This window comes from Pseudomonas sp. RHF3.3-3, from assembly GCF_048069595.1.
Classification (GTDB): Bacteria; Pseudomonadota; Gammaproteobacteria; order Pseudomonadales; family Pseudomonadaceae; genus Aquipseudomonas; species Aquipseudomonas fuscovaginae_B.
This window is the reverse complement of sequence record NZ_CP182250.1, coordinates 5,210,747-5,321,751: the sequence shown is the minus strand read 5'-3', so window position 1 is coordinate 5,321,751 and position 111,005 is coordinate 5,210,747. Positions and strand designations below refer to the sequence as shown.

Below are 111,005 nucleotides of genomic sequence, written 5' to 3'. Positions count from 1 at the left end.
TGCTGGTGGACCTGGGCATCGACGAAAAGCGTATCGAGGTCGTCGGCTATGGCGACGAATACCCGATCGACGTGAACGCCACCGAGCGCGGCCGGGCGCAGAACCGTCGGGTGGAGGTGGTGTTTTCCGACGAGAAGGGCCATCTCGGCGCAGCCCGCTGAGGCGTCGGCCGATGCAGGAACAGACCCGGTATCCGCAAGGTGCCGGGTTTTTTCATGCCCGAACGCCCGGGCTGAAACACCTGGCGGTGTGCCGATACAGTTTTACTTCTCTCGTCACTGTATTGTCGACTATTGTAGGAACTGTGCCAGTACACTTTGAAACTGTTCCGGTATCGTTGCTTTCAAGAATAAAAACGCCGTTGAAACCGAGTGCCGCTTCATGACCAACCTATTGCTCTACCAACGTATTGCGCAGCAACTGGCCGACGACATCCGCCGTGGTGTCTATCAGCCAGGCGAGCGCGTGCCTTCGGTACGCAAGATGAGCTCGCAGCTCAACGTCAGCCACGCAACGGTGTTGCAGGCCTACGCCAACCTGGAAGACCAGGGGCTGATCCGTGCCCGTCCGCAGTCGGGCTACTACGTGCACCAGACTCCCGCGCTGACCGCGCCGACGCCGGATATCGCCCGGGTCGAGCGGCCGGGCCTGGTCACCCGCAGCAGCATCATCCACCAGGTGCTGGTCGAATCCCGCCGTGAAGGGGTGTTTCCATTCGGCGCGGCGGTGCCGTCGGTGGATTACCTGCCGGTACGGGCGCTGCACCAGCAGTTGGCCAAGGTCACCCGGTTTCACAGCCCGCGGGCTTTCAGCTACATGTTCAGCCCCGGCTTCGAGCCGCTGCGACGCCAGGTGGCGATCCGCATGCGCGATGCCGGGGTGGTGGTCGATCCCTCCGAGGTGGTGATCACCCACGGCTGCGTCGATGCGCTGCAGATGTCGCTGCGGGTGCTGACCCGCCCCGGTGATCTGATCGCAGCCGAGTCGCCAACCTACTACGGCCTGCTGCAACTGGCCGACCTGCTGGGCCTGAAGGTCATCGAGATTCCCAGCGATCCGTCCACCGGCATGAGCCTGGAGGCCCTGCAACTGGCGGCCAACCAATGGTCGATCAAGGCGCTGGTGCTGACCACGCGCCTGAGCAACCCGCTGGGCGGGACCATGCCCGAGGAGCGGCAGAAGCAACTGCTGCGCCTGGCATCGGATTTCGATATCCAGATCGTCGAGGACGATATCTACGGCGAACTGATGTTCGAGGTGGGCCGGACCAAGGCGCTCAAGGCCTATGACCGGCTGGACCGGGTGATCTACTGTTCGAGCTTCTCCAAGACCCTGTCGCCCGGCGTGCGGATCGGCTGGATGATCGCCGGCAAGTTCCAGCAGGAAATCCAGCGCCTGCAGACCTTCAGCACCCATTCGGCCTGCAGCGTGACGCAGATGGGCGTGGCGGCCTACCTGGAGAACGGCGGTTATGACCGGCACCTGCGCTACATTCGCCAGGAGTACCGCAAGAATCTCAGTGCCTTCCAGTTGGCGGTGCAGCAGTATTTTCCCGAAGGTACGCAGATGACCCGTCCGACCGGCGGTTTCATTCTCTGGGTCAGCCTGCCGGGACGGGTCAACACCCAGGAGTTGCATGTCCGGGCGCTGCAGCAGGGCATCAGCATTGCGCCGGGGCTGATCTTCAGCAACACCGAGCAGTTCAACCATTGTATCCGGCTCAACTGCGGGATTCCGTGGAACCGCGAGGCCGAACGGGCGCTGATGACCCTCGGCATGCTGGCCAACCAGCTCTGCCAGGAAACCGCGGCCGGGCTGTTCTGAGCGGGCTGCCGGGAGCTGCCAGCGGGCACTCCCGGCGGTGGCATCCGGGGACGATTCGCGATCGCATTACTTGTCATTACCTGCCCAACGAGCGAGCATAGGGCACTCTGTTGTCGATGCCGTAGAGTTCATGAACGCGACTTTCGCTGTACGCCTGCTGTTGCTTGCCTTGCTGACCGGCCTTGGCGCTGGTGGTACGGTTATGGCGCAGGCCCAGGAAAAGCCGCCGGCCGCCCGTGGCACGACGCAGGAAAACACGGCTACTTCAGCGAAGCAGACCCGTGCTTCGACGAATAAGGCCGCAGCCACTCAGAAAAAAGCCCAGCCGAAAAAGACCACGCCTATAAAGAAAACCACCACGGGCAAACCACGCAAGGTCGATAATGAGGTGGTGAAGACTCGTCTGCCACCGCCCAAGCTGGACTTGAGCCTGCCCCAGGAACTGGTCAACAAGATGCAGCCGGTCGGCAAGGTGCCGCTGTCCAGGAGCCGGCCGCTGTTGCCGCAGATGTTCGTGGAAAAGCCGGCCTCGCAGACGCCTTTTCAACTCAACGGTCGACTGCTGAGCAACGAAATGGAGCTGCAGCTGCGTAACGACAGCCGTCGGGAAATCGAGGGCGCAGCGCTGGATTTCGAGTTCAAGCAGTAGAATCCCCCTCTCGGTCATGACGCTTCGTCGGTGACTGATCAGTCATCTACCCAGTTATTGAAAAACCATTGTGCGACCAATTTTAAACAGCCGTTTTAGCGGTTACTCTGTCTTCCACACCCCGGGTCCGTTGCTGGGAGCGTATCGCCATGAACTGCCGTGAGGGTTGTGGTGCCTGCTGTATCGCTCCTTCCATCAGCTCGCCGCTGCCGGGCATGCCCGAGGGCAAGCCGGCCGGAGAACGTTGTGTGCATCTCTCGGTCGAAAACCTCTGTGAGCTGTTCGGCCGGCCCGAGCGGCCGGCCGTGTGTGGGGGGTTCAAGGCCGACCCGGAAGTCTGTGGCGGTAGTCGTGAAGAGGCCATCCGCCTGATCGGCTGGTGGGAGAAAATGACGGCGGCTTGACGCGTGTTTACCTTCGACAATAAGGAATAAGAAAATGGGTTCGCTGCATCGTTTAGCTGTGGTTTGTGGTTTGAGTGCCCTGTTGACCGGGACCGCCTACGCGGAAACCTGGGAGACGGCCAAGGATGAAAACGGCATCAAGGTATCGCTCGCCGAAGTGAGCGGTTCCAAGTACAAGGCCTATCAGGGCGTGACGACGATCAAGGCTTCGGTGGCCAAGATCCGTGCCCTGCAGGAGGATGTGGTCGGTGCCTGTGCCTGGATCCACGAGTGCAAGTCGCAGAAACTGGTGGACAAGAAGGGTGACGAGAGCTGGACCTACACCCAGTTCAAGGCACCGTTCCCGGTCACGGATCGCGACTCCTACCTGCATATCACCACCATCCAGAATGCCGACGGCAGCCTGACCCGTAAGCTCCAGGGCGTACCGACCTACAAGCCGGAAGAAAAGGGTTATGTGCGCGTCGCCCAGGTCGATGGCTTCTGGAAGCTGGTACCCAAGGGTGACAACCTCACCGAGGTGACCTACCAGGTGCACACCGAGCCAGGCGGCAGCGTGCCTTCGTGGCTGGCGAACAAGTTCGTGGTCGAGGCCCCCTTCAATACCCTGCAGGCCCTGAAGGAACGCGCCGAGAAGTGATCGGCCGGGGGCGCAGGTCCCTCCTCGGAGCAGGAGCCCAGGACCGCCGCCCCTTGTAGGAGCGCGGCTTGCCCGCGAAGGCGGTCGACCAGCTGACATATCCGCTGACTGAGCCACCGCCTTCGCGGGCAAGCCAAGTTTCTACAGGTTCTGGTTGCCTGCAAACGCCTTGAACGATCCCTGTTGCCGCGAGGTCCAGATATATGTGGGCCCGTGATGGGCTTGAGCGAGGAGACACCGATGAAGATGTGGGCAGTCACTTTCGTGGATGATCATGGTGTTCAGAGCGTCGAGCACTTCGATTGCGAGCACCAACCGAGTAGGGAGCAGGCCGCACAGTGGGTTCGCGCCCGTTTGCTGCCGGTTCCGGCCGAACTGGACCTCAATGATCTCGACGGGCGCATGGACGAGCCGACAGTCAAGAGCCTCAAGGAGCAGAACAGCATCCAGATCCTGCGCATCGCGCCGGCTTCGTAAAGTCGGTTTTTCTACTTCAGACCCTCTGGCAGAGCTGCTGGCATCACGCTACTCTGCAATCGAGATCAGCGAGAGATTCGCTAAGGTGGTCTGATCTTGTCAGCTACATGCTTGTTTCCCGGCGACGGCCATCCGTCGCGCTGCCGGCACCGTGGGTGCCCGGCCCGGGATCGCGGAAAGTCTATCCAACGCTTGCTGAGGAGGACGTTTCATGAGCACAGCCTATCAAGAAGACATCAGCAGCCAGGTGCTGCGCCGCATGAAAGAAGGCGGTTTTGATTTCGCACGTATCCATCCCATCGAGTTCTATGCGGTTTTCCCGGACGAGGAGCGGGCGCGCAGGGCTGCAGGTCAGTTTCGTGGTGAATCCCTGAACGCTCAGGTCAGCCCCAGGGACGACGGTGCCTGGTATCTGGAACTGAGCAAGGTGATGTACGCCACCTATGGTGGCATCGATGACTTCGAGCACGACTTCGGGGCGGTGGTCGAACCGCTGGGCGGCGTGATCGAAGGCTGGGGTGTCAAGCATCCGGTCCGTGCGCGCAACTGAACGTACGGAATTCTCCCTGAAACGACGGCTGACCTGTGGGTCGGCCGTTTTTGTTTTCGGCGTAGAGTGGGCGCAAAAAAAGGCCACCGCAGAGGGTGGCCGAATGGGAAGCAGGGGGCGCGGACGAGGTATCGGTCGATCCACGGGCAGACGCCGCTTGGCGCCTGGCAAAAGGGGGCAAGTCGCCTGGGCGGTGCTTGTCGCCCTGGCCGGCTTGATGGGGGGATTATCCGCCAGCTCTCTCCCAGGCGGAAATCAACTCTGGCTATGTAGGTGATAGCCAAAAGCCTGCTTATTGCACTGGCACCTTGCGCTGGGCCATGTGCCTGAGATAGCCCACCAGCAGATCGAGGTCGCTGTCCGGCAGCACCGCCGGGGCGAACGCCGGCATCTTTGCCTGTGGCCAGTGGCGCAGGCTCTGCGGGTCGCGGATGTAACGCTTGAGATAGCCTTCGGCGAAGTACTCGGTCGGGCTGTACGGTACGTTCAGGTCCGGTCCCACCTGCGCATCGCCCGCGCCGTTGAGCGTGTGGCAGGCCAGGCAGTTTTTCTGGAACAGCGCGAAGCCCTGGTTCACCGGGTCGTTGGCCGCCAGCGTGGGGGCCGGCAGCAACGCCGGGAAACGCTGCGCCACCGGGGCCAGGCGCTGGATATTGGCGACCTGGAAAGGCCATTGTTCGGGGCTGATGTGTCCGGCTTCCGGATGCGTCCACACCAGGTAGAACGGCCCGGCGCCCGGTTTGCCCTCGGCGAGTGGCGGCCAGGGTCTGGCCGGGTCTTCCACCGCCAGCCAGGCCTGGGCACCACTTTTGCCGAGCAGCGGCGCAGCGCTCATTTCGGCGGCGAACCCGTCCAGCGCCACGGCCTGCAGGTGATCGTCAGGCTTGACGCCGTCCAGCAGCACGGCCACCGGCACCGCACGATAGGTCATCTGGCGTTTGTAGGAGACATCGTCGTCGATGGTGATGGTCTGTGCCTTGGGGTGGGCCAGCAGCGCCTCGGTCTCCCAGATCCGGGCGCCGGAGCCGAGGTCGAGGGTGAGTTGGGCGGCATGCAGTTGGCTGCAGAGCAGGGCGGTGGTCAGCAGGATCAGGTGTTTCATTCGTGGGGTCTTATTCGATCGGGGCGGTGGTGGGGTTGGATTGGTCGGCGATATCGTCGTCATTGTCGAAGACCCAGGTCGGGGTGTCCTCGACATGATCGAACAGCGCATCGCGCAGTTCGCTGTAGTTGCCGCCATTGACGATGCCGAAGTAGCCACGCCGGATCAGCGTGTCCTCGGCTTCCAGGGCGTGCTGGTTGGTGTCGCTGTAGATCACCACGGTGGCGTTCGGGTCGAGTACCACCAGGCGCAACTGGTAGGCCAGGCCTTCGGCACTGATGCCGGTGCCGTCTTCCAGGGTCAGGTCCACCTGCAGGGAGTTGTGGATATTGCCGGCGGCGAAATCGCTGTTGTTGCGCAGGTCGAGGATAAGTGCACCGTCGCGGATTTCGTCGACCGCGCGGTTCACATCGATGATCCCGGCCTGGGCGTGGAAGCTGCCGAGCAGTGCCGTGGCTGTCAGGGCGGCGGCGATCCAGTGGCGCATGAGCTTGTCTCCATCAAGTCATGGCTCAAGATTGGCACACAAAACCGAACCCCGGTAGCTGACCGGGGCGAGAATTCGGTTTTGTGAAAAAGCGCCACGGGCTCTAACCGGCCAACCTGGTGAGGTTCGGCAGGATAAGCAACAAGGTGGTGGCGAATAGGATCAAACCGGCCTGGCGGACTTTCGAGTGCTTGAACATGGCTGACTGCCTTTTGTTGTTATTCCTGAAATACGACTCGATGACTCGGTGTTGGTGCCCCGGCAAAACCCGGCGGCAACTCCACAGGAATAACCTTAGGGCCCGCGTCACACTTGGCTTAGAACTCTTTGCCATGTGTTTAGCAAAATTTTATTTAAAAAAGACATGAGGCATATGGCCAGCTGGCTAGCGGGCCTTTGGCTAGACACCTGCAAGCACTCAACCGGTCAAGCGCTTAGCACACTACCGTTCGTCCGAGCGTGAGGGTCAAGGCCGATGAGCGCTTCGGTCATTGAATCCTGGCGGGCCGGGCCTAAGGTGGGAGCGCGGCTTTTTTCTCCACCCGAACGGTTCGAGGACGTCATGACAGAGGCTCTGATATTCGATGCGGTGCGTACGCCCCGGGGCAAGGGCAAGGCCGGTGGCGCCCTGTACAGTGTCAAGCCGGTGAACCTGCTGGCCGGGTTGCTCACGGCGTTGCAGCAGCGCAACGGCTTCGATACCCGCGAAGTGGACGACCTCGTGATCGGCTGCGTGACGCCGGTGGGTGACCAGGGGGCCGATATCGCCAGGACGGCGGCGTTGGTGGCGGACTGGGATGTCAGCGTTGCCGGGGTGCAGGTCAACCGGTTTTGCGCCTCGGGCCTGGAAGCGGTGAACCTGGGCGCGATGAAAGTCCGTTCGGGCTTCGAGGACCTGGTGGTGGTCGGTGGCGTCGAGTCCATGTCGCGGGTACCGATGGGCAGCGATGGCGGGGCCTGGGTGCTCGATCCACAGACCAATCTGCATTGTCACTTCACGCCCCAGGGGATTGGCGCGGACCTGATCGCCACCCTGGAAGGCTTCAGTCGCCAGGATGTCGACGGCTTCGCCTTGCAGTCGCAGCAGAAGGCCGCACGGGCGAGGGCCGCGGGGGCGTTCCGCAAGTCCCTGGTGCCGGTTATGGACCAGAACGGCCTGGTCCTGCTCGACCATGACGAATTCATCCGGGCCGATTCGACCCTCGAGGGCCTGGGGCAACTCAGGCCGAGTTTCGAGGCGATCGGGCAGATGGGCTTCGACGCCACGGCCCTGCGGGTCTACAGCCATGTCGAGCGGATCCGCCATGTGCATACCCCGGGCAACAGTTCCGGGATTGTCGATGGCGCCGCGCTGATGCTCATCGGTTCGCCCGACAAGGGCCGTGAACTGGGCCTGCGGCCGCGGGCGCGGATCGTGGCGAGTGCGGTCACCGCCACCGATCCGACCATCATGCTCACCGGCCCCGCACCGGCCACCCGCAAGGCGCTGGCCAAGGCCGGCCTGCAGATCGGCGACATCGACCTGTTCGAGGTCAACGAAGCCTTTGCCTCGGTGGTGCTCAAGTTCATCAGGGACATGGCGGTCGATCCGCACAAGGTCAACGTCAATGGCGGCTCGATTGCCCTGGGGCATCCGCTGGGGGCCACCGGTTGCGCGATGCTCGGCACGCTGCTCGACGAGCTGGAGGCAAGGCAGTTGCGCCATGGGCTGGCAACGCTTTGCGTCGGTGGCGGCATGGGGATCGCCACCATTATCGAACGCCTTTGAACCGTTCGGGAAACCTGCCATGACGGATGCCATTCGCTACGAAAAGGGGGCCGACCGGATCGTCGTCCTGACCCTGGACATGCCCGGCCAGACGGCCAACACCCTGAATGCCGCCTATCGCCAGGCCATGGCCGCCTGCGTGGCGCGCCTCACCGCCGAGCGCGAGGATCTGGCCGGGGTGATCATCACTTCGGCCAAGCCCACCTTCCTTGCCGGGGGCGATCTCAATGAACTGATCAGGGTCACACCGGCGGATGCGCAGGCTTTCCAGGACGGCGTACTCGAACTGAAGGCCCAGTTGCGCGCCCTGGAAACCCTGGAGCGGCCGGTGGTGGCGGCCATCAATGGTGCTGCGCTGGGCGGTGGCTGGGAAGTCTGCCTGGCCTGCCAGCACCGCATCGCCCTGGACGACAAGGCCGTGCAATTGGGCTTGCCGGAAGTGACCCTGGGCCTGCTGCCGGGCGGTGGCGGGGTGGTGCGCATGGTGCGCCTGCTGGGCCTGGAGAAGGCGCTGCCGTACCTGCTCGAAGGTCGGAAGGTTGGCGCCCGGCAGGCGCTGCAGGCCGGCCTGGTCGGCGAGTTGGCGGGCGACGTCGACGAGCTGCTGGCCAAGGCCCGGGCCTGGATCGTCGAGCATCCGGCGGCCCGCCAGCCCTGGGATCTGCCGGGCTATCGACTGCCGGGGGGAAGCCCCTCCGAGCCCAAGGTGGCGCAGATGCTCGCCATCGCCCCGTCGATCCTGCGCAGCAAGACCCAGGGTTGCCTGCCGGCCCCGGAAAAAATTCTCTGTGCGGCGGTGGAAGGGGCCCAGGTCGACTTTGATACCGCGCACCTGATCGAGACCCGCTATTTCACCGAACTCGCCACCGGCCAGGTGGCGAAGAACATGATCGGGACCTTCTGGTTCCAGTTGAACGAGATCAATGCCGGCGGTTCCCGCCCCGGGGGATTTGCCCCCCATGTCACCCGCAAGGTCGGCGTGCTCGGGGCGGGGATGATGGGCGCGGGTATCGCCCATGTCAGCGCCGTCGCCGGGATCGAGGTGGTGCTCAAGGACGTCAGCCTGGCCGTGGCCGAGCAGGGCAAGGCCCGCTCGGCGGCGTTGCTGGACAGCAAGGTCGCCCGTGGCCAGCTGAGCGGCGAACAACGCGAAGCGATCCTGGCGCGCATCCGGCCGACCGGGACGGATGACGACCTGGCCGGGTGCGACCTGATCATCGAGGCGGTGTTCGAGGACCGTGAACTCAAGGCCAGGGTCTCGGCGGCCGCACAACGGGTGGTGGGCAGCGAGGCCGTGATCGCCTCCAACACCTCGACCCTGCCCATCACCGGCCTGGCTACGGCAGTAGCGCGCCAGGACCGGTTCATCGGCCTGCATTTCTTCAGCCCGGTGGAGAAGATGCCGCTGGTGGAAATCATCCGGGGCGCGCAGACCAGCGACGAAACCCTGGCCCGCGGCTTCGATTTCGTCCAGCAGATCCGCAAGACGCCGATCGTGGTCAATGACCGCCGCGGCTTCTTCACCTCGCGGGTGTTCGGCACCTTTACCCATGAAGGCATTGCCATGCTCGGCGAGGGAATCCCGGCGGCGATGATCGAAACCGAGGCGCGCAAGGCCGGTATGCCGATCGGGCCGCTGGCGGTTTCCGACGAGGTGTCGCTGAGCCTGATGAGCCACATCCGCCAGCAGACCGCCCGGGACCTGCAGGCCGAAGGCAAGGTGCCGCCCAGTCACCCGGCCTACGCGGTGATCGATGCGCTGCTGGAGTACAGGCGCCCCGGCAAGGCCGGTGGTGGCGGGTTCTACGATTATCCGGCGGGCGGGCAGAAACACCTGTGGCCGGACCTGAAGCGGCATTTCGAGAACCCCGAACGGCGGATTTCGCCCCAGGATGTGCGCGACCGCCTGCTCTTCGTACAGGCCCTGGAAACCGTGCGCTGCCTGGAGGAGGGCGTGCTGCAGTCGACGGCCGATGCCAACGTCGGCTCGGTCCTCGGTATCGGCTTTGCCGCCTGGAGCGGCGGCGCCTTGCAGTTCATCAACCAGTACGGCCTGGCGAACTGCGTTGCCCGGGCCCGCTACCTGAGCGAACAGTACGGCGAGCGTTTCGCGCCACCGGCGCTATTGCTGGACAAGGCCGCCAGGGACGAGCGGTTCTGAGGCAACTGAACCACGCCTGGCGCAGGCGCGTTCCGGGCTTGCCTTGAATACAGGTTTCAAGGCAGGCTCAGGCCTCACTCTTTGGTCTTTCGCGTCAGGTACTTTTATGTCGTTACACATCTGCATTCTGGAAACCGATGTCCTGCGTCCAGAGCTGGTCGAGCAGTATCAGGGGTATGGGAAGATGTTCGAGCGTCTGTTCTCCCGCCAGCCGATCACTGCCGAGTTCAGTATCTACAACGTGATGCAGGGCCACTATCCGAGTGACGACCTGACCTTCGACGCCTACCTGGTGACGGGCAGCAAGGCCGACTCCTTCGGCAGCGACCCGTGGATCCAGACCCTCAAGACCTACCTGCTGAACCGCTACGAGCGTGGCGACAAGCTGCTGGGCATCTGCTTCGGCCACCAGTTGCTGGCGTTGCTGCTGGGCGGCAGGACCGAGCGTGCCCACCAGGGCTGGGGCGTTGGCATCCATCAGTACAAGCTGGCCGCGAAAGCCCCCTGGATGAGCCCGGTGCGCGAAGAACTGACCTTGCTGATCAGCCACCAGGACCAGGTCACCGAACTGCCGGAGAATGCCACGGTCATCGCCAGCAGCGATTTCTGCCCTTACGCGGCGTACCACATCAACGACCAGGTGCTGTGCTTCCAGGGGCATCCGGAGTTCATCCATGACTACTCGCGGGCCCTGCTGGACATCCGCCAGGAGAACCTCGGCGAGACCCTCTATGCCAAGGGCGTCGCCAGCCTGGACCAGGAACACCACGGCACCACGGTGGCGGAGTGGATGATGCGCTTCGTCGCGCACAAGCCGCAGGCCGGATCCGCCTGATCCCGGCTCCCACGGTGAGTTGCAGGCGACACAAGTCCCTGTGGCAGCGGGCTGGCCCGCGAAGCCTTTGACTTCACAACCAGCCTGAGCGCTTGAAGCTGGCCCACAACGCCGTACAGCCGACTGCAATCGCCCCGAGCACGGCGAAGTAGCCGTAGTGCCAGCTCAGTTCCGGCATGTTCTGGAAGTTCATCCCGTAGATCCCCGCCACCGCGGTGGGAAACGCCAGGATCGCCGCCCAGGCAGCGAACTTGCGCTGCACGATGCTCTGCCGGGTCGACTCCAGCAGTGCGCCGATCTCGATGGTCTGGCTGGCGATATCGCGCAGCGTCGCCAGGTCTTCCATCTGCCGGGTCACGTGGATCTGCACGTCGCGAAAATACGGACGCATGTTCTTGTCGATGAACGGGAAGGCCAGGCGCGAGACCTCTTCGCTGATCTCGACCATCGGCGCCACGTGGCGGCGCAGGCGCAGCACGTCCCGGCGCAGGTGGTGGATGCGCTGGATGTCGCCCTCGTTCAGCGTGCTGCACAGTACGTTCTTTTCCAGTTCGTCGATTTCGGCATGAATGGCTTCACTGACCGGCTGGTAACTCTCGGTCACGAAGTCCAGCAGGGCATAGAGTACGAAGTCTTCACCATGCTCCAGCAGCAGCGGACGGGCTTCGCAGCGCTGTCTGACATGGGCGTAGGATTTCGAATGCCCATTGCGGCAGGTGATGATGTAGCCCTTGCCGGCAAAGATGTGGGTCTCGATGAACTCCAGCCTGCCCTCGTTGCGGATCGGCGAATAGGTGACGATGAACAGCGCGTCGCCGAAGGTTTCCAGCTTCGGTCGGCTGTGCTTTTCCAGGGCATCCTCAATGGCCAGTTCGTGCAGGTTGAACTGTTTCTGCAGGTTGGCCAGTTCCTGGGCGTTGGGCTCTTCCAGGCCGATCCAGACAAAATGTCCCGGCTTTGCCGCCCAGGCGGCACCTTCGTCGAGGGTGATATTGGTGACTTTCTTGCCGGCGCTGTAGACCGCGGCCGCAACGACTCTACCCATAATGCTGATCGCTTCTTCTTGAGGGGGAAAGACAAGTTGCAGCTTAGCCTGCCTGGCCTCTCTCCAGGAGATGGCGATGCCTTGCACAAGGCTGTGTCCGGCGTGGGAGCCGGCCCCGACACTATATTCCCATAGCGACGACGCTCAGGGCTCGGCCTGCACCTGCCGATCCAGCGCCTCGATGCACTCGCGCATCTGTTCCCGACATTGCGCCATCAGCTTCGGTATGTCTTCCGAGGTCAGCCCCGCGGTGGGAATCGCCGGCAGCGAGCGGATCATCACCTGGCCGCTGTTCCAGCGGTTCAGGCGCATGTGCCGGACATAAGTGCTGGCGCACACCGGCACGATCGGCACACCGGCGGCGATTGCCATCTGGAACGCGCCTTTCTTGAACGCCAGCAGTTCCTGGCCGCGGTTGCGGGTGCCCTCGGGAAACACCCAGATCGACGTATCCTTGTGCTGCAGGGTATCGGTGGTGGTGCGTATCGCCCGGCGCGCCTTGTAGGCGTTGCCGCGGTCGATCAGCACATTGCCCGCCAGCCAGAAGATTTGGCCGAAGAACGGCAGCCACTTGAGGCTCTTCTTGCCGATGGCGACCGTGCGCCGGGGCACCACATTGCCGAACACGAACAGATCGTAGTTGGACTGGTGGTTGGCGATGATCACGCCGCTTTGCGATTGACCCTGCAGGGACTCGACCTCGGCCCTGAGCTTCAGGCCCAGGATGCGCATGGCCGGCCTGGCGTAGAAGCGGGCACACAGCCGACTGTTGTCCGGGTTGAAGGGGCGGCAGAGCACCAGCAGCAGGCCGAGCAGACCGGCCAGCAGGAAATGCAGCCCCATCAATGACATGCGTAATACGAACAGCATCTGGCGAGCTTCCCTGACAAAAGGTCAAACAGTGTACGGTTGTACACTGGATTCGGCAATCAATCCGCTGGCGCGGGTTATTGGCGGAGGGAGGCCGGGAAACCGTGGCGAGACGGCCTGGACGGGCAAGAAAAAGCCCGGCACGAAGCCGGGCTGCAGGGCGCAATGCGTCGTGCGGATCAGTTCAGGTGTTCCTGGTCGAGGATGATCGCGTTGTCCAGGGTTTCCAGCAGTTCCTTGCGCACTTTCAGCTTGGTCTTCCTGTGCGCGTTCATGTTGATCTTCTTCAACTGCCGGGCGGCGTTCAGCGCGGCTTCCCGAAGTTCTTCCGGGGCGACCAGCTTGTCGAGGAAGCCGGCATCCACCGCATCTTTCGGCGAGAACATCTCGCCATTGATCACCGAGCGGTGGAAGGCCGAGCGCCGCAGCCGGTCACGGGCCAGCTCGATACCGGCGTGGTGCATGGTCATGCCGATCTGCACTTCGTTCAGGCCGATGCTGAAGGGGCCGTCGACACCCAGGCGATAGTCGGCCGACAGCAGCAGGAAGGCGCCCTTGGCGACGGCATGGCCGGGGCAGGCGACGATCACCGGGAACGGGTGGGACAGCAGCCGGCGGGCGAGGGTGGAACCGGCGGTCACCAGGCTGACGGCCTCCTTGGGCCCGGCGGTCATCACTTTCAGGTCGTAGCCGCCGGAGAGGATGCCGGGCTGGCCGGTGATGATCACCACGGCACGGTCGGCGGTGGCCTGATCCAGGGCGACGTTGAAGGCGGCAATCACGTCCGGGGAAATGGCGTTGACCTTGCCATTGTTCAAGGTCAGGGTCGCGATACCGTCGTCGAGGTGGTAGGAGATCAATTCACTCATGACGTAATTCCTTATAAAGAAGTGCAGCAGACGTTACCCAGCCGCACGAGGCAGGTAAAGCGTCGTGACTGACTGGTGAGTCAGGCTTTGCCACCGGGACGCGGCGCGGGCGGGCGCCAGGCGTCCGCTCCAGCCGGGTCGAAGGCGGCGAGCCGGGCCGGAGATTGGCGGGTTTGCCCTGATCGATGGGAGCGCCCATGGCGGAAAATCGGCTATTTGACTTAACCGCATGAAAATTCTGAAAAAAACCTTTGCCATCGGGAACGCTTTCGACTACATTAGCGCGCCTCGACAGACTGAATCGGTTTGACGAGATACGGTGAAGTGTCCGAGTGGCTTAAGGAGCACGCCTGGAAAGTGTGTATACAGGAAACTGTATCGAGAGTTCGAATCTCTCCTTCACCGCCAAATTCGATATAGCAGAACCCCTGGCTATCTCAAGAAGCCAGGGGTTTTGTGTTTCCGGGGCTGGAAAGTTGGTCGGGTGAATCCGTGTTCTGCGGTAGTCAGCCTAATCACTGACAGTTCCCTCGGCTTTTCCCTACCTGCTCAGGTAAACCTTTCCAAATCGTAATACCGACAAACAATTTGCTCGGGGCACGGCCGCTTTTGATCGGGACGCCAGCCGGGAAATAAGTCATTCTGAACCCATTGAGCCGCGACTCTCGACGGCTCGCCACGGGAGCAATCTCCATGTTCATGCCTGACCTGAAGACTCCGCGACTCGTCCTTTCCGGTGCCTTGCTGGGGATCGCGGTTGCGAATGTACTGTTTGGCACGGGAGACTCCGCTGCTGGTGAATGGCTGGCGGGCGCTGTCGGGGCCAGTGTTGCCTTTGTCGCCATCAAGGTTCTGGCGATTGCCTGAATGATCAGTGCCTTCGGCCACGAAATCGGCAGTGAAGGCATCACGCTGATCATCGCGGCAGTCTGTGTGTTGACAAGCTTTGTCCAGCAATGGCGCTGCAGGCGGCAGATTACGACGACGGACTCGATTGCCTCACTGCTCAACGGCGCTTCGTTGTTTCCCTTCTGCCTGATGGTGGGTGCGAGCTTTTCGAGCGACTTCATGCATGCCGCCATTGCCTCGAGGGCATCTCTGAGCATTGCGGGATTTCTGGGGTTACTGTTCGTTTGTGGGGAGGTTCTTTCTCCTTCGGGGCTCAAGAGGTATTCGGGGAAAAGTGTTCATTCCGAGCCTGCTGTCTCGTCGAAAATCCCCTGAGTTTCCCTAGGCTATGTACGAAATCGCTTGAAACTTGGTTATGCGGCGTTAAAAACCGGCTCGGAATGCTCATTTACTCCAGTAAAGTCGGGCGCGACCCCGGCCGTTCCTCGCCGGTTTTTGCCTTGCCTAACCTGCGTTTCAAACAATTTCGTACACAGCCTAGGCGTGTTTTACTGGGTGTAGTTCCTCCCAAGAAAATCCAGCAACGCCGCATTCACCTCCTCGGGCTTTTCGTTCTGGATCCAGTGCCCGCAATCCTCCAGCACCTGTTGTTCCAGATGGGGCACCACGGTGGGCATGCGCTTGATCGTATGCGCTTCCAGGGCACCGACCGGGTCGCGGTCGCCGACCATGAACAGTGTCGGTTGCAGTACCTGGGCCCCGGCCAGGAACTCGGTCTCTTGCCAGTTGCGTTCGAAGTTGCGGTACCAGTTCAGAGCGCCGTGAAAGCCCTTGCCGGCGAAGGTCTGGCGATAGGCCTCGAAGTCTTCTTCCGTGCACCAGTGCGGCAGTGCCGAGGGCATGTTCACGCCGTCAAACAGCCTGGCGTCGGCCGGCTTGCTCTGCAGGAACACCTCGGTATCGCCCATGAAGGTTCGCAGGGTGCGATCGATGTCCGCATCCAGTTCCTGCTCGGCAACACCCGGCTGCTGGAAGTAGAGAATGTAGTTGAAGCGATCGGCGAAGAACTCGCGCATGCTTTCGATGGCCGGGCGTTTGGAACGGCCGGCGAAGGGCACCGACAACGTCACCAGGGCCCGGACCCGCTGCGGCTCCAGCAGCGCCAGGTGCCAGGCTACCGGTGCGCCCCAGTCGTGGCCGATCATGGCGACCTGCTCGTGAGCGAAGGCCTGCATGGCGGCCTGGATGTCGCCACAGAGGGTCAGTAATGCGTAGGCTGCGCTGTCCGGCGGTGCGCTGCTGCGGCCGTAGCCGCGCATTTCCGGGACGAAGACCCGGTAACCGGCCTGAACCAGCGCCGGTACCTGCTTGCGCCAGGAGTGCCAGCACTCCGGGAAGCCGTGCAGCAGCCAGACCGGCCGACCCTCCTGGGGACCTGCCACATGCACGCTCAGGGTGATGCCGTTGACGGACAAGCTGTGCTGTTCGAGTGCGTTCATCCCGTGGGCTCCTGATCGGACGTATCGACCCTAGTGTCCTGTCTCGGAAATAGGCTGTGCACTTTTGGCGGCGTCCTGGGCGCCCGGCCGGCGTTGCCGCTCCTCGCCATAGCCCTGCTATGACTCGTCGCGGCGCCTTGGCCGAACACCCAAGCCACTCGCTATTTCCGAGACAGGACACTAGCAGAAACGCGGGATGGCGCTAATCATCATTCATTGATCGAATGATGACTGAAACACGCCTTTCAATGCAGGGCCACCAGCATCGACCGGGCGGCGTAGCCGGCACCGAAGATTGCCACCAGCAGCAGTACCAGGCTGGAGGCGAAAGTCACCTTGGCCTTGTGTCGGGCAGAGAACATCCGGTTGGCCAGATGGATGTACAGACCCAGGATGATGAAGTCGACCAGGGCCCAGAGTACGGTCAGCAGCAGTGCGCTGTGGCCGAACGAAGGCGTGATCTGGATGAACTGCGGGAAGAAGGACACGAAAAAGATAATGTCCTTGGGGTTGGAGATACCCACCAGGAAACCTTTGAGGAAACCGCTGCGGGAACTGGGCAGCGGTTGCTGCACGGTGTCGTCCACTGGTGTGCGCAGGGCGTCCTTGAGCCCCTGAAGGCCCAGATGGCCGATGAACAGGCAGCCGATGAAGCTCACCAGGTTCAGCAGGTGTTCGTTGAGCGACAGGCTGCCGGCCAGGATCAGTACCGCCAGCAGGGCGAGCATCAGCGAGGCGCCATTGGTGCCGAGCACCGTGAGCATGGCGCGGCCGGTGCCAGCCTTCAGGCTGGTGTTGATCGCCAGGGCGACCACCGGGCCCGGGGTGACGATCAGCAGGGCAACGCTGAGCACGTAGAGCAGCAGTAGCGAGAAGTTCATGGCAGGGATGTCGCCTTTGTACGGGGATTCGAGGACGCCAAGCCTGAGGCGACACGGGCGGTTTGAAAAATGGATAAATCTGTGACCAACTATGATTATTAATCATGCTTGGTGTCTTCATGGCCGAACGTATCCCCCCGCTCTATGCCCTGCGTGCCTTCGAGGTGGCGGCGCGTTCCTGCTCGTTCACCCGGGCGGCCGAGGAACTGTCGCTGACCCAGAGTGCCATCAGCCGGCATATCCGTAATCTGGAAGAGTTGTTCGGCTGCCATCTGTTCGAGAGAAAGGGCCCCAAACTGCAACTGACCGACGCCGGGCAAGGCCTGGCCCAGGAGCTCAAGGCCGGCTTCAAGCTGATCGAGGACGCCTGTCTGCCGTTTCGGGCCAATGCCAGTCACCTGCGCCTCAAGGCACCGTCGAGCCTGACCATGCGCTGGCTGCTGCAGGTGCTGGAGAAACTCAAGACGGTGGAACCCGGGCTGCCGGTGCAATTGTCCAGCGTGTGGATGGACATCGACAGCGTGGACTTCTACGCCGAGCCCTACGATTGCGCGATCCTGCTCGGCGATGGGCATTTCGGGGCGCAGACCGAATGCTGCAAGCTGTTTGACGAGTGGCTGATTCCCATCTGCTCGAGCAAGGCCCTGGGCTCGGAGCCGTGGAGCCTGGAAACCCTGGAGCACCACGAACTGATCCACCCGTCGGCGGATCGCCGGGACTGGCGTCGCTGGTTGCGCCGCCTCGATCTCGACGAACGGGTCCGGCTCGACCGCGGCAAGGTGTTCGGTACCCTCGACCAGGGCATATCCGCGGCGATGCGTGGTCACGGCGTATCGATCGCCGACCTTGGCCTGGTGCTGGAGGATGTGCGTGACGGCCTGTTGGCCTTGCCGTTCATGACCGCCGTCGGTACCGGCGACAGCTACTACCTGGTCTGGCTCAAGGGCAGCCTGCGCAAGGAGCGGATCCTGGCGTTCCGCGATTTCCTCAATGGCGAATTGCCGCAGCTGGAACTGCCGCAGATCGAATTTCTCTGAGCCAGGGTCAGGGCAGGACGATGTAGTCGTTGCCCTGCACGATACCCCGGTGCGGTGCTTCCAGCAGCTCGACATAACGCCCGCCCACCTGGTCGATCGGCAGGCAGTCGTCGACGTCGAGCAGGGCGTCGGTGTGGGGCTTTTCCCACTCGCGGAGCATCTGCCGCTTGCCTTTGGCCTTGGCCTGCTCGCTGTTTTCGGCAACCACCAGCAGATACCGGTGGGCCTCGCCATAGACCCCGGCCTCATAGCCGCCAAGATTGATGAAGAACAGCCGTGGCGAGCCGGGCGCGGGGGCCAGGTCGCTGAAGCCGACCTTCCAGCGCTCGACGCCATCGACCCGCATCCAGGCATCGATATGCAGGCCCTTCTGGCTGCCGAACCAGTCCTGGCGCAACTGCGGATAGCTCGCCGCCAGGCTGTCGGCACGGACGAAGGCGACATCATGTACTTCTATCTTGGCCCGGGGATGTTTTCCGCCCAGCATCACCACCCACAACATTTCTGTTCCTTTTTGAGAGATCGGCGCGGTCTGCGCCGTTTTTCCAGCGTGCCTGCCATTATGTCGCAGTTGCTCGGACAGAAGCTTGCCCCAAGGGCGGCACCCCAGGAGGGAGGTGCTCAATGCTCTTCGCGATTGCCCGTGTGCTTGCGGGCGCTGGCGGGAAGTGGCCGATGCAGCCAGGCCAGGCAAACCTCCTCGACATCGACCCAGTTGCCATTCTGCGGCCGGGTTCGGCAGCTCTTGAAAGCCAGGCAGATGCCGTTCTGGTCCAACAGGGCGAAATGGCGTGGGGAGGCGGGATAGGTGAGGAAAAAGCGGGGGGGAGTCATGGCGATGTTTCCGGTGGCTACCGGCCTTTTATAGGCGATATCTTCGGTGAAACCTCCATGAAAAATTGTGCAATTGTGTCGACCCAAGGGGCTGGAAATGACGCCCCGCCGCCTTTGCCGGTGCCTGGGCGCCTTGGTCTGGAAGGGAATTGCCATGACCTGCGGCAAGCCACGCGGAAGATGAAAATTCTTTCACTGTGACGGTTTCGCGCGGCGGATATAGTGTGATCGCTCGTTCAAAAGCTTCCCTTGCCCGCCCTCCCGCGGGCTTTTTTTGGCCCGCCGTTCGTCGCTGTCGTGCAGTTTTTTCTAAACCTTTGCCGCCTGGGGAATTCACAACCCGGTAGAGCACGGTTTTTCAACAGGAGGACAGCCATGAGCCGAAAGGCCCCACGACTACGCCCGATGTTTTTCAGCCTGATCCTCGGCGCCAGCCTGGCCACCCAGGTACAGGCGCAGACCCCGGCCGAGTTTATCGACAGCGCTTCGGCGGCCGGTATCGCCGAGATCGAAACCAGCCGCCTGGCGATCCAGAAGACGTCCGCCACGGATATCAACAGCTACGCCGTGGAAATGATCAAGGATCATACCGACGCCAATCGCGACCTCAAGGCCATCGCCAGCAAGCACGACCTGCCGATGGCCTCCGATGCGCAAATCATGGACCGGGCCAGGAAACTGATGTTGCAGGTGCAGGAAGGCGAGTCATTCGACGTCGCGTACGTGGCCAACCAGATCAAGGCCCATGAACAAGCCATCAAGCTGTACGAGGACGAGGCCAGCCAGTCGCAGTCGCCCGAACTGAAGGCGTTCGCCGAGCAGACCTTGCCCAAGCTGCGCATGCACCTGGACATGGCCAGGAAACTGGAAATGAGTCATCACAAGGGCGACTGATCACAGCCGCTGCAGTCGACTGGTCTTGCTGCCCTGGCGCGACAGGACCATTTCCTCGAGGATTTCCCTGGCCAACCGGGCCAGGGATTCGCGCCCGCGGTAGTCGGCCCGGACGATGCCGGTCACGGCGAAGTGATCGGCATTGGGGCCACTGAGGATCGCCGACAGGGTTCCATCGGAATGCAGCGTGCATTCGACTTCGTAGCTGGGCAAACGGGAGGCCAGTTCGGCCTCGATTTCCGACTTGCTCAGTGTGTCCATTCCAAAGGCTCCATGTCCGGTGGGCAGTCCACTCAAAAGGATAGAATCCCCTCTCGCGTCGTGTTACAAGAATGTAAGTTCATGTTACGCCAAATCTGACGGCTCGGGCCTGCTAGGCTGTGTACGAAATTGTTTGAAACGCAGGTTAGGCAAGGCAAAAACCGGCGAGGAACGCCCGGGGTCGCGCCCGACTTGACTGGTTGTCAATGAGCATTCCGAGCCGGTTTTTAACGCCGCATAACCAAGTTTCAAGCGATTTCATACATAGCCTAGGCTCACAGACGGGCAATGAATGCCCGTGTGTCTTGTCACTTCAAAAGGATGTATAGACGTGATTTCCATTCTTGAACTGCGCAACATCATCGAGCTCGGCTTCCTGCCCCTGCGCTGCCAGTGCACAGTGGCGCCTGACTCATCGCTGACGGTAAAGGTCTTCGACGAACCGACCGGTAGGGTGGACCTGCTGGTGACGGGGATTTCCAGCAACACCCTGACCAGCGCCAGGGCCATCGCCAACCTGGTGGCCGAGTTGCGCGCGGAGTTGCAGAGCAACCAGGCGTCTTCGGCGCGTACTTCGCGGGTGGCCGGCTAGCAGCCACCCTTTCCTCTGCGGATCAGGCCGCCTTGTGCAAGGCCTCGATCAGTTCCTGCTTACTCATCCTGTAGCGTCCGACGATGTGTCGGGCGCGGGCTTCCTGCAACAGGCTGGCCTTGCTCTGGGTCTGCAGTGAAGCCTGGCTGTCGCGGGGATGGCCCTGACGACTGGCCGCCGCGCGTTTCGCCGAATCCGAGCGGGCCCTGGCCTTGGCCGTATCGGATTTGTTGCGACCCGAGCCGCCGGCCCGCTCGCCACCGCCCGACTGCTTGTTGACGGTGGCCCAGGCGCGCGCCTCGGCCTGTGCTTGCGGCAGGCCTCTTTCTTCATAGCTGGATTCGATACGAGCCGCCTGGCGCTTTTGCGCGGCGGTGTATTTGGCTTTGCTGGCTCGTGGCATTTTCTGACTCCTTGACGTGAGTGGACGCAAGGGCACCGACGGAGCGCGACGGCGCCGTCGAGGATCTACGGGGTACCGGAACCGCCGGTTCCGCTCGAACCCGTTCCCTTGTTGCCGGAGCCCGGGACGTGGCCGTCGCCGATGGGGCCATTGCCATCGGTGTTCATGCCGCCCTGGCGGCCGGTGTCGTTGCCCTGGTTGCGCGGGTCGATGCCGTTGCCTGGGGGCAGGGCGCCGTTCTTGATCACGCTGCCATTGTCGGGGTTGATACCGCCGGGCAGTTGGGGCGGCTTGGGTTCCTGTACCGGGTTGGTCGGCCCGGTCGTGGATGGCGCGGCGAAACTCGCCAGGGATACCGATGACAACAGACCGGTCAACAGCAGCGTCGCAGGTCTTGATGAAATCATGGTCAGTCTCCTCGTTCGAGAGTCCTTACCTGATCTTGGGCCTTGCGTGGCGGCTGTTGGTGCCGGTGAATCGACGAATGGCGGGGGTTCAGTCTTCGCAAATATCGTTGAACGAGCAGTATTCGTCCCAGTCCATGCCCAGTGCCTCGGCCACTTCACGGTGCACTTCCAGGCGCATGGCCTGCAGTTCCTGCGGGTTTTCGGCGATCAGTTGCAGCGTCAGTTCCCAGGGTTCGATGCCCTGGTTTTGCGCTTCGTCCTCGAAGGCCCACTGAAATTGCTGCTGCTGTTCGGTCGGGCTCAGGCCCTGGGTCTCTTCGCGCAGATGCGGGTTGGCGTCGAGGAACTTGGCGAGGGCGACCTCGCTGCGGGATTCTTTGGGGATCATGCTGGCGTCTCTGTGCGATACGATGGCCACGGGCCTGGAAAACTGCGGACATGATAGTGCGCCACAGGGAAAATGACTGCTCAAATTTGCGCGTCTGCGTGCTCGTTGCATGGGGGGGGGCAATAACGCTTTTTTCGCGGATGGACATCACCGCGTCATTCAACGATGGAAACAATCACCCGGCTCTGCGACGCTTGCACTTCCCTGGCCGCACCTGAGCCGCCCTGAATTCAACTTCCTGTATACGGATCGGATGCGATGACTGCTGCTGATTTTGCTTCCCCGGGCCCGATAAAGGCCGTGATTTTCGACATGGACGGTTTGCTGCTCGACACCGAGGGCATCTACTCGGAGGTTACGCAGATCATCGTCGGTCGTTATGGCCGTCGCTTCGACTGGAGTCACAAGCAGAACATCATCGGTCGCGGCGCGGGCGACCTGGCGCGTTATGTGGTGGAGGCCATGGACCTGCCGATCAGCCCCGAGGAGTTTCTTGCGGTGCGTGAGCCGCTGATGCGCGAACGCTTCCCCCTGGCCGGGTCGATGGCCGGTGCCGAGGCGCTGGTGCGCCATCTGTCGGCGCACAACATTCCGATTGCGGTGGGGACCAGTTCCTCGCGGGGCTCGTTCGAGCTCAAGACCACCCGGCATCGCGAGTGGTTCGCCCTGTTCGACACCATTGTCACGGCCGATGACCCGCAGGTGGGCCAGGCCAAGCCGGCGCCGGATATCTTCCTGCTGGCCGCCAGCCGCCTCGGCGTGGCGGCCGAGGACTGCCTGGTGTTCGAGGATTCGCCATTCGGGGTGACGGCGGCGAAGGCGGCCGGGATGTACGCGGTGGCGGTACCTGACCCGGCGATGGCGGTGGAGAAGTATCACCATGCGGACCGGGTGGTGGCTTCGCTCAAGCACTTTGCCCTGGAGCCGATGGGGTTGCCGGCGATCGACTGGGCCAGTGCCTGACTGGGGCGTTTTCCGCCGCGAAGAAGGCGACGCGTCTTGATCGGCAAGACCTCGTTATCGTTCTTCGCCGCAGCCCGCGTCCGGATCAGGCCGACACCGTCGCCCCGATCCGCCGCTGCACCCAGGCCCAGATCCCCAGCGCCAGCGCCGAGATCAGCCCGCCGGCGACGACGATCCCGTTCCAGCCATAGGGCCCCCACAGCTGCGCCCCCAGCAGCGAGCCCAGTGCGCCGCCGACGAAGTAGCAGGTGATGTAGCCGGCATTCAGGCGGTTGCGCGCCGCCGGGCGCACCTTGAAGACCGCGTTCTGATTGCTCACGTGCACCAGTTGCACGGCGAAGTCGAGTACCAGCACCCCGACCAGCAGCGCCACCAGCGAGTGCCCGGCGAACCCCAGCGGCAGCCAGGACAGCAACAGCGCCAGCAGGCCGATAGTGGTGGCGAATTCGCCCTTGCTGCGGTCGGCCATGCGCCCGCCGAGGTTGGCGGCCATGGCGCCGACGGCACCGGCCAGGCCGAACAGGCCGATCACGCCATCCGAATAGCCGTAGGGAGGATTCGCCAGCAGGAACGCCAACGGCGTCCAGAACAGCGCGAACAGGCAGAAGCTCAGCAGACCCAGGACCGCCCGCAGACGCAGCACCGGTTCCTCGACGAACAGCCGGAACACCGAGCCGAGCAGGGCCGGATAGCTCAGCCCGGCATTCTGCCGGTGGTGCGGCAGGGCCCGGGACAAGGCGAGGGCGCAGACGAACATCAGCCCGGCAGCCAGCAGATAGATGGCGCGCCAGTCGCCGAACGATGACAGCGCTCCGGCCGCCGTGCGCGCCAGCAGGATACCCAGCAGCAGGCCGCTCATCAGTGTGCCGACGACTCGTCCACGTTGCTCCGGTGGCGTCAGGCTGGCGGCCATCGGCACCAGCACCTGGGCCACCACCGAGAACAGCCCGGTCAGGGCGGTGCCCAGCAGCAGCCAGGGCAGGCCCGGTGCGAAGGCGCTGATCAGCAGGCCGATGGCGCTGATCAGGGTCATCACCACGATCAGCCGGCGCTGCTCGAACAGATCGCCCAGCGGCACCAGCAGCAACAGGCCGGCACCGTAGCTCAACTGGGCGGTGATGACGATGGTCCCGGCGGTGGCCATGCTCAGGCCCAGTTGCTGGGCGATGGTGTGCAGCAGTGGCTGGGCGTAATAGTTACTGGCCACGGCCAGGCCGGTTGCGGTGGCCATCAGCAGGATCAGGGCAGTACTCAAGGGTTTGTTCGGTGTGTCGGACATTGCCTGTCTCGTTGTGTGATCTGGGTGTGCGGAGTATTCGGAATGTCTTAGCATGACGCCAATGCATTGTTTTCATTTTATCCATCTGCAAACGAGATACAGGCGATGAACCTGAAGCAGATCGAATACGCCCTGGCAGTGGCGGACGAGGGCAGCTTTACCCGGGCGGCGGAGCGTTGCCATATCGTCCAGTCGGCGCTCAGCCATCAGATCGCCCGGCTGGAGGAACACCTGGGCACGCCGCTGTTCGAGCGCAGTTCGCGCAAGGTCCGGCTGACCGCCGCTGGCGAGGCCTTCGTGCGCAGCGCCCGACCGGCGCTGGAGGCGACCCGGCGGATTGTCGCCGAGGTGGCGGCGGTGTCGGGGGAGGTGCGCGGCAGCCTGTCCATCGGCAAGATCTCGTCGCTGACCGAGGTCGATCTGGTGGAACTGCTGGCGCGGTTTCACGGGCTTTACCCACAGGTGGATATTCACCTGAACATGAGCAAGAGCGAACTGCTCATGGCGGATGTCCGTGAGCGTCGGTTGGACCTGGCCTTCGTCGGCCTGTGGCCGGGGGAGAAGATCGAGGGGCTGGCGATGCGCCTGCTGGCCGAGGAGGAACTGGTGGCGGTGGTGCCGCCCGGCCATCCGCTGGCCAGCTACGAGTGCCTGCCGTTGGCGAAACTGGAGGACCAGCCGCTGGTGGACTTCCAGGCCGGCACCGCCGGGCGTCGGCAGACCGACGAGGCCTTTGCCGCGGCCGGGTTGCGGCACCGGGTGCAGTTCGAGGCGGGTAACGTGATGCTGGTGGGCGAGTTCGTCCGGCGTGGATTGGCGCTGGGCCTGGTGCCGAGCCGGATTGCCGAGGGCTTCAGTGGCGTGGTGACGGTGCCGGTGTACGACGCACCGTCACGGCACCTATACGCGGTCTGGTCCCATCGGCCGACGCCGGCGGCGGCGGCGTTTCTGGTGTTGCTGGAGCAGGCGCTGGGCCGCCGGGAACACCCCGGCAGCCCCGTGCAGGTCACGCGCTGAAGCCACCGTCGATGGTCAGGCTGGCGCCGGTGATATAGCCCGCCTGCGGCCCCGCCAGGTAGGTGACGAAGCTGGCGATCTCATCGACGTTGCCATAGCGACCGCTGGCCATCAGTGCCAGCAGGCTGTCGGCGAAGTCGCCGTTGGCCGGGTTCATGTCGGTGTCCACCGGCCCTGGCTGCACGTTGTTCACGGTGATGCCACGGGGGCCGAGGTCGCGGGCTAGGCCCTTGGTCAGCCCCACCAGTGCCGATTTGCTCATCGCATAGGTGGCGCCACCGGCAAACGGCATGCGTTCGGCGTTGGTGCTGCCGATGTTGATGACCCGGCCGCCGTCGCCCATGTGCCGTGCGGCTTCCTGGGTGGCGACGAAGACGCTGCGCACGTTGATGGCCAGGGTTCGGTCGAAATCCTCCAGGCTGAATGCTTCCAGCGGTCCCATCGCCAGCACGCCGGCATTGTTGACCAGGATATCCAGGCGACCGAAGGCCTCGACGGTGTTCGTGACCGCCTGGCGCACCGCGTCGGCGTCGGCACTGTCGGCGTGGATCGCCAGGGCCTTGCCGCCGCTGGCGATGACGCTGTCGCGCAGTTCCTCGGCCTTGGCCGCGGAGCTCACGTAGGTGAAGGCCACGGCGGCGCCCTGGGCCGCCAGGTGCCTGACGATGGCCGCGCCGATGCCACGGGAACCGCCCTGGACCAGGGCCACTTTACCGCTCAGATGTTGTTCGCTCATTTCGTTCTCCAAGGTTCAAGGCCGGTAGGGGAAGGTGGGGATGGCCTTGTCGTTGGAGGCAAGTATTGACCGTGGATTGATGACCCGGTAGACGGTAATTGCTACAGTCTGTGTAAACCATAAGTTTATAAAGGTGATCATGGAAAGCCTCGGCAGTATCGAATGTTTTGTCCGTAGCGCCGAAGTCGGCAGCTTTGCCGAGGCGGCGCGGCGCCTGGGTCTGACGCCGGCCGCGGTGGGCAAGAGTGTCGCCAAGCTCGAGGCCCGTCTCGGCGTGCGGCTGTTCCAGCGCAGCACCCGTCGGTTGACCCTGACCGAAGCCGGGCAGTTGTTCCTCGCCGAGGTCGGCACCAGCCTGCACAGCATCCAGAACGCCGTGGCCAACCTGGCCAGCGCCAAGGGCCGTCCGGCGGGAACCCTCAAGGTCAGCATGGGCACGGTGTTCGGGCGTTTGTACATCGTGCCGCTGCTCGGCGAGTTCCTGCAGCGCTTCCCGGAGATCCGCCCGGACTGGCATTTCGATAACCGCCAGGTCGACCTGATCGGCCAGGGTTTCGATGCGGCGATTGGCGGGGGGTTCGAACTGCCCCTGGGGGTAGTGGCACGCAAGCTGACGGTGGCTCATCGGGTGCTGGTGGCTTCTGCGGATTACCTGGCGGGGCAGGCACCGGTGCGGGTGCCGGACGATCTGCGCCGTTGCACGGGGATCCTGATCCGTTCACCGCAGACCGGTCGCGTGCGTTCCTGGCAACTGACCGGCCGTGATGGCGAGCAGCAGCCGCTGAGCCTGCCGGCGTGCATGACCATGAGCGATTCGGAGGCGGCCTGCGCGGTGGCGGCCCAGGGCCTCGGCGTGGCCCTGGTGAGCATGCCGTTCGCCGTGCCCTGGCTACGGGCCGGAACCCTGCACCGGGTATTGCCCGACTGGTACGTGGACGATGGCCATATCTCGATCTATTACGCCGAGCACCGGTTGCTGCCGGGCAAGACCCGGGCCTTCGTCGACTTCATCATCGAGTGTTTTGCCGAGCAGCGGTTGGCGCTGCAGTTCGATGCGCGCCCATCGTCCTGACGATACCCATCCCCCTCGGAGGCTAAGCTGTCAACGACGCAGATGCCCGGGCCAGCCGATGATCTGCTTCGGCCGCGGCTTGGCGTAGGTGCGCACCTTGGAGGTCGACAGTCCCAGGCGCACCAGCGATTCGGCAAGGGTTACCGCGGCGGTCACGCCGTCCACCACCGGGACGCCGGTGCGCTGGCGGATCTGTTCATCGAGGCCGGCCATGCCGCCGCAACCCAGGCAGATCACTTCGGCCTTGTCATCCTGCACGGCCCGCTCGGCCTGCCGGACGATGGCATCCACCGCCCGTTGCGGGTCTTCCTCGAGTTCCAGCACCGCCAGGCCACTGGCCCGCACCGAGGCACAACGCTGATAGAGCCCGGCCAGCTTCAAGCGGTCCTCGATCAACGGCACGGTACGATCGAGGGTGGTGACCACCGAGTAGGCATGGCCGAGAAACATCGCCGTGCTGGCGCCGGCTTCGGTGATATCCACTACCGGCACGTCGAGCAGCTCCTGCAGGCCTTCGCGGCCGTGCTCGCCGTAGCCGGCCTGGATCACCGCGTCATAGGGCTGGTCGTAGGCCAGCACCCGGTCCATGACGGCGATGGCGGCCAGATAGCTTTCGAAATTGCCCTCCACCGAGTCGGCGCCGAAGTAGGGCGTCAGACCGACGATTTCGGTTCCCGGCGCGGCGACGGCCTGGGCCTGGCGGGCAATGGCCTCGGTGATCGAGGCGGTGGTGTTGACGTTGACGATCAGAATCCGCATGGGGCAATCCTTGTTCGGCAGGGGAGAGGCCCGCCTGAGGCGGGCCGGTATGTTCAGTGGCTGGGGTTGTCGACGGCGATCGCGGCGCCGCTGACCTCGGTGTAATGGACGTCGCGCCTGGCAATGAGCAGGTAGAGCAGCCCGGCGATACCGGCACCGAACATCCAGGAGAACGGCGAGACACTGTCGAACCCCGGGACCAGGGCCAGCACGATGGCGATCAGCGCGGCCGGAATGAATGCCGCCAGCGCCCGCAGGTTGATGCCATGGCTGTAGTGGTAGGGGCCGGCCGGGTCTTCGCTGTACAGCGCCGGTACGTCGACACGGCCTTTGCGCAGCAACCAGTAGTCGACCATGATCACCCCGTACAGCGGGCCCAGCAGGGCGCCCAGCCCGGACAGGAAGTAAACGATCACCAGCGGGCTGTTGTAGAGGTTCCACGGCAGGATCAGCACGGCGATCGCGGCGCTGATCAGCCCGGCGCGGCGGAAGGTCAGCAGGCGCGGTGCCAGGTTGCTGAGGACGAACGCCGGGGCGACGAAGTTGGCCATGATGTTCACCGCCACGGTGACGATCAGGAACGCCAGGCAGCCGAGCACCAGGAAGAAGGTGTTGGGGATCGAGGCAATGATGTCGGTGGGGCTCTGGATCACTTTGCCGTTGATCTGGAATTGGGCGCCGCAGAGCAGCACGGTAATGGCGGCGAACATCAGGATGTTCACCGGCAGGCCCCAGAAGTTGCCGACCAGGATGGTTCGGCGGCTTGGCGAGGAGCGGGCGAAATCGCAGAAGTTGAGGATCAGCGTGCCGTAGATCGACAGCCACAGGGCCGCGCCGGCAAAGATGTTGCGCCACATCTCGGTGCCGCTCAGCGGCTCGCGGATCGACCAGGCGATGGTCGCGCCGGCCTGGCTGTACATCCACAGGGCCAGGGCGGCCATGGTGAACAGGATCACCGGCCCGGCAAAACCTTCGTAGCGGCGGACCGTTTCCATGCCGTAGGCCAGGATCACCAACTGCACGAACCAGATGATCACGAAGCAGGCCCAGCCAAGCGTGGACAGGCCGAGAATCGAATTGTGGTCATAGTCGGCAAAGCCCGGGTGGATGGCGCTCAGCAGCACCCGGAAGACCACGGAGGCCAGGTAGGTCTGGATACCGAACCAGGCAATCGCGATCACCGCGCGAATCAGCGCCGGCAATTGTGCGCCATGGATGCCGAAGCTGATCCGGCTGATCACCGGGAAGGGCACGCCGGTCTTCTGGCCCATGAAGCCTGAGAGGTTCATGAAGAAATACACCAGTGCCGCGCCGATACCCAGCGACAGCAGGATCTGCCAGCCGCCCAGGCCCATCGCATAGAGGCCGATGGCGAAGGAGTAGTTGGCGATGTTGTGCACATCGTTGGTCCACAGGGCGAAGATGCTGTAGCCGCCCCAGCGCCGGCCTTCGACCCGGGTCGGCGCCAGGTCCGGGTTGTGCAGGCGCGGACTGAGGGCGGTGGTGTTGGGGTCGAGCGATGAGACGGGAAGATCCAGTGCGGCGTGTGACGAGAGACTGGTAGGCATTCCGGCTGGCTCCTGGCTCCGGGCTGAGGTCCCGCGGGGTGGCGGGGCGGCGCTCGGCGAGCTTTTTGTATGTAGGTTTAGGTTAAGTTGTATACAAGTTCGCTGTCGAGCTAAGCCAGTTTTGTGCCAGTTTCCGATCTATAAAATTTCCCGCTAATTTCTTTTTCTTCTTTTTGTTTACTAACTACATGAAATTAAAGAACTATAAGTTGACCGATCGAACAGCTATTTTGCTTTGTGCAGCTATTCGGAGTGATGCGTTATCGCCGTGATCGAATGAGGGTCTGTCACTTTATGGTGCGCAGGGATTTACTGTGCACAGTGATGTGACACTTATGGTTACAGGAGTGTGTACAGTTATTTTCTCGCCATTTGACAGCCTCCCGCTGGTCGTTCGATAGTGCCGACGCCTGCCCTGGTACCGCTTTCTCTCGTTCTTCCAATAAAACCAATCGGAATCGGAGTCTCGGATGTCTGCACCACGCGATACGGCTACTCAACACATTTCCTACGCTGATCTGGTTGTGCTTTTGCAGCAGGTTTTCCTGCGCCACGGCACCTCGCCGGAGGTGGCGCGGGTGCTGGCCGGGAACTGCGCCAGCGCCGAGCGCGATGGCGCCCACAGTCACGGTGTGTTTCGCATGCCGGGTTACGTTTCGACGCTGGCCAGTGGCTGGGTCGATGGCCACGCGGTGCCGGTGGTCGAGGACGTGGCGCCGGGCTTCGTGCGTGTCGATGCTGCCAACGGATTTGCCCAGCCGGCCCTGGCCGCGGCCCGCGAACTGTTGCTGGAGAAGGTCCGCAGCGCCGGGATCGCGGTGCTGGCCATTCGTAATTCCCACCACTTCGCGGCGCTCTGGCCGGATGTCGAGCCGTTCGCCTATGAAGGCCTGGTGGCGCTGAGCGTGGTCAATTCGATGACCTGCGTGGTGCCCCATGGCGCGGAACGGCCATTGTTCGGCACCAACCCGATCGCCTTTGCCGCCCCCCGGGCCGGCGCCGACCCGATTGTGTTCGACCTGGCCACCAGCGCCATGGCCCATGGCGACGTGCAGATCGCCGCGCGCAAGGGCGAGCAGGTGCCGGCCGGCGTTGGCGTGGATCGTGAGGGACGACCGACCTGCGATCCCAAGGCGATCCTGGACGGCGGGGCGCTACTGCCGTTCGGTGGGCACAAGGGCTCGGCGCTGTCGATGATGGTCGAGCTGCTGGCGGCGGCCCTGACCGGCGGGAATTTTTCCTTCGAGTTCGACTGGTCCCGGCACCCGGGCGCCAAGACGCCCTGGACCGGGCAACTGATCATCGTCATCGATCCCGCCCGCTCGGCCGGAAGGGATTTCGCCGAGCGCAGCCAGACGCTGGTCAGCCAGATGCATGGCGTGGGTCTGCAGCGCCTGCCCGGTGACCGGCGGCACCAGCAACGGGCCACCTCGCTGGCGCATGGCATAGAACTGTCGGTGGAGGCGTTGCGGCAGTTGCGCGAGCTGGCCGGGTACTAGGCCAGCTCGACAGTGAGTGGGGCGGGCCGGTCAGGAACGGCGGCCCAGCAGCAGACCGACCACCAGGCCGAACCCGGCGGAGATCGCCACGGTCTGCCAGGGGTGGCCGCCGATGTAGGTCTCGGTCGCCTCGACCACCGGACGGGTGGTTTCACGCACATGGGTGACCGAGTCCAGGGCCTGCTTGAGTTTCTGGCTGACCTGGGCGCGCAGGCTTTCACCTTCTTCGCCGACCAGTGTCGCGCTGTCCTTGAGCAGCTTTTCCGATTCCTGGATCAGCGCCTGCAACTCGCTGAAGGCCTGGTCCTTGATCTGGTCTTCGGCGGCTTGTACGGCGGATTTACGGGCCATGGCGATATTCCTTTGCAAGTGAATGAGGCTCTGAACAATGGGAGTCGAACGGAGCGGGGAAAGTTGCAAATTTTTCCTGTCACCCGTGGGGCGAGCGAAAATCCCCGGTCGGATGTTGCCAGCGACAGTGTAAGATACAGCTCTATTTGCACCGCAGGATTTTCCAATGAGCTTCAATCTGGCTAACAAGTCCCTGGCCGAGCGGGCCGCCATCGAGGATGAGAAGTCACGCCTGTTCGAACTCTGGCAGAGCAACCTGGGCAAGGCCAAGGGCGAGGCCGCGCGGCTGTTCGGCGAGCGCGCCAAGCGCAAGGGCAAGTGGGCGGAGTGGGTGCGCGCCGAGCTCGATACCCTGTCGCCGCCGGAATACACCAGCATGGTGCGCAGCGAGGTCAACCGCCTGATGGCGGCGGCCAAGTAGGGCGCGGCTTCAACTGACGCGGGTCACCCAATAGTTTTGCCGGACCCCGGCGACGGCGATCTGCACCTCGTCACCGTCGAGCTTGCCCAGCAGCGCCTGGCCCAGAGGCGAGCGCGGGCTGATCACGGTGATCAGGAGCCCCTCCCATTCCACTTTCAAACCGGCGGCGTCCGGGGCCAGGAACAGCAATTGTTCGCTGCCGTTTTCGGCTTCGAGGGTCAGCAGGGCGCCGAGCTGGATGCCGACCTGCTCATCATAGGGACGCAGGGGCAGTTCCCGGCAGCGCTTGAGGGCCTGACGGATCTCTTCGGTGCGCCGGGCCTGGCCGGTCGCCAGGTAGGACGCTTCCAGGCCGAGGGTGTCGTACTTGTTCTCGGCGACATTCTCTTCATGGGTGGCGGCTTCGTAGGCGGTTTGCGCCGCCCGCTGCAGGACATCGAGGTCGACCGCCAGGGTGTCGACGATGCGCTGATGAATCGCCTGCTTGTCCACGCTGCCCAACCCGTTCAATTGCAGAACTGCAGGACGTTGGCCCGGCTCTTGTCGCTGGGGGCGGTCTGGTCCTGCTGCAGCCAGAACTGGCACTTGGGGTTGGACAGGTTGCGATAGCTGTTGCGGGCCTGGTCCAGGCGCTGCTGCTCTTCGTTCTTGCGCAGGTTTTCCTTGTATTGTTCGAACATCTGCGTCGAGTCGCCCGGTGCCTGTGGCGCAGCGGGCGCGGTCGGGGCCGTGGGCTGGCCCAGTTGCCGGGCCGCATCGGCCAGGGGGGCCAGCGGCTGGGGCATGAACACCCGTGCCAGCAGCCAGGCGGTGAGGGCCAGGGCCACGAAGCCGAGCCAGATGCCCAGGGCGATGCTGCCGGTCAGTTGCAGTGGATTGAGTGTGACATACAAGCGGCGCGGCGGTTGTGGGCGATAAGGCATGGCGGCCTCCTGGCGGTTGGGTCGGTGCAGGCTGCAATTGTCCCATGAAGATTAATCGACGTGGACTCTTCTGCGCAGATGGATTTGCGCGGACAATCGACGCCTTTGCCAAACGGAGCCCTTGCATGCCGGCCAACTGGGATATTTTCTGCACCGTCGTCGACAACTACGGCGATATCGGCGTGACCTGGCGCCTGGCCCGGCAACTGGTGGCGGAGCACGGGTTGGCGGTGCGCCTGTGGGTCGACGATCTGCGCGCCTTCGAGCGGCTGTGCCCGCAGATCGATATCGACTGCTCGCGGCAGTTGCAGCAGGGGGTCGAGGTGCGCCACTGGTCGCCCGAATGGCCGGCGGTGGAGGCGGCGGATGTGGTGATCGGGGCCTTCGCCTGCCAGTTGCCCGAGGCGTACATGGAGGCGATGGCCCGGCGGTCGGTGGCCCCCGTTTGGCTGAACCTGGACTACCTGAGTGCCGAGGACTGGGTAATCGGCTGCCATGGCCTGCCGTCGCTGAAGTTCAGGCAGGTGCAGCGTTATTTCTTTTTCCCGGGATTTTTGCCGGGCACCGGCGGCCTGCTGCGCGAGGCCGGCTTGCTGGAACAGCGGCGGGCCTTTCAGGCCGATCCCGCGGCGCGGCGCGAGTTCCTGCGGGGCCTCGGGGTGGAGGTGAGTGATGGCGAGCGGCTGATTTCGCTGTTCGCCTACGAGAATCCGGCGGTGTCCGGCTGGCTCGAGGCGCTGGCGGCCGACACCCGGCGGACCCGGTTGCTGGTGCCGGAGGGCCGGGTGCTGGCGGATGTTCGGGGCTGGCTGGGTGTCTCTGGCCTGGAAGTCGGTGACAGCCAGGTACGGGGTGCGCTGACGGTGCAGGTCGTGCCGTTCGTCCCCCAGCAGGACTACGATCGACTGCTGTGGAGCTGCGATTTCAACGCCATTCGCGGCGAAGACTCGTTCGTCCGGGCGCAGTGGGCCGGCCGACCGTTGCTCTGGCATATCTATCGGCAGGAAGAGGATGTGCACCTGGAGAAGCTGGAGGCCTTTCTCGCTCTTTATACCCGTGGTTTGTCGGACTCGGCGCGCGATGCGTTCAATGGCTGGTGGCGGGCCTGGAACACCGCGGGCGACATGGCGACGGCCTGGTCGGGGCTGTTGCAATACGAGCGCGAACTGGCCGAACACGCCGAGCGCTGGTGTCAGGAACAGGCTTCTCGGACCGATCTGTCGACAGCGCTGGTACAGTTTCGCCAAAGTTCGATATGATATGCGGCCTAGATTTTTGTACATCCCATCCAAATTCGGATATTCGCAATGAAAACTGGTAAAGAACTGAAACCCGGTACCGTGCTGCGTATCGACAACGACCCTTGGCTGGTTCAGAAGACTGAATTCACCAAGTCGGGTCGCAACAGCGCGATCATGAAGACCAAGCTGAAGAACCTGCTGACCGGTTACAAGACCGAAACCGTTTACTTTGCAGACGACAAGCTGGACGACGTCATCCTCGATCGCAAGGAAGTGACCCTGTCCTTCATCAGCGGTGACTCCTACACCTTCATGGACACCACCGACTACACCATGTACGAGCTGAACGCCGAAGACATCGACGCCGTTCTGCCGTACATCGAGGAAGGCATGCAGGACGTCTGCGCGCTGACCATGTACGAAGAGAAAGTCGTATCGGTTGAACTGCCGACCACCATCAGCCGTCAGGTTGTCTACACCGAGAACGCTGCTCGTGGCGACACCTCGGGCAAGGTCATGAAGCCTGCCAAGCTGGCCAACGGCACCGAGATCCAGGTGGCCGACTTCATCGAGATCGACGAGTGGATCGATATCGACACCCGTGACAACTCCTTCAAGGGTCGCAGCAAGAAGTAATTGCTCGATGTCACATGAAAAACCCGGAGCTTTCCGGGTTTTTTTATGCCTGTTCGCCGGGGCTTGCTTTGGGGGCAAAAAGCTTTGCAGGCAAGCCTTGCTCCTGCAGGATCCGTGGTGTCATTGAAGTTCGACTTCGACGCAGATCCTGTAGGAGCAAGGCTTGCCTGCGAACGGGCCCTCGACATCGCCGAAGGCCCACGGTGACAGCGCTTACTTCAGGTGTTGCTTGAGTTCCCCGGAGGCCTGCAGCAGGGCCGAGCGGACTTCCGGTACCTGGCTGACCACGTTGAGCAGGCCGAAGTCGTGGATCATGCCGTTGTAGCGTACGCTGGTCACCGGCACGCCGGCTTCATCCAGCTTGCGCCCGTAGGCCTCGCCCTCGTCGCGCAGCACGTCGGCCCCGGCGGTCTGGATCAGCGCCGGCGGCAGGCCCTTGAGTTGTGCCGTGGTGGCCCGCAGCGGCGAAGCGTAGATCTCGTTGCGCTGCGCCGCATCGGTGGTGTAGTTGTCCCAGAACCACTTCATCATGTTCTTGCTGAGGAAGTGACCCTCGGCATACTGGTTGTAGGACGCCGTCTCGAAACTGGCATCGGTCACCGGCCACAGCAGCAACTGGAACCTGATCGCCGGTGTGCCCTTGTCCTTGGCCATCAGGCTGACCACGGCCGCCATGTTGCCGCCGACGCTGTTGCCGGCCACCGCCAGGCGCTTGCCGTCGACACCGATTTCCTTGCCATGCTCGGCGACCCATTTCGTCGCGGCATAGGCCTGGTTGATCGCCGTCGGGTAGTGGGCCTCGGGGGACGGCGTGTAGTTGACGAATACCGCGGCCGCTCCGGAACCCACCACCAGGTCGCGCACCAACCGTTCATGGGTGGGGAAGTCCCCAAGCACCCAGCCGCCACCGTGGAAGTACATGAACACGGGCAAGGTGCCCTTGACTCCGGCCGGCCGGACGATGGTCAGTTGCAGCGGCTGGCCGTCGACCTGGATGGTCTTCTGGCTGATGTCGGTGCGCGGCAGGGTCAGTTTCACCCCCGACTGCGCGCCGGACAGCACGGCGCGGGCCTCGGTTGGCGTCATCTGTTCCATCGGCTTGCCGGTACCGGCATTCAGTGCATCGAGAAACGCCTGGGTGTTGTGCTCGATACCGGCGTTTTCGGCGGCGAACGCCCCCTGGACGGACAGTGCGAGCAGAGTACCGGTCAGGACCTTGCTGAAAGTGTTCATGTACGACTCCTTGGTGGGCGGTTCGGTCAGACGGTGACGTGCAGGCGGACGTCGACGTTGCCACGGGTGGCGTTGGAGTACGGGCAGACCTGGTGGGCTGCATCGACCAGGCTCTGTGCGTCAGCCTGTTCCAGGCCTGGCAGGCTGATGTGCAGGTCGATGTCCAGGCCGAAACCGCCAGGGATCTGGCCGATGCCGACATGGGCGGTGATCGAGGCGTCAGCCGGGATCTGCCGCTTGCTCTGGCTGGCGACGAACTTCAGGGCGCCGATGAAGCAGGCCGAGTAGCCGGCGGCGAACAGTTGCTCGGGGTTGGTGGCTGCACCACCGGCACCGCCGAGTTCCTTCGGCGTGGCGAGTTTCACGTCGAGGATGTTGTCGCTGGAAATCGCACGGCCATCACGGCCACCGGTGGCGGTTGCAACTGCGGTATAGAGAGCTTTCATGGTAGACCTCGTCATTTCAGATGATTGATTTGCGCTAAATATTTGCGCGCTAACTAAGTACAGTTCAAATGTACTGCGCAAATATTTAGCGTGCAAGATAAATTTTCAAAAAAATTGCTCGCAGGCTTTGGGGCCGTCCGGGAGCAGCGGCGCTACGAGTGAAATTGTCGCGGCAGCCGAACGCGTCGGCTTGTATGCCAGTGCTGTGTTTTGGGGGGGAGGCAGCGGTGACGGGCGGGCTCGCCACCGTGGGGGGAGTGGGCCTAGAGGCTGTCCTGCAGATGGCCGCGCAGGGCGAGCAGTTCGGCCTGCAGGGCGCGCAGGCGCTCCATGGAGCCGCCGCCGGCGGCCAGGATGCATTGCGGAATGCCCCGGGCCTTGTCGCGCAGGGCGCGGCCGGCGTCGGTCAGTTCGATGATGACCACGCGTTCATCCTCCTTGCTGCGGGTCCGGCTCAATAGCCCTTCGGCCTCGAGCCGCTTGAGCAGCGGGGTCAGCGAGCCGGGATCGGTCAGCAGCCTGTTGCTGATTTCACCTACGGTCAGGCGGTCCTGTTCCCAGAGTACGATCATCGCCAGGTATTGTGGATAAGTCAGGTTCAACGCCTGGAGCAAGGGTTTGTAGACCTTGGTCATCAACAATGAGGTGGAGTGCAGGGCAAAGCACACCTGATTGTCCAGGAGCAGGTCGTCACAGTTGTCGGTAGTGCTGTTCATCACTGAAGCCTTGTGTGTCACGTCTGTTGAATCTAGCGGGCGAATCTTTAATGCGCCAGGGAATTTTCCCCGTCAGTGCCGTCCCAGTCCGCTTTGCAGGGCCAGGTCCCAGGGCGGGATCGGGCTGAAGCGGCTTTTGAGGAACTCCAGCAGCAGGCGGCTGCGGGAGTTGGCCGGCTGATCCAGGCGCAACGCATAGATGCCGGAGGTTTCCGGCTCCGGCAGGCCGTTGTCGCAAAACAGTGGTAGCAGTTCTCCACGCAACAGGTACTCGCTGCTGAGCCAGGTCGGCAGGTGGGCCACGCCCAGGCCGCTCAGGGCGCCGGACAGCAGGGCCTCGGCGTTGTTGGAGGTCATGCGGATCCGCGACGGGCGGTGCAGTTGCATCTGGCCGTCCTGCTCGAAGCGCCAGGCCATCGGCGGCGCGAGGGCATCCCAGTCGAGGCCGTCGTGCCGGCCCAGGTCGTCGGGGCGCAGGGGCGTACCGCGTGCCTTGAGATAGGCCGGGCTGGCGCAGGCGATACGCACGATGCTGGCCAGGGGAGTGGCGACCAGGCGGGTGTCGGCCATCTGGCCGGCCCGTAGCACCAGGTCGACCTTGCCCAGGTTGGAGCCCTGCATGTCGACGAAACTGTCGATCAGGTGCAGTTGCACATCGAGCCCCGGGTATTCGACCAGGAAATCGGCGATGGCCGGGGCCAGGTGACGGCGGCCGAAGGCGGCGGGAGCGTCGATGCGGATCAGGCCTTCCGGGGCGTTGCTCAGCGATACCGCTTCGGCCCGGGCCAGGCGCAGTTCGGCGACGATCCGCCGGGCCCGTTCGGCAAACGCCAGCCCGGCGGGGGTGGCCCTTACCGCATGGGTGCTGCGGATGAACAGGCGCGAGCCGACCGAGGCTTCCAGGCTGTCGATCCGCCGGGCCACCGCCGAGGGCGTCAGCGGGTGGCGCCGCGACGCGGCGGAGAAGCTGCCGGCTTCCAGGACATCGAGAAACAGGCCGAGTTGATCGGTGAGGCTGGTAGGGTTCATGAACTTTGCCTGTGCGTAATTGGCAAAGCCATTGTGCGTTGTTGTGCGTTTCCGTGCCAGAGCCGACTGCGTAGCATGCAGTCCATTGAGCGGGGAGGTGGTTGTGATTGAGTTGATCGAGTATCTGCTGCTGGGGGTGACGATGGGGGCCGTGGGCGGCCTTTTCGGGATCGGCGGCGGCCTGATCGCGATTCCGGTGCTGGGTATCCTGTTCGGCCTGGATCAGCAGATGGCCCAGGGCACGGCCCTGGTCATGGTGGTGCCGAACGTGGTGCTGGCCTTGTACCGCTATCACCAGCGCAACCGTATCCAGTTGAAACACGCCCTGCCCCTGGTGGTGACGAGTTTCTGCTTCGCCTGGTTCGGCGCGCTGTGGGCGGTAGGCCTGGAACCGCGCAGCATGCGTCTGTGTTTTGTCGGCTTCCTGCTGGCGTTGGCGCTGTTCTACCTGGTGCGGTCGTTCATGGCGCCCTCCGCGGTATCGGCGCAGATGCGCCATCCCTGGCCGTGGCTGGCCGTGCTGGGCGCCGGTTCCGGGGCCATGGGCGGGCTGTTCGGGGTTGGCGGCGCCGTGGTGGCGACGCCGTTCCTGACCATCGTCTTCGGCACTTCACAGGTGGTGGCCCAGGGCCTGTCGCTGGCCCTGGCGCTGCCCAGCACCGGCGTGACCCTGGTGACCTACGCCGTGCACAACGAAGTGGACTGGCGCATGGGCATCCCGATGGCCGTTGGCGGCCTGCTGAGTATCAGCTGGGGCGTGAAAATGGCCTATGCCTTGCCAGAAAGGGTGTTGCGCGCGTTGTTCTGTCTCTACCTGGTGATTGGCGCGCTGCTGCTCGGCTTCAAGGCTTGAAGCCTTCGATGATGTGCTCGGCCAGGCATTCGGTGATCGGCGAGGGCTTGTTCGGGTGGCGCACCAGCATGATGTTGAGCAGGGGCAACTGCGGCAGGCCCTCGGCTTCGCCGAGAATGCGCCAGTCCTGGGGGACCAGGCTTTCCAGCTGGGCGGTCATCGCCAGCCCGACATTCACCACCGCCATGATCGTCGACAGGCTCGGGCAGTTGTAGGCCAGACGGTAGTCGCGGCCACGGGCATCGAGGGCATTGCAGGCCCATTGCGTGCAGAAGCAGGTCATGCCGTCCATCGCCAGCGGCAGCGGATTCTGCTCATGGATCGCCGCGTTCTGCGCCTCGGCCCAGACCAGGCGTTCCTGGCGCAGCAACTGGCCGACTTCGTCGCCGGGCTTGCGGGTGACGATGGTCAGGTCCAGGTCCTGGCGCAGCAGCAACTGCGTGGAGGATTCGCAGTTCACTTCGATCTGCACCAGCGGGTAGGACTGGGCGAAGCGCGACAGGATGCCCGGCAGGAAACGCATGACATAGTCATCGGGCACGCCGATCCGCACCAGCCCGACCATGTGCGGTTCGCGCAGGGTATTGAACACCTCGCTCTGCAGTTTCAGGATCCGCCGGGCGTAGCCGAGCAGGACCTGGCCTTCGGCGGTCAGGCGCATCTGCCGGCCGTCGCGTTCGAACAGCTGACGCTGCAGCACATCTTCCTCCAGCCGTTTCATCTGCATGCTCACGGCCGATTGCGTGCGATTGACCATCTCCCCGGCCTTGGTGAAACCGCCGTGTTCGGCAATCGCGACGAAGGTGCGCAGGACGTCGGTATCGATACTGGGATAGCTGGACAACTCATCAATCTCCGAGATGTGTTGCATAAGAAACATTCGTTGGATTGATCTTAGCCCCAGGCACAGACTTCAGTCATCCCCTACTGGAGGGCAGGATGATGAAAGGTCAGAAAGGTTATCTGCTGGTTGGCGCCAGTGCGCGTACGGGGCTGTCGCTGTCGGGTATATGGCAGCGTTTGGCGCGCTGGTACGAGTTGTCCCGCGAGCGCCAGATGCTGGCGTCGTTGAGCGACGATGCACTCAAGGATATCGGGCTCAGTCGTGCCGATATCGATGGGGAAACCCATCAGCACTTCTGGAACGATCCGTTGGGCAAGGGCCGCTGATGGCGAGCGGGCCGGTGCTACCCAAACAGGGGGCGACTGGAGTAGTTTGCGGGTTCACAAGGAGGCGTACATGCCCGCAGACCTGTCGTTTTCGTTGAAGCAAGCCCGTCGCCTGGCGCTGGCGGCCCAGGGATTCCAGAGCCGCCAGCGCCAGGTGACGATCCAGCCGCGGCAGGTCAATCGCCTGATCGAGCGCCTGGGTGTGGTGCAGATCGATTCGGTCAATGCACTGGTGCGTTCCCATTACCTGCCGCTGTTTTCCCGCCTGGGCAACTACCCCGCCGATCTGCTCGACCAGGCCGCCTGGAGCCAGGGGCGACGACGTACGTTGTTCGAGTACTGGGGGCATGAGGCTTCGTTGCTGCCGATGGCGTTGTATCCGTTGATGCGCTGGCGCATGGTGCGGGCTTCCCGGGGCGAGGGCATCTATCGACAGATGGCGCAGTTCGGTCGCGAACAGCAGGCCACCATTCGCCGGGTGCTGGCGCAGGTCGAGGCGCGTGGGGCGCTGGGGGCGGGCAGCCTGTCGAACCGTGAGGAAAAGGCCGGGCCCTGGTGGGACTGGAGCGCCGAGAAACACGCGCTGGAATGGCTGTTCGCCGCCGGTGAGGTCACCGTGGCCGGGCGCCGCGGTTTCGAACGGCTCTACGACCTGCCGGAGCGGGTGATCCCCAGGGCGGTGCTCGGGCAGGCACCGGTCGATGAGGCCGAGGCCCAGCGCGGGCTGCTGCGTCAGGCGGCATTGGCCCTCGGGGTGGCGACCGAAAAGGATTTGCGCGACTACTACCGGCTTGACCCGGCCGACAGCCGGGCGCGCCTGGCGGAACTGGTGGAGGCGGGCGAAGTGCAACTCTGCCAGGTACAGGGCTGGCGTCAGCCGGCGTACTGTCCGGCAGCGGTCAAGGTGCCGCGCAAGGTCGAGGCCAGCGCCTTGCTGTCACCGTTCGACTCGTTGATCTGGGAGCGCAGCCGAACCGAGCGATTGTTCGATTTCCGCTATCGGCTGGAGATCTACACGCCGCAGCACAAGCGGGTCTATGGCTATTATGTGTTGCCGTTCCTGCATGGCGAGCGGATTGCCGCGCGGGTCGATCTGCGCGCCGAACGGGTGCAGGGCCGGTTGGCCGTGCATGCGGTGCATGAAGAGGAACAGGGACTTGACGACGCGGGTATGGTGGCACTGGCGGCCAACCTGCGACAGTTGGCGGACTGGTTGGGCTTGGCGGATATCCAGCTCAATTGTCCGCGCGAGAGTGCACGGCGGTTGAGTGGGCTGCTCTGAAAGATGTGCAGTCAGGTAGATCGCATTCGCCGCGAATGCGATCTACCTGACTGCAAGACAACTCATTGGCTCAACGCCGCACCTGCTTGAGCGTCTCGGCAATCAGGAACGCCAGTTCCAGCGACTGGTCGGCATTCATCCGCGGGTCGCAGTGGGTGTGGTACCGATCCGACAATCCATCCTCGGTAATCGGCCGTGCACCACCGATGCACTCGGTGACATTCTGCCCGGTCATCTCGATGTGGATGCCGCCGGCATAGCTGCCTTCGGCCTGGTGTACCTGGAAGAACTGCTTCACTTCGCTGAGGATCTGCGCGAAGTCGCGGGTCTTGTAGCCGCTGCTGGCCTTGATGGTGTTGCCGTGCATCGGGTCGGAACTCCACAGCACGCGCTTGCCTTCGCTTTCCACCGCACGAATCAACGATGGCAGGTGCTCGCCCACCTTGTTCGCACCCATGCGCACGATCAGGTTGAGGCGCCCGGGGTCGTTGTCCGGGTTGAGGATGTCGATCAGGCGGATCAGTTCGTCGGTGTTCATGCTCGGACCGACCTTGACCCCGATCGGGTTGTTCACCCCGCGCAGGAATTCGACGTGGGCACCGTCGAGCTGGCGGGTGCGGTCGCCGATCCAGAGCATGTGCGCCGAGCAGTCGTAGTAGTCGTTGGTCAGGCTGTCACGGCGGACGAAGGCCTCCTCGTAGTTCAGCAGCAGCGCTTCGTGGGCGGTGAAGAAGCTGGTTTCGCGCAGTTGCGGTGCAGTGTCCAGGCCGCAGGCGCGCATGAAGGCCAGGGTTTCATCGATACGATCGGCCAACTGGCTGTACTTCTCGGCCAGGGCCGAGTTGGCGATGAAGTCCAGGTTCCACTTGTGCACCTGGTGCAGGTCGGCAAAGCCGCCCTGGGCGAAGGCCCGCAGCAGGTTCAGGGTGGCCGTCGACTGGTGGTAGGACTGCAGCAGGCGTTCGGGGTCCGGCGCACGGCTCTGGGCGTCGAAGCCGATGCCATTGACGATATCGCCACGGTAGGCCGGCAGGGTCACGCCATCGAGGGTTTCGTCATTGGCCGAGCGCGGCTTGGCGAACTGGCCGGCCATGCGCCCGACCTTGACCACCGGGCAGCCGGCGGCGAAGGTCATGACCACCGCCATCTGCAACAGCACCTTGAACGTGTCGCGAATCTTCGCCGCGGAGAACTCCGCGAAGCTCTCCGCACAGTCGCCGCCCTGGAGCAGGAAGGCACGGCCTTCGGTGACCTCGGCGAACTGGCGACGCAGTTCGCGGGCTTCGCCGGCAAACACCAGCGGTGGGTAACTGGCCAGGGTCTGTTCGACGCGCAGCAGATGAGCGGCGTCCGGGTATTGCGGTTGTTGCTGGATCGGCAGGGGGCGCCAGCTGTCAGGGCTCCAGGGTTGGCTCATCATGCACTCTAGTCGTTGACGGTAAGGCACCCATGGTAGCAGCAAATTAGTACGTGACCTGCTGCCGTGGCATGGCTGACAATCGCGCTTTGCCGCTCGTGGCCGAGCGGCTGATTCATCGCGCCGGCAGTGGCCGGTTGCGCCAAGGAGTTGAAATGAGTGAGGAGCGCGTCGAGCGTCTGCTGGCTGAAGTGCACGACGCCTTCGGCATGATTCGCGTGCTGGAAGTGGAGGACTACCGCTTTCTCGAATTTGGCGATGCGATCGAGCAGAGCTGCGTGTTTACCGCCGATCCCAGCTGGCTGGAATATGACTATACCCGGGCGATGCTGATCGGTGCCCTGTGCCATGAGCAGCCGGAAAGTGCGCTGTTCCTCGGGCTGGGCGCCGGGACGCTGACCCAGGCCTGCCTGAAGTTCCTGCCGCTGGAGGATGTCGAGGCTATCGAGCTGCGCCCCGACGTGCCGCGACTGGCCATCGAGTACCTGGGGCTGGATGACGATCCACGCCTCTACATTCGAGTCGGCGATGCCCTGGAACTGCTGGACACGGCGGAGCCGGCGGACCTGATCTTCGTCGACCTGTATACCGATGTCGGCCCGGGGGCGGGGCACCTGGCCTGGGTCTTCCTGGAAAACTGCCAGAAGAAGCTCAACCCCGGTGGCTGGCTGGTGATCAACCAGTGGGCCACCGATGATGGCAAACCGCTCGGCGCGGCCCTGTTGCGCGGCCTTTATCACCGGCATTACTGGGAACTGCCGGTGAAGGAGGGCAATGTCATCCTGATCATCCCGGCGGACCTGGACCAGGCGTTGGACATGGACGCGCTGATTGCCCGTGCTGACGGCCTGGCACCGCGCCTCGGCTATTCGTTGCGGCCGTTGATCAAGGACATCCGTCCGGCGAGTTGAACCCTGTCGCCATCGAACCGACGAGTGAATCGTTTAAGCCGCCAGGCACGCGGACAGTCGGCAACCCGTTGGTCGGTTATCCGCAAAGCCCGGTGCAGAGGGCCGTCAACTGGTGTTTTCCGATAAAAAAAACTCCCTTTTTTTGTCAGTTCCGGTATAGTGCGCGCCGGCCTTTAGCCGGGCCGCGTTTAGGAATGCAATTGCCCGAAGACAACTTCGGGTGCTGTTCGCCACAGCGGACGATCCTCGACGATCCTTTCATTCAATCGTTTTCGCAAATCCCCGCCGACAAAGCTGCCAGGGTGACTCTCAGAGTCTTACACGGCATGCGCAGCTTTGGAGCATGGGTCTTTGCGGATGCACTTAGAGGCAGACCCATGACCCAGGAAATCGGCGGCTTCGCCGCTCTTGAACTTCATCCCAGTATTGTCGCTGCAGTAGTCGCCACCGGCTACGAAGAGCCTTCGGCCATTCAGCAGCAGTCGATCCCGATCATCCTTGCCGGTCATGACATGATTGGTCAGGCACAAACCGGTACCGGTAAGACGGCCGCTTTCGCCCTGCCCATCCTGCACCGCATCGATCCGTCCAAGCGCGAGCCGCAAGCTCTGATCCTGGCCCCAACCCGTGAGTTGGCGCTGCAAGTTGCAACCGCTTTCGAAACCTACGCCAAGCAGATGCCTGGCGTGACTGTCGTGGCCGTCTATGGCGGTGCGCCGATGGGCCCGCAGTTGAAAGCAATCCGTAATGGCGCACAGATCGTTGTCGCCACCCCAGGCCGTCTGTGCGACCACCTGCGTCGCGACGAAAAAGTCCTGGCAACCGTGAACCACCTGGTTCTCGACGAAGCGGACGAGATGCTCAAGCTCGGCTTCATGGATGACCTGGAAGTCATCTTCAAGGCCATGCCTGAAAGCCGTCAGACCGTTCTGTTCTCGGCCACCCTGCCGCAGTCGATCCGCGCGATCGCCGAGCGTCACCTCAAGGACCCGAAACACGTCAAGATCCAGAGCAAGACCCAGACCGTCACCGCGATCGAGCAGGCTCACCTGCTGGTTCACGCCGACCAGAAGACCTCGGCCGTGCTGAGCCTGCTGGAAGTCGAGGACTTCGACGCGCTGATCATGTTCGTGCGTACCAAGCAGGCCACCCTGGACCTGGCCAGCGCCCTGGAAGCCAAGGGCTACAAGGCTGCTGCCCTGAACGGCGACATTGCCCAGAACCAGCGTGAGCGCGTGATCGACTCGCTCAAGGACGGTCGCCTGGACATCGTCGTCGCCACCGACGTGGCCGCCCGTGGCCTGGACGTACCGCGCATCACCCACGTGTTCAACGTCGACATGCCGTACGATCCGGAGTCCTACGTGCACCGTATCGGCCGTACCGGCCGTGCCGGTCGCGAAGGTCGTGCGCTGCTGCTGGTGACGCCACGTGAGCGCCGCATGCTGCAGGTGATCGAGCGTGTGACCGGGCAGAAAGTGGCTGAAGTGCGTCTGCCGGACGCCCAGGCGATTCTCGACTCGCGCATCAAGAAACTGACCAACAGCCTGGCTCCGCTGGTGACCGAGGCCGAAGCGACTCACGGCGATCTGCTCGACCGCCTGACCGCCGACATCGGTTGCAGCCCGCGCGCCCTGGCCGCGGCCCTGCTGCGCAAGGCCACCAATGGTCAGGCGCTGAACCTGGCGGCGATCGAGAAAGAGCGTCCGCTGGTGCCGAACAGCACCCCGCGTGGCGAGCGTCCGGAGCGTTCCGGCGATCGTCCCGAGCGCGAACGTCGTGCACCGATGCCACTGGCCGAAGGCCGTGCCCGTTGCCGTACCGCGCTGGGCGCGCGTGACGGTATCGCGGCGAAGAACCTGCTGGGTGCCATCCTCAATGAAGGTGGCCTGGCACGTGAAGCCATCGGTCGCATCCAGGTGCGTGACAGCTTCAGCCTGGTGGAACTGCCTGAAGAAGGCCTGGACCGCCTGCTGACCAAGCTGAAGGACACCCGGGTTGCCGGCAAGCAGCTGAAACTGCGTCGCTACCGTGAGGATTGATCGGCCCTGGGTTGATTGATCGATAAAAAAATCCCCGACCGGTTCGGGGATTTTTTTTGCCTGGTGCCAGGCGGTGCGCCTGGCTCGAGGCCTGCGGGAGCGGGGCTTGCCCGTGAACAGGATTTCGAGACTTGCTCATGACCATGAAGCCGCCCCCCCCTGCGCGGGCAGCGTCATGATACCTGCTCAGTCGAAGCGGTAGATGTCCATGCCCAGCGCGCCCAGGGTGAAGCCCTGGTGAACGATCCCCATCCGCTCGCCGGCGCCGCGGGCAAAGTACAGCGGCAGCAGGTGTTCGTCGCTGGGGTGGTTGCGCACGGCATGGGGGGCCTGGCGGCGATAGTCGTTCAGGGCGTCGTCGTCATCGGCGGCGAGCTTTTCCACCATCCAGTCGCGGAAGGCCTTGGCCCAGGGTTCGATGACCTCCGGGCCGGCGCGCCAGTTCAGCTCGCCGAGGTTATGGGTGATGCTGCCGGAGCCCACCAGCAGAATGCCCTGCTCGCGCAGGCCGCGCAGGGCCTGCCCGATGCGGGTCTGCAGGGCCGGGCCCATGTGGCTGGGCAGCGAGACCTGGACGATGGGGATATCGGCTTCGGGATACATCAGCTTCATCGGCACCCAGACGCCATGGTCGAAGGGGCGGGTGGCGTCCAGCCGCGCCGGCAGGCCCGCCTGCGTCAGCAGCCCGGCCACCTCGGCAGCCAGCTCCGGCTGGCCCGGTGCCGGGTACTGCACGGCGAACAGTTCGCGGGGGAATCCGCCGAAGTCATGCCAGGTTTCCGGGTGCGGGCTGCTGCCGACCAGCAGTCCCTGGCTTTCCCAGTGCGCCGAGACGATCACGATGGCCCTGGGTCGTGGCAGTTCGGCGGCCAGCCTGGCCAGGGCCGGGCCACTGGCGCCGGGTTCGAGGGCCAGCATGGGCGAGCCGTGGGAGATGAACAGGCTGGGGAACATGGGCAAGGTCCTGAGCGTTAAGATGGCACCATCTTCATTCAAAACATTGATCTAAATCTAATATAAGTTTTAGTGGATTCTGATCGAATTATTGGGGTTAAACATGCAGCCTGAGTTTTGGCACAAACGCTGGGAGCTCGGCCAGATCGGCTTTCATCTGGATCAGGTCAATCCCTATCTGCAGCGCTACTGGCCGGACCTGCCGTTGGAGCCGGGTGGGCGGGTGCTGGTGCCATTGTGTGGCAAGAGTCTCGATCTGGCCTGGCTGGCGGCGCAGGGATTGCGGGTGCTGGGCGTCGAGCTGTCGAGGAAGGCGGTCGAGGACTTTTTCCTGGAGCGTCAGTTGCAGCCGCGGGTGCGCGAGCAGGGCGGCTTCCGGATCTACGAGGCCGGGTCGCTGCAGCTCTGGTGCGGGGATTTCTTCGCTCTGAGCGCCGAGGACGTCGCCGACTGTGCGGCGCTCTATGACCGGGCTGCGATGATCGCCTTGCCAGCCGAGATGCGCCAACGTTATGCGAGCCACCTGACGCGGATTCTGCCCGGCGGCTGCCAGGGCCTGCTGATTACGCTGGACTACGACCAGTCGCTGCTGAACGGGCCGCCCTTCGCCGTCCTCGACGGTGAGGTGCGCAGTCTGCTGGAGCCGGCGTGGGAGGTTCAGGTGGAAGAGCAGAAGGATGTGCTCGGTGAGAGCTGGAAGTTCCTCAAGGCGGGGGTGACTCGCCTTGAGGAACGGGTGTATCGGTTGGAGAGGAACCGGATCGGCTGAGGGTACTGTGCCCTGTGGGAGCCAGCAGGCAGGCTCCCGCAAGTGGCGGTCAGCCGCGGCGACGCAGGGCGTCGATACGCTCTTCCAGCGGCGGGTGGCTCATGAACATCTTGGCCAGGCCCTGCTTCAGGCCGCCGTTGATACCGAAGGCGTTCAGCGTGTCGGGCATGTGCACCGGCAGGCCCTGTTCGGCGCGCAGGCGCTGCAGGGCGCCAATCATTGCGGCGGTACCGGCCAGGCTGGCACCGGCTTCGTCGGCACGGAATTCGCGCTTGCGCGAGAACCACATGACGATGGCGCTGGCGAGGAAGCCCAGGACCAGTTCGGCGAAGATGGTCGCCACGTAGTAGGCGATACCCTGGCCTTCTTCGTTCTTGAAGATGACCTTGTCGACGAAGTTGCCGATGATCCGCGCGAAGAACATGACGAAGGTGTTCACCACGCCCTGGACCAGTGCCAGGGTGACCATGTCGCCGTTGGCCACGTGACCGATCTCGTGGGCCAGCACGGCCTTCACTTCATCGGGCGAGAAGCGCTCCAGCAGACCCTGGCTGACCGCGACCAGCGCGTCGTTCTTGTTCCAGCCGGTGGCGAAGGCGTTCGCCTCGTAGGCCGGGAAGATGCCGACCTCCGGCATCTTGATCCCGGCTTCACGGGACAGTTGCTCGACGGTTTGCAGCAGCCATTGCTCGTGGCGGGTGCGTGGCTGGGTAATGATCTGGGTACTGGTGCTCATCTTCGCCATCCATTTGGATATGAACAGCGAGAACAGCGAACCGGCAAAACCAAAGACCGCACAGAAGATCAGCAGCTGATTGAGGTTGAGATCAACCCCATTGGCCGCCATGAACCCGTTGAAGCCGAAAAGGCTCAGGGTGATGCTGGCAATCAGCACGACCGCCAGGTTGGTAGCCAAGAACAGCAGGATGCGCATCATGGTTGAAAGTATCTCCTCATCTAAAGATGTCGCTTTATGCGGGGTATATAAGGTGCCGCTACCGCCTATTCAACCGGGTGACTATTTCAAACTGTGTCCTACAGCTCGATTGTAGAATCCTGCCGGCCATTTCCGAATCACAAAGGTCGGCGTTTTTCTTCCCGCAGCCGGTCGTAGCCCGCGGAAACTGCGTTGCAGAGCCTTTGACAGCATTGCACGGAACAGTTCGGCGAACGACGTATGTGCATACAAAAAACAGCTGATGAGAGAGGGGCCGCACGGCGACGCCACTCGGGAGTCGCCGTGGGTTGTAGGATATTACTGGCGGTAGGATTTCAGGAAGTGGCCGATGCGGCCAATGGCCTGCTCCAGGTCGTCGACCCGTGGCAGGGTGACCACCCGGAAGTGATCCGGCCATGGCCAGTTGAAGGCCGTACCCTGCACCACCAGCAGTTTTTCCGAGAGCAGCAGGTCGAGGACGAACTTCTCGTCGTTGTGGATCGGGCAGACCTTGGGGTCGATCCGCGGGAAGGCATACAGTGCGCCCATGGGCTTGACGCAGCTGACGCCGGGGATGTCGTTGAGCAGTTCCCAGGTGCGGTTGCGCTGCTCCAGCAGGCGGCCGGGTGGCAGCACCAGGTCGTTGATGCTCTGGTAGCCGCCGAGAGCGGTCTGGATCGCATGCTGGCTCGGCACGTTGGCGCACAGGCGCATGTTGGCCAGAATGTCGAGGCCTTCGATATAGCTCTGGGCATTGTGCTTGGGACCGGAGATGGCGATCCAGCCGGAGCGGAAGCCGGCGACCCGGTAGGACTTGGACAGGCCGTTGAAGGTCAGGCACAGCAGGTCCGGTGCCAGCGAGGCGGTGCAGACGTGCACGGCGTCGTCGTAGAGAATCTTGTCGTAGATCTCGTCGGAAAACACCACGAGGTTGTGCTGGCGGGCCAGTTCGAGCATGCCCAGCAGGACTTCCTTCGAATACACCGCGCCGGTCGGGTTGTTCGGGTTGATGATCACCATGGCCCTGGTGTTGGGGGTGATCTTGGCCTTGATGTCGGCCAGGTCAGGCCACCAGTTGGCCTGCTCGTCGCACAGGTAATGCACCGCCTTGCCGCCGGACAGGCTGACCGCGGCGGTCCACAGCGGATAGTCCGGTGCCGGGACCAGCACTTCGTCGCCGTTGTTGAGCAGGGCCTGCATCGACATCACGATCAGCTCGGAAACGCCGTTGCCCAGGTAGATGTCCTCGATACCGACACCTTCGACCTGCTTCTGCTGGTAGTACTGCATCACCGCCTTGCGCGCGCTGAAAAGACCCTTGGAATCGCTGTAGCCCTGGGCGGTCGGCAGGTTGCGGATCACATCCTGGAGGATTTCGTCCGGCGCTTCGAAACCAAAGGGCGCCGGGTTGCCGATGTTCAGCTTGAGGATGCGATGGCCTTCCTCTTCCAGGCGTTTGGCGTGCTTGAGCACCGGGCCGCGAATGTCATAGCAGACGTTGGCGAGCTTGTTCGATTTGCTGACCTGCATGGTGATGTGATCCCGATAATGGACGATCCAGGCGACCCGCTGGGGTCGCTGTGGCAATACTGCGTTTGCGGCGCGTCCCGTGGCCCCTTGCCGCCGCTGCGGAAAATCCGATTTGAATGCGGTTCAAGCGGGTGCCAGACTGGCGTTCAACGAGGCGCAATCATACGTGCCACCCGATCCGTGGAAAAGGTACAGATCGGGGTTTTATCTGCCGCCGAGGTGCAATGATGGAAAAGCTGGAGAAAACCCTGGACGAATGGCGCGCCATGCTCGATCCGGAGCAGTACAACGTCTGTCGCCTGAAAGGCACGGAGCGGCCGTTTTCGGGGAAATACAATGGCACCAAGACCGATGGTGTCTATCATTGCATCTGCTGCAATGAGCCGCTGTTCGATTCGAAGGCCAAGTTCGATTCCGGTTGTGGCTGGCCGAGCTTCTACGAGCCGATCGCCGACAGTGCGATGATCGAGATCCGTGACACCAGTCACGGCATGATCCGTACCGAAGTGGTCTGTGCGCGCTGCGATGCGCATCTGGGGCATGTGTTCCCCGATGGCCCGCCGCCGACCGGCCTGCGTTACTGCATCAACTCGGTGTGCCTGGACCTGGTGCCACGGGTTCAGGGCTGAAGGTGAGGACGGTCCCGGGCCTGGTGGGGGAGTTGCCGCAGGCCTGGTGCTATCCGGCAAGAATATGACCCTATATAAACTTGAGCAATTGAATTGTGTGCAATTAAATTGCTCGCTATCTTGATCGGCATTCAATGGAGGAACCGTCATGAGCGCAAACCTGCTGAACATCCCGTGCACCACTATCAAGGGCGAGCAGAAGACTCTCGCCGACTTCGCCGGCAAGGCCCTGTTGGTGGTCAACACCGCCAGCAAGTGCGGTTTCACCCCGCAGTACAAGGGGCTCGAAGCGCTCTGGCAGCACTACAAGGACCAGGGGCTGGTGGTCCTCGGTTTTCCCTGCAACCAGTTCGGCAAGCAGGAGCCGGGCAACGAAGCGGCGATTTCCGAATTCTGCGAGCTGAACTATGGCGTCAGCTTCCCGCTGTTCAAGAAGATCGAGGTCAATGGTGCCGGGGCACACCCGCTGTTCGTGCAACTGAAGAAGGACGCTCCCGGGTTGCTGGGCTCCGAGCGCATCAAGTGGAACTTCACCAAGTTCCTGATCAGCCGCGATGGCAAGGTGGTCAAGCGTTTTGCCCCGCTGACCAAGCCCGATGACATGGTCCGCGAGATCGAAGACCTGCTCGAGCATGAATGATCTGCCCGCCGATTCGCTGCGGCTCGACCGCCAGCTGTGCTTCAAGCTCTATGCGGCGTCGCGGGCGGTGATCCGTGGCTACAAGCCGATGCTCGACCGCTTGGGACTGACTTATCCACAGTACCTGGCGATGCTGGTGCTGTGGGAGTGGCACGACAGTGCGCCGCAGCAGCCCACGGTCAAGGCGCTGGGCGAAAGGCTGCTGCTCGATTCGGGGACGCTGACGCCGTTGCTCAAGCGCCTGGAGCAGATGGAACTGGTACAGCGCCGGCGCTCGCCCGATGACGAGCGCGAGGTGCACCTGAGCCTGACCCCGGCCGGTTGGGCACTGCGCGAGCAGGTTGCGCCGCTCAAGGCGCAACTGCTCTGTGACAGCGGTATCGATCTGGCTCGGCTCGATCAACTGCGCGACGGTCTGGACCAGTTGCTGGCGTACGTCAGGTGATCTGCGGCGCGACCCAGAGTTCGAGCAACGCCATCAGTTCCTCGCGGCGGAACGGCTTGGCCAGGTAGTCGTTCATGCCCGCTGCCCGGCAGCGTTCGCGCTCCTCGGGCATGGCGTTGGCGGTCAGGGCCACGATCGGCAGGTTCGGCCAGCGTCCGCTGCGGCGGATCTGCCGACTGGCCTCGTAGCCATCCATGACCGGCATGTTGCAATCCATCAGCACCATGTCGAAATCCTGCTGCTCCAGCTGGCTCAGCGCTTCGCCACCATGGGCCGCCACGGTCACCTCGCAGCCCAGCTTGCCGAGCATGCCCTTGGCGACCAGTTGGTTGACCGGGTTGTCCTCGACCAACAGGATCCGGCCGCGCCGCTGGGGCGGGCTGTCCTGGGCCTGGACCGATTGAGCCTCGGGGTCATCCACTTGCAGGGTGCGCTGCAGGATCTGGTACAGCGCATTCCGCGCCAGGGGGCGTGCCTGTTGTTGCAGGGGAGCCAGGGCGCTGGCCTCCTCGGTGGGCATGAAGTTGCCGTAGGCGGTCACCAGCAGGATCGGTGCGGTGATGGCCGGTCGCAGGCCGAACAGGCATTCGGGGCAGTCGGTGATCAGCAGGTCGATCTGCAGGCCGGCCAGGCTGTCGTCGATCCCGTAGCGCTTGTATTGCAGGCCCCAGGCCGGCAACTGGTTGTCGAGCAGTTCGCTCAGGCCGCTGCCTGCGGAACTGACCGCGATGATCCGGCCGTTGAGCGGCTTCGGCGGGGCGGCGGGGGTGTGGCAGGGCAGCGGCAGTTCGGCGCAGAACTGGCTGCCGAAGCCGACTTCGGAACTGATGGTCAGGCGGCCCTTCATCGCTTCGCAAAGGTTGTAGGTCAGGGCCAGGCCGAGCCCGGTACCGCCGTACTGGCGAGTGATGCCGGCGCCGGCCTGGGTGAATGGCTGGAAGATCTTCGCCTGGGCTTCCTGGGCGATGCCGATACCGGTGTCGCAGACTTCGATCCGCACGCCGTCGTCGCGGGCCGTCAGGCGTACGTCGACGCGACCGAAGCGGGTGAACTTCAGGGCGTTGGACAGCAGGTTGCTGACGATCTGCCGAACCCGGGTCGGGTCGCCCAGCACCAGGGCGGGGAACTGCGGCTCGATCAGGCAGGCCAGCTCGACGCTGGGGGCGGCATTCTGCGAGAGCAGGTTGGCGGTATCCTCGATCAGTGCGCCGAGATCGAAGGGGATCCGTTCCAGCTCCAGTTGCCCGGCGTCGAACTTCGACAGGTCGAGGATATCGTTGAGCAGTTCCACCAGGACCTTTCCCGAGTCGTGGGCAATCGACAGTTGCTGGCGTTGCTCGGCATTCAGCGAGCTGTCGAGCGACAGCGCGATCATGCCGAGCAGGCCGTTCAACGGCGTACGGATTTCATGGCTCATGTTGGCCAGGAAGGCCGAGCGTGCCTGGGCCATGTTCAGCGCCGTACTGCGGGCCACTTCCAGCTCCTGGTTGGACTGGCTCAGGCGGGCGTTGATCGCCTTGAGTTCGGTGGTCCGGGCCGAGACGATGTTTTCCAGTTGCCCGAGGTAGTCGGTCAGGCGGTTTTCGGCGTTGCGCCGCTGCTGGATCTCGGTGGCCATGATGTCGAACTGCTGGTTGGCAACCTTGACCAGTACACCGATCTCGTCCTTTTCATGGCCGGGTGGAAACTCCAGTCGCGCTTGCCGGGGGGCTCCCGGCTGGGTGCTGGCCAGCGCATCGATGACCCTGACCAGGGGCTTGGTCAGCATCACGTAGAACAGTGCCAGGAGGATGCCGGTCAGGATCAGGCCATGGATCAACCCGTTGAGCAGGCTGATTTCGGCGCGTTTGAGGAAACGGATGCCGAAGGTATAGGTGTCGACATCCAGGTGCAGGACGCCGAGGGATTCGTTCGGCAGGTGGTCGAGGAACAGGCGGTCCTCGAACTGCCGGTCGGCGCCGAAGAGAAAGTCGCTGATCGCCCGGTAGCGGCCATCCTGGCGGGGCCGCTCGACGCTGGCCAGCACCGCATTGTTGTTGTCGGTCAGTTTTGCCCGCAGCACCGCTGGCGAGTGCAGCAGCCCCAGCGCCAGTTCCTGGGCCAGTTCGGCATCGATGTTGTAGGCGATCCGTGAGGCGGGATTGTGGCTGATTTCCAGCAGCGAAAGGATTTCACGATTGATGGAGGCGTTTTCGCTGGCATAATCGAGACCGATCTGCAGCAGGCTGAGCAGCGTCCCCAGAATGAACCCGACCACCACGGTCGATCGGGCTTGCTTGTAGGACAAGCGCTGGGTGAATTTTATATCCATGGGATGATGTACCACATTCGTTTCCCTTCGCCGGGCAAGCATAGCTGATCCTTCGATAGCACCGGCAGACAAGTGGTGGCGCCCTGATCGGGTGTTTGCCGAGACAGCCTGCTTGATTTTCAAGCGCCCTGTGGCGCCGACGCGACATCATGAGTGTGAACTTGCCCGAGGAAAAGTCGTGGATGCTCGATTGAATGCCTTTCTGGAGCGCGCCGACGCGTTCCTTTCCCGTCTGGAACCGCTGTTGCCCGCCACCCGCCAGGTGATCGACTGGGATCGTTGCCTGGCGGCCCGCTGGCAGCGCGAAGGTCGCACGGGGTTTCTGTTGCCGCTCGAGGTCAGCCTGGACATGCGCCTGTCCGACCTGATCGGCGTCGACAAGCAGCGTGAACAACTGGCCCGCAATACCCGGCAGTTCATCGACGGCCTGCCGGCCAACCATGCCCTGCTCTGGGGTTCGCGTGGCACCGGCAAGTCGTCGCTGGTGCGGGCCCTGCTGGCCGAACATGCCGGTGCCGGCCTGCGCCTGATCGAGATCGAGCGCGACCACCTGGCGGATCTGCCGCGGGTGGTGGAGCAACTGACCAGGCTGCCGCAGCGTTTCGTGCTGTTCTGCGACGATCTTTCGTTCGAGTCCGGCGAGGGTGACTACCGGGTGCTCAAGAGCGTGCTCGATGGTTCGCTGGAGCAGGCTCCGGACAACGTGTTGCTGTACGCCACGTCGAACCGCCGGCACCTGGTGCCGGAGAAGGAGAGTGACAACGAGAACTGGAAACGCGTCGATGGCGAGCTGCACCCGAGCGAAGCGGTGGAGGACAAGATCGCCCTTTCCGATCGGTTCGGCTTGTGGCTGTCGTTCTATCCGTTCACCCAGGAGCACTACCTCAGCGTGGTCGAGCACTGGATCGGCGAGTTGGCGCGCAAGGCCGGCCTTGCGTGGCAGCGTGATGACGAACTGGATGTTCTGGCGGTACGCTGGGCCACCGGGCGGGGTAACCGCAACGGTCGCTGCGCCTATCAGTTTGCGCGGTATTGGGTTGGATTGAAGTTGTTGGAGCAGGCACCATGATTGATTTGCAAAAGGCTGGCGCAGGGTTGGACGGCTACGGGCTGCTCTGTGCGCAGTTGGAGTCGCTGTTGGCGGACGAGCGCGATTTCATCGCCAACTCGGCGCAGTTCTCGGCGTTTCTGTTCAACCAGTTGGAGGATCTGAACTGGGCCGGTTTCTACCTCAACCGCGACGGCGAGCTGGTGCTCGGCCCGTTCCAGGGACAGATCGCCTGTGTTCGCATTCCCTTCGGGCGTGGGGTCTGCGGTGCGGCGGCGGCCAGCCGGCAGACCCAGCGGGTGGAGGACGTGCATGCGTTCCCCGGGCATATCGCCTGTGACAGCGCCTCGAACAGTGAACTGGTGGTGCCACTGGTCAAGGAGGGCCGTCTGATCGGCGTGCTCGATCTCGACAGTCCACGCCTGGCCCGCTTCACCGTCGAAGACCAGGCGGGCATCGAGCAACTGGCGGCGATCTTCCTCCGCCTGACCGACTGCTGACGCGGCCTCAGGCCTTCAGACCGGCCTTGGCCAGCAGCCCCGGTACGTCGATCGCATCGATCTGCTGGGGCTGCAGATAGCTGTTGGCATATTGCAGGTAGATCTCCTCCTGCATGAACAGCTCGAACAATTGTGGGTCGATATGGGCATCGCGGCACATCGCGGCCATGATGTTCAGCGCCTCGCTCAGCGACTTGGCCTTCTTGTAGGGCCGGTCGGCGGCGGTCAGTGCCTCGAAGATATCGGCGATCGCCATCATCCGCGCCGGCAGGCTCATCTGCTCGCGCCTCAGGCGTTTCGGGTAACCGGTCCCGTCCATCTTCTCGTGATGACCGCCGGCGATTTCCGCGACCATCGACAGATGGCCGGGGAAGGGCAGGCGGCTGAGCATGATGATGGTCTGCACCATGTGATCGTTGATGATGTAGCGCTCTTCGCGGGTCAGGGTGCCGCGGGTGATGCTCAGGTTGTACAGCTCGCCGCGGTTGAACTTGCAGGGCGGGACATCGAGCTGGAAGCCCCAGGGATTGTCGGCCGGCATCCGTTCGCTGTCGCTGCGTTCGAACAGGTGCTCGGGCTTGTCGGCCAGCAGGTACTCGGTGACGGGCAGGGTGGGTGCCGGGGTGCGTTCCTGGCGCCGGTGTTCTTCCCAGGACACGCCGAGACGATCATCCAGGGTGCGGCTCCAGGTGTGCTGGGCAATCTTGCGCAGCCGCTCCAGGTCGGCCTCGGCCATGGCCTCGCTGCCCAGGTTGCACTGGGCGACAAAGGCGAAATCGTCGTCCAGTGCGCTCAGGCGGGCGTCCCGTGAAACGGCAAGCGCCTGCTCCTCGGCAGCGGTGGTGGCGCGGGTCTGCCAATAGTCGATCCAGACATCACGCTTGAGCACTTCGAAACGCGTACGTACTTCGTGGATGCGATCGTGGAGGGTCTCCAGCTTGGTCGCCTTGTCGACCACATATTCCGGCGTCGTGACCTTGCCGCAATCATGCAGCCAGGCCGCCACATGCAGGGCCTCCCACTCGTCCTCCGAAGGGTTGTAGTCACGGAACGCCGGCTGCTCGCTGGCGGCCGCGGCCCTGGCCAGCATCTGGGTGAGCACCGGTACGCGCTGGCAATGGCCGCCGGTATAGGGGCTCTTGGCGTCGATGGCGCCTGCCAGCAGCTGGATGAACGCATCGAGCAGTTGCTTCTGCCTGACCTGCAGGTGCTGGCTCTCGATGCACGCCGCTGCCGTGCCGGACACCGCGCTGATGAAGGCGATGCGGTCGGGCTTGAGGTTTTCCAGGTCGGCTTCGGTGCCGCTGTCGGGCAGCAGCAGCGCCAGGACCCCCACGGTTTCGCCATGGCGGTTGTGCAGGCGGATGCCGATCAGGTGAATGCGCGGCGTTTCCAGGGCGATCATCACCCGTTGCAAGTCATCGGCCTGCTCGAAACCGAGGGTGCTGACCGTGCTGTTGTGGCTGTCGAGCCGGCTCAGCCAGTCCGCGCGTCGGCTGTCCGTGGCGGCGTCGCTGCGGATGTCGAACTGCTGCGGGGGGTGCTGGATACCGTCGATGATCAGCGCCTGGGGCTCCAGTCGGCGGTTCTCGCCGTTGACCAGATAGAGCAGGCCCGCCCGGGCCTGGCCGATCTTTATGGTTTCGTTGAGTACCAGTTGCAGCAACTGCTCGAAGCGGGTTTCCGCCGACAGGCTGGCGGATATCTCGAAGAAGCTGGCCAGGGTCCCTTTCATGCGGCTCATCGATACGGTCAACTGGTCGACTTCCAGTACCGGCGAGTTCGGGGTGGCCGGGTAGTTGAAGTTGAAGCTGCGGATCGCATCGGCTTCGCGCACCAGCGCATGCAGCGGCTTGACCAGGATCCTGGAGGTCAGCCAGCCCAGCGGCAGGCAGAGCAGCAGCGTCGCCAGGGTCAGCAGCGCGCCTTGCCAGCGCAGCCGGTAGGCATCGGCCAGCAATTGATCCTCCGGTACCAGCAGGGCCAGGTGCAGCCCGGTCGGGCCGCCTTCGGCGAGATTGCTGCGGGCGACGATCCACTGCCGATCGCGGGTGCGCATGTGGCGGCCGGACGGGTTGGCCGGGTCCATGAACTGTTGCAGTGCCGGGCTCAACTCGCGGACCGGCGTCAGTCGATCGCCGCCCTGGGCGGTCAGCTTGCCGTAGTCGGGGTAGGCCACCGCATTGCCCTGGTCGTCGAACAGGACGATCTCGGTATCGGGGGTGACCTTGTGTTTGCCCAGGGTGGCCGACAGGTCCTCCAGGGTCAGGTCGGCGGCCACCACCACCGTCGGGGAACTGCGTCGGGCCAGTGTGGTACCGATATTGTGGGTCGAGAAGAATACATAGGGTTCGGTGGTGATCTGGCCAGTGCCGCCCAGGGCGGTGTCGAACCAGGCGCGGCTGCGTGGGTCGTAGATCTCCTCGGGGTTTTCCTGGCGGCTGATCAGGTTCAGGTTGGCATCGTAGAACAGCGATTGCGACTGCAGGCTGCCCTTGCCGGCATTGCGCTCGATGCTCCAGACCTGGAAGGCCGCGTTCTCCGGCCCCTTGACGTAGGCCCGCAGCGCCGGGTCGCGCAGCGGTCGGACCATGAAGAAGTCACCGTCGGTATAGCCCAGGTACAGCGAGGCGAGGTTGGGGTTGTCGTTGAGTGCCTGGGTAAAGGGCCGCAGCAGGGCCAGGCGTTCTGCCAGGGTGGTGGCCGAGTTGCAGGGGTCGATGGCCAGCAGGCTTAGCAGGTGGCGAATCGGCTGGTAGGTGTGCTGCAGGTCCAGCTGGACATCTTCCTGGATCTTGCCGAAGAGTTTTTCGCTGCTGGAGAGGATGATGCGGGTGGTGTGCTGGTAATTGAAGATCCCCAACAGGGTGCCGGTCAGCAACAGCAGGCAGGTGAACAGGATGCTGATGTGGATGTGCAGGGGGAACCGGCGCTGCTGGACGGGCATCGAACTGGGCATCGCAGCTATCTCCTTGGTGATGCGGTGCACTGCTCAGCAGCCAGGGGCAGTCAATGGTTCGCCGAAAAGGCTGGCGGTCGCATTTTCCGTATGGCCCTGCCTGAGGTGGGGCTGCGCAGGGAAGTGCCCAGCCCAGGCTGTTTTACTCCATTTCGGGGGGATTTGTCTGGTGGCCGGCGTCATCCTGCGTGGATTTTTTTTTATCCAGTTCGCCAAGGTACTTCCGGAGGGCCTCTTCCAGTGTCGCCAGGGTCCGGACGACTGCCTCGCGGGTACTTTCGATCGTGCTCGCCGGGGCGTTCCGTTCGCCGGCGGCTTCCAGGCTTTCGCACTGCTCGACCAGCGTGGCGGCCTGAATGATGCGGGCCGCGCCCTTGATCTTGTGCGCCAGGTCGATGAAGGCCGTCATGCCGTGCCCCAATGGCAATCCCTGCAATTCCTGCCGGTCGGCCTGGCAACTGCTGAGCAATTCGTCCAGCAGCCGGCGTATCAGTTGCGGCTCGCCACCGGTCAGGGCGTTCAGGCCTTCGATGCTGAACGGTGGGTTGAAGGGCACGGCACGCAGGTCGGCCAGTTTCCTGCTCAGCGCGGTCAGGCTGATCGGCTTGAACAGACAGTCGTCCATTCCGGCCTGCAGGCAGCGGCTGCGTTCTTCCGGCTGGGCATTGGCGGTGAAACCGAACACCGTGCAACGCGGGCGCGCCAGTGCCGTTTCATGGTCGCGCAGTTGGCGGGTCAGGTCATAGCCGTTCATGACCGGCATGTTGCAATCGACGATCACCAGGTCGAAGTGTCCGTCTTTCCAGATCTGCAGGCCGCTGGCGCCGTTCTGCGCGGTGCTGTAGCGATGACCGAGGTAACCCAGTTGCTGGCACATCAGCAGGCGGTTGGCGGGATGGTCGTCGACCACCAGTACATTCAGTTCATGCAGGGCCGGGGGCAGCTCCGTCTCGCGCTCGATCGGCCCTTGCAGCGGTTCCAGGCTGTCCAGTTCAAGGGTCACGGTCACCTGGGTGCCCTGGCCGGGAACGCTGGCAAGGGTCAGTGTTCCTCCCATCATTTCGCAGAGGCTGCGGCAGATCACCAGCCCCAGCCCGGCACCACTGCGGGCCAGTTGGCCGGAGTTGTCGGCCTGGGCGAAGGGTTGGAACAGGCGTTCCTGGTCGGCCTGGCTGATGCCGATACCGGTGTCTTCGACCCGCAGTCGCACCGTTACCCGTTGCGCCACTTCGGTGGGCTGGATGGCCAGGTCGATGCTGATCCGGCCCTGCTCGGTGAACTTGATGGCGTTGCTGACCAGGTTGGACAGAATCTGTCTGAAGCGCAGCGGGTCGACCAGCACATCGCAGGGCTGCTCCCGGAGCGTTTCCTTCATGACCAGGCTCAGGCTTTTCTGGCGCGCCAGGCCATCGAAGACGCGGACCACCGATTCCGCCAGCTCCTCCAGGTTGACCCGTTCGGGGGACAGGCTGAGGCGGCCGGACTCGATGCGGGCGATGTCGAGAATATCGCCGATCAGTTCCAGCAGGTCCTTGGCCGAGTTGTACGCGACCTCGATGGCCGGGCGATCCAGATGCCCCTGGTCGGCGCGCTTCAGGGTCAGTTCCAGCATGCCGATCACGGCGTTCATCGGCGTGCGGATCTCATGGCTCATGGTCGCCAGGAAGGTGCTCTTGGCCCGGTTGGCGTCATCGGCCTGTTCCTTGGCACTGCGCAGGTCCTCGAGCAGTTGGCGTCGTTCGCTGACGTCGATCCAGCCGCCGATGATGCCCTGCACCTCACCCAGTGAGTTCCGGTAGGGCAGTATCCAGTGATAGATGGTCAGCTCACGGCCCCTGATATGCAGTGTGCGGTCGCAGATCAGCGGCGTGCCGTCCTCGATCACCCGCAGGTAGTCGGCCTGGTATTCGCTGGCCTCCTGTTCGTTGCCGAGGGCGCGTGCACCTTCCAGCGCGCTTTTGCCGACCAGGTCTTCCAGCTTCGCCGAGAAGGCTTCCAGGTAGCTGTCGTTGCAGGTCTGCAGCAGGCCCTGGCGGTCGCGCACGTAGATCGGGTGAGGAGTGCCGTTGACCAGCGCACGCATGAATTCGAACTGGTCGCTCAATGCCCGTTCCGCCAACTGGCGCTGCCTGATCTGCCTTCGCATGTAGGCATTCCAGGTCAGCGATAGCAGCAACAGCACACTGGCACCGACGATGATCTGGATGATCAGGCGGTGATAGTTGCGCCAGTAGCTGTCGGAGGCCGGGGTGTAGCCGCGCCAGCGGCTGTTGACGATACCCAGTTCGTCCGGGGCGATGCTCAGCAGGGCCTTGTCGAGGATCGAACCGAGTTCGGTGGCGCCGCGGGCGGTGGCCAGGGCGAAGACCGCCTGCTGGGTACCGATGGTGGCGCTGATCTGCAGGCGGTCGTCGAATATCTGCGAGGCGATCAGGTAGTTGGCGATCACCAGCGAGCCGACCGCACCCTCCACCTGGCCCTGGGCGAGCAGTTCGGCCGCCTTGAGGCCGTCGTCGGTCTCCACCAGGCGGATCCCCGGGAATTCGCGGCGCAGGTAGTCGATCAGTGCATTGCCGCGGGTGATTGCCAGGCGCTTGTTCTCCATCTGCTCGAGATTGATCGGGCTGTCCTTGCCTTTCGCGGTGAGCAGGACGAAGGAGTTCTCCATGTAGGGACGGCTGAAATGCAGCAGCTCTTCCCGGGCATTGGTCGGGCTGATGGCCGCGATCACATCGGCCTTGCCGCTGCCGATTCGGCCGATCATGTCATCCACGCTGCGTGCCCGCTGGATTTCGAAACGCAGGCCGGTACGCAGGCGGATCAGTTCCAGCAGGTCGGCCGTCACCCCGCGAAAGTTGCCGTCGGCGTCGAAGAAGGTGATCGGCGCCAGGGCCTCGTTGACTACCACGCGCACCAGCGGATTGGCCTTGAGCCACTGCTCTTCGCGAGGGCTCAGTTGCAGCTTGTGATCGGTCAGCAGGATATCGCTGCCGGCACTCCAGCGTTGCGCGATGCTCTCGCGCTCACCGGTGGGGATGGCCCTGAGAATGCTGTTGACGATACCCAACAGCAACGGTTCGTCGCCGCGCACGGCAAAACTGAAACCGTAGGCTTCATGTTTGCCGAAATTGGCCATTTTCACGTTGCGCAGGTAGCCCTTGTTGATCAGGTAGTGGGTCGAGATGGTGTCGCCCAGGAACACATCGGCCTGGTCGAAGGCGACGGCGTTGATGGCATTGAGGTAGGAGGGATAGAACTGGATGATCGCCTCGGGATACTGCGCCTTTATCTCGTCCAGTGGCAGGTAGTGATAGACCATGCTCAGGCGCATGCCGGCCAGACCGTCGGTGAGCGAGCGGGTTTCGCCCTCGCGGGTGACCAGTACCGGCTGGTCGACGGCATAGGGAATCGATAGCGCGATGTTCTTGTTGACGGCCTCGAAGCCGTTGGCGCTCCCCAGCAGATCGATCTGTCCGTTCTCGAGGGCCTGGATGGCTTGCTCCCGGCTGGCGAAGCTGTGCACCTTGACCGGCAGGCCAAGTGCGCCGGAAAGAATCCCCGCGTAGTCCGCCGTGATGCCTTCGTAGTCACGCCCGCTGGCGGTGATGTCGAACGGTGGATAGTCCGGGGAGGAGGTGCCCAGTACCAGCACGCGCCTGTCCTGTATCCAGCGGCGCTGTTCCTTGTCGAGCTGCACCTCCATGTGTCCAGCATTCGAACGGCTGAGCAGGGCGAAGTGGGTCACATCGCCGGGTATTGCATGCGCTGACAGACACAGGAGCATTCCCGTGATGATTGTCAGATAATCCTTCAAGCGCGTGGGCATCCGTCTTCTCACACTACCGCGTTGCGTTTGGCCATTTCGATCAGTTCGACGAGGGTCTTGGCTTTCAGTTTCTGCATCAGGCGTTTCTTGTAAGTGCTGACGGTCTTGTTGCTGAGGAACATGCCCTTGGCGATTTCCTTGTTTGTCCTGCCCTGGGCGAACAGTTGCAATACCATCAGTTCCCGGTCGTTGACCAGTTTGAAGAGTTCCATTTCCGGATTGATCGCTTCATCTTTTCGGCCGCTGATCAATGCCTGGCTGGGAAAGTAATTGTAGCCGGATAATACCGCTTTCACCGCACTCATCAGTTCGCCCAGATCTTCGGTCTTGCAAACATAGCCTGCAGCGCCCGATTGCATGCAGCGAATGGCGAACAGCGAGGGAGACTGCCCGGTCAGTACCAGGGTTTTCAGCGACAGGTTCATGCCGTCCAGGCGGGCCAGCACTTCCAGGCCGTCCAGCTTGGGGATGCTGACGTCGAGAATGACGAGGTCCGGCATGCATTCGCGGACCATCTGCATGGCGTCGACACCATTATCCGTCTCACCGACTATTTCATAACAATCTTCCTGTTCCAGCAATATGCGAATGGCAAGACGGACAACGGGGTGGTCGTCGACGATAAAAACCGAATTCATAATAAATCCCATACGAGCTGCGTAGAAAGCGCGCACATTAGCTCACTTGTCTCCCGGGACGCATGAATAGAGATGCCTACAGAAGCTGTATAGGAATATTCCTACTTTAATTGAGCTGTCGACTTACATTCTGAGGATACATGGAGGGGTGTGTTTCCTGCTTTTATAGTTTTTTGTTATTAAAAGGGCTTGGCTGTTTGTAGGTGTTTAATAGTATTTCGGATAATTCCTACGTATGGATAGGCTTGATTCTGCAGTTCTGTTGGCTGGCAATCACGATATTAGTGACAGTTGCCAAGACATTCGTCTGACAAAAGATGCTGTTTTCTATCGGACGCAGCGTGAGCCCAATATGTTTTTCAGCGCCAGGCCGTTGAGCGGCTTGCTCAGGCAGCCCAGCAGAGGGAGATGGCGCAGCAATGCGCTCTGGTTGAGTGCCCACAGTTCGTCGAGGCTGAGACTGCTGAGCAGGATAGCCTGCCTGATCTTGCCGCGCTGACTGGCGGTGTGGATCAGTTCGAGCCCCGGTATATCGGGCAGGCACTGGTCGCAGAGCATCAGGTCGAAGGGCGTTGGCACGGCTTCCATCGCCCGCAGGGCTTCGGTTGCGTTGGCGGCCGGGGTGAGGTGGTGGAAGCCGTAGCTGTTGAGCAGGCTCTGCGTAGCGACCAGTTGAAAGGGGTGATCCTCCACCAGCAATACGCGCAGATTTTCTTTGGGCATGTAATTTTCCAGGCGGGCTACCTGTTTCGAACAAGGCCTCAGGTGCAGGCGGTGAGGTGTCGATCCTGAAGAGGGGCCTGTTGAGCGAGGGGATGGATTGAGTCCAGGCGGCAGACTAAGAGGGTAATGGATTATTTCAGTGGGTCGAACGAAAGCTCCATCAGCGGATTCCGCGGCCAATGTAGGCTTTCTCCGCGCGACGTAGGGGGGGCTTCGGCAAGGGCTGCAGTCCTTGCCGAAGGCGAGCGGGGCAAGGTTACTGGGGACTGGAGCGTCCGGTCATTTCCCTGGCCATTTCACTGGCGTAGCTGTCGGTCATGCCGGCGATGAAGTCGATCATGCGCAGGAACGAGGCGTGCAGCGGCCAGTCGGGATTGGGCGCGTTGTTGCCGAGCAGATCGAGAATCCGCCGGTTCTTGAACGACGGCGTACGCCCGCCGTGCTGCTCCAGGGCGGCACCGCAGAAGGCATTCAGGAGAATCTCCAGGGTGGTGTAGGCGCCGATTTCGTGCAGCGTCTTGCGTTTGTCCTGGAAGATCTTTTTGCGGGCGATGTCCTTGGCGTTGAGCACGCAACGCTTGGCCGGACCGTGCATGTGTTCGACCAGGTCGCCCGGCAGGGTTCCCGCCAGCAGGGCGTCCTGCTGCTCGACGAAGGCCCTGGCGGCGGCATTGGTCAGGTGTTCGATGGCCTTCCCACGCAGAATCGCCAGTTTGCGTCGACGCGAGTCCTGCGGGCCCAGCAGTCGATAGGTTTCCGGCAGATCGTCACCGACCAGGTCGAGCAGCAGCGATTCGACCTGTTCATAGTCGAGCAGGTCCATCTCCAGGCCGTCTTCCAGGTCGATCAGCGCGTAGCAGATGTCGTCGGCAGCCTCCATCAGGTACACCAGCGGGTGCCGGGCCCAGCGTTGTTCCTCCAGTTGCGGCAGGCCGAGCTTGTGGGCGATCTGCTCGAGGATCGGCAGCTCGCTCTGGTAGCAGCCGAACTTGTGCTTCTTGTAGCCCAGCGAGTCGGCGTGACGGGCGCTCCAGGGGTACTTGAGGTAGGTGCCGAGGGTGGCGTAGGTCAGCCGGGTGCCACCGTCGAACTGGTGGTACTCAAGCTGAGTCAGCACCCGGAAACCCTGGGCATTGCCCTCGAAGTTGAGGAAGTCGGCCCGCTCGGCGATGCTCATGTCGTCCAGCCAACCGCGGCCGGCGGCCTGCTGGAACCAGTGGCGGATCGCATCCTCGCCGGAATGGCCGAAAGGCGGATTGCCGATGTCATGGGCCAGACAGGCCGACTGCACGACCATCCCCAGGTCGCTCGGTTCGCACCAGTCGGGCAGGGCGCTGCGCAGGGTTTCGCCGACCCGCATGCCCAGGGAGCGGCCGACGCAACTGACTTCCAGCGAGTGGGTCAGGCGGGTGTGGATATGATCGTTGCTCGAAACCGGATGTACCTGGGTCTTGCGGCCCAGGCGGCGGAATGCCCCGGAGAAGATGATACGGTCGTGGTCCTTGTGGAAAGGGCTGCGGCCCAGCTCTTGCGGGCTGTACAGGGGCTTGCCCAGGCGTTCGCGGTTAAGCAGGGTTTGCCAGTCCAAGGCGGGTTCCCTCCGTCGAATGATCGAACCGCCAGCTTCCCGGTTAGCTGGCGCGCCTGCAAGCAAAAACTGGCAAGGTGGGGCAAATCCGGGTGGTCTTTGCGGTGAATGCGATTCAACCGGGCGAATCAGCCACGCAGGCCCCTAGAGGATGGCGGCATCGATATCGATGAGCAGCAGGCGCCGGCCATCGTCGAAGAATTGCCCGGCGGTCAGGCAGTACTGGTTGGTGGTGGCGTCGCGGTAGGTGCCGGACAGCGTCAGGCGCCGCCCATCCCAGCCTTCGGCGAGCAGGTGATAGAAGTACGGGCGCCATGACCAGTTGTGGCCCACATAGCTGTTGTCGGCCTGCCAGGCCTGGTTGCGCCATTCCACGTTGGGTGTGAGTTGCGTGCCGTGGCGGTCGCACTGGTAGAAACGCAGCAGCCAGGGGTAGCTGTCCAGCCGTGGCAGTTGGCTGAGGGGGGCCTGCGCCTGGGCCCAGGCCTGGAGGATGCCCATCAGTTCACCCAGTTGCTGGCGCAGCTTCATCAACTGCGCGCGCTCGGCGAGCTTGCGCTGGACATAGCGTTCGCGCAGTTCGGCGAATTGCCTGACGAACCTGTCGCTGGGGAAAAACGCCTGTTCGGCCTTGGCGAACAGATAACCCTGAACATAGCGTGAACCGCATTCGAGGGCGAAGTTCAACTCTTCCTCGGTTTCGACCCCTTCGGCAATGATCCAGCAGCCGGTCTTTTCCGCCATCTGCGCGAGCGCCTTGACCACCTCGCTGCTCGGTCCGCCACGGGCCGCCGCCTGGAACAGGCGCATGTCGAGCTTGAGAATATCCGGCTGCAGGGCCAGTACCCGATCCAGTTGCGAGTAGCCGGCACCGAAGTCGTCGATGGCGATCCGGGCGCCGGCCTGGCGATAGCGCTCGACCACCTGGGACAGTTGCTGGCTGTCGCCATCCAGTTCGGTGATCTCGAAGACGATGCGGGCCGGGTCCACGCCGTGCCGTTGCAATTGTTGCAGGCTCGGCAGGGCCTGGCCCGGTGTCAACAGGCTGATCCAGCGAGGCGATATGTTGAGGCTCAGAAACCACTCTGGCGGGGCTTCGTGCAGCCGGCTCAGGGCGTCATCGCGCAGTTGCCGGTCGAGGTCCAGCAGGTCTGCTGCGGGTGTCAGCGGGTCGCTGAACAGGGGGCCGACGGAGACCAGTTGCCCGTTCGCCTGGCGCAGGCGGCCCAGGACCTCGACGCCGGCTATGCGCCCCGTCGCGGTATCGATGAATGGCTGAAAGCAAGCGAGCGGTTGCCCGTCGATCACGGAGCCTCCTGAGGCGGTTTGTCGGCTGGTGGCTCGTGGGCAGGCAGCGGGGTCGCCAACCGCCGAAAACAACCGGCGGTTATTGTTCGATCAGTTATCTTTGCAAGAATGCAGCCAGCTCCACCGCCGTCAACGTTTTCCGGATGAGCCCTGCATGACCAGCCTGATCAGCGGCAGCAGGCTGGTGCCCAGGCGCACCAGGCGGGACAGACCGCCCACCCCGGCACCCTTGGCGCCCTTGCCGCCAAGGAAGCCCAGCAGTGTGACCACGGCGATACCCCACAGGGGGGCATGCTTGATGCCGAGGTTTTCCTGCCAGTTGCGGCCCAGCCCGCGCACGCGCTGCAACGGTTCCAGCAGTTGCCGGGATTCGTGGCGGATTTCCTGTCGATGCATTTCCATGCGCAGGCGGATCAGTGCCTTGCGCATCTCCCGGCGGGAGTTGCCTTGTGGCAGTTCTGGCAGGCTCATGGCAGCAGTCGCTTGCGGTCGTTGGCCAGCTCTTCGAGCGTGGCGTGGAAGGGAGAGGACTCATCGAAGACGGCCGCCTTCAGGCGCAGGCCACAGAACAGGGCGGCCAGGCTGTAGAAGACGCACAAGCCGATGATGCCGGCCAGGCGGTAGGTGTCCCAGACCAGGATCAGCACCAGTGCCGACAGGCCGATCAGCAGCAGCAGGGCGAAGACCAGCGCCAGCCCGGCGAACAGCAGCAGGCTGACGGTGCGGGCCTTCTGTTCCTGCAGCTCGATGCCGAACAGCTCGATATGGCTGTGCAGCAGGCCGAGGACGGCGGCACCCAGGCGCCGGCTGGAGGAGCCGGTGTTTTGCGCTTCGTCGATAGCCATGATCAGCGCCGTGTCACCAGCAGGCCGACGATAAAACCGAGGCCGGCGGCGATGCCCACCGATTGCCAGGGGTTGGCCTGGACATAGTCTTCGGCCGCGACCACGGCTTCCTTGCTCCGCTCACGCAGAGTCGCCTCGGTCAACTGCAGGGTCTCCCGGGCTTTCGACAGGCTGTCGTGAATCTGCGCGCGCAGCTCGTCAGCCTGTTCGCCGGCCAGGCCCGCGGTGTGTTCCAGCAAACGCTCGGCGTCGCTGACCAGGGTCTGAAAATCCGCCATCAATATTTCCTGAGCAGTCTTTGCCGGATTGCGGGCCATAGGGGCATATCTCCTTGAGAGGCGTGTGAAAGGTTCGAGTGCGGGCCTTGTCCGAAGGTTCACTGCAATCGACTGGTACAGCTTTTGCTGTGTGCTGGTGCGTGGTCGCGGGCCCGTGCGCCGTATCCGGGCGTTTATGGGCGCGCACCACGAAAACCTTACCTCAAATAATCGAAACACGCGGAAAAAACCGAAGCGGCCACCGAGCCTGTTTTTCGTGCTGCGCCAAAGCGGTTCGCTGCCTGCCCGGCGTGCGCCAATAGAGTGCGAAAAAACCGGTGTCCCGAACAGCCGCGGTGCCTTTCCCTGACTTCAGGTCTGCCGTCCCATGGAAAATTTGCAAAGTGCCGTGGATAGTCTGGTCCATGGTTCCAACACCCTGTTCATCCTGCTCGGCGCGATCATGGTGCTGTTCATGCACGCCGGCTTCGCCTTTCTTGAAGTCGGTACCGTACGCCAGAAGAACCAGGTGAACGCGCTGTCGAAAATCCTCAGCGATTTCGCCATCTCGACCCTGGTGTATTTCTTCGTCGGCTACTGGATCGCCTATGGCGTGAGCTTTCTGCAGCCGGCGGCACAGATCAGCGGCGATCACGGCTACGGGCTGGTGAAGTTCTTCTTCCTGCTGACTTTCGCCGCGGCCATTCCCGCGATCATTTCCGGCGGGATCGCCGAGCGGGCGAAGTTTGCCCCGCAGTTGTGCGCCACGGCGCTGATCGTCGCGTTCGTCTATCCGTTTTTCGAAGGCCTGGTCTGGAATGGCAATTTCGGCCTGCAAGCCTGGCTGCTGGCGCGCTTTGGCGCAAGCTTCCATGACTTCGCCGGCTCCGTGGTGGTGCACGCCATGGGCGGCTGGCTGGCGCTGGCGGCGGTGTTGCTGCTGGGGCCGCGCCAGGGGCGCTACCGTGAAGGGCGGCTGGTGGCGTTCGCGCCGTCAAGCATCCCGTTCCTGGCGCTGGGCTCGTGGATCCTGATCGTCGGCTGGTTCGGCTTCAACGTGATGAGCGCCCAGACCTTGCAGGGCGTCAGTGGCCTGGTGGCGGTGAACTCGCTGATGGCGATGGTTGGCGGCACGGTGGCGGCGCTGATCATCGGCCGCAATGACCCGGGCTTCCTGCACAACGGCCCGTTGGCCGGGTTGGTGGCGATCTGTGCCGGTTCCGACCTGATGCATCCGGTGGGGGCGCTGGTGACCGGGGTGGTGGCGGGCGGCCTGTTCGTCTGGTGCTTCATTGCCGTGCAGAGCAAATGGAAGATCGACGATGTGCTGGGTGTCTGGCCACTGCACGGGCTGTGCGGCGTATGGGGCGGGATTGCCTGCGGGATCTTCGGCCAGCAGGCGCTGGGGGGCCTGGGTGGCGTCAGCCTGGCCAGCCAATTGATCGGCACGGCGCTGGGTGTGGTTGTGGCACTGGTCGGCGGGTTTGCGGTGTATGGGCTGATCAGGGCCGTACACGGCCTGCGGCTGAGTCAGGAAGAAGAGTATTACGGCGCCGACCTGTCGATTCACAAGATCGGCGCCGTGAGCCAGGACTGAATTCTACCCACCCAGCAATCGGGCCTCGCAGGCCTCGATGGCTGCCAGCGGCCCGGACACCCGCACGGTGTCGCCGGCCTGCAGCGTGGTATCGGCATCGACTGCCAGTTCGCTGCCGCCGCGCTGCAATCCCTGAATCTCGACCCCCAGCTGTTCAAGGGCCAGGTCATTGACCGAGCGGCCGCAGGCATGGGCGTCGGCCCCGAGGTTCACCGCATGCATCAGCACCCTGGGCTGGCCCTGGCTGCCCAGCAGGTTGGTCTGCGCCCCGTGGTAGAAACCGCGCAGCAGCTTGTAGCGACTGTGCCGTACTTCGTTGATTCCGGCCCGTACCCGCTGCTCCTCGACCCCGAGCATCACCAGTGCATGGGAGGCGAGCATCAGGCTCGACTCCAGCAACTCCGGCACCACCTCGCTGGCGCCCGCCTCTTTCAACTCGGTGAGCTGGCTGTCATCGCGGGTCCGGACCAGGATCGGGACCGTGGCGCTGAGCCGGCGGGCCTCCCTGAGCACCTGCATGGCGATATCGGTCTTGTCCACCGCGACCACCAGCAGGCGTGCCCGCTCCAGGCCCACGGCGCTCAGCAGGTCGCCACGGCGTGAGTCGCCGTAGTGCACGCAGCTTTCGCCGGCGGCGGCTTCGCTCACCCGTACCGGATCGTCGTCGAGCGCGACGAAGGGTTGCTGCTCGCGGCGCAGGAAGCGGCCGATGGACTGGCCGACACGGCCGTAGCCGCAGATCACCACATGCCCGTGCAATTCGGCGTTCAGCGCACTGATTTCCTCCAGGCGGGCTTCCTGGTTCGGCTTGCGGTGCAGCGTGGCGGCGATCCGTGGCGCGGCGCGCAGCAGCAAGGGGGTCATGACCATGGAGCAGAAGGTCGCCGCCAGCAACGGACCGCTGATATCGGCGGGCATCAACCGGTTCTGTTGCATCTGGGCCATCAGGGCGAAACAGAACTCGCCGCCCTGGGCCAGGGCCAGGCCGCTGCGCCAGGCGGTTTCCGCATCGCTGCCGCGACCCCTGACCAGCAGCGCCACCACCGAGCCCTTGATCAGCAGCAGGGCCAGGGTCAGGCCGAGGATCAGCAGGCCATGATGGGCGAACAGTTGCAGATCGATCAGCATGCCGATACTGACGAAGAACAGGCCGAGCAGGATGTCGCGAAACGGGCGGATATCGGCCTCGATCTGATGGCGATAGTGGCTTTCCCCCAGCAGCATGCCGGCGAGAAAAGCGCCCAGGGCGGGCGACAGGCCCAGCAGGTGGGTCAGCCAGGCGGTCAGCAGCACGATCACCAGGGCCAGCAGTACGAACAGTTCCGCCGAGTGCGAGGCGGCGACCTCATGGAACAACCGTGGCAGCAGCCAGCGGCTGGCCAGCAGCAGGCCGACGAACAGCACCAGGGTCTTGCCCAGGGTGAGTGGCAGCGCCCAGTACCAGGCCTGGTCGCTGCTGCCGGCGAACACCGGGACCAGCGTCAGCAGCAGGACCGCGATGACATCCTGGAACAGCAGCACGCCAATCGCGTTCTGGCCATGGCTGCTGAAGATCTCCCCGAGGCTGGTCAACTCCTTGCTGACGATGGCGGTCGAGGACAGGGCCAGCCCCGTCCCGAGCATCAGCGCCGCCGCCAGCGGCATGCCGAAGAATGCCAGCAGCGCGCCCAGCACCGCCCCGGTGCAGACCACCTGCAGGCTGCCCAGGCCGAAGACCACACGCCGCAGGGCGAGCATCTTCGACAGGGAAAACTCCAGGCCCAGGGAGAACAGCAGGAACACCACGCCCAGCTCGGCCAGGTCCGGCAGCGCTTCGTTGTCGTTGACCCAGTCGAAGGCGGTCGGCCCCACCAGCAGCCCGACGCACAGGTAACCCAGCACCGGTGGCAACTGCAGGCGCCGGAACAGCGCAATCACCACCAGTGACGAGGCGAGAATGATCAACAGATTGGCAAACACAAGCATCTCCGCAACGGTTCGGAAAAATGGCCCGGAAAAGTAACCGGAAAAAAGCCGTCAGTTTCTCGCAGATGATCGAAACCAGGGTTGATGGAAATCATCCGCCGGTGGCAATGTCTCATATCCGGCACGGTTCGCTATGCTCAATCTCGGAATGCCGGAGCACAGGCGTGACAACGGAGAGAAGCATGGAGCGGCTGTATTCGCTGCAGGGCCTTAGAGGGGCGGCAGTGGTTGGGGTAGTGCTGTTTCACATGGCGGCGGTGGAGCTCAAGTACTCTGGCGGCGATACTCTGCTGCCGGCGCTGGTGGATTTCTTCCAGCTGGGCGTCGACCTGTTCTTCGTCATCAGCGGTTTCGTCATGGTGATCGTCACCCGTGGCCGCTTCCAGGACAAGGCGCAGTTCCAGCGCTTCCTGTTCAACCGCGTGTCGCGGATCTACCCCAACTACTGGCTGTATTTCTTCATCACCCTGGCGGTGTATCTGGCCTCGCCGACGCTGGTCAACAGCTCCCACGGCGGTTCCAACCTGCTGATGTCATTCCTGCTGCTGCCCAACGAGCGCGTGCTGCTGGTGATGGTGGCCTGGTCACTGGTGTTCGAGCTGTGGTTCTACCTGGTGTTCAGCGGGCTGCTGGCCTTTCGCGAGCGCTGGTTGCCAGCTCTGCTGCTGGCCTGGGCGCTGGCACTGCTGGTGTTCAACCTGCTCGGTTCCTGGCAGGCCCATGGACCGGCCCTGAAAATCATCCTGCACCCCTATGCCCTGGAGTTCATCGTCGGCAGCGCCCTGGCGCTGTTCTTCTACGGGCCGCACAGCGCAAGGGTACCGACGCCGGCGCTCTGGCTGCTGTTCGCGGCCAGCCTGCTGCTGGGCTTTCCGCTGATCTATCACTACCAGTTGTTCCAGCAGGAAGGGCTGTTGCGGATGCTCTCGGTGGGCCTGGTGTTCGGTGCCCTGACCCTGTCGCTGGTGCTGCTCGAACGGCGTCAGCTGATCCGTATCCCGACGCCCCTGGTGTTCACCGGTGACATGTCCTACACGATTTATCTGTCGCATCTGCTGGTGCTGGGCGTGGTCGGTCGGACCTGGCTGGTGATCGGCAACTGGCCAGGCAGCCTGCTGGACAACCTGCTGTTCCTGCTGCTGATGCTGGCGGCGGTGTTGTGCTACGGCTGGGTCGGCTACTCGTTTTTCGAGAAACCGGTGCTCGATCGGGCGACCCGCTACTGCAACCGCCGGTTTCGCCGCGCCTCGTCGCGCAAGCCGTCCGATTCCTTGCCGGAAAGCAGGTGAGTGCCGATGTCCAAAGTCCTCAACGGTAACCTGGATGCGCTGAAGGTTGTGCTGGCGGTGTTCGTGGTGGTGTTGCACTGTCATTTCATGGGCGGCAACTACACGGCGGTGGGCTATCTGCTGTGCAACGGGCTGTTCCGGGTCGCGGTGCCGACCTTCTTCGTGATCAACGGCTACTACCTGTGGAAAACCCTGGATTCCGGCCACTCGTTCGCCGTCTGGTTCAGGCGCGGGCTGCTGCTGTATCTCTTCTGGATGCTGGTCTACAGCCCGACCTATGTCAGTCTCCAGGCACTGGGCAGCGTCGGTGGGGTGCTGTGGATCGTCAAGCAGTTCGTGATCGGCTACTTCCACCTCTGGTACCTGCTCGGCATGCTCGGCGGCGGCCTGATCCTGTACCTGCTGCGCGGACGCCCGACCGGGCTGCTGGTGGTCCTGGCGCTGGGTGCCTTCACGATCGGCCTGGTGCTGCAATATGCCCGGGTCTATTTCGAGCTGCCCAACGCCTTTCTCCAGCACTTCAACCAGAACGACTACACCGCGCGCAATTTCCTGTTCATGGGCTTCCCGTTCATGGCGCTGGGCTTTCTATTGGCCCGGCACCAGGTGCCGGAGCGGGTTACCCGGGCGCAAGTGTGCACGGCCCTGGTGATCAGCCTGCTGCTGGTGTTCGGCGAAGCCTGGCTGAACTACTCGCACCAGGCCGATGCCCGGCAGAACTTCGACTTCCTGCTGTCATTGCCGCTGATCACGCCGGCGCTGTTCCTGCTGCCCTTCGTGTTTTTCCGCCCCTCCACCAGCAGCCGCAACGCCAAGCTGTCCTCGGCGCTCTACTACGTGCATCCGCTGTTTCTCTATGGGGCATTGGCGCTGGGCATCCCCTACGGAAACGGGATGACCGCCATCGTGCTGCTGCTGGCGCTGGCCGCCGCGCCGCTGCTGATCCTGCTCAGCCGCCGGCTGCGCTTCGTGCTCTGAGCGCCGGCTCGACGCAGGCGGGGGGGGCGGCCTAGAATGAGGTTTTCCCCTGCCCAGGACCCCTCGCCATGCTGCCTGAATGCCAACTCTTCGGCACCTTGGGTTGCCACCTCTGCGAAGTCGCCGAAGCGGTGCTGATGCCGCTGGTGGAGCACGGCCTGCTGGTGGAACTGGTGGACATCGCCGACGACGAGTCCCTGTTCGAGCGCTACGGCCTGCGGATTCCGGTATTGCGCCGGGTGGATACCGGTGCCGAACTCGGCTGGCCCTTCGATGCCGAACAGGTCGTGGCCTTCGTGCGCTGAGCGCGCCTGCCAGAGCCTTTCCCGGCCCTTCTGTTTCATCAGATTACCCTGGCTTGCACCTGGAAAACGGCTGTGCTTACGTCCAAGCATGACGTTTTGACGCAGCACGCATGCGTGGTGCAGGGAGGAAGTGAAATGAAAGGGAGACAAGTGTTGCTGGTCAACCAACTGGGGGGACGCAAGTTTCTCGCGATGTTGGTGGTTGGTATGAGCACCGCGACCCTGACATGGTATGGAAAGATTGATGGCGCAACCTATGCCATGGTGATCCTCGGTACGGTGGGCTCGTTCATCGGCGGCAACGTCTATGGCAAGGTCCACCCCAGGGAGTCATGACCGCTCGTGCGGCAGGAATCCGTTGGCGAATTGCGTAAAATTCAGTTACTGTATATTCATACAGTTTTGTCCCGGTGTTGGTGACAGGATGTCCACCACGACATGCGCACCCGGGGATGAAACCAGGAAGATCAAGAGGGTAAAGCATGGTCAATGTCGAACAATTGAAATCCAGCGTCAATCGCATGTCCGCCGATGTGGTGCGCGAGGCGGTGCTGGAGTTGCGACTCGATGGGCTGGTGACGGAAGGCAAGACACCGTTCAACAAGCTGCATTTCAACACCTGTTTCGCGGAAATCGAGGCACTGTTCCAGCGCGCGGGTTATCACCGCCAGCTGGATGTGGTGGGCTACCAGGGGCTGCTCTACGCGCTCTACGACCCGGGGCGCTGGGAAGCGGTGGATGTACTGCGCTGGCTGAAGGACTACACCGAGGCGGCCAGTGGCTCGCCACTGCTCAAGAGCCAGGTGGCGGCCGGTTGAGGCCAACCGGCACGATCGATTGACGGGGCGGCGGGGTCTTGCCGGATAATGTCGGCCCAGCCCGCCGTTCGAGCCCCCGTCATGTCCGCTTCACTGTTCAATGCCGCCGAAAACCAGGCCAGCACCCTGTATTTGCCACCGGGTAGCTGGCCTACCGTGCTGGACTGCCTGTGCGGGCATTTCCCGGCCATCGGTCGCGAGCAGTGGCTCGACCGGATCGCCCGCGGGCGGGTGCTCGATGCCCAGGGTGTGCCGATCACGGCACAACTGGCCTATCGCGAAGGGCTGAAGATCTATTACTTTCGCGAGGTGCCGAACGAGGCAGCGATTCCGGTCACGGAGGCGATTCTGTATGCCGACGAGCACCTGGTGGTGGCGGACAAGCCACATTTCCTGCCGGTGACCCCGGCCGGCGGGTACGTCGAGCAGACCTTGCTGCGCCGGTTGATCCGCCGTCTGGGCAACCCTCACCTGGTGCCCCTTCACCGCATCGATCGGCATACCGCCGGGCTGGTGCTGTTTTCGGCGAACCCCGCGACACGCTCGGCCTATCAGTCGCTGTTTCCGACCCGGCAGATCGACAAGTTCTACGAGGCGATCGCCCCGGCCCTGCCTGGGCTGGACTTCCCGCGGGTGCACAAGAGCCGGCTGGTCGATGGCGAGCCGTTCTTCCGCATGTGCGAAGGCGAGGGCGCCAGCAATACCGAGACGCTGATCGAGGTCGCCGAAAAGAACGGTGACCTGTGGCGCTACGCCCTGTCCCCGGTGACCGGCAAGAAGCATCAGTTGCGCGTGCACATGGCCGCCCTGGGCGCGGCGATCTGCAATGACCCGTTTTATCCACAGGTGCTCAAGGACGTCGAGGACGACTACGCCAACCCGCTCAAGCTGCTGGCCAAGGGGCTGCGTTTCGTCGATCCGGTGACGGGGCAGGTGCGTCGGTTCCAGAGCGAAATCACCCTGCACTGGTAGCCCTGAACATCCGGCTCGTCATGGCGTGGGCCGCGTTGACCACCGCCCGCAGGCCGAGCAGGTAGCTGTCGACCCCGAAGCCGCAGATCTGCCCCATGCTCACGTCGGCCAGCACCGAGGGCTGGTGCAGGGTCTCGCGCCCATGGATGTTCGACATGTGCAGTTCCACCACCGGCACCCTCAGGTCGGCCAGGGCATCGCGAATATCGTAGCTGCTGTGGGTCCAGGCCCCGGGGTTGATCAGCACCGCGTCCACATGGTCGCGGGCAGCCTGCTGGATCCGTGCGCACATCGCTCCTTCGTGGTTGGTCTGGTAGCTGGTGATGTCGACTTCCAGCTCCCTGGCCAGTTTCAGCAAACGGGCATCGATCTGCCTGAGCGTGATACCGCCATGGCGGATCGGTGCGCGTTTGCCGAACAGGTCGTGATTGATGCCATGGAGCATGAGCACTTTCATGATTCGTCTTCCGCAAGCTGGCTGGCCCCGATAGGGGGGACACCTACAGAATAGGCTTGGGCGGCGGATCGTGCCGGGTAGCGGATTTCTGGTCGTCGGAAACGACAAAGCCCGCACGCGGCGGGCTTTGCTGGTGATCGTGAAAGGGCTTACAGCTCCTTGACGGTACGCACCTGGTCCTTGTTGATACGGGTGTTCTTGCCGTCCAGTTGCTTGAACTCGTAGAAGCCCGAGTCGGAATCGTACTTGGGAGTGTCCACCGCCTGAATCTCACGCCCGTCGTTCAGGGTGATCACCGTCGGCGTCGAGCAACCGGCGAGGGTGGCCAGGCCCACAGTCAGCATGAGTGCGGCGAGGGTCCGTTGGGTCATGGTGCTTCTCCAGAAAAAATACGGATGGATTACTGCTAGGACGCCATTATTTTCGGCAAGTTCCTTGCGGCTGTCCATCGAGCCTGCTGTCGCAATGCTGAAGCAATTGCGGAGTGTTGAGGTTGGCCAGCCTGGTGTCGCCTGCCGGGCACTGCAGGGCCTGTGCCTGCAACGGCAGCATGACCTGTCGCGGGCTGCGCTCGCCTGCCGCCCAGGCGCGTTCGAAGGCGTCGGCCAGCGCCACCGGGATCACGCAGAACAGCGGTTCCCAGTATTCGCCCTGGCGCACCATCAGCGGCCGCTGTGGGTGCTCGCCGGCCACCTCGAGCATGCTCTGCAGCAGTGACCGATCGACCTGTGGCACATCGCAGGGCAGCACCAGCAGATGCGGGTGACGTGCCACCGCCAGGCCGGAGCGAATCCCGGCCAGGGGCCCGGGGAAATCGCTGCTGTCGTCGCTGACCAGGCGATCGGCATAGACCGCATAGCGTTCCTGGTTACGGTTGCAGGAAATGATCAGGTCGTCGGTCAGTGGCCGCGCCGTGGCATGCAGATGGGCGATCAATGGCTGGCCTCGCCAGGGCAGCAGGCCCTTGTCCCGGCCGCCCATGCGTTGGCCGCGGCCGCCGGCCAGGAGCAGGATGGAGAAGTCGGTCAGCGGCATGGCGGGTCTCGAAGGCGATGGTCGTGCCACTCAAGGAGCGCACTTGTAACAGGCAACGCTGTGATATAACACCGGCCTGTTTTTCCGACAACGCATTCTTCCATCACATTGGACCGAGCCTATGAAAGCCAAGGCTGATACCCCTTTTGTACCGCTGAATATCGCGGTCCTGACTGTCAGTGATACCCGTACCCTGGAAACCGACACCTCCGGGCAGGTCTTCGTCGATCGCCTGACTGCCGCCGGCCACCACCTGGCCGAGCGGGTGCTGCTCAAGGATGACCTGTATCGGATCCGTGCCCAGGTCGCCACCTGGATCGCCGAGGAGGTGGTCCAGGTCGTTCTGATCACCGGCGGCACCGGCTTCACCGGCCGTGACAGTACCCCGGAGGCGGTGACCTGCCTGCTGGACAAGCAGGTCGACGGTTTCGGCGAACTGTTCCGGCAGATTTCCGTGGCCGATATCGGCACCTCCACCGTGCAGTCGCGGGCCCTGGCCGGCCTGGCCAACGGCACGCTGGTCTGCTGCCTGCCGGGTTCGACCAACGCGGTGCGCACCGGCTGGGACGGCATCCTCGCCGAACAGCTGGACTCGCGTCACCGCCCCTGCAACTTCGTTCCACACCTGAAACAGGCGGCGCCTTGTGAATCCCGCGGGTAAGCCGGGCAAGAGCGGTGCGCTGATGCCGGTCGAAGTCGCCTTGGCCCGGCTGCTCGAACTGGCCGAGGCGGCGCCGATCCGCGACGTCGAGCGCCTGCCGCTGGCGGCTGTCGAGGGTCGGGTGCTGGCCGAGGACCTGGTCTCCAGCCTCGATCTGCCGCCCTGGCCGAACAGTGCCATGGATGGTTATGCGCTGCGCCTGGCCGACTGGCAGGGCGAGCCGTTGCCGGTCAGCCAGCGGATTTTCGCCGGGCAGGCTCCGCAACCGCTGCTGCCTGGCACCTGTGCACGGATCTTCACCGGCGCGCCGGTGCCGGCCGGCGCCGACTGCGTGGAAATGCAGGAAAACGCCGAGGTGCAGGGCGATCAGCGGGTACGTTTCACCCAGCCGCTCAAGCCACAGCAGAACATCCGGCCCCAGGGCCAGGAAACCACGGTCGGCGAACGGGTCTTGTCGGCGGGCACTCGCCTGGGGCCGGTGGAGCAGGGGCTGGCGGCCTCACTCGGCTGTGCCGAACTGGCGGTGATCCGCCCGGTGCGCGTCGCGGTGCTGTCGACCGGTGATGAACTGGTCGAGCCGGGCCAGCCGCTGGGGCCAGGGCAGATCTACAACAGCAACCGGGTCCTGCTCTGCAGCTGGCTCAAGCGGCTGGGTTGCACCGTGGTCGATGCCGGAATCCTGCCAGACGATCTGCCGGCCACCCGCCAGCGCCTGGCGGAGCTGGGGGATGTCGACCTGATCCTGTCCACCGGCGGCGTGTCGGTCGGTGAAGCGGACTTCCTCGGCATCGCCTTGCGCGAGGCCGGCGAACTGGACCTGTGGAAACTGGCGATCAAGCCGGGCAAGCCGCTGACCTTCGGGCATTTTCGCGGGGTGCCGGTGATCGGCCTGCCGGGTAACCCGGCGTCGACCCTGGTGACCTTTGCGCTGCTGGCGCGCCCCTACCTGCTGCGCCGCCAGGGCGTGCAGGAGGTCGAGCCGTTGCGCTTGCGGGTGCCGGCCGGGTTCGCCTGGCCCAAGCCCGGCAATCGCCGCGAATACCTGCGTGCACGGCTGGAGAAGGACCGGGCGATCATCTACCGCAACCAGAGCTCCGGTGTCCTGCGCAGTGCGGCGTGGGCCGAAGGGCTGGTGGAAGTGTTGGAGGGGACCACGCTGGTGGAGGGCGATTGGCTGAACTTCATTCCCCTGAGTGAAGTGCTCGGCTAACAGTCGCCAAGCGCTTCGCGGGCAAGCCACGCTCCTACAGGCCCAAGCCGGGCATCAGACTTGCGTACGACTCGGGCCTGTAGGAGCGTGGCTTGCCCGCGAAAGCATCCTCAAGATCACCGCATGCAAGAGACTTGAAAACCAAGCAAGCGCTAGGTAAGTTCTCTGGGTCTTCCCAGGGAGCTTGCCCATGTCTGCCTTTCAGGAATACTTCGATCCCGGCCATCAACTGGTACGCGACAGCGTCAGGCGTTTCGTCGAGCGGGAAATTCTTCCGGACATCGAGCAATGGGAAGAAGCCGAAGGCTTCCCCCGCGAGCTTTACCTCAAGGCTGGTGCCGCCGGTATCCTCGGTATCGGTTATCCCGAGGTGCTGGGCGGCAGCCATGAAGGCGATCTGTTCGCCAAGGTCGCGGCCAGCGAGGAACTGATGCGCTGCGGCTCCGGCGGCCTGGTGGCGGGCCTCGGCTCCCTGGATATCGGCCTGCCCCCCATCGTCAAATGGGCGCGACCGGAGGTGCGTGAGCGGGTGGTGCCGGCCGTGCTGGCCGGCGAGAAGATCAGTGCCCTGGCAGTGACCGAGCCGGGCGGCGGATCGGATGTCGCCAACCTGCAGACCCGTGCCGTGCGCGATGGTGACTGTTACCGCGTCAGCGGCAGCAAGACCTTCATCACCAGCGGCGTGCGCGCCGACTATTACACCGTGGCGGTACGCACCGGCGAGCCGGGTTTTGGTGGTATCAGCCTGTTGCTGGTCGAGAAGGGCACACCGGGTTTCACCGTCGGCCGGCCGTTGAAGAAGATGGGCTGGTGGGCGTCGGATACCGCCGAACTGTTCTTCGACGATTGCCGGGTACCGCTGGGCAACCTGATCGGTGCCGAGAACATGGGGTTTGCCTGCATCATGGGCAACTTCCAGAACGAACGCCTGGCCCTGGCGATCATGGCCAACATGACCGCCCAGCTGGCGTTGGAGGAAAGCCTGAAATGGGCGCGAGCACGCGAAGCCTTCGGCAAACCCATCGGCAAGTTCCAGGTGATCCGGCACCGCCTGGCCGAGATGGCGACGGCCCTGGAGGTATCACGGGAATTCACCTATCGCCAGGCGGCGAAGATGGCGGCAGGGCAGAGCGTGGTCAAGGAGGTGTCGATGGCGAAGAACTTCGCCACCGATACCGCCGAACGGATCACCCACGATGCGGTGCAGATCCTCGGGGGCCTCGGCTATATGCGCGAGAGCCTGGTGGAGCGGTTGTACCGCGACAACCGCATCCTCTCCATCGGCGGCGGTACCCGCGAAGTGATGAACGAGATCATCGGCAAGCAGATGGGGCTCTGAGCCCACCGGCCGTTACTTTTCCGCCAGAGAGAATTGGGTCAGGCAGTAGGTCGGCACGTTCATGTCGTTCAGCCGCCGAGAGCCGCCCAGCTCCGGCAGGTCGATGATCGCGGCGGCCTCGAACACCTTGGCACCCATGCGCCGGACCAGGTTGGCGGCGGCGATCAGGGTGCCGCCGGTGGCGATCAGGTCATCGAAGATCAGCACCGAATCGCCTTCGCACAGGCTGTCGGCATGCACTTCGAGGAAGGCCTCGCCGTATTCGGTCTGGTAGCCCTCGGACAGGATATCCGCTGGCAACTTGCCCTGCTTGCGGAACAGGATCAGCGGCTTGTTCAACTGGTGGGCGATGATCGAGCCGATCAGGAAGCCGCGGGCGTCCATCGCGCCGATGTGGCTGAAGTCGGCTTCGACATAACGGTGGATGAAGCTGTCGGCCACCAGCCGGACCGCCCGTGGCGACTGGAACAGTGGCGTGATGTCGCGGAAAATCACGCCCGGTTTCGGGAAATCGATAACCGGGCGGATCAGGGATTTGATGTCGAAGGTGTCGAAAGCCATCGTCGCAGGTTTCCTGGAGAGCGGTAGGTGCCCAGTATACCTGCGACGGTGCCCAGTGGCCTGTGCGAATTGGTCAGGCCGGTCGCCGGATCAGCTTTCCAGCGAACCGCCGGCGAGGGCACAGAGCTGGATCGGGTCGAGGATGTGCACTTCCTTACCTTCGGCGGCGATCAGCTCGCTGCCCTGGAAGCGGGTGAATACCCGCGAGACGGTTTCCACCGCAAGGCCCAGGTAGTTGCCGATCTCGTTGCGCGACATGCTCAGGCGGAACTGGTTGGCGGAGAACCCGCGGGCGCGGAAACGGGCCGAAAGGTTGACCAGGAACGTGGCGATCCGCTCGTCGGCGGTCTTTTTCGACAACAGCAGCATCATCTGCTGGTCGTCGCGGATCTCCCGGCTCATCACCCGCATCAGTTGGCGGCGCAACTGCGGCAGTTGCAGGGCCAGTTCGTCCAGGCGCTCGAAGGGAATCTCGCACACCGAAGTGGTTTCCAGGGCCTGGGCCGATACCGGGTAGGTCTCGGTGTCCATCCCCGACAGCCCGACCAGTTCGCTGGGCAGGTGGAAACCGGTGATCTGTTCCTCGCCGCCGTCGCTCAGGCTGAAGGTCTTCAGTGCGCCGGAGCGCACGGCATAGACGGAGCCGAAGGTATCGCCCTGGCGAAAGAGGAATTCCCCTTTCTTCAGCGGGCGGCCGCGTTTGACGATTTCGTCCAGCGCATCCATGTCCTCCAGATTCAATGAAAGTGGCAGGCAGAGAGGGGCCAGGCTGCAATCCTTGCAGTTGGCCTGGCTGTGGGCGCGCAGCTTCACGGGCTCGGACATTTCTTGAATCCTTGTGGGAAATCACACATAAGCCGTAAGGGTACCCCAGCAGGGCTTGTTCAGGCCAGCCTGCGCCAAAATGGCGCACCCCTACGAAAGTGTAATTTTCAGATCACCCGGGAGAAGCGCTGGCGATTCTGCTGTTCCAGATAGGCATCGAATACCATGCACACCGAGCGTACCAGCAGGCGCCCGGCGGGCAGAACGGTGAGCCGCTCGTTGTCCAGCTCGATCAGGCCATCGTCGGCCATGCCCATCAGGCGTGGCCAGAGTTCGGCGAAGTAGCCGCGGAAGTCGAGGGTGAACTGCTGCTCGATCCGGGCGAACTCCAGGCTGAAGTTGCAGATGATCTGCTGGATCACTTCCCGGCGCAGCCGGTCGTCGGCATTGCACAGCAGGCCGCGACTGGTGGCCAGTTGCGCGCTGGCCAGGGTGTTCTGGTACTGGTTCAGGTCGCTGCTGTTCTGGCAGTACAGGTCGCCGATCTGGCTGATGGCCGACACGCCAAGGCCGATCAGGTCGCAGTGGCCATGGGTGGTGTAGCCCTGGAAGTTGCGCTGCAGGGTCGACTCTTCCTGGGCGATCGCCAGTTCGTCGTCCGGCAGGGCGAAGTGATCCATGCCGATGTAGCGATAGCCGGCGGCGGTCAATTGCTCGATGGTGCGATGGAGCATTTCCAGCTTGTCGGCCGGGGCCGGCAGCTCATGGCTGTTGATCCGCCGCTGGGGCAGGAAGCGCTCGGGCAGGTGGGCATAGTTGAACACCGAAAGGCGGTCCGGCTGCAGGTTGATCACTTCGTCCACGGTGCGGGCGAAATGTTCCGGGGTCTGCTTGGGCAGGCCGTAGATCAGGTCGATATTGATCGAGCGGAATTGCAGGGTCCGCGCCGCCTCGATCACCGCACGGGTTTCATCCAGGCTCTGCAGGCGATTGACCGCCCGCTGCACGCTCGGGTCGAGGTCCTGCAGGCCGATGCTGATCCGGTTGAAGCCCAGCTCGCGCAACAGGCCCATGGTCGACCAGTCGGCTTCCCGCGGGTCGATCTCGATGCCGTAGTCGCCGGAGTCGTCATCCAGCAGGTTGAAGTGCTGGCGCAGCCTGGCCATCAATTGGCGCAGTTCGTCATGGCTGAGAAAGGTCGGCGTGCCACCGCCGAAGTGCAACTGCTCGACTTTCTGGTTCGGGTCCAGGTGGCAGGCCACCAGCTGGATTTCCTGCTCCAGGCGCTGCAGGTAGGGCTGGGCGCGGCCGCGGTCCTTGGTGATGACCTTGTTGCAGGCGCAGTAGTAGCAGATGTTCGCGCAGAACGGCACATGCACGTACAGCGACAGCGGCCGCGAGGCCTTGCGGCTGTCGCGCAGGGCGTGCAACAGGTCGAAGGTGCCGACCTGGCTGTTGAATTGTACGGCGGTGGGGTAGGAGGTGTAACGCGGTCCCGCAAGGTCGTAACGGCGAATAAGATCAGAGTCCCAACGAATGGCGTCGAGCATGCGGGCGTTCCCCCGGATTGGCTGCAATGCCCGGAGTCTAGGGGGATCGCGACGCAGGCATGTTGATTTGTATCAAGGGTCTCGGAGCCGCTCAGTGCCCCATCAACCAGTGCTGGTGCGGTCCCGGCAGGGTCCACAGGCCGAACAGCATCACCAGCAGGCCGCCGCCCAGGCGTACACCGCGTTTGCGCAACAGCGCCGTGACCCGTTCCGCCGCCAGCCCGGTCGCCAGCAGCACCGGCCAGGTGCCCAGGCCGAAGGCGAGCATCAGCAGCGCGCTGTCCAGCGCGTTGCCGCGGCTCGCCGCCCACAGCAGCGTGCTGTAGACCAGGCCACACGGCAGCCAGCCCCAGAGCGTACCCAGCAGCAGCGCACGGGGCAGGCTCGACACCGGCAGCAGGCGATTGGCAACCGGTTGGATATGCCGCCACAGGCCGCGGCCGAGAGCTTCGATGCGGGTCAGGCCACTCCACCAGCCGGCCAGGTACAGGCCCATGCTGATCAGCAGCAGGCCGGCCACGGCCCGCAACGCCGCCGCCGCCGGGCTGCTGGCCACCGCCCAGCCGGCCAGCCCGGTGAGCAGGCCGGCCGCTCCGTAGCTGAGCACCCGCCCGAGGTTGTAGGCCAGCAGCAGGCGCAGGCGTCGCGCCCGTTGTTCGCGGGGGATCGCCAGGGTCAGGGCGCCCATCAGGCCGCCGCACATGCCCAGGCAATGACCGCCGCCGAGCAGGCCGAGGATTACCGCGGAAACCAGCAGTGGCACCAGTTCAGGCATGGGGCGGCGTCCGCCGATCGCGCTCGTTGCCCGTACCGTCGGCCTCGTCGATGGCGGCCTTGTGGTTCGGGTCCTGGTCGTCGAACAGGATGCTGTGGGCCGGGCCGTCGAGGTCGTCGTACTGGCCGCTGTCCACCGCCCAGAAGAAAATGTAGACGGCGATGGCGACGATCAGCAGTGCCGCCGGGATCATCACGTAGAGTGCTGGCATCTTTACTCCAGGCCCGCCCGGTTCAGGCCGGTTGCGGGCGGGTTTCGGTCAGGACGTGGTCGCCCTGCGGGCCGGGCAGGCGAGTCAGGCGCAAGGCGTTCAGCACCACCGTCAACGAGCTGATGGACATACCGACCGCCGCCCATATCGGCGTGATCCAGCCGAGGGCGGCGAACGGCAACATGAGGCCATTGTACAGTGCCGCCCAGGCCAGGTTCTCGATGATCACCCGACGGGTCCGGCGGGCCAGGTCGAAGGCCTGCACCAGGGCGTCGAGGCGGTTGGACAGCAGCACGGCGTCGGCACTGGTCTTGGCCAGGTCGGTGGCCGAGCCCATGGCGACGCTGATGTCGGCCGCAGCCAGCACCGGCACGTCGTTGACCCCGTCCCCCAGCATCAGCACCTTGCGGCCCTGCTGCTGCAATTGCCTGAGCACCTGCAACTTGTCATCCGGGCTCAGCCCGCCACGGGCCTCGTCGATCCCCAGTTGCGCAGCCACGTCGGTGACCATCGGCGAACTGTCGCCGGATAGCAGCAGGGTGCGCCAGCCACGGGCACGGCAGGCCGCGAGCAGGTCCGGGGCATCGCCGCGCAGCCGGTCGTCGAGGACGAACCAGGCCAGCGCGCCCTGGCGGTCGCCGAGCAGCAGCCACTGTCCGCTGGCATCCGGCGCTGTCGGCAGGGCGCAGCCGCTGAGTTCACAGACGAACTGCGCCTGGCCGATCCGCAACCACTGCGCGCCGACCCGGCCTTCCAGGCCGCGTCCGGGTGTACTCAGGACGTCTTCGGCGGCTTGCGGGGCACGGCCGAAGGCCCTGGCGATCGGGTGCTCGGAGCGGTTCTCCAGCGCCGCGGCCAAGGCCAGGCAGCGTTCGCTGTCCAGCGCTCCCAGCGGGTGGATGGCGCGCAGCGCCAGGCGGCCTTCGGTGAGGGTGCCGGTCTTGTCGAAAATCACCGTGTCGATCTGGTTCAGCCCTTCGAGCACATGCCCGCGGGTCAGCAGCAGGCCGAGCTTGTGCAGGGTGCCGGTGGCCGCGGTGAGGGCGGTCGGGGTGGCCAGCGACAGGGCGCAGGGGCAGGTCGCCACCAGCATCGCCAGGACGATCCAGAACGCCCGCTGTGGCTCGACCTGCCACCAGAGCAGGCCGATGGCCACGGCGGCGATCAGCGACAGCAGCAGGAACCATTGCGAGGCGCGGTCGGCGATCTCCGCCAGGTGCGGCTTCTCGCTCTGGGCCCGTTCCAGCAGGCGGACGATGGCCGACAGGCGAGTGTCCTGGCCGAGGGCGAGGATCTCGACCGTCAGGGCGCCTTCGACGTTCAGCGTGCCGGCGGTGACCGCCTCGCCCGGGCCACGCGGTTGCGGCAGGTATTCGCCGGTCAGCAGCGATTCGTCGATGCTCGACTGGCCCTGGAGAATCCGGCCGTCCGCGGGTAGCACGGCACCGGGATGCACCAGCACCTGGTCACCCAGGCGCAGTTCATCGAGCAGGATACGTTCGCTCTGGCCGTCCGCCTGCAGGCGCAGGCAGGACGCCGGCAGCAGGTTGACCAGTTGCGCGGTGGCCGCCGCCGTGCGCTCGCGGGCGCGTCGTTCCAGATAGCGGCCGGCCAGCAGAAACAGGGCGAACATGCCCACCGCATCGAAGTACAGCTCGCCGACGCCGCTGATCGAGGTCCAGATCCCGGCGCAGTAGGCGCTGCCGATCGCCAGCGAGACCGAGACGTCCATGGTCAGGTGGCGGGTACGCAGGTCGCGCAGGGCGCCGCGAAAGAACGGCGCGCAACTGTAGAAGACGATCGGGGTGGTCAGGAACAGCGCGACCCAGCGCAGGATGACATGCAGCTCCGGGCTCAGGTCGATATTGAATTCCGGCCAGGTGGCCATGGTCGCCATCATCGCCTGGAACCACAGCAGGCCGGCCACGCCCAGCTGGCGCAGGGACTTGCGGTTCTCGGCGGCCAACTGTTCGCTGGCGCGGTCGGGTCGATAGGGGTGGGCGGCGTAGCCGATCTGCCGCAGTTCGGCCAGCAGGCTGCTCAGCGGCAGCTGGCTGTCGGCCCAGCTGACCTGCAAGCGGTGATTGGACAGGTTCAGCCGCGCCTCGGCCACCGCCGGCAGGTTGCGCAGGTGCCTTTCGATCAGCCAGCCACAGGCCGCGCAACTGATGCCTTCGATCAGCAGGGTGGTTTCGGCCAGTTCGCCGTCGTGACGGACGAAGGGCTGCTGCACATCGGCGCGGTCGTACAGCGCCAGTTCATCCGGCAGTTGCACCGGCAGGACGTCGGGGTTGGCGGAGGTCTCGCTGCGATGGCTGTAGTAGTGCTCCAGGCCGCCGGCGACGATGGCCTCGGCCACGGCCTGGCAGCCCGGGCAGCAGAACTCGCGGGTCTCGCCCAGCACTGCGGCGGTGAAGCGGCTGCCCGAGGGGACGGGCAGGGCGCAGTGGTAACAGGGGAGTGGGGTGGTCATAGGTGATGTGGGTCGATCGATTCCGTGCGCGGTCAGTTGTCGAGGTCTTCGGCACCCTTGAGCGGCTCGTCGCCCAGCATCAGGTCGCGGTCATGGCTGACCTGCTCTTCCTCGAACATCCGCCAGGTCTTGCCGTCCTGGGTACCCAGCAGTTCGACGAAGCGCCGGCCCTCGACCTTGTCGCTCAACTGGCCGATGTAGCGGCCCTGTTCGGTCTGGCTGCGGTTGAGGCTGATCTTGCGATCCTTCTCCGGCTGGGTCGGCGAGATCAGGTTCAACTCCAGGGTCGCAGGCGTGCTGTCGCCGCTCAGGCGCAGGTCGACCTCACCGGTCACGTCGTCGAAGTGCACGTTGGCGCGCATCTTCAGCGACTGGGCCAGCAACTCGCGGTCCAGGGAACGGTTGATGCCCTTGCCGGCCTCGTAGTAGTTGTCGTTGACCAGGTTGTCCGGGTTCTTCACCGCGATGGTCACCATCGACAGGGTCAGGGCCACCGAGCAGGCCAGGATGCCGATGATGATCCACGGCCAGAGGTGCTTGTACCAGGGGGGGGGGGCAGTTGTGACGGACATTGTGGCTTCCCTTAGCGGATTTGCGGGCCGATGAACCGGCTCTTGGCTTCGACGTGAACGCTGGCGTCATCGGCGTCCCTGAGGATGAATTTCACCTCGTTGGTGCTCGACGGCAGTTGCTCGGGAGAACTGGAGAGTTCCACCGGCATGCTGAAGATCTCCCCGGCCGGCACGCGGATCTCGCGCCGCCCCTGCAGGCGCAGGTCGGGCAGGCCGGCGGCATCGAGCACGTAGGTGTGGTCGCGCTGGTCCTTGTTCATGATCTTCAGGCTGTAGACGTTCTCGATCCGACCCTCGGCATTTTCGCGATAGAGTACGCGGTCCTTGCTGACGTCGAAGCCGACCAGCGAGCGCATGAGGAACGCGGTGATCAACAGACTGATCATCGCCAGCAGCACCACCGCGTAGCCGATCAGGCGAGGGCGCAGGGTGTGGGTCTTCTGCCCGGACAGGTTGTGCTCGGTGGTGTAGCTGATCAGCCCGCGCGGATATTCCATCTTGTCCATGATGCTGTCACAGGCGTCGATGCAGGCGGCGCAGCCGATGCATTCGATCTGCAGGCCATCGCGGATGTCGATGCCGGTGGGGCAGACCTGCACGCACATCGTGCAGTCGATGCAGTCGCCCAGGCCCTGGGCCTTGTAGTCGGCGCCTTTCTTGCGCGGGCCACGGCCTTCGCCACGGCGCGGGTCGTAGGAGACGATCAGGGTGTCCTTGTCGAACATCACGCTCTGGAAGCGCGCGTAGGGGCACATGTAGATGCACACCTGCTCACGCAGCCAGCCGGCGTTGCCATAGGTGGCGAGGGTGAAGAAACCGACCCAGAAATACGACCAGCCATCGGCTTGCCCGGTGAAGAAGTCGATCACCAGTTCGCGGATCGGCGAGAAGTAGCCGACGAAGGTCATGCCGGTGACGAAGCCGATCAGCAGCCACAGGCTGTGCTTGCTGAACTTGCGCAGGAACTTGTTGGCGCTCATCGGCGCCTTGTCGAGCTTGATGCGCTGGTTGCGATCACCCTCGGTGACTTTCTCGCACCACATGAAGATCCAGGTCCAGACACTCTGCGGGCAGGTGTAGCCGCACCAGATGCGCCCGGCGTAGACGGTGATGAAGAACAGGCCGAAGGCGGCGATGATCAGCATGCCCGACAGCAGGATGAAGTCCTGGGGCCAGAAGGTCGCGCCGAAGATGAAGAACTTGCGTTCCGGCAGGTTCCACCAGACGGCCTGGTGGCCGCCCCAGTTCAGCCAGACCGTACCGAAGTAGAGCAGGAACAGCACGGCACCGCCGGCCATCCGCAGGTTGCGGAACAGCCCGGTGAAGGCTCGGGTGTAGATTTTTTCGCGTGAGGCGTAGAGGTCGACGGCGTTGTTCTGTTGCTTGGCAGGCGGAGTGACGTCGTGTACCGGAATCTGATTGCTCATCATTGCATCCCACGGCAGGGGGAAAATGTCGCGGTCAGTACGTGCCGACCGTGATCGGATAGCGTTGAAGCTTAGTGCAGTGGCTTAATGATACGCCTCTGCCCCGGCTCAACGGGTGCGACCTTTGGTCGCGTTGGGTGAAAGCTCGGTATGGTGTAGCGAATGTAACAAAGCATGACGCAGATCAATTGACTATAGGCCAAGGCCGTGGCTGGCATGTGCCGATTCTGGCGGGCGTGGGGGCCCTGCACCATGAAAAAGGCCCCGTCGGTCCATGCCGGCGGGGCCTTTGTCGTTGCGGCAAGCCGGGGCTTATTCGGCGGGCTTGTCGTTACCGTGGGACAGGCTGTAGACGTAGGCCGCCAGCAGGTGGACCTTGTCGTTGCCCTGGGTCTGCTCCTGGGCCGGCATCTGCCCCTGGCGACCGTAACGGATGGTCTGTTGCAACTGCGCGAAGCTCGAACCGTAGATGAATGCGGCCGGGTGCGTCAGGTTCGGCGCGCCCATGGCCGGGGTACCCTTGCCTTCCGGTCCATGGCAGGCCACGCAGTTGGCGGCGAACAGCTTCTGGCCATTGACCGGGTCGGCCTTGGCGCCTTCCGGCAGCTTGCGACCGTCGAGGTTGGTCAGCACGAACGCGGCGACATCGGCCACGCCCTGCTCGCCGATCACCTCGGCCCAGGCCGGCATCACCGCATGGCGACCGCCCATGATGGTCTGCTTGATGGTCTGCGGGTCGCCGCCCCAGCGCCAGTCTTCATCGGTCAGGTTGGGGAAGCCATAGGCCCCCTTGGCGTCTGAACCGTGACACACCGAGCAGTTGGAGGCGAACAGTCGCCCACCCATCTTCAGGGCCTGCGGGTCCTTGGCCACTTCCTCGATGGGCATGGCGGCGTATTTGGCGAAGATCGGCCCGAATTTGGCATCCGACCTGGCCATTTCCTTCTCCCACTCGTGCACGCCGGTCCAGCCGGTCTGGCCGTTGGCGAAGGGGGTCTGCTTCTCGTTGTCCAGGTAGTTGTAACCTGGCAGTACCCCTTTCCAGTTGCCCAGGCCCGGGTACAGCACCAGGTAGCCGAGAGCGAAGATCAGGGTGCCGACGAACAGCATGAACCACCATTTCGGCAGTGGGTTGTCGTACTCCTCGATGCCGTCGAAGGAGTGGCCGACGGTCTCGTCGGTCTGCTCGGCGCGCTGGCCCTTGCGGGTCGACAGCAGCAGCCAGGTCAAGGCGAAGATGGTACCCAGACTGAGGACTGTGACGTACAGACTCCAGAACGTAGTCATTCTTTGTTACTCCTAGAAGCTTGCTCGACGTGCTTGATGGCTTCGGGATCGTCCGCGAAAGGCAGCAAGGTCGCGTCTTCAAACTCCGCCTTGCGCTTGGGGCTGAAGACCCACAAGGCCAGGCCGACAAAGGCCACCATCACCACGAGGGTGCCAAGGCCACGAATCATCCCGATATCCATGAACAATCACCGTTTGCTTTTGATGATGGTGCCAAGGCCTTGCAGGTAGGCCACCAGCGCGTCCATTTCGGTCTTGCCCTTCACGGCATCCCTGGCACCGGCGATGTCTTCGTCGGTATAGGGCACGCCGAGCGAGCGCAGGACTTCCATCTTCTTCGCGGTGTCCTTGCCGTCGAGCTTGTTTTCCACGAGGAACGGGTACGCCGGCATTTTCGACTCGGGCACCACGTTGCGCGGGTTGTACAGGTGCGCGCGGTGCCAGTCATCGGAGTAACGACCGCCGACACGGGCCAGGTCCGGGCCGGTACGCTTGGAACCCCACAGGAACGGGTGGTCCCAGACGCTTTCACCGGCTACCGAGTAGTGCCCGTAGCGTTCGGTTTCGGCGCGGAACGGCCGGATCATCTGCGAGTGGCAGCCGACACAACCGTTGGCGATGTAGATGTCGCGGCCTTCCAGTTCCAGGGCGGTACGTGGCTTCATGCCTTCGACCGGCTTGTTGGTGACGTCCTGGAAGAACAGCGGGACGATCTGGGTCAGGCCGCCGATGCTCACGGCGATGACCATGAAGAAGGCCAGCAGGCCGATATTCTTCTCGACTACTTCGTGCTTCATCAGTGGGCTCCAACGACAGCGATCTGAGCGGCGGCTTCAGCTTCAGCCGGGTTCGAGGCGCGAACGGTACGGAAGGTGTTGTAGGCCATCAGCAGCATGCCCGTGGCGAAGAACGCCCCGCCCAGGGCGCGGACGATGAAGCCGGGGTGGCTGGCCTGCAGCGCTTCGACGAAGGAGTAGGTCAGCGTGCCGTCGTCGTTGATCGCCCGCCACATCAGGCCCTGGGTGATGCCGTTGACCCACATCGAGGCGATGTAGAGCACCGTGCCGATGGTCGCCAGCCAGAAGTGCGCGTTGATCAGGCCGACGCTGTGCATCTGCTCGCGGCCGAACAGCTTGGGAATCATGTGATAGACCGCACCGATGGAAATCATCGCCACCCAGCCGAGGGCGCCGGCGTGGACGTGGCCGATGGTCCAGTCGGTGTAGTGCGAGAGCGAGTTGACGGTCTTGATCGCCATCATCGGACCCTCGAAGGTCGACATGCCGTAGAACGCCAGGGAGACGACGAGGAAGCGCAGGATCGGGTCGGTGCGCAGCTTATGCCAGGCGCCGGAGAGGGTCATCATGCCGTTGATCATGCCGCCCCAGCTCGGGGCCAGCAGGATGATCGACATGGCCATGCCCAGCGACTGGGCCCAGTCCGGCAGGGCGGTGTAGTGCAGGTGGTGGGGACCGGCCCAGATGTACAGGGTGATCAGTGCCCAGAAGTGGACGATGGACAGGCGATAGGAGTAGATCGGGCGTTCGGCCTGTTTCGGCACGAAGTAGTACATCATCCCGAGGAAGCCGGTGGTGAGGAAGAAGCCCACCGCGTTATGCCCGTACCACCACTGGATCATCGCGTCGGTCGCGCCGGAGTAGGCCGAGTAGGACTTGAAGAAGCTCACCGGCAGCGAGGCGTGGTTGACGATGTGCAGCATGGCGGTAACGATGATGAACGCACCGTAGAACCAGTTGCCGACATAGATGTGCTTGGTCTTGCGCTTGATGATGGTGCCGAAGAACACCAGGGCGTAGACCACCCAGATGATGGCCAGCAGGATAGCCAGCGGCCACTCCAGTTCCGCGTATTCCTTGGTGGTGGTGTAGCCCAGCGGCAGGGTGACCAGGGCGCCGACGATCACGGCTTGCCAACCCCAGAAGTGGAAGGCCGCGAGGCTGTCGGAGATCAGTCGCACCTGGCAGGTACGCTGCACCACATAGTAGGAGGTGGCAAACAGTGCACAACCACCGAAGGCGAAGATCACCAGGTTGGTGTGCAGCGGGCGCAGGCGTCCAAAACTCGTCCACGGCAGACCGAAATTCAGCTCCGGCCAGACCAGTTGAGAGGCAATGAAGACTCCGAGCCCCATGCCAAGGATCCCCCAGACCACCGTCATGATGGCGAACTGGCGGACTACCTTATAGTTATAAGCAGTCTGACTTATTGCTGTGCTCATTCTAAGGTTCCACGGTTTGGGTATAGTTATTAGGGGTGAAAATCGGCCGCAAGTATGGATAAAGAGTAGGGTCATTGCAACGCGCCATGACCTGGGTCAATACCTTGCGACGCTGATTCTGCGGCCTTTCCATGCTCGGTGTAGGGTCAAAACGCGCGCTCGCGAAAACCGTGACCGACCGGTTGACGAGGGGTTGCGGATTGATCGAGGTTTGGAAAGCTTAGTACCGATTCCCGGGAGTGGGTAGGCAGAGCGAAACCGAGGTGCGACACTCGGTCGCGCAGGGGAGGGGAACTGCCGCATCCTGATCGATGCGGCAGGAAATATCCGGTATTTATTGAGCTTTGTTTTCTCCTTGACTGCCGCGGGAAAGGCTGTACACGTAAGCGGCCAGCAACTGCACCTTGTCGTTGCCGAGCAATTCGCTCTGGGCCGGCATGTGGCCCTGGCGACCGTGGCGGATGGTCTGCTGCAGTTGCGCCAGGCTGGTGCCGTAGATGAACGCGGCCGGTGTGGTCAGGTCCGGTGCGCCCATGGCCTGGGTACCCTGGCCGGTGGCGCCATGGCAGGCGACGCAGTTGGTGTTGAAGACCTGCTGGCCGGCGGCCAGGTCCGCGCCGTTGCCTTCCGGCAGCGGCAGCTTGCCCAGGCCGTGGCGCACATAGGCGGCGACGTTGCGCACACCGTCCTCACCGAGGATGTCGCCCCAGGCCGGCATCGCCGCGATGCGGCCACCCATGATGGTGGTCTTGATCGTGTCGGCACTGCCGCCCCAACGCCAGCTGTCATCGGCCAGGTTCGGGAAACCGTAGGCGCCCTTGGCGTCCGAGCCGTGGCAGACCGCGCAGTTGGAAGCGAACAGGCGTCCGCCCATTTTCAGCGCCTGTGGGTCCTTGGCCACTTCTTCCACGGGCATGGCCGCGAACTTGGCGAAGATCGGCCCGAACCTGGCATCGGCCTTGTCCATTTCCTTTTCCCACTCGTGCACGCCGGTCCAGCCGTTCTCGTAGCCGGGCAGGATGCCTTTCCAGTTGCCCAGGCCGGGGTAGAGGATCAGGTAGCCTACGGAAAACACCAGGGTGCCGGCGAACAGCATGAACCACCACTGCGGCAGCGGGTTGTCGTACTCCTCGATGCCGTCGAAGCTGTGGCCCATGGTCTGGTCGACACTGCCCTTGGTCTCGCCCTTGCGCGTGCCGATCAGCAGCCAGGTCAGGCCGATCAGGCTGCCGATGGTCAGTACGCAGATGTACGTACTCCAGAAGGTGGTCATGGCCGGTTGCTCCTTGTTGCAGGGTCTTGTTCAGGTGTTTCGGGCAATGGATCGTCGGCGAACGGCAGCATGCGTGCCTGGGCGAACTCCGGATTGCGCTTGCCGTTGAACACCCAGATGGCGAGGCCGACGAAGGCGATCATCACCACCAGGGTGCCGAGGCCGCGGATCATTCCGCTACTGATCTCCATGGCTCACCTCTTGCTCTTGATCGCGGTGCCGAGCACCTGCAGGTAGGCGACCAGCGCGTCCATCTCGCTCTTGCCCTTGAGGCTGGCCACGGCGCCGGCGATGTCGTCGTCGCTGTAGGGCACGCCGAGGGTGCGCATGGCGCGCAGCTTGGTTTCGGTGTGGCTGCTGTCCAGGGCGTTGGCGACCAGCCACGGGTAGGCCGGCATCTTCGATTCCGGTACCACGTTGCGCGGGTTGTACAGGTGCGCACGGTGCCAGTCGTCCGAATAGCGGCCGCCGACCCGGGCCAGGTCCGGGCCGGTACGCTTGGAGCCCCACAGGAACGGGTGGTCCCAGACGCTTTCACCCGCCACCGAATAGTGCCCGTAGCGTTCGGTCTCGGCGCGGAACGGCCGGATCATCTGCGAGTGGCAACCGACGCAGCCTTCGCGGATGTAGATGTCGCGGCCTTCCAGTTGCAGCGCGGTGTAGGGCTTCATGCCTTCGACCGGCTTGTTGGTGACGTCCTGGAAGAACAGCGGGACGATCTGTGTCAGGCCGCCGATGCTGACGGCGAATACCATCAGCAGCATCAGCAGGCCGACGTTCTTTTCGATCACTTCGTGTTTCATGGCGAACTCCTCAGGCCATCTGCGCGTTGGCGGTGACGGTGGCAGGTGCTGCACCGCGCACGGTGCGCCAGGTGTTGTAGGCCATCAGCAGCATGCCGCTGAGGAAGATGGCACCGCCGATCAGCCGCACGATGAAGCCGGGATGGCTGGCCACCAGGGTTTCGACGAAGGAATAGGTCAGCGTGCCGTCCTCGTTGACCGCGCGCCACATCAGGCCCTGGGCGATACCGTTGACCCACATCGAGGCGATGTAGAGCACGGTGCCGATGGTGGCCAGCCAGAAGTGCGCGTTGATCAGGCCGACGCTGTGCATCTGCTCGCGGCCGAAGACTTTCGGGATCATGTGGTACAGCGCGCCGATGGAGATCATCGCCACCCAGCCCAGCGCCCCGGCGTGCACATGGCCGATGGTCCAGTCGGTGTAGTGGGAGAGAGCGTTGACGGTCTTGATCGCCATCATCGGACCCTCGAAGGTCGACATGCCGTAGAACGCCAGGGAGACCACGAGGAAGCGCAGGATCGGGTCGCTGCGCAGCTTATGCCAGGCGCCCGAGAGGGTCATCATGCCGTTGATCATGCCGCCCCAGCTGGGTGCCAGCAGGATCAGCGACATCACCATGCCCAGCGACTGGGCCCAGTCCGGCAGGGCGGTGTAGTGCAGGTGGTGGGGACCTGCCCAGATGTACAGGGTGATCAGCGCCCAGAAGTGCACGATGGACAGGCGATAGGAATACACCGGGCGTTCGGCCTGCTTGGGCACGAAGTAGTACATCATCCCCAGGAAACCGGCGGTCAGGAAGAAGCCCACCGCGTTGTGCCCGTACCACCACTGCACCATGGCGTCGGTGGCACCGGCGTAGAGCGAGTAGGACTTGGTCAGGCTGACCGGGATTTCCAGGTTGTTGACGATATGCAGGATCGCCACGGTGATGATGAATGCGCCGAAGAACCAGTTGCCGACATAGATGTGCTTGGTGGTGCGCTTCATCACCGTGCCGAAGAATACGTAGGCATAGGCGACCCAGACGATGGTGATCAGCAGGTCGATCGGCCATTCCAGCTCGGCGTATTCCTTGGAGCTGGTGTAGCCCAGCGGCAGGCTGATGGCTGCCAGCAGGATCACCAGCTGCCAGCCCCAGAAGGTGAAGGCCGCCACCTTGGGCGAAAACAGCTGGGTCTGGCAGGTGCGCTGCACCGAGTAGTAGGAGCTGGCGAACAGTGCGCAGCCGCCGAAGGCGAAGATCACCGCGTTGGTGTGCAGCGGGCGCAGGCGGCCGAAGCTGGTCCACGGCAGGTTGAAGTTGAGTTCGGGCCAGACCAATTGGGCCGCGAGGAAAACCCCGAGCCCCATACCGACGATGCCCCACACCACCGTCATAATGGCGAATTGGCGGACCACCCGGTAGTTGTAGGCGGTACTGATTGAAGTGTTCATGGTTCCCCATCCACGGTTCGGGCCAACGCGCAGACGGCCTGCCAGGCGGCCTGCATGTCCGGCCCGGAGTTATAGGCAGACTAAAGCAAGCCAAGCATGGGCAAATAGCCAGCGGCGGGTATTGACGGGGGTCAATGGGCTCCGCCATGGAGCCCGGGTGCAGGCGTGGGGCGTCGTCGCAGCGGGCTGCGCGACGCCCGGATCAACGGATCAGGTGCAGGGCAGCAGCCTGCTGCCCAGGCCCAGGCCCGAGGCATGGTGGGTCAGGGTCACCAGGCCGAGGTCGACGGTGAGCCCGGGGTGGGGGATCTCCGCCACGTCCGGCTTGCGCATGTCCAGCACCAGCAGGATCAGGCCCAGCGTGCCTTTCTTCGCGGTCATCGACCAGGTGAACTTCTCCGTGCTGTGCTGCAGTGGCCAGCGATTGCCATAGAGCCTGCGAATGGCCTTGAGCTCGTCGATGTCGGGGAGCCTCAGGCCCTTCATCGTGGCGTTCTCGGTCGTGTCATCGCTGTTGGCGACGCCGAGGTCGTAGCACAGCATCACACCGTACACGTTGACCTGGTATTTCTTGAACTGCCCGGCCTTGTCCCGCACCACGATATGCGTGCTGCCGTTGCTGCGTACCGTTACCCGGCCATTGCGGTCGACTGCGGCGACCTTCGGATTCTCGCTGCTGTAGGTGTAGCCGGGGACTCCGCCGCTGGGCACCCGCTGGACCCAGGTGCCCGGGCCGAATTCGGGCAGCACCTGAGGGTGGCAGGGGATCAGGAATATCTGGCCGTGCAGGTTGACCGGGCTGGTATCGAGCAGCAGTTCAGGCACGCGCATTTTCGCCCGCACCGTCAGGGTCAACCGTGGGAAGAGTACGGCCGTGGTTTCGTCGGCACTGCCATCGAAGCTCGCCTTGAGGGTCAGCGTCAGGCCGCTCAGGTCCCGCAGGCTGTCGAGCCCGCTGCGTGGCAGCTTGCCGTGAATGACGTCGGAGATACTGGTGATTTCCTCCGCCTTCCAGAGCGTGAAACGATAGGGCGTACCATCGTTGCGGGTGCCTTCGACCTGCAGCCAGACCCGTTGCCCGACCTGGATATGCGGCCACTTGCCGACCTCCACGGTGGCATCTGCGCTGAAGGTGTTCAGGTCCAGCAGCCGATCCCTGGCCTCGCGAACCTCGGGGGCCGGCAGGTTTCGCGGCAGCAGCACCGACAGTGGCAGGACCTCGGACGGTGACGCCACACTGCCACGGGTGAGGGTATAGCCGACATCCACGGTTTTGCCGATGTTGGCGCTGACCGCGGTGACCGGGGCGAAGAAGGCCAGGCTGCCGCTGTCGCTGCCCGGTTGCGCCGGCAGCGTCGGCGTGCCGTTGCCCGCAGTCCCGCGCCAGTAGGCCTGGACGCTGTCGCTGCCCTGCATGCCGGCATAGCGCACGTCGATGGTCGCCCCGCGCTGGGCCAGTTCCGGCAGCAGGAACGTGCCGCCGGCTTCACGGACCCTGGGCCTGGGCAGATCGAGCGGGCCGGCACTGACCGGCAGGTAGCGCGGCAGCGACGGGAAGCTGTCCCCGGCGCTGGTGGTGACTTCGTAGTGCAGGGTGACCGAGCCACCGGCCAGCACGCTGACCTTGTCGTCGGGAATCAGGAACTGGATGTCCTTGTCGATGTCCTCCTCGCGCAGGATGATCGTCCGGTCATACGGCACCTCGCTGCCGCTGGCCGTCCGGCCGAGCCAGGTCAGCTTGACCTGCTGCCCGGCGGCGATGAAGTCGTAGGGCTCGACATGGGCGATCACATTACGGAATGCCGGGTCGAGCACGTTGCCGTTCTGCTCGGCAAGCGGCACCCGCGGCGGCTTGAGGGTGCGTGCCCGGCCGGTGATCCACAGCGGCCGGCTCTTGGAGCGACGGCTGGGCTGGCCGGCGATGTCGACATAGTAATAGAAGCGGGCCAGGCCACGGAGAATGGCAATGAACTGCTCGTAGGGGACCATGAAGGAGACGAAGGGGTCGCTGTCGTGTCCGGGGCTGCTCTGGGTATGGGGCAGCAGCTGCTGGCCCTCGGCATCCTCGCGCTCCACCACCAGGCGCACGGTATGACCGCTGTTCATCCCTTCGTAGCGCAGTACCAGCACCTGCACGTCGGCACCGTCGAGTTCGTCCAGGTTCAGCATCATGCCCTGGGCCTTGGGAACCACCGGTGCGAGCAGGGACGGATCGCCGATCCCGACTTCGATGAGCGCCGGCCGTGACCATTGCGACCAGTTGCCGACCTCGTCGCGGATCTCGTAGCGCACGATGATCGAATCGGAGTTGCCGGCATCCCGGATGATCTCCGGATCGATGGGGATCACCACTTCGTCGCTCGGCTCCATCAGCTCGGGGTGCTGCACGTGGCGACCATGCCAGGACACCAGGATCCGGTCGCCACGGGCCATGTTCGCATAACGCCTGACCACCACGCTGACGCCCTCGGGGTCCTCGATCACCCCGGGCGGCAGCACCTGGGGCAAGGCGAGTTTTTCGTTCTCGCAGAGGGTGGCGCCGTTGCCGGCCTTGCACGAGCGTTCGGGAGCACCGGGACTGTCGAGCTTGACCCGCACCGTCTGCCGGCCTTCCTCGGGCGTACCGCCGGGAAAGGGGGTGAGCACATAACGCACGGTCGTGGTCCCGGAGGTGATCCAGCGGGTTTCGACTTTCAGGGTGATGTGCCCACTGCTGGGCGTGTTGCCCTGGACATGGGTGGCGACGGGGTTGGGATGAGTGCCCCAGTACAGCTCTATCCTGTCCTTCGGCTGCAGTTGCAGCGGCCCGACCAATACCGGCAGGGCCCGCTGCGGGTCGATGACATCGGTCGCGCCCACGCCCAGTTCATGGAAGCTGTTGATCAGCGGGGGTGTCAGGGCCCGTGCGGTCCTCGACGGGCGGGTGGGGAGGCTGGCCAGCGGTTTCCAGCTGGGCTCCACCGGGCCTGCCTGTCGCCACTGCCCGCTGGTGACCAGCACGCTGAGGTTGCCGGTGGCGGCGACCTTCTGCACGAAGGCGGCATCGGGCAGTTCGATCACCTGATGCTCGGCCGAAGAACCGTTCTGCGCGGGCAGGCCCGTGGCGCACAACTGGCGTTGGGCGGCGGAGCCACGCGGGGTGTACTTGAGCAGCGCACCATCCGCCGCGGAGAGATACAGCCCCCCGAGATAGGTCCCCTGGTTCTCCAGGGTCCGGGTGGCGAAGCAGATAAAGGTGACGGAAAAGAAGTCGAGCACCGCCGTACGCTCGGTGCCCAGGTAGGCCGGGCCCGTGGCATGGGCGATATGCAGGCTGTGCAGGTCATAGGTGTGGTCGAACGTCAGTGGCAGGCGCTCCTGGTCCAGTTCCTGGGCCTTGGTCGCGGCGATGGCGCGAGTGACCTTGACCTCCCGCTCATTGCTGAACGGTTCGATGACCGCGTAGCAGTGACTGGCCTGGCAGCGATAGGTCGCACTGACCACCAGTTGCTGATGCCGACGCTCGATCCGCCGATGGCTGTAGCGTGCGGCGTCGTCGGCGTGATTGAACAGCGGGCCGACTTCATAGCGTTCCGGTTGCCTGGCCGCCTGCAGGGTGGGGTCCCAGTTCGTGCCGATCGGGCCGCGTGCCGACCAGAAGCTGCCGCTGCGCAATACCTGCAGCTTGCCGCCGGCCGCGACCTGGCGCAGGTAGGCCAGCGGAGCCAGGGTGCCCTCCTCCAACTGGCCCTGGGTCGGGATGCCATCCGAGGCGAAGACCGCGCCCTCGGCGGTTTCGTCCTGCTTGGGAAACACCTCGACCTGGTATTGCAGCAGGGCTCCATCAGGGATCGACAGGTAGAGCTTGACGCTCGATTCCAGCCCGGGTGTCTGGGACACGGGGCAGACGCCACGGGCGGTGGCGATCAGGTGGGCAAAGTCGCGGGCACCGATGAAGTGCCGATAGGTCGGGTCGGCCAGCAGTCCGGTCGCACCTTGGCGGGCGGGTGGGGCGACATAGACCCCGTCGAAGTCGTAGCCCTGGGCAATCATCTTGAACAGGTCGACATGCTCGGGAAACACCCGGTAGCGGTTGAACCGGGACCCGCCATCGGCGACGGCAGCGGTCGAGACATATTCCTCGCGCCCGGTTTTCCTGAAGATGAAACCGAACAGCGTCTCGTCCGGCTGGCCTGCCGCGACCAGGGCATGGCGCAGGGCATCCTGGGCGTCGATATGCACCGGGCTCAGGTCCGGGAAGGCCGTGGCGTGTCCGTGATTGCTCGCCTGGCGGCTGTTGCCGGCGCGAAAGCCGTCGGCGCTGGCATTCAGGCTGGAGACCACACCCTTGTGGACCCAGATCGCGCCCGGTACCAGCACCAGCAGTTCACCGGCCTGCAGCAGGTCCCGGGCATAGGTGGCCAGCACGCCCTTGTCATCCGCCCTGGCACTGCTGATCCGCCGTTGCAGGGGGTTGTCCATCACCTGCAGCGGGCGGTCGGCGGGCGGTGACAGCTGGTTGAACAACACCTGCTCATGGGCGGAGCCGCTGGCCGTATAGCGAATCAGCGAGCCGTCGCTGCCCGAGAAATAGCGGTAGGGGATCGAGTCGCGTTCCCTGATCGCCTGGTGGAGGTCCCAGGTGCGGAACAGATTGAGGTAGAGCTCGGCTTCGTCCTCGGGCAGGTGGAAGTCGATGGTGCCCAGGCCCGAGTGGTAGACGCCGACCACCTTGTGGTTTTCGGGGAAGAACGCCGCCTTGACGTCCTTGGGGAAAACCCGCTTGTGGTCGAAGACCGCCGTCGGCGACAGCCAGGGTTCGGTGGCGACGAACAGCCCGTCCGGACGCTGCAGCACCAGGCCGCCATGGACCTGGTCGTGACGATGCGGAATCTGCCCATGGGCATGCCGGGCGGCATCGTCGGCGCGGGAGAACACCGGCCCCAGCAGGCGGCGCTGGAAGTGCTGGTAGGGCTTCCAGGTGTCGCTGACCGGCCCTTCGCGATCCCACAGTTCGCTGCTCCTGAGCACGCTCAGGCTGCCGGCACGGGCCAGGCCATGGACGAAATGGCGAACTTCCAGGTTGCCCAGGGTCACCTGTTCGCCGAGGCTCGGCTCGCTGCCCTGGCGCTTGAGCAGCAGGTCGTCGGCCTCGGCATCCCGTGACAGGTACTTGAGCCAGGCGCCCTCGCGGGTGCTCAGGTAGAGGGGCAGCGCTTCGTCGAGCGGATCATCCGGGCGCAGATAGGGCAGGGCGGCGGCAAGATCGATGGGGTTGAAGACATTGCGGTACTGCCAACTGTCCCCGGCAGGGACGGGGTCGGGATACAACGCGGCGCTGTAGCTGATGGCCGCCAGCTCGAAATCGGCCGGCAGGTCGGGATGGCCCATGGTATTCGTGCCGAATACCGCGGCCGGGGAAAACGGCGGCGTGCCGGCCACGACCGGTTCGCAGGCGACGTATCGTGCCCCTTGCCGATGCTTGAGGATGAAGCTGATCCGCTGTTGCGGGTGCTGGCCATCGAGGCGTTGCAGGGTGTGGCGGGCGGCGGCTTCCAGGTTGTCGAACAGCGGCCCCAGGGCCGGCCTCGGCTGATCGAGCGGTGCCACGATGGGATTGGGGGCCCAGTTCGCTGGCAGCTTGCCAGGCTTGCCCCAGTAGCGGTCGCCCCGGACCAGGTAAAGGCCCTGGGTCTTGGCCAGCAGCCTGATGAAATCGCTGGGCAGCAGTTCGCCCTTTTCCAGTTGTTCCTCGATGGCACTGCGGCCAGAACGGGCCTTGGGCAGCAGACGGATGACCAGTTGGTCCTCCTCCTGGCTGTCGCTGGGCAGGTACTTGACCAGGTTGAGGTCGCTCATCAGCACATAGAAGGCCTGCAGGCCCGCGGACCGGCCGGCGATGGTGGCCAGTACTTCCTGGGCGGTGATGCTGCGGTGAGCCAGGCGGAACTCATCCTCGGGCAGGTTCGCCAGTGCTCCGGAACGCTCGACATTCCTCAGGTTGATGTTGGAGCGATACACGGCATGCAGCCGATGCCCCGCCGGGAAGGCGGGAAGGCCGGTTTCCGTGCTGGGATAGAGCTGGCTGGCGTCGAACAGCCGGCCTTCGGTGAAACGCGGTTGTGTGGCGACGAAGCTCTGGTCCGCGCGTTGAAAGATCAAGCCGCCCATTTGCCGGGCGTGGCCGCCCAGAGTGATCTGCTGGGCATAGCGCGCCGCATCATCGGCCGAGAGAAACGCCTGGCCCAGTTCCGGTACGGGGCTGTCGGCGAAGGGTTGCCAGGTATCGGCCGGCACCCTGCCGGCGCGATTCCACAGGCGGCTGCCGACCAGTACCCGCAGGGTCCCGGCTTCGGCCAGGCGGCGTACCCATTGCGAGGTCGACAGCTTGCCATCGAGCAGTTCGCGGTTGAAGCGCTCGGCTCGCGCTTGCCAGTCGGCGCGTTCGGGGAGCAGGGCCCGTTCCAGTTCGCTGTCCCCGGACTGGTAGGACAGCAGGGCGCCATCGGCGGTACCCAGGCACAATGGCAGGGGCGCTCCGCCCTGGGGGCGCAGGCGCCGGGCCTGGTCGAGCCCGGCGAGCAGGTCGTGGGGGCGCAGGGTGTTTTCATACAGCCAGTTTTCCTCTGGCGGCGACTGCCCGGGCAGGCTGTCGGCCTGGGCGTACAGGCCGGCTAGCACCACTTGCGCTGGCAGCGCCTGCAGGCCGATGGGGTCGAACAGCGGGCCGGCAACGGCGACCGGCTCGGTGGCGCGGAATTCGTCCTTGTGTGGATGCTTCACGATCAGCGATTGTTGTCGGTGCCGGCCCTTGAGCCCCACCTGGCCATGGATATGCCGCACAGCCTCATCGAAGCTGACGAAGGTTCGGCTCAGGGCCGACGTGGGTTGATCCTTGCGTGCCTGCGTGGTGCGGATCCCGGCAGCGTCGGGTTTCCAGGTGCTGGTGATGCGTTGCGCCGGGCCCCAGAAGGCATCGCCGCTGACGATCGACAGCTCGCCGGCCTCGGCAACCTGGTGAATCAGGGCCAGTGGCGTCAGTGTCCGCTTGTCCAGGGCCGAAACCAGCGGCGCAGGCAACTGCAGCAGATGACCGAGGATGGCCGAGGGGGCCTGCAGGCCGGCCTGGAGTTCCTGCTCGGCTTTCGAGTCGCTGGAGAGGTAACGCAGCAGCACGCCGTCGCCGACGGCCAGATAGCATGTCGCGAACCGCGCACGCAGGCTGATCGCCTGCTGCAAATAACCGATCTTGTCGGAGAAGCCCGAAGCCAGCGCCTGGTGGATCTGCTCGTCCTCGGACAGGCTGGCGGCGGGTGCGGTGTCGCTGTAGGACACATAGCCAGCCTCGATCCGGTGGCCCGTGGGCAGTTCGCTGTCTTGCGGCACGGAGGGCCACAGGCTGGCCGTGCTACCCTGGCGGGCGGTGAACTCCTGCGGGGTGCTGGCGTGAAACAGGCCCTGGGCGTCCCGGGTGAGCAGCCCCCTGAAGCGGATATCGGTGCTGAATTCCGAGGCCTGGTAGGCGGCCCGCAGCTGGATGCACTGGTGCCTGGCATCGAGCATGGCGGCATCGAGGGTCGCGAAAGCGGCGCCGAATGCCGATACAGCCCGGGACGAGGCGGTGGAGCGGGAATCGCTGAGCGACGGTTCTGAGGTCATGACATTACCCGTTGACGGAAAGAGAGGCGGGCATCGGCGCCCAGGGGCGCTGGCCCGAGGCTTCTGAGTGTTCAGAAGGTGGGCGGTCATTCTCGAAAGATCCCCGTTGCGGGGGGCGTTACATATCTAGTGGGTGCAGTGAACGATGAGGAATGAGATGGGCGAACAAGCATGGCCGGGGCACCAGGGCTGGCTGCATGATCGGGCGGCCGCTGGCGAATCGGCGCCGACCCTGATCCTGGCCCATGGGGCCGGGGCACCGATGGACAGCGATTTCATGAGCCTGATGGCCGCGCGCCTGGCTGCGCAGGGTGTCAATGTCCTGCGTTTCGAGTTTCCCTACATGGCGCAACGGCGCCTGGATGGCGGCAAGCGCCCGCCCAATCCCCAGGCCAGGCTGCTGGAGTGCTGGCGCGAGGTCTTCGAAACGGTGCGCCAGCAGGTCCGCGGGCCGCTGTTCATCGGCGGCAAATCCATGGGCGGACGCATGGCCAGCCTGCTGGCTGACGAGCTTGGCGTACAGGGATTGGTCTGCCTCGGCTATCCGTTCTACGCCGCCGGCAAACCGGATAAGCCGCGGGTGGCGCACCTGGCCGACATCGCCACGCCGACCCTGATCGTCCAGGGCGAGCGTGATGCCCTGGGCAACCGTCAGGCGGTGGCGGACTATGTGCTGTCGCCGCGTATCGAGCTGTGCTGGCTGACTGCCGCCGACCACGACCTCAAGCCGCTCAAGGCCAGCGGCTTCAGCCATGCGCAGCATTTGGACAGTGCCGCGCAGCAGGTGCGCGCATTCATTCTGCGCCAGAGCGCATAGGGCCGGCAGGCCCGCGAGGGACTGCCGGCGGCACGGCGGTCAGGCTTCGAGGTCGACCACGACCCGCGTGGCGGGCGAGTGCTTTGACCAGTTGCCGACCACGTCATGGATCTCGTAGCGCACCGGCAGGCTGGGCGAACTGCCGACGGCTTCGACGATCTCAGTCGGGACAGCGATGAGCAGGTTGCGGTTCAAGTGCTCCTCGCCCAGGGGCGGGTAATCGATCTTCCGCTCATCCCAGGCCACGCTGACCTGATCGCCCACGCTCATGTTCAGGTAGGGCGCCACGATCACGCTCACACCGTGGGGCGCGGTGATCACGCCGGCCGGCTGTACCTGCGGCGCTTGCAGGGCCTCGTTCTCGTAGGGGGTGGCCGGGTCGATGTCGACGCCGCCGGGGATCTCCAGTTTGACCCGGATGAGGGTGATGTCGGAGTCTTGCCAGGTTCCGCCCGGAAACGGTGTGAAGCGAAACCAGACGGGCACGGGCTCCCTGCCGGACCGGATATCCCGGATGTCCACCGCCAGGGTGACGAAGTCGCTGATCGGCGGCTCGTCCATGGGGTGTTCGTAGGTGCTGACGGGACGGGCGGCATCTTTCCAGTACAGGTCGATGCGATCCCCGGGCTCGAGGTCCAGGGGGCCAGCCAGCACTGGCAGCGGTTTCGCCGGATCCTGTGTGTCGACTGTACCGACGCCACCTGGATTGGCACTGAGTACGACCGGTTGATCGAGTTTTTTCAGATTTTGCGGATTGATGTTCACGGACATGATCGTGTCTCCGTAAGTGATGGAATAGGGAGTCAGGGGCTCAGGCACCTGTCGGACAGGCACCGCTCACGCGCATGTCCACGTAGGCACTCTGGCGTTGCGAATGGCCGGTTCCGGTGATGCTGTCGACGCTGAAGGTGGCCTCGGCGTGGCCGTAGCAATGGTTGTCCAGCACTGCCCTGGGCACGCGCAGGTCATAGCCGTTGCGGACCTGCTCCTCGGTCAGCGGGTTGGAGGTGTGCGGCCACCGGATCTTCCTGTTGCCGCCCGCCAGACGGTCGAAACCTTCGTAGAGGAAGTGGATGACATCGCCCTGCCTGATATTGAGATAGGGGGCGATATGCACCGGTGCGCCGTCACGGCCGTTCACCGTATTGATGGCGCCGTGTTCGTTCAGGTCGGTGAACTCCGGCGCGTCGGGCCCCGGCCGGCCACCGGGCAGTTCATCCCAGTTGCGCACGATGATGCCTTGCTCGGCGGATCTGGAGGTGTTCGGATTGCCGGCCTGGACGATGCCGTAGTGGACACGGATATCGGTGCCGGTGCCCAGTGACCGGAAACGTTCGCCGGGCACCGTCAGGTTCAGGTCACGGCCGGCGCTGACATCGCTGGCGGTGATGCGATAGGCAGGCTCGAACATCGCCTGTCCGCGCCAGTACAGCTGCAGTTCCTGTCCTTCGATGAAACCGGTGTTCCAGGTAATGACGGCCTTGGCATCGCGCTCGAAATCGTCCGGGGAAATGAGGTTGTCCTCCCCATCGGGCGAGGCACCACGGATCAGCGGCTTGCGCAGCTCACCGGGCACCGGCAGTCGGGCCTTGACCACGATATCCTTTGGCCGCGAGTAGCCCATCACATGTCCCTCGCGACTGAGCTCATACTCCAGGCGGATATCCCCATCGCCGGCTTGCTCGATGCTTTCGAAAGGCACGTCGATGTGCAGGATGATCGGTTGCCCAAAGGCATCGAGGGGGAAGGGGCCCAGCTCCACGCTGCCCCAGTGCAGGAGAATCCGGTCATCGGCCTGGACCGGCTCCGAGGTAGGAATCGTCACTTCGACACCGGCTTGCGCCTGTTCGTGGTCGATAGGCTCGACGTAGCCGTCGATGATCGGTGCCGGCAGGTCGGTGACCGGCTCGTTGAGCAGCAAGCGGACGTTGACCGCGACCGAGTCCCTGGAGAGGTTTCCGGCCCGGTCGGTGACGCTGTAGTGCACCGGTCCGTTGAAGTCTCCCAGGGATTCGAGAAAGGTGCGGGGAAACTCGACGATCACCTGCCGAGGTTCCATGTCATCGTCCTCGACCAGGGCGTCGGGACCCTCGGTGGCTCCCCAGAAGGTTCTAACCCGGTCGCCGATGGCGAAGCCGGTGTAGCCGTGGACGATGCCCGGTAGTACATCATCCATGTCGGTCAGCTCTTCGGAGGTGAGGCCATCGCGGACCTCGGGCGGGAACTCCAGGGGGGCGAGGGAGGGGAGGCCGGGGGCGGTGGTGTCGATTTCAATCGAGGTAGGAAAAGATGAGGTCGTACTATTGTTGTCGGTATTACGTACCAGATAGGTAAGTTGATATTTTCCTTCTTCCAGTGCGTCGACTGGAAGATAGAGCGTGAGTATCTTTCCGGGGACGTCATCTTCCTTGATCGGAGTTGGTTTGCCTATGGGAGTATTGTTCCAGTATAGCTGATAGTCCTCTTTCGTATCGGCGTTATCCCATACCGGGAAGTTTACAGGAACAGGTGCGTTCAGGACGTCTATGGGCAAGAGGCCTTCACCGTCGTCAAGTGCGGATTCGACCCTGGGTTTTTCCAAGGCTGGTTCAATGGTTTTCTGATTGGATGGATTATTCATATCATTTTATCCTGAGTGGTTTTTAATCAAGTACTGCGTGGTGCAGGCACGGGCAGGTTACAAAACCTGCCGCGTACTCTTGATGGTTCTTTATTTAAGAAAACGGCTGTTCTAGATAACTTGCTGCCTGGCCGTTATCGACAGCCGAGACCTGGGCGGCTCATGTCTACTCGCACGTCGGCAACCGCGGAAGTTGCAGGTCCCTGATTGTGCTCCGGCTTGGGCTCGACACGGAAAATGGCTTCTGCCCGACCTACGCAAAGAGCGCGCAATATTGTGTCTGGTATCTGGAAGCTATAACCGTTGACGATGTCCCATTGGTCCAGTTCGCGTTGAGCGGTATGGTGAGCTTCCGGAATCGGGTTATTGCTCTTGTCATAACCGTCAAAGGTCATGTGGATCGTGTGCCCCTGCTTGATGTTGTCATAAGGGTCGACGTGCAATGGCGTACCATCCGGGTTCTCGATAGGGCCCACGACACCGCCAGGGGTTGTCCGGGTGAAGCGAGGAGGCGGCAGCCCGAGTTCTCCGCCGGGTTGTTCGAGTTTTGAACGCACTGCCACGTTTTGCGTGGGCGCCCCGGCGGGGTTCGGATTGCCAGTGCGGGTCACGGTGTAGCTGACGGGAATGGCGGGGCCGGTGCCCTGATCCTTGAGTATCTGGTTGAGAACCGGGATAGTGAAGTCCACTCCAGCGTCGAAGTCGGACTGCTTGATTTCATACCAGCGCAGAACCTCCTGCTCTCCCCATTTCAGGTTGAGGTAGTCCCCGGCACGTAAACCCGTTACCCAGCGGAAGATGGCTCGCGCATCGAGTTCGTAATCATCCGGGTCGATCAGGTTGTCCTCGACATCAGGGTTGCCGCTGGTGCCCTGGATGGTCAGTGGCCGAAGGTTTTCCTCTGGCACAGGCAAGGTCAGGAATACCTCCACCTGCTTGGTGAGAGAGGTTCCCACCAGTTCGTTCTCGCGACGGACCTCGTACATGACGTTGACCTGTCCTTCCGGAATCAGGTTGATCACATCGAACTGCAGAACGGGCTCCAGAACCGGATCATTGTTTTCGTCGCCCTGGCGCAGTTCCAGTTCCGGCAACGGGTTGCCATCGCCCCAGAACAGCCTGATCCGGTCACCCGGAGCAGCCCCGTCGTAGTGTGGAATGCCTACGGTTACGCCAGTCTTGGCGTCCTGGTAATCAATCAGACCGTCGTCGGCCTGTGCCACAATCGGAGCTGGCAGGTCGTCCGGGATGTCGGCCAGCAGGAGCCTGATATAGGAGGGTTCGGAACGAGGGGAGATATTCAGCGCGCGGTCGGTCACGAAGTAGGTTACTTCGGCTTCGTTGCTGCCAATCTGGGCTTCGACCTGTTCGAGAAAGGCACGGGTGAAGGACAGGGTGACCCGTTCATCTTCCACATCGGCCCAGCGCACCAGGACACTGGGGCCCTCGATATTGCCCCACCAGGTCTGGATGGTATCGCCGTCGGCCATGGTGCTGTAGCTGGTGACCAGAACGTCCAGCTTGTTGCCCAGTGCGGTCAGCTCTGCGGAGGTCAGCCCACCTTCCACTTCCCGCGGAAAGATCATCGGGCCGTGGAAAGGCAAGCCAGGTGCGGTCTGGTCGATCTCCAGCAGGTATTCAAAAGAGGGCTCGGCTAGACCGTTATCGTTGTTCTTGAATTCATATGCCAACCTGTATTTTTTGTCAGTCGGGTTGAACGGATCTCTTTTTTCTACCAGGTATTCCTGTGGGACTTGCAACTTCAAACGTCTTGTTGGGTTATTAAGGTCATCTTGCGTTACATCTTCCCATTCATCGGTAAGTTCTTTGCCATCCCACAGCAATCTGTAGGAATAGTGTAGTCCTGCATCGTCTGGAAGCGGGAAAGTGACATCCAGCGGAGAGTTCAAGGCAGTGATTGGTAACAGGCCATCCGTAAATGCCAGCGGTACGTCTGGTTGCGGATATCGTTCGAGTTCGCTTCTGGTATAGCCATCGAGGTTCAGGCTGATATGGGTCTTTGTATTGCACATTTTATGTTTCCTTATTAAATGGAAAAGATTTTAATTTTTTGAGCGAAGTCGTGCCGCCCGCCGTAGGTGAGGTTTTTAGGCTTTCCGCAGGTGAGCAGACTTCTCGATGGAGTAAGTAAGGGGGCTCTATGTGGTTTTGAAGTAATCGACTTTTTTGAGGGGTGTCAATGATTTTTTTGCAGAGGGGTGGGTGTTTTTATATGAGGATTTTCTGTAGGAACTTGCTTATGTGTTTTCGGGAATTTGCTTGTGAAGTGTGGGGAGAGGTTTCGTGTTAACGCTGTTTTTCCCTGAGCAGAATGCTTCTCTCCAAACTCATGCGAGGGAAGTATATGTTGTATCGGAGAAAAATGAGCACGGGCTTTATTCATAAAACCGGATTGAGGGTCATAGGGTTGTCCTGTGGTGCAAGCCTGAGCTTTCAGGTTCACGCGACCCAAATCGACAATAGCAATGGAACAGACGGTACGGTAAGCAATCGCATTGAAACCCTGAATGCCTCCAGCCCGGTTGAGTCCTGGCAGGTAATCAACCGTGGCGTGTTGCAGATATTCGATGGCGCGGTTACCAACTCGGTCAGCGTCACGGGAAATAGCAGCGGGTTCTCCGATGTCCAGATCAATAATGGGACGGTGAATGGAGCATTATCGTTGTCCCATGGCCGGGCGACGATCGTCAATGGGACGATCAACAATGCCAATGGCAGGGCATTGCAGGTCGGTACCATCATGAATGGTGGATCGCCACTGAGTTCCAGGGCGAGTCTGCGGGACAGCAGCGTCTCCGGCATGGGAATCGGTGCGATCGTATCTCCTCTGGGTGAACTCACGCTGGATCACTCAACGGTGACTGCCGTGGCCGGGGCAGGGAATGATGGCGAGGCTATCAGGCTGGCGGGCAGTACATTGCAGATGACCAATGGCAGCTATGGGCGAGGGGAGTCGGTTGGCCTGCACATCATAGGTGATACCAGCGGCCCTGGAGCACCGATACCGATTGATGCGACATCCCAGGTTGTCCTCGACAATTCAACGCTGGAGGGGCTGATCGGGCCGGCCATCCGGGTCGTCGATGGGGCGCAGGCAGAGATCGTTGTCCAGAACGGTTCCAGTCTGCTGGCCGGAAACGGCCTATTGCTGGATGTCAGGGAGAACAGCACCGTCGGTTTCAGTGTTGGCAATTCAGTCCTGAGCGGCGACCTGGTCGCCGATGACACCAGCACCCTGGACGTTACCCTGCAGAACAACGCCCAGCTCACCGGCAATCTGGTCAACACCAACAGCGTGGCCATCAACAGTGGCGCGAACTGGACCCTGGTCGCCGATGCCGAGGTCAAGTCGTTGTCCCTGGGCGGCGGTAGCGTGACCCTGGGTTCGGCCGACCAGTTCCGCACTCTGTCCCTGGGCGAGCTGTCGGGGACCGGCATGTTCAACATGCACGTCAACCTGCTGGACAATACCGGCGACCTGCTGAGTGTCAATGGCCAGGCCAATGGCGAGTTCCTGCTCAATATCGAGAACACCGGCCAGGAGCCGAACTCGCCGGAGATCACGCCATTGCATGTGGTGCATACCGAAGGCGGCGATGCCTGGTTCGATGTGGTCGGCGGCAGCGTCGACCTGGGCGCCTATTCCTACCTGCTGGAAAGGCAGGGCGACGACTGGTTCATCGTTGGCTCAGGCAAGACCATCAGCCCTTCGAGCCAGGCGGCTCTGGGACTGTTCAGCGTCGGACCGACGATCTGGTATGGCGAATTGGCGACCTTGCGCAGCCGCATGGGGGAAATTCGTACCAGCGGCGAGGGCGGCGGCTGGATCCGCGGTTACGGTAACCAGTACAACATCACCGCGGATGCAGGGTTCGGTTACAAGCAGCGTCAGAAGGGCTTGTCCCTCGGCTTCGACCTGCCCGTGCCGGTCAGCAACGGGCAACTGCTGGTCGGTGCCATGGTCGGTCACAGCGAGTCCGACCTCAGTCTCAGCCGGGGGACCGCCGGTTCGGTGGACAGCGGTTATATCGGGGCCTATGGCACCTGGTTGATGGACGAAGGTTATTACCTGGATGCCGTCGCCAAGTTGAACCGCTTGCGCAACAAGGCGGATGTGGCGATGACCAACGGCGTCAAGGCCAAGGGCAGCTACGACAACTTTGCCTATGGCGGCTCGCTGGAGTTCGGCAAACACATCAAGCTGCAGCAGGATGTGTTCATCGAACCCTATGCGCAACTATCGACGGTCATGGTCAAGGGAGAGCGCTATACCCTGGACAACGGCCTGAGAGCGCAGAACGATCATACCCAGTCGGCACTCGGCAAGGCGGGAGCGACGCTGGGGCGCAACCTGCAACTGGCGGATGGCGGCTTGTTGCAGCCCTATCTCAAGGCAGCCCTGGTCCATGAGTTTTCCCGTAGTGGCAATACCGTGAAAATCAACGACGTGTCGTTCGACAACAGCCTGTTCGGCAGCCGCGCCGAGCTGGGGGCGGGTGTTTCCGCCGCCTTGTCGAAGAACCTGCAGTTGCATGCTCATGTCGACTACATGAAGGGCGAGCACATCGAGCAGCCTTGGGGGGTGAGCGTCGGCGTGCGCTACGGATTCTGATTCCTGGCCTCTCCTGACCCATGAAAAAACCCTCGACGACGCCTCGTCGAGGGTTTTTTCATGGCCGACGCTCAGCGCACCTTGACCGGCGTGCGGGACGAGA

The 111,005-nt window shown here is 63.5% G+C and carries 108 protein-coding genes, 1 tRNA gene and 1 pseudogene (2 of these 110 running past the window's edge); 47 read left to right on the top strand and 63 right to left on the bottom strand.

What is annotated here, in order from left to right; translation table 11 throughout:
• From ACMGT0_RS23165 to ACMGT0_RS23135, 7 genes are all read left to right on the top strand, one after another.
• A protein-coding gene (locus tag ACMGT0_RS23165; protein WP_416769950.1) for an OmpA family protein crosses the window boundary here: on the top strand, window positions 1–161 show its 3' end. It extends 652 nt beyond the left edge of the window; the window shows 161 of its 813 coding nt (coding positions 653–813); its start codon lies off the left edge, out of view; it ends in the stop codon at window positions 159–161.
• Between the two features lie 220 nt (window positions 162–381).
• The gene (locus ACMGT0_RS23160) at window positions 382–1,824 is read left to right on the top strand and encodes a PLP-dependent aminotransferase family protein (RefSeq protein ID WP_054059951.1); all 1,443 of its coding nucleotides are present in this window, start codon (window positions 382–384) and stop codon (window positions 1,822–1,824) included.
• A gap of 130 nt (window positions 1,825–1,954) precedes the next feature.
• Window positions 1,955–2,473, top strand: coding sequence for a hypothetical protein (locus tag ACMGT0_RS23155; RefSeq protein ID WP_416769947.1), 519 nt, complete (start codon window positions 1,955–1,957; stop codon window positions 2,471–2,473).
• A 149-nt stretch (window positions 2,474–2,622) separates the two neighbouring features.
• Window positions 2,623–2,877 carry a YkgJ family cysteine cluster protein gene (locus ACMGT0_RS23150; RefSeq protein ID WP_054059949.1) on the top strand — a complete coding sequence of 85 codons (255 nt, stop codon included), beginning with the start codon at window positions 2,623–2,625 and terminating at the stop codon, window positions 2,875–2,877.
• Between the two features lie 34 nt (window positions 2,878–2,911).
• Window positions 2,912–3,517, top strand: coding sequence for an START domain-containing protein (locus tag ACMGT0_RS23145; protein ID WP_054059948.1), 606 nt, complete (start codon window positions 2,912–2,914; stop codon window positions 3,515–3,517).
• A 240-nt stretch (window positions 3,518–3,757) separates the two neighbouring features.
• Window positions 3,758–3,994: a hypothetical protein gene (locus tag ACMGT0_RS23140; RefSeq protein WP_054059947.1), complete on the top strand. Its 237-nt coding sequence runs from the start codon at window positions 3,758–3,760 to the stop codon at window positions 3,992–3,994.
• 211 nt (window positions 3,995–4,205) lie between these two features.
• Complete coding sequence (locus tag ACMGT0_RS23135; protein ID WP_054059946.1) at window positions 4,206–4,544, top strand: ribonuclease E inhibitor RraB; 339 nt, start codon at window positions 4,206–4,208, stop codon at window positions 4,542–4,544.
• Between the two features lie 292 nt (window positions 4,545–4,836).
• Here the strand turns inward: ACMGT0_RS23135 and ACMGT0_RS23130 are convergent, their stop codons facing one another.
• Together ACMGT0_RS23130 and ACMGT0_RS23125 are read right to left on the bottom strand one after the other, a co-directional pair.
• A complete protein-coding gene (locus tag ACMGT0_RS23130; protein WP_416769944.1) occupies window positions 4,837–5,646 on the bottom strand; it encodes a c-type cytochrome in 810 nt (269 codons plus the stop codon).
• A gap of 10 nt (window positions 5,647–5,656) precedes the next feature.
• Window positions 5,657–6,133 carry a rhodanese-like domain-containing protein gene (locus tag ACMGT0_RS23125; protein WP_054062960.1) on the bottom strand — a complete coding sequence of 159 codons (477 nt, stop codon included), beginning with the start codon at window positions 6,131–6,133 and terminating at the stop codon, window positions 5,657–5,659.
• Window positions 6,134–6,695: 562 nt separating this feature from the next.
• Between ACMGT0_RS23125 and ACMGT0_RS23120 the strand changes: the two genes are divergently transcribed.
• The 3 genes from ACMGT0_RS23120 (at window position 6,696) to ACMGT0_RS23110 (ending at window position 10,897) form a co-directional block, all read left to right on the top strand.
• Window positions 6,696–7,901 (top strand): acetyl-CoA C-acetyltransferase, encoded by a 1,206-nt coding sequence (locus ACMGT0_RS23120; RefSeq protein WP_054059943.1) that lies wholly within the window; start codon window positions 6,696–6,698, stop codon window positions 7,899–7,901.
• Between the two features lie 19 nt (window positions 7,902–7,920).
• Window positions 7,921–10,062 (top strand): 3-hydroxyacyl-CoA dehydrogenase NAD-binding domain-containing protein, encoded by a 2,142-nt coding sequence (locus ACMGT0_RS23115; protein WP_416769941.1) that lies wholly within the window; start codon window positions 7,921–7,923, stop codon window positions 10,060–10,062.
• A gap of 106 nt (window positions 10,063–10,168) precedes the next feature.
• Entirely contained in the window at window positions 10,169–10,897 is a 729-nt protein-coding gene (locus ACMGT0_RS23110) for an amidotransferase (protein ID WP_054060409.1), read from the top strand.
• A 73-nt stretch (window positions 10,898–10,970) separates the two neighbouring features.
• On the opposite strand, the gene ACMGT0_RS23105 is transcribed toward ACMGT0_RS23110, so the two are convergent.
• The 3 genes from ACMGT0_RS23105 to ACMGT0_RS23095 form a co-directional block, all read right to left on the bottom strand.
• On the bottom strand, window positions 10,971–11,942 hold the full coding sequence (locus tag ACMGT0_RS23105; RefSeq protein WP_054060408.1) for a magnesium and cobalt transport protein CorA: 972 nt from the start codon (window positions 11,940–11,942) through the stop codon (window positions 10,971–10,973).
• A 144-nt stretch (window positions 11,943–12,086) separates the two neighbouring features.
• Window positions 12,087–12,812 (bottom strand): lysophospholipid acyltransferase family protein, encoded by a 726-nt coding sequence (locus ACMGT0_RS23100; RefSeq protein ID WP_416769938.1) that lies wholly within the window; start codon window positions 12,810–12,812, stop codon window positions 12,087–12,089.
• Between the two features lie 179 nt (window positions 12,813–12,991).
• Window positions 12,992–13,681 (bottom strand): crotonase/enoyl-CoA hydratase family protein, encoded by a 690-nt coding sequence (locus tag ACMGT0_RS23095; RefSeq protein ID WP_416769937.1) that lies wholly within the window; start codon window positions 13,679–13,681, stop codon window positions 12,992–12,994.
• A 318-nt stretch (window positions 13,682–13,999) separates the two neighbouring features.
• On the opposite strand from ACMGT0_RS23095, the gene ACMGT0_RS23090 reads away from it, so the two are divergent.
• The 3 genes from ACMGT0_RS23090 (at window position 14,000) to ACMGT0_RS23080 (ending at window position 14,905) form a co-directional block, all read left to right on the top strand.
• Window positions 14,000–14,089, top strand: a tRNA-Ser gene (locus ACMGT0_RS23090).
• A gap of 285 nt (window positions 14,090–14,374) precedes the next feature.
• Complete coding sequence (locus ACMGT0_RS23085) at window positions 14,375–14,548, top strand: hypothetical protein (protein ID WP_160319894.1); 174 nt, start codon at window positions 14,375–14,377, stop codon at window positions 14,546–14,548.
• The gene (locus ACMGT0_RS23080; protein ID WP_416769935.1) at window positions 14,549–14,905 is read left to right on the top strand and encodes a hypothetical protein; all 357 of its coding nucleotides are present in this window, start codon (window positions 14,549–14,551) and stop codon (window positions 14,903–14,905) included. It begins immediately after the preceding gene.
• Window positions 14,906–15,078: 173 nt separating this feature from the next.
• Here the strand turns inward: ACMGT0_RS23080 and ACMGT0_RS23075 are convergent, their stop codons facing one another.
• A complete protein-coding gene (locus ACMGT0_RS23075) occupies window positions 15,079–16,029 on the bottom strand; it encodes an alpha/beta fold hydrolase (RefSeq protein ID WP_416769933.1) in 951 nt (316 codons plus the stop codon).
• Window positions 16,030–16,274: 245 nt separating this feature from the next.
• Window positions 16,275–16,910, bottom strand: coding sequence for a LysE family translocator (locus ACMGT0_RS23070; protein WP_054060403.1), 636 nt, complete (start codon window positions 16,908–16,910; stop codon window positions 16,275–16,277).
• 119 nt (window positions 16,911–17,029) lie between these two features.
• Here ACMGT0_RS23070 and ACMGT0_RS23065 point away from each other — a divergent pair, with 119 nt between their 5' ends.
• Window positions 17,030–17,947, top strand: coding sequence for a LysR substrate-binding domain-containing protein (locus ACMGT0_RS23065; RefSeq protein ID WP_054060410.1), 918 nt, complete (start codon window positions 17,030–17,032; stop codon window positions 17,945–17,947).
• A 7-nt stretch (window positions 17,948–17,954) separates the two neighbouring features.
• On the opposite strand, the gene ACMGT0_RS23060 is transcribed toward ACMGT0_RS23065, so the two are convergent.
• Window positions 17,955–18,449: a DUF1543 domain-containing protein gene (locus ACMGT0_RS23060; RefSeq protein WP_054060402.1), complete on the bottom strand. Its 495-nt coding sequence runs from the start codon at window positions 18,447–18,449 to the stop codon at window positions 17,955–17,957.
• Window positions 18,450–18,571: 122 nt separating this feature from the next.
• On the opposite strand from ACMGT0_RS23060, the gene ACMGT0_RS23055 reads away from it, so the two are divergent.
• Window positions 18,572–18,982: a hypothetical protein gene (locus ACMGT0_RS23055; RefSeq protein ID WP_416769930.1), complete on the top strand. Its 411-nt coding sequence runs from the start codon at window positions 18,572–18,574 to the stop codon at window positions 18,980–18,982.
• A 174-nt stretch (window positions 18,983–19,156) separates the two neighbouring features.
• Window positions 19,157–19,675 (top strand): DUF4142 domain-containing protein, encoded by a 519-nt coding sequence (locus tag ACMGT0_RS23050; protein WP_054060400.1) that lies wholly within the window; start codon window positions 19,157–19,159, stop codon window positions 19,673–19,675.
• On the opposite strand, the gene ACMGT0_RS23045 is transcribed toward ACMGT0_RS23050, so the two are convergent.
• Window positions 19,676–19,936: a hypothetical protein gene (locus ACMGT0_RS23045; protein WP_054060399.1), complete on the bottom strand. Its 261-nt coding sequence runs from the start codon at window positions 19,934–19,936 to the stop codon at window positions 19,676–19,678.
• A 331-nt stretch (window positions 19,937–20,267) separates the two neighbouring features.
• On the opposite strand from ACMGT0_RS23045, the gene ACMGT0_RS23040 reads away from it, so the two are divergent.
• The gene (locus ACMGT0_RS23040; RefSeq protein WP_054061476.1) at window positions 20,268–20,528 is read left to right on the top strand and encodes a DUF1652 domain-containing protein; all 261 of its coding nucleotides are present in this window, start codon (window positions 20,268–20,270) and stop codon (window positions 20,526–20,528) included.
• A 22-nt stretch (window positions 20,529–20,550) separates the two neighbouring features.
• On the opposite strand, the gene ACMGT0_RS23035 is transcribed toward ACMGT0_RS23040, so the two are convergent.
• The 3 genes from ACMGT0_RS23035 to ACMGT0_RS23025 form a co-directional block, all read right to left on the bottom strand.
• Window positions 20,551–20,931: a hypothetical protein gene (locus ACMGT0_RS23035; protein WP_054062953.1), complete on the bottom strand. Its 381-nt coding sequence runs from the start codon at window positions 20,929–20,931 to the stop codon at window positions 20,551–20,553.
• A gap of 65 nt (window positions 20,932–20,996) precedes the next feature.
• The gene (locus tag ACMGT0_RS23030; protein WP_416769928.1) at window positions 20,997–21,338 is read right to left on the bottom strand and encodes a hypothetical protein; all 342 of its coding nucleotides are present in this window, start codon (window positions 21,336–21,338) and stop codon (window positions 20,997–20,999) included.
• A gap of 88 nt (window positions 21,339–21,426) precedes the next feature.
• Window positions 21,427–21,726: a DUF6388 family protein gene (locus tag ACMGT0_RS23025; RefSeq protein WP_054061473.1), complete on the bottom strand. Its 300-nt coding sequence runs from the start codon at window positions 21,724–21,726 to the stop codon at window positions 21,427–21,429.
• Window positions 21,727–21,984: 258 nt separating this feature from the next.
• On the opposite strand from ACMGT0_RS23025, the gene ACMGT0_RS23020 reads away from it, so the two are divergent.
• Window positions 21,985–22,689: an HAD-IA family hydrolase gene (locus ACMGT0_RS23020; protein ID WP_416769926.1), complete on the top strand. Its 705-nt coding sequence runs from the start codon at window positions 21,985–21,987 to the stop codon at window positions 22,687–22,689.
• A gap of 85 nt (window positions 22,690–22,774) precedes the next feature.
• On the opposite strand, the gene ACMGT0_RS23015 is transcribed toward ACMGT0_RS23020, so the two are convergent.
• The gene (locus ACMGT0_RS23015; protein WP_416769924.1) at window positions 22,775–23,968 is read right to left on the bottom strand and encodes an MFS transporter; all 1,194 of its coding nucleotides are present in this window, start codon (window positions 23,966–23,968) and stop codon (window positions 22,775–22,777) included.
• Between the two features lie 105 nt (window positions 23,969–24,073).
• Here ACMGT0_RS23015 and ACMGT0_RS23010 point away from each other — a divergent pair, with 105 nt between their 5' ends.
• Complete coding sequence (locus tag ACMGT0_RS23010; RefSeq protein WP_054062951.1) at window positions 24,074–24,985, top strand: LysR family transcriptional regulator; 912 nt, start codon at window positions 24,074–24,076, stop codon at window positions 24,983–24,985.
• On the opposite strand, the gene ACMGT0_RS23005 is transcribed toward ACMGT0_RS23010, so the two are convergent.
• On the bottom strand, window positions 24,975–25,721 hold the full coding sequence (locus ACMGT0_RS23005) for a 3-oxoacyl-ACP reductase family protein (protein ID WP_054062950.1): 747 nt from the start codon (window positions 25,719–25,721) through the stop codon (window positions 24,975–24,977). The genes ACMGT0_RS23010 and ACMGT0_RS23005 overlap by 11 nt on opposite strands.
• A 139-nt stretch (window positions 25,722–25,860) precedes the next feature.
• On the opposite strand from ACMGT0_RS23005, the gene ACMGT0_RS23000 reads away from it, so the two are divergent.
• A complete protein-coding gene (locus ACMGT0_RS23000; RefSeq protein WP_054063124.1) occupies window positions 25,861–26,793 on the top strand; it encodes a LysR family transcriptional regulator in 933 nt (310 codons plus the stop codon).
• Window positions 26,794–26,823: 30 nt separating this feature from the next.
• On the opposite strand, the gene ACMGT0_RS22995 is transcribed toward ACMGT0_RS23000, so the two are convergent.
• Together ACMGT0_RS22995 and ACMGT0_RS22990 are read right to left on the bottom strand one after the other, a co-directional pair.
• Window positions 26,824–27,552, bottom strand: a complete 729-nt coding sequence (locus ACMGT0_RS22995) for an aspartate/glutamate racemase family protein (protein WP_054061240.1) — start codon at window positions 27,550–27,552, stop codon at window positions 26,824–26,826.
• 53 nt (window positions 27,553–27,605) lie between these two features.
• Window positions 27,606–29,120 (bottom strand): NCS1 family nucleobase:cation symporter-1, encoded by a 1,515-nt coding sequence (locus ACMGT0_RS22990; protein ID WP_054061239.1) that lies wholly within the window; start codon window positions 29,118–29,120, stop codon window positions 27,606–27,608.
• A 470-nt stretch (window positions 29,121–29,590) separates the two neighbouring features.
• On the opposite strand from ACMGT0_RS22990, the gene ACMGT0_RS22985 reads away from it, so the two are divergent.
• Window positions 29,591–30,619 (top strand): Ldh family oxidoreductase, encoded by a 1,029-nt coding sequence (locus ACMGT0_RS22985; protein WP_416769920.1) that lies wholly within the window; start codon window positions 29,591–29,593, stop codon window positions 30,617–30,619.
• Window positions 30,620–30,649: 30 nt separating this feature from the next.
• On the opposite strand, the gene ACMGT0_RS22980 is transcribed toward ACMGT0_RS22985, so the two are convergent.
• Entirely contained in the window at window positions 30,650–30,970 is a 321-nt protein-coding gene (locus ACMGT0_RS22980; RefSeq protein WP_054059755.1) for a DUF883 family protein, read from the bottom strand.
• 166 nt (window positions 30,971–31,136) lie between these two features.
• On the opposite strand from ACMGT0_RS22980, the gene ACMGT0_RS22975 reads away from it, so the two are divergent.
• Window positions 31,137–31,391, top strand: coding sequence for a hypothetical protein (locus tag ACMGT0_RS22975; protein ID WP_010447072.1), 255 nt, complete (start codon window positions 31,137–31,139; stop codon window positions 31,389–31,391).
• Between the two features lie 9 nt (window positions 31,392–31,400).
• On the opposite strand, the gene ACMGT0_RS22970 is transcribed toward ACMGT0_RS22975, so the two are convergent.
• Together ACMGT0_RS22970 and ACMGT0_RS22965 are read right to left on the bottom strand one after the other, a co-directional pair.
• Entirely contained in the window at window positions 31,401–31,883 is a 483-nt protein-coding gene (locus ACMGT0_RS22970) for a GreA/GreB family elongation factor (protein WP_273826228.1), read from the bottom strand.
• 14 nt (window positions 31,884–31,897) lie between these two features.
• Entirely contained in the window at window positions 31,898–32,314 is a 417-nt protein-coding gene (locus ACMGT0_RS22965) for a hypothetical protein (protein ID WP_054059754.1), read from the bottom strand.
• 125 nt (window positions 32,315–32,439) lie between these two features.
• Here ACMGT0_RS22965 and earP point away from each other — a divergent pair, with 125 nt between their 5' ends.
• Entirely contained in the window at window positions 32,440–33,573 is a 1,134-nt protein-coding gene (earP, locus tag ACMGT0_RS22960) for an elongation factor P maturation arginine rhamnosyltransferase EarP (protein ID WP_416769917.1), read from the top strand.
• Window positions 33,574–33,621: 48 nt separating this feature from the next.
• Window positions 33,622–34,191, top strand: coding sequence for an elongation factor P (gene efp / locus ACMGT0_RS22955; RefSeq protein WP_017905681.1), 570 nt, complete (start codon window positions 33,622–33,624; stop codon window positions 34,189–34,191).
• Between the two features lie 213 nt (window positions 34,192–34,404).
• Here the strand turns inward: efp and ACMGT0_RS22950 are convergent, their stop codons facing one another.
• From ACMGT0_RS22950 to ACMGT0_RS22935, 4 genes are all read right to left on the bottom strand, one after another.
• Window positions 34,405–35,424 carry an alpha/beta hydrolase gene (locus ACMGT0_RS22950; RefSeq protein ID WP_273826226.1) on the bottom strand — a complete coding sequence of 340 codons (1,020 nt, stop codon included), beginning with the start codon at window positions 35,422–35,424 and terminating at the stop codon, window positions 34,405–34,407.
• Between the two features lie 26 nt (window positions 35,425–35,450).
• Window positions 35,451–35,870 carry an organic hydroperoxide resistance protein gene (locus ACMGT0_RS22945; protein ID WP_054059751.1) on the bottom strand — a complete coding sequence of 140 codons (420 nt, stop codon included), beginning with the start codon at window positions 35,868–35,870 and terminating at the stop codon, window positions 35,451–35,453.
• A 263-nt stretch (window positions 35,871–36,133) separates the two neighbouring features.
• Window positions 36,134–36,586, bottom strand: a complete 453-nt coding sequence (locus tag ACMGT0_RS22940; RefSeq protein ID WP_054059750.1) for a MarR family winged helix-turn-helix transcriptional regulator — start codon at window positions 36,584–36,586, stop codon at window positions 36,134–36,136.
• A gap of 72 nt (window positions 36,587–36,658) precedes the next feature.
• Window positions 36,659–37,615, bottom strand: a complete 957-nt coding sequence (locus tag ACMGT0_RS22935) for a LysR substrate-binding domain-containing protein (RefSeq protein WP_416769914.1) — start codon at window positions 37,613–37,615, stop codon at window positions 36,659–36,661.
• A gap of 103 nt (window positions 37,616–37,718) precedes the next feature.
• On the opposite strand from ACMGT0_RS22935, the gene ACMGT0_RS22930 reads away from it, so the two are divergent.
• Window positions 37,719–38,468 (top strand): sulfite exporter TauE/SafE family protein, encoded by a 750-nt coding sequence (locus tag ACMGT0_RS22930; protein ID WP_054060773.1) that lies wholly within the window; start codon window positions 37,719–37,721, stop codon window positions 38,466–38,468.
• On the opposite strand, the gene ACMGT0_RS22925 is transcribed toward ACMGT0_RS22930, so the two are convergent.
• Complete coding sequence (locus tag ACMGT0_RS22925; RefSeq protein ID WP_192842793.1) at window positions 38,458–39,312, bottom strand: LysR family transcriptional regulator; 855 nt, start codon at window positions 39,310–39,312, stop codon at window positions 38,458–38,460. The genes ACMGT0_RS22930 and ACMGT0_RS22925 overlap by 11 nt on opposite strands.
• Window positions 39,313–39,407: 95 nt before the next feature.
• On the opposite strand from ACMGT0_RS22925, the gene ACMGT0_RS22920 reads away from it, so the two are divergent.
• Window positions 39,408–39,638: a DUF1127 domain-containing protein gene (locus ACMGT0_RS22920; RefSeq protein WP_416769911.1), complete on the top strand. Its 231-nt coding sequence runs from the start codon at window positions 39,408–39,410 to the stop codon at window positions 39,636–39,638.
• 70 nt (window positions 39,639–39,708) lie between these two features.
• On the top strand, window positions 39,709–40,920 hold the full coding sequence (locus ACMGT0_RS22915; protein WP_416769909.1) for a winged helix-turn-helix domain-containing protein: 1,212 nt from the start codon (window positions 39,709–39,711) through the stop codon (window positions 40,918–40,920).
• 70 nt (window positions 40,921–40,990) lie between these two features.
• Here ACMGT0_RS22915 and ACMGT0_RS22910 read toward each other — a convergent pair whose 3' ends face one another.
• Window positions 40,991–42,337 (bottom strand): class II 3-deoxy-7-phosphoheptulonate synthase, encoded by a 1,347-nt coding sequence (locus ACMGT0_RS22910; protein ID WP_054060770.1) that lies wholly within the window; start codon window positions 42,335–42,337, stop codon window positions 40,991–40,993.
• A gap of 155 nt (window positions 42,338–42,492) precedes the next feature.
• Here ACMGT0_RS22910 and ACMGT0_RS22905 point away from each other — a divergent pair, with 155 nt between their 5' ends.
• Window positions 42,493–43,248 carry a spermidine synthase gene (locus ACMGT0_RS22905; protein ID WP_054060769.1) on the top strand — a complete coding sequence of 252 codons (756 nt, stop codon included), beginning with the start codon at window positions 42,493–42,495 and terminating at the stop codon, window positions 43,246–43,248.
• Window positions 43,249–43,591: 343 nt separating this feature from the next.
• Window positions 43,592–45,290 (top strand): annotated as a pseudogene (locus ACMGT0_RS22900) (DEAD/DEAH box helicase).
• Between the two features lie 186 nt (window positions 45,291–45,476).
• Here the strand turns inward: ACMGT0_RS22900 and ACMGT0_RS22895 are convergent.
• Window positions 45,477–46,244, bottom strand: coding sequence for a DODA-type extradiol aromatic ring-opening family dioxygenase (locus ACMGT0_RS22895; RefSeq protein ID WP_273825485.1), 768 nt, complete (start codon window positions 46,242–46,244; stop codon window positions 45,477–45,479).
• 103 nt (window positions 46,245–46,347) lie between these two features.
• Between ACMGT0_RS22895 and ACMGT0_RS22890 the strand changes: the two genes are divergently transcribed.
• Window positions 46,348–47,013 carry a thiopurine S-methyltransferase gene (locus tag ACMGT0_RS22890; RefSeq protein ID WP_054058829.1) on the top strand — a complete coding sequence of 222 codons (666 nt, stop codon included), beginning with the start codon at window positions 46,348–46,350 and terminating at the stop codon, window positions 47,011–47,013.
• A 49-nt stretch (window positions 47,014–47,062) separates the two neighbouring features.
• Here the strand turns inward: ACMGT0_RS22890 and htpX are convergent, their stop codons facing one another.
• Together htpX and ACMGT0_RS22880 are read right to left on the bottom strand one after the other, a co-directional pair.
• Entirely contained in the window at window positions 47,063–47,950 is an 888-nt protein-coding gene (gene htpX, locus ACMGT0_RS22885) for a protease HtpX (protein ID WP_054058828.1), read from the bottom strand.
• Between the two features lie 318 nt (window positions 47,951–48,268).
• A complete protein-coding gene (locus ACMGT0_RS22880) occupies window positions 48,269–49,480 on the bottom strand; it encodes a pyridoxal phosphate-dependent aminotransferase (RefSeq protein ID WP_017905666.1) in 1,212 nt (403 codons plus the stop codon).
• Window positions 49,481–49,707: 227 nt separating this feature from the next.
• Here ACMGT0_RS22880 and msrB point away from each other — a divergent pair, with 227 nt between their 5' ends.
• From msrB to ACMGT0_RS22865, 3 genes are all read left to right on the top strand, one after another.
• Entirely contained in the window at window positions 49,708–50,109 is a 402-nt protein-coding gene (msrB, locus tag ACMGT0_RS22875) for a peptide-methionine (R)-S-oxide reductase MsrB (RefSeq protein ID WP_054058831.1), read from the top strand.
• Between the two features lie 148 nt (window positions 50,110–50,257).
• Window positions 50,258–50,749, top strand: coding sequence for a glutathione peroxidase (locus tag ACMGT0_RS22870; protein ID WP_054058827.1), 492 nt, complete (start codon window positions 50,258–50,260; stop codon window positions 50,747–50,749).
• Entirely contained in the window at window positions 50,742–51,194 is a 453-nt protein-coding gene (locus ACMGT0_RS22865) for a MarR family winged helix-turn-helix transcriptional regulator (RefSeq protein WP_054058826.1), read from the top strand. Before ACMGT0_RS22870 ends, ACMGT0_RS22865 begins: the two co-directional genes overlap by 8 nt.
• Here ACMGT0_RS22865 and ACMGT0_RS22860 read toward each other — a convergent pair.
• On the bottom strand, window positions 51,187–53,505 hold the full coding sequence (locus ACMGT0_RS22860; RefSeq protein ID WP_416769904.1) for a response regulator: 2,319 nt from the start codon (window positions 53,503–53,505) through the stop codon (window positions 51,187–51,189). The two genes, ACMGT0_RS22865 and ACMGT0_RS22860, sit on opposite strands and share 8 nt — an antisense overlap.
• 178 nt (window positions 53,506–53,683) lie before the next feature.
• Here ACMGT0_RS22860 and ACMGT0_RS22855 point away from each other — a divergent pair, with 178 nt between their 5' ends.
• Both ACMGT0_RS22855 and ACMGT0_RS22850 read left to right on the top strand, forming a co-directional pair.
• Window positions 53,684–54,574, top strand: a complete 891-nt coding sequence (locus ACMGT0_RS22855) for an ATP-binding protein (RefSeq protein WP_054058824.1) — start codon at window positions 53,684–53,686, stop codon at window positions 54,572–54,574.
• The gene (locus ACMGT0_RS22850) at window positions 54,571–55,053 is read left to right on the top strand and encodes a GAF domain-containing protein (protein ID WP_054058823.1); all 483 of its coding nucleotides are present in this window, start codon (window positions 54,571–54,573) and stop codon (window positions 55,051–55,053) included. Before ACMGT0_RS22855 ends, ACMGT0_RS22850 begins: the two co-directional genes overlap by 4 nt.
• Window positions 55,054–55,060: 7 nt before the next feature.
• Here ACMGT0_RS22850 and ACMGT0_RS22845 read toward each other — a convergent pair whose 3' ends face one another.
• From ACMGT0_RS22845 to ACMGT0_RS22805, 9 genes are all read right to left on the bottom strand, one after another.
• Window positions 55,061–58,012 (bottom strand): HD domain-containing phosphohydrolase, encoded by a 2,952-nt coding sequence (locus ACMGT0_RS22845; protein WP_416769902.1) that lies wholly within the window; start codon window positions 58,010–58,012, stop codon window positions 55,061–55,063.
• 142 nt (window positions 58,013–58,154) lie between these two features.
• Window positions 58,155–61,838 carry a transporter substrate-binding domain-containing protein gene (locus ACMGT0_RS22840; RefSeq protein WP_416769900.1) on the bottom strand — a complete coding sequence of 1,228 codons (3,684 nt, stop codon included), beginning with the start codon at window positions 61,836–61,838 and terminating at the stop codon, window positions 58,155–58,157.
• An 8-nt stretch (window positions 61,839–61,846) separates the two neighbouring features.
• Window positions 61,847–62,476, bottom strand: a complete 630-nt coding sequence (locus ACMGT0_RS22835) for a response regulator transcription factor (RefSeq protein ID WP_054058820.1) — start codon at window positions 62,474–62,476, stop codon at window positions 61,847–61,849.
• Between the two features lie 327 nt (window positions 62,477–62,803).
• A complete protein-coding gene (locus tag ACMGT0_RS22830; RefSeq protein ID WP_054058819.1) occupies window positions 62,804–63,199 on the bottom strand; it encodes a response regulator in 396 nt (131 codons plus the stop codon).
• A 256-nt stretch (window positions 63,200–63,455) separates the two neighbouring features.
• Window positions 63,456–64,787: a deoxyguanosinetriphosphate triphosphohydrolase gene (locus ACMGT0_RS22825; RefSeq protein ID WP_416769898.1), complete on the bottom strand. Its 1,332-nt coding sequence runs from the start codon at window positions 64,785–64,787 to the stop codon at window positions 63,456–63,458.
• A 144-nt stretch (window positions 64,788–64,931) separates the two neighbouring features.
• The gene (locus ACMGT0_RS22820) at window positions 64,932–66,095 is read right to left on the bottom strand and encodes an EAL domain-containing protein (RefSeq protein WP_054058817.1); all 1,164 of its coding nucleotides are present in this window, start codon (window positions 66,093–66,095) and stop codon (window positions 64,932–64,934) included.
• Between the two features lie 129 nt (window positions 66,096–66,224).
• Window positions 66,225–66,566: a hypothetical protein gene (locus tag ACMGT0_RS22815; protein ID WP_054058816.1), complete on the bottom strand. Its 342-nt coding sequence runs from the start codon at window positions 66,564–66,566 to the stop codon at window positions 66,225–66,227.
• Window positions 66,563–66,940: a phage holin family protein gene (locus ACMGT0_RS22810; protein WP_054058815.1), complete on the bottom strand. Its 378-nt coding sequence runs from the start codon at window positions 66,938–66,940 to the stop codon at window positions 66,563–66,565. Before ACMGT0_RS22810 ends, ACMGT0_RS22815 begins: the two co-directional genes overlap by 4 nt.
• Before the next feature lie 2 nt (window positions 66,941–66,942).
• Window positions 66,943–67,257, bottom strand: a complete 315-nt coding sequence (locus tag ACMGT0_RS22805) for a DUF883 family protein (RefSeq protein ID WP_054058814.1) — start codon at window positions 67,255–67,257, stop codon at window positions 66,943–66,945.
• Window positions 67,258–67,585: 328 nt separating this feature from the next.
• Between ACMGT0_RS22805 and ACMGT0_RS22800 the strand changes: the two genes are divergently transcribed.
• Window positions 67,586–68,794 (top strand): ammonium transporter, encoded by a 1,209-nt coding sequence (locus ACMGT0_RS22800; RefSeq protein ID WP_054062897.1) that lies wholly within the window; start codon window positions 67,586–67,588, stop codon window positions 68,792–68,794.
• A 3-nt stretch (window positions 68,795–68,797) separates the two neighbouring features.
• On the opposite strand, the gene ACMGT0_RS22795 is transcribed toward ACMGT0_RS22800, so the two are convergent.
• Window positions 68,798–70,753, bottom strand: a complete 1,956-nt coding sequence (locus tag ACMGT0_RS22795; RefSeq protein ID WP_054058812.1) for a monovalent cation:proton antiporter family protein — start codon at window positions 70,751–70,753, stop codon at window positions 68,798–68,800.
• Between the two features lie 188 nt (window positions 70,754–70,941).
• Between ACMGT0_RS22795 and ACMGT0_RS22790 the strand changes: the two genes are divergently transcribed.
• The 6 genes from ACMGT0_RS22790 (at window position 70,942) to ACMGT0_RS22765 (ending at window position 75,121) form a co-directional block, all read left to right on the top strand.
• A complete protein-coding gene (locus ACMGT0_RS22790; RefSeq protein WP_273825472.1) occupies window positions 70,942–72,048 on the top strand; it encodes an acyltransferase family protein in 1,107 nt (368 codons plus the stop codon).
• A 6-nt stretch (window positions 72,049–72,054) separates the two neighbouring features.
• A complete protein-coding gene (locus ACMGT0_RS22785) occupies window positions 72,055–73,026 on the top strand; it encodes an acyltransferase family protein (protein WP_054062895.1) in 972 nt (323 codons plus the stop codon).
• Window positions 73,027–73,094: 68 nt separating this feature from the next.
• Window positions 73,095–73,331, top strand: coding sequence for a glutaredoxin family protein (locus ACMGT0_RS22780; RefSeq protein WP_054058810.1), 237 nt, complete (start codon window positions 73,095–73,097; stop codon window positions 73,329–73,331).
• A 135-nt stretch (window positions 73,332–73,466) separates the two neighbouring features.
• The gene (locus ACMGT0_RS22775) at window positions 73,467–73,667 is read left to right on the top strand and encodes a hypothetical protein (protein ID WP_026145429.1); all 201 of its coding nucleotides are present in this window, start codon (window positions 73,467–73,469) and stop codon (window positions 73,665–73,667) included.
• A 146-nt stretch (window positions 73,668–73,813) separates the two neighbouring features.
• Window positions 73,814–74,149, top strand: coding sequence for a hypothetical protein (locus ACMGT0_RS22770; protein WP_054058809.1), 336 nt, complete (start codon window positions 73,814–73,816; stop codon window positions 74,147–74,149).
• Window positions 74,150–74,230: 81 nt separating this feature from the next.
• Window positions 74,231–75,121 (top strand): pseudouridine synthase, encoded by an 891-nt coding sequence (locus ACMGT0_RS22765; protein WP_416769894.1) that lies wholly within the window; start codon window positions 74,231–74,233, stop codon window positions 75,119–75,121.
• On the opposite strand, the gene ACMGT0_RS22760 is transcribed toward ACMGT0_RS22765, so the two are convergent.
• The 3 genes from ACMGT0_RS22760 to mobA all read right to left on the bottom strand — a co-directional run bounded on the left by ACMGT0_RS22760 (window position 75,105) and on the right by mobA (window position 76,613).
• A complete protein-coding gene (locus tag ACMGT0_RS22760; protein ID WP_054058807.1) occupies window positions 75,105–75,578 on the bottom strand; it encodes a type II 3-dehydroquinate dehydratase in 474 nt (157 codons plus the stop codon). The genes ACMGT0_RS22765 and ACMGT0_RS22760 overlap by 17 nt on opposite strands.
• 149 nt (window positions 75,579–75,727) lie before the next feature.
• On the bottom strand, window positions 75,728–75,949 hold the full coding sequence (locus ACMGT0_RS22755) for a YgdI/YgdR family lipoprotein (protein ID WP_054058806.1): 222 nt from the start codon (window positions 75,947–75,949) through the stop codon (window positions 75,728–75,730).
• A 46-nt stretch (window positions 75,950–75,995) separates the two neighbouring features.
• Window positions 75,996–76,613 (bottom strand): molybdenum cofactor guanylyltransferase MobA, encoded by a 618-nt coding sequence (gene mobA / locus ACMGT0_RS22750; RefSeq protein ID WP_416769891.1) that lies wholly within the window; start codon window positions 76,611–76,613, stop codon window positions 75,996–75,998.
• A 121-nt stretch (window positions 76,614–76,734) separates the two neighbouring features.
• On the opposite strand from mobA, the gene moaB reads away from it, so the two are divergent.
• The 3 genes from moaB to ACMGT0_RS22735 all read left to right on the top strand — a co-directional run bounded on the left by moaB (window position 76,735) and on the right by ACMGT0_RS22735 (window position 79,823).
• Window positions 76,735–77,274, top strand: coding sequence for a molybdenum cofactor biosynthesis protein B (gene moaB / locus ACMGT0_RS22745; RefSeq protein WP_054058804.1), 540 nt, complete (start codon window positions 76,735–76,737; stop codon window positions 77,272–77,274).
• A gap of 22 nt (window positions 77,275–77,296) precedes the next feature.
• On the top strand, window positions 77,297–78,484 hold the full coding sequence (glp, locus tag ACMGT0_RS22740; protein WP_416773540.1) for a gephyrin-like molybdotransferase Glp: 1,188 nt from the start codon (window positions 77,297–77,299) through the stop codon (window positions 78,482–78,484).
• Between the two features lie 190 nt (window positions 78,485–78,674).
• On the top strand, window positions 78,675–79,823 hold the full coding sequence (locus ACMGT0_RS22735; protein ID WP_416769889.1) for an acyl-CoA dehydrogenase family protein: 1,149 nt from the start codon (window positions 78,675–78,677) through the stop codon (window positions 79,821–79,823).
• A 12-nt stretch (window positions 79,824–79,835) separates the two neighbouring features.
• On the opposite strand, the gene ACMGT0_RS22730 is transcribed toward ACMGT0_RS22735, so the two are convergent.
• The 17 genes from ACMGT0_RS22730 to ACMGT0_RS22650 form a co-directional block, all read right to left on the bottom strand.
• Window positions 79,836–80,384, bottom strand: coding sequence for an adenine phosphoribosyltransferase (locus ACMGT0_RS22730; protein WP_416769887.1), 549 nt, complete (start codon window positions 80,382–80,384; stop codon window positions 79,836–79,838).
• Window positions 80,385–80,474: 90 nt separating this feature from the next.
• Window positions 80,475–81,209, bottom strand: a complete 735-nt coding sequence (gene fnr / locus ACMGT0_RS22725) for a fumarate/nitrate reduction transcriptional regulator Fnr (RefSeq protein WP_054061459.1) — start codon at window positions 81,207–81,209, stop codon at window positions 80,475–80,477.
• A gap of 107 nt (window positions 81,210–81,316) precedes the next feature.
• Window positions 81,317–82,699 (bottom strand): oxygen-independent coproporphyrinogen III oxidase, encoded by a 1,383-nt coding sequence (hemN, locus tag ACMGT0_RS22720; RefSeq protein WP_054061458.1) that lies wholly within the window; start codon window positions 82,697–82,699, stop codon window positions 81,317–81,319.
• A gap of 91 nt (window positions 82,700–82,790) precedes the next feature.
• Entirely contained in the window at window positions 82,791–83,474 is a 684-nt protein-coding gene (locus ACMGT0_RS22715; protein ID WP_416769885.1) for a sulfite exporter TauE/SafE family protein, read from the bottom strand.
• Window positions 83,467–83,685 carry a cbb3-type cytochrome oxidase assembly protein CcoS gene (gene ccoS, locus ACMGT0_RS22710; RefSeq protein ID WP_054061543.1) on the bottom strand — a complete coding sequence of 73 codons (219 nt, stop codon included), beginning with the start codon at window positions 83,683–83,685 and terminating at the stop codon, window positions 83,467–83,469. The genes ACMGT0_RS22715 and ccoS overlap by 8 nt, the downstream gene beginning before the upstream one ends.
• Before the next feature lie 22 nt (window positions 83,686–83,707).
• The gene (locus tag ACMGT0_RS22705; protein ID WP_054062890.1) at window positions 83,708–86,158 is read right to left on the bottom strand and encodes a heavy metal translocating P-type ATPase; all 2,451 of its coding nucleotides are present in this window, start codon (window positions 86,156–86,158) and stop codon (window positions 83,708–83,710) included.
• A gap of 32 nt (window positions 86,159–86,190) precedes the next feature.
• Window positions 86,191–86,730: a FixH family protein gene (locus tag ACMGT0_RS22700; protein ID WP_416769882.1), complete on the bottom strand. Its 540-nt coding sequence runs from the start codon at window positions 86,728–86,730 to the stop codon at window positions 86,191–86,193.
• A gap of 11 nt (window positions 86,731–86,741) precedes the next feature.
• Window positions 86,742–88,157, bottom strand: a complete 1,416-nt coding sequence (ccoG, locus tag ACMGT0_RS22695; protein WP_054061070.1) for a cytochrome c oxidase accessory protein CcoG — start codon at window positions 88,155–88,157, stop codon at window positions 86,742–86,744.
• Between the two features lie 312 nt (window positions 88,158–88,469).
• The gene (gene ccoP / locus ACMGT0_RS22690; protein ID WP_054061069.1) at window positions 88,470–89,444 is read right to left on the bottom strand and encodes a cytochrome-c oxidase, cbb3-type subunit III; all 975 of its coding nucleotides are present in this window, start codon (window positions 89,442–89,444) and stop codon (window positions 88,470–88,472) included.
• A complete protein-coding gene (locus ACMGT0_RS22685) occupies window positions 89,441–89,626 on the bottom strand; it encodes a CcoQ/FixQ family Cbb3-type cytochrome c oxidase assembly chaperone (RefSeq protein WP_026145428.1) in 186 nt (61 codons plus the stop codon). The genes ccoP (ACMGT0_RS22690) and ACMGT0_RS22685 overlap by 4 nt, the downstream gene beginning before the upstream one ends.
• Window positions 89,627–89,632: 6 nt before the next feature.
• Entirely contained in the window at window positions 89,633–90,241 is a 609-nt protein-coding gene (ccoO, locus tag ACMGT0_RS22680) for a cytochrome-c oxidase, cbb3-type subunit II (RefSeq protein ID WP_017905624.1), read from the bottom strand.
• Entirely contained in the window at window positions 90,241–91,683 is a 1,443-nt protein-coding gene (gene ccoN, locus ACMGT0_RS22675; RefSeq protein WP_416769879.1) for a cytochrome-c oxidase, cbb3-type subunit I, read from the bottom strand. The genes ccoO (ACMGT0_RS22680) and ccoN (ACMGT0_RS22675) overlap by 1 nt, the downstream gene beginning before the upstream one ends.
• A gap of 334 nt (window positions 91,684–92,017) precedes the next feature.
• A complete protein-coding gene (ccoP, locus tag ACMGT0_RS22670; protein ID WP_416769877.1) occupies window positions 92,018–92,956 on the bottom strand; it encodes a cytochrome-c oxidase, cbb3-type subunit III in 939 nt (312 codons plus the stop codon).
• A complete protein-coding gene (locus ACMGT0_RS22665; protein WP_337959421.1) occupies window positions 92,953–93,147 on the bottom strand; it encodes a cbb3-type cytochrome oxidase subunit 3 in 195 nt (64 codons plus the stop codon). Before ACMGT0_RS22665 ends, ccoP (ACMGT0_RS22670) begins: the two co-directional genes overlap by 4 nt.
• A 3-nt stretch (window positions 93,148–93,150) precedes the next feature.
• Window positions 93,151–93,759, bottom strand: coding sequence for a cytochrome-c oxidase, cbb3-type subunit II (gene ccoO / locus ACMGT0_RS22660; RefSeq protein WP_054061066.1), 609 nt, complete (start codon window positions 93,757–93,759; stop codon window positions 93,151–93,153).
• 10 nt (window positions 93,760–93,769) lie between these two features.
• Window positions 93,770–95,194: a cytochrome-c oxidase, cbb3-type subunit I gene (gene ccoN, locus ACMGT0_RS22655; protein ID WP_054061065.1), complete on the bottom strand. Its 1,425-nt coding sequence runs from the start codon at window positions 95,192–95,194 to the stop codon at window positions 93,770–93,772.
• A 210-nt stretch (window positions 95,195–95,404) separates the two neighbouring features.
• Window positions 95,405–102,832, bottom strand: a complete 7,428-nt coding sequence (locus ACMGT0_RS22650) for an Ig-like domain-containing protein (protein ID WP_416769874.1) — start codon at window positions 102,830–102,832, stop codon at window positions 95,405–95,407.
• 157 nt (window positions 102,833–102,989) lie between these two features.
• Between ACMGT0_RS22650 and ACMGT0_RS22645 the strand changes: the two genes are divergently transcribed.
• Entirely contained in the window at window positions 102,990–103,649 is a 660-nt protein-coding gene (locus ACMGT0_RS22645) for an alpha/beta fold hydrolase (protein WP_416769872.1), read from the top strand.
• Between the two features lie 39 nt (window positions 103,650–103,688).
• Here the strand turns inward: ACMGT0_RS22645 and ACMGT0_RS22640 are convergent, their stop codons facing one another.
• From ACMGT0_RS22640 to ACMGT0_RS22630, 3 genes are all read right to left on the bottom strand, one after another.
• The gene (locus ACMGT0_RS22640) at window positions 103,689–104,420 is read right to left on the bottom strand and encodes a hypothetical protein (protein WP_416769870.1); all 732 of its coding nucleotides are present in this window, start codon (window positions 104,418–104,420) and stop codon (window positions 103,689–103,691) included.
• Window positions 104,421–104,460: 40 nt separating this feature from the next.
• Window positions 104,461–105,825: an addiction module component gene (locus ACMGT0_RS22635; protein WP_416769868.1), complete on the bottom strand. Its 1,365-nt coding sequence runs from the start codon at window positions 105,823–105,825 to the stop codon at window positions 104,461–104,463.
• Window positions 105,826–106,403: 578 nt separating this feature from the next.
• Window positions 106,404–108,302, bottom strand: coding sequence for a hypothetical protein (locus tag ACMGT0_RS22630; RefSeq protein ID WP_054062885.1), 1,899 nt, complete (start codon window positions 108,300–108,302; stop codon window positions 106,404–106,406).
• 650 nt (window positions 108,303–108,952) lie between these two features.
• On the opposite strand from ACMGT0_RS22630, the gene ACMGT0_RS22625 reads away from it, so the two are divergent.
• Window positions 108,953–110,902, top strand: a complete 1,950-nt coding sequence (locus ACMGT0_RS22625) for an autotransporter outer membrane beta-barrel domain-containing protein (RefSeq protein WP_416769867.1) — start codon at window positions 108,953–108,955, stop codon at window positions 110,900–110,902.
• Window positions 110,903–110,973: 71 nt separating this feature from the next.
• On the opposite strand, the gene ACMGT0_RS22620 is transcribed toward ACMGT0_RS22625, so the two are convergent.
• Window positions 110,974–111,005: the 3' portion of a hypothetical protein gene (locus ACMGT0_RS22620; protein ID WP_416769866.1), read on the bottom strand. 1,327 nt of this gene lie beyond the right edge of the window; only the last 32 of its 1,359 coding nucleotides appear in the window; its start codon lies beyond the right edge, outside the window; it ends in the stop codon at window positions 110,974–110,976.

Coding starts and splice junctions, on each gene's coding strand:
- ACMGT0_RS22715 (WP_416769885.1), bottom strand. CDS start 83,474: ATGCCTGAACTGGTGCCACTGCTGGTTTCCGCGGTAATCCTCGGCCTG.
- ACMGT0_RS23005 (WP_054062950.1), bottom strand. CDS start 25,721: ATGAGCGAACAACATCTGAGCGGTAAAGTGGCCCTGGTCCAGGGCGGT.
- ACMGT0_RS22975 (WP_010447072.1), top strand. CDS start 31,137: ATGAGCTTCAATCTGGCTAACAAGTCCCTGGCCGAGCGGGCCGCCATC.
- fnr (WP_054061459.1), bottom strand. CDS start 81,209: ATGTCCGAGCCCGTGAAGCTGCGCGCCCACAGCCAGGCCAACTGCAAG.
- ACMGT0_RS22665 (WP_337959421.1), bottom strand. CDS start 93,147: ATGGAGATCAGTAGCGGAATGATCCGCGGCCTCGGCACCCTGGTGGTG.
- ACMGT0_RS22895 (WP_273825485.1), bottom strand. CDS start 46,244: ATGTTCCCCAGCCTGTTCATCTCCCACGGCTCGCCCATGCTGGCCCTC.
- moaB (WP_054058804.1), top strand. CDS start 76,735: ATGAAAGCCAAGGCTGATACCCCTTTTGTACCGCTGAATATCGCGGTC.
- ACMGT0_RS23130 (WP_416769944.1), bottom strand. CDS start 5,646: ATGAAACACCTGATCCTGCTGACCACCGCCCTGCTCTGCAGCCAACTG.
- ACMGT0_RS23095 (WP_416769937.1), bottom strand. CDS start 13,681: ATGAGTGAATTGATCTCCTACCACCTCGACGACGGTATCGCGACCCTG.
- ACMGT0_RS22850 (WP_054058823.1), top strand. CDS start 54,571: ATGATTGATTTGCAAAAGGCTGGCGCAGGGTTGGACGGCTACGGGCTG.
- ACMGT0_RS22835 (WP_054058820.1), bottom strand. CDS start 62,476: ATGAATTCGGTTTTTATCGTCGACGACCACCCCGTTGTCCGTCTTGCC.
- ACMGT0_RS22990 (WP_054061239.1), bottom strand. CDS start 29,120: ATGCCTACCAGTCTCTCGTCACACGCCGCACTGGATCTTCCCGTCTCA.
- ACMGT0_RS22815 (WP_054058816.1), bottom strand. CDS start 66,566: ATGAGCCTGCCAGAACTGCCACAAGGCAACTCCCGCCGGGAGATGCGC.
- ACMGT0_RS23025 (WP_054061473.1), bottom strand. CDS start 21,726: ATGATCCCCAAAGAATCCCGCAGCGAGGTCGCCCTCGCCAAGTTCCTC.
- ACMGT0_RS23020 (WP_416769926.1), top strand. CDS start 21,985: ATGACTGCTGCTGATTTTGCTTCCCCGGGCCCGATAAAGGCCGTGATT.
- ACMGT0_RS22685 (WP_026145428.1), bottom strand. CDS start 89,626: ATGGATATCGGGATGATTCGTGGCCTTGGCACCCTCGTGGTGATGGTG.
- ACMGT0_RS22995 (WP_054061240.1), bottom strand. CDS start 27,552: ATGCGGATTCTGATCGTCAACGTCAACACCACCGCCTCGATCACCGAG.
- ACMGT0_RS23105 (WP_054060408.1), bottom strand. CDS start 11,942: ATGGGTAGAGTCGTTGCGGCCGCGGTCTACAGCGCCGGCAAGAAAGTC.
- ACMGT0_RS23120 (WP_054059943.1), top strand. CDS start 6,696: ATGACAGAGGCTCTGATATTCGATGCGGTGCGTACGCCCCGGGGCAAG.
- ACMGT0_RS22635 (WP_416769868.1), bottom strand. CDS start 105,825: ATGGATGATGTACTACCGGGCATCGTCCACGGCTACACCGGCTTCGCC.
- ACMGT0_RS23045 (WP_054060399.1), bottom strand. CDS start 19,936: ATGGACACACTGAGCAAGTCGGAAATCGAGGCCGAACTGGCCTCCCGT.
- glp (WP_416773540.1), top strand. CDS start 77,297: ATGCCGGTCGAAGTCGCCTTGGCCCGGCTGCTCGAACTGGCCGAGGCG.
- ACMGT0_RS23060 (WP_054060402.1), bottom strand. CDS start 18,449: ATGTTGTGGGTGGTGATGCTGGGCGGAAAACATCCCCGGGCCAAGATA.
- ACMGT0_RS22790 (WP_273825472.1), top strand. CDS start 70,942: ATGGAGCGGCTGTATTCGCTGCAGGGCCTTAGAGGGGCGGCAGTGGTT.
- ACMGT0_RS22865 (WP_054058826.1), top strand. CDS start 50,742: ATGAATGATCTGCCCGCCGATTCGCTGCGGCTCGACCGCCAGCTGTGC.
- ACMGT0_RS22785 (WP_054062895.1), top strand. CDS start 72,055: ATGTCCAAAGTCCTCAACGGTAACCTGGATGCGCTGAAGGTTGTGCTG.
- ACMGT0_RS22735 (WP_416769889.1), top strand. CDS start 78,675: ATGTCTGCCTTTCAGGAATACTTCGATCCCGGCCATCAACTGGTACGC.
- ACMGT0_RS22755 (WP_054058806.1), bottom strand. CDS start 75,949: ATGACCCAACGGACCCTCGCCGCACTCATGCTGACTGTGGGCCTGGCC.
- ACMGT0_RS23160 (WP_054059951.1), top strand. CDS start 382: ATGACCAACCTATTGCTCTACCAACGTATTGCGCAGCAACTGGCCGAC.
- ACMGT0_RS23145 (WP_054059948.1), top strand. CDS start 2,912: ATGGGTTCGCTGCATCGTTTAGCTGTGGTTTGTGGTTTGAGTGCCCTG.
- ACMGT0_RS22800 (WP_054062897.1), top strand. CDS start 67,586: ATGGAAAATTTGCAAAGTGCCGTGGATAGTCTGGTCCATGGTTCCAAC.
- ACMGT0_RS22965 (WP_054059754.1), bottom strand. CDS start 32,314: ATGCCTTATCGCCCACAACCGCCGCGCCGCTTGTATGTCACACTCAAT.
- ACMGT0_RS22945 (WP_054059751.1), bottom strand. CDS start 35,870: ATGAAAGCTCTCTATACCGCAGTTGCAACCGCCACCGGTGGCCGTGAT.
- ACMGT0_RS22860 (WP_416769904.1), bottom strand. CDS start 53,505: ATGGATATAAAATTCACCCAGCGCTTGTCCTACAAGCAAGCCCGATCG.
- ACMGT0_RS23030 (WP_416769928.1), bottom strand. CDS start 21,338: ATGATTTCATCAAGACCTGCGACGCTGCTGTTGACCGGTCTGTTGTCA.
- ACMGT0_RS22980 (WP_054059755.1), bottom strand. CDS start 30,970: ATGGCCCGTAAATCCGCCGTACAAGCCGCCGAAGACCAGATCAAGGAC.
- ACMGT0_RS22985 (WP_416769920.1), top strand. CDS start 29,591: ATGTCTGCACCACGCGATACGGCTACTCAACACATTTCCTACGCTGAT.
- ACMGT0_RS23065 (WP_054060410.1), top strand. CDS start 17,030: ATGGCCGAACGTATCCCCCCGCTCTATGCCCTGCGTGCCTTCGAGGTG.
- ACMGT0_RS23050 (WP_054060400.1), top strand. CDS start 19,157: ATGAGCCGAAAGGCCCCACGACTACGCCCGATGTTTTTCAGCCTGATC.
- msrB (WP_054058831.1), top strand. CDS start 49,708: ATGGAAAAGCTGGAGAAAACCCTGGACGAATGGCGCGCCATGCTCGAT.
- mobA (WP_416769891.1), bottom strand. CDS start 76,613: ATGCCGCTGACCGACTTCTCCATCCTGCTCCTGGCCGGCGGCCGCGGC.
- ACMGT0_RS22950 (WP_273826226.1), bottom strand. CDS start 35,424: ATGAACACTTTCAGCAAGGTCCTGACCGGTACTCTGCTCGCACTGTCC.
- ACMGT0_RS22905 (WP_054060769.1), top strand. CDS start 42,493: ATGAGTGAGGAGCGCGTCGAGCGTCTGCTGGCTGAAGTGCACGACGCC.
- ACMGT0_RS22730 (WP_416769887.1), bottom strand. CDS start 80,384: ATGGCTTTCGACACCTTCGACATCAAATCCCTGATCCGCCCGGTTATC.
- ACMGT0_RS23000 (WP_054063124.1), top strand. CDS start 25,861: ATGGAAAGCCTCGGCAGTATCGAATGTTTTGTCCGTAGCGCCGAAGTC.
- ACMGT0_RS23010 (WP_054062951.1), top strand. CDS start 24,074: ATGAACCTGAAGCAGATCGAATACGCCCTGGCAGTGGCGGACGAGGGC.
- efp (WP_017905681.1), top strand. CDS start 33,622: ATGAAAACTGGTAAAGAACTGAAACCCGGTACCGTGCTGCGTATCGAC.
- ACMGT0_RS23115 (WP_416769941.1), top strand. CDS start 7,921: ATGACGGATGCCATTCGCTACGAAAAGGGGGCCGACCGGATCGTCGTC.
- ACMGT0_RS22780 (WP_054058810.1), top strand. CDS start 73,095: ATGCTGCCTGAATGCCAACTCTTCGGCACCTTGGGTTGCCACCTCTGC.
- ACMGT0_RS22940 (WP_054059750.1), bottom strand. CDS start 36,586: ATGAACAGCACTACCGACAACTGTGACGACCTGCTCCTGGACAATCAG.
- ACMGT0_RS22705 (WP_054062890.1), bottom strand. CDS start 86,158: ATGACCACCCCACTCCCCTGTTACCACTGCGCCCTGCCCGTCCCCTCG.
- ACMGT0_RS23110 (WP_054060409.1), top strand. CDS start 10,169: ATGTCGTTACACATCTGCATTCTGGAAACCGATGTCCTGCGTCCAGAG.
- earP (WP_416769917.1), top strand. CDS start 32,440: ATGCCGGCCAACTGGGATATTTTCTGCACCGTCGTCGACAACTACGGC.
- ACMGT0_RS23125 (WP_054062960.1), bottom strand. CDS start 6,133: ATGCGCCACTGGATCGCCGCCGCCCTGACAGCCACGGCACTGCTCGGC.
- ACMGT0_RS23035 (WP_054062953.1), bottom strand. CDS start 20,931: ATGCCACGAGCCAGCAAAGCCAAATACACCGCCGCGCAAAAGCGCCAG.
- ACMGT0_RS22845 (WP_416769902.1), bottom strand. CDS start 58,012: ATGCCCAGTTCGATGCCCGTCCAGCAGCGCCGGTTCCCCCTGCACATC.
- ACMGT0_RS22645 (WP_416769872.1), top strand. CDS start 102,990: ATGGGCGAACAAGCATGGCCGGGGCACCAGGGCTGGCTGCATGATCGG.
- ccoO (WP_017905624.1), bottom strand. CDS start 90,241: ATGAAGCACGAAGTAGTCGAGAAGAATATCGGCCTGCTGGCCTTCTTC.
- ACMGT0_RS23100 (WP_416769938.1), bottom strand. CDS start 12,812: ATGCTGTTCGTATTACGCATGTCATTGATGGGGCTGCATTTCCTGCTG.
- ACMGT0_RS23155 (WP_416769947.1), top strand. CDS start 1,955: ATGAACGCGACTTTCGCTGTACGCCTGCTGTTGCTTGCCTTGCTGACC.
- hemN (WP_054061458.1), bottom strand. CDS start 82,699: ATGCTCGACGCCATTCGTTGGGACTCTGATCTTATTCGCCGTTACGAC.
- ccoO (WP_054061066.1), bottom strand. CDS start 93,759: ATGAAACACGAAGTGATCGAAAAGAACGTCGGCCTGCTGATGCTGCTG.
- ACMGT0_RS23015 (WP_416769924.1), bottom strand. CDS start 23,968: ATGTCCGACACACCGAACAAACCCTTGAGTACTGCCCTGATCCTGCTG.
- ACMGT0_RS22870 (WP_054058827.1), top strand. CDS start 50,258: ATGAGCGCAAACCTGCTGAACATCCCGTGCACCACTATCAAGGGCGAG.
- htpX (WP_054058828.1), bottom strand. CDS start 47,950: ATGATGCGCATCCTGCTGTTCTTGGCTACCAACCTGGCGGTCGTGCTG.
- ACMGT0_RS23070 (WP_054060403.1), bottom strand. CDS start 16,910: ATGAACTTCTCGCTACTGCTGCTCTACGTGCTCAGCGTTGCCCTGCTG.
- ACMGT0_RS22760 (WP_054058807.1), bottom strand. CDS start 75,578: ATGAAAGTGCTCATGCTCCATGGCATCAATCACGACCTGTTCGGCAAA.
- ACMGT0_RS22920 (WP_416769911.1), top strand. CDS start 39,408: ATGATGAAAGGTCAGAAAGGTTATCTGCTGGTTGGCGCCAGTGCGCGT.
- ACMGT0_RS22805 (WP_054058814.1), bottom strand. CDS start 67,257: ATGGCCCGCAATCCGGCAAAGACTGCTCAGGAAATATTGATGGCGGAT.
- ACMGT0_RS22910 (WP_054060770.1), bottom strand. CDS start 42,337: ATGAGCCAACCCTGGAGCCCTGACAGCTGGCGCCCCCTGCCGATCCAG.
- ccoG (WP_054061070.1), bottom strand. CDS start 88,157: ATGAGCAATCAGATTCCGGTACACGACGTCACTCCGCCTGCCAAGCAA.
- ACMGT0_RS23075 (WP_416769933.1), bottom strand. CDS start 16,029: ATGAACGCACTCGAACAGCACAGCTTGTCCGTCAACGGCATCACCCTG.
- ACMGT0_RS22630 (WP_054062885.1), bottom strand. CDS start 108,302: ATGTGCAATACAAAGACCCATATCAGCCTGAACCTCGATGGCTATACC.
- ccoP (WP_416769877.1), bottom strand. CDS start 92,956: ATGACCACCTTCTGGAGTACGTACATCTGCGTACTGACCATCGGCAGC.
- ACMGT0_RS23135 (WP_054059946.1), top strand. CDS start 4,206: ATGAGCACAGCCTATCAAGAAGACATCAGCAGCCAGGTGCTGCGCCGC.
- ACMGT0_RS22840 (WP_416769900.1), bottom strand. CDS start 61,838: ATGCCCACGCGCTTGAAGGATTATCTGACAATCATCACGGGAATGCTC.
- ACMGT0_RS22830 (WP_054058819.1), bottom strand. CDS start 63,199: ATGCCCAAAGAAAATCTGCGCGTATTGCTGGTGGAGGATCACCCCTTT.
- ACMGT0_RS22775 (WP_026145429.1), top strand. CDS start 73,467: ATGAAAGGGAGACAAGTGTTGCTGGTCAACCAACTGGGGGGACGCAAG.
- ACMGT0_RS22890 (WP_054058829.1), top strand. CDS start 46,348: ATGCAGCCTGAGTTTTGGCACAAACGCTGGGAGCTCGGCCAGATCGGC.
- ACMGT0_RS22765 (WP_416769894.1), top strand. CDS start 74,231: ATGTCCGCTTCACTGTTCAATGCCGCCGAAAACCAGGCCAGCACCCTG.
- ccoS (WP_054061543.1), bottom strand. CDS start 83,685: ATGCCAGCACTCTACGTGATGATCCCGGCGGCACTGCTGATCGTCGCC.
- ACMGT0_RS22810 (WP_054058815.1), bottom strand. CDS start 66,940: ATGGCTATCGACGAAGCGCAAAACACCGGCTCCTCCAGCCGGCGCCTG.
- ACMGT0_RS22640 (WP_416769870.1), bottom strand. CDS start 104,420: ATGTCCGTGAACATCAATCCGCAAAATCTGAAAAAACTCGATCAACCG.
- ACMGT0_RS23150 (WP_054059949.1), top strand. CDS start 2,623: ATGAACTGCCGTGAGGGTTGTGGTGCCTGCTGTATCGCTCCTTCCATC.
- ACMGT0_RS23080 (WP_416769935.1), top strand. CDS start 14,549: ATGATCAGTGCCTTCGGCCACGAAATCGGCAGTGAAGGCATCACGCTG.
- ACMGT0_RS22700 (WP_416769882.1), bottom strand. CDS start 86,730: ATGTCCGTCACAACTGCCCCCCCCCCCTGGTACAAGCACCTCTGGCCG.
- ACMGT0_RS22915 (WP_416769909.1), top strand. CDS start 39,709: ATGCCCGCAGACCTGTCGTTTTCGTTGAAGCAAGCCCGTCGCCTGGCG.
- ACMGT0_RS22935 (WP_416769914.1), bottom strand. CDS start 37,615: ATGAACCCTACCAGCCTCACCGATCAACTCGGCCTGTTTCTCGATGTC.
- ccoP (WP_054061069.1), bottom strand. CDS start 89,444: ATGACTACGTTCTGGAGTCTGTACGTCACAGTCCTCAGTCTGGGTACC.
- ACMGT0_RS23055 (WP_416769930.1), top strand. CDS start 18,572: ATGCTCTTCGCGATTGCCCGTGTGCTTGCGGGCGCTGGCGGGAAGTGG.
- ccoN (WP_416769879.1), bottom strand. CDS start 91,683: ATGAGCACAGCAATAAGTCAGACTGCTTATAACTATAAGGTAGTCCGC.
- ACMGT0_RS22880 (WP_017905666.1), bottom strand. CDS start 49,480: ATGCAGGTCAGCAAATCGAACAAGCTCGCCAACGTCTGCTATGACATT.
- ccoN (WP_054061065.1), bottom strand. CDS start 95,194: ATGAACACTTCAATCAGTACCGCCTACAACTACCGGGTGGTCCGCCAA.
- ACMGT0_RS23085 (WP_160319894.1), top strand. CDS start 14,375: ATGTTCATGCCTGACCTGAAGACTCCGCGACTCGTCCTTTCCGGTGCC.
- ACMGT0_RS22650 (WP_416769874.1), bottom strand. CDS start 102,832: ATGACCTCAGAACCGTCGCTCAGCGATTCCCGCTCCACCGCCTCGTCC.
- ACMGT0_RS23140 (WP_054059947.1), top strand. CDS start 3,758: ATGAAGATGTGGGCAGTCACTTTCGTGGATGATCATGGTGTTCAGAGC.
- ACMGT0_RS22770 (WP_054058809.1), top strand. CDS start 73,814: ATGGTCAATGTCGAACAATTGAAATCCAGCGTCAATCGCATGTCCGCC.